General features: G+C 40.2%; 132 protein-coding genes, 7 tRNA genes and 1 riboswitch (2 of these 140 only partly in view). Of the genes, 10 read left to right on the forward strand and 129 right to left on the reverse strand.

Annotation, left to right across the window (positions count from 1 at the left end; all coding sequences use genetic code 11):
- The 24 genes in view from GM182_RS04150 to GM182_RS04265 are tightly spaced (at most 54 nt apart) and all read right to left on the reverse strand, a layout consistent with a single transcriptional unit that may run on beyond the window.
- Positions 1-922, reverse strand: partial view of a nucleotide sugar dehydrogenase gene (locus tag GM182_RS04150; protein ID WP_449185867.1) — the 5' portion only. The gene continues 356 nt to the left of window position 1, outside the view; only the first 922 of its 1,278 coding nucleotides appear in the window; it begins with the start codon at positions 920-922; its stop codon lies beyond the left edge, outside the window.
- 12 nt (positions 923-934) lie between these two features.
- Positions 935-1,405 carry a hypothetical protein gene (locus tag GM182_RS04155; RefSeq protein ID WP_449185868.1) on the reverse strand — a complete coding sequence of 157 codons (471 nt, stop codon included), beginning with the start codon at positions 1,403-1,405 and terminating at the stop codon, positions 935-937.
- Entirely contained in the window at positions 1,395-2,675 is a 1,281-nt protein-coding gene (gene murA, locus GM182_RS04160) for a UDP-N-acetylglucosamine 1-carboxyvinyltransferase (protein ID WP_449185869.1), read from the reverse strand. Before murA ends, GM182_RS04155 begins: the two co-directional genes overlap by 11 nt.
- On the reverse strand, positions 2,668-3,792 hold the full coding sequence (gene wecB / locus GM182_RS04165) for a non-hydrolyzing UDP-N-acetylglucosamine 2-epimerase (protein ID WP_449185870.1): 1,125 nt from the start codon (positions 3,790-3,792) through the stop codon (positions 2,668-2,670). The genes murA and wecB overlap by 8 nt, the downstream gene beginning before the upstream one ends.
- Positions 3,793-3,796: 4 nt before the next feature.
- Positions 3,797-4,741 carry a glycosyltransferase family 4 protein gene (locus GM182_RS04170; protein WP_449185871.1) on the reverse strand — a complete coding sequence of 315 codons (945 nt, stop codon included), beginning with the start codon at positions 4,739-4,741 and terminating at the stop codon, positions 3,797-3,799.
- Positions 4,728-5,303: a uracil phosphoribosyltransferase gene (gene upp / locus GM182_RS04175; RefSeq protein ID WP_449187284.1), complete on the reverse strand. Its 576-nt coding sequence runs from the start codon at positions 5,301-5,303 to the stop codon at positions 4,728-4,730. The genes GM182_RS04170 and upp overlap by 14 nt, the downstream gene beginning before the upstream one ends.
- 54 nt (positions 5,304-5,357) lie before the next feature.
- Positions 5,358-6,608: a serine hydroxymethyltransferase gene (gene glyA, locus GM182_RS04180; RefSeq protein WP_449185872.1), complete on the reverse strand. Its 1,251-nt coding sequence runs from the start codon at positions 6,606-6,608 to the stop codon at positions 5,358-5,360.
- 35 nt (positions 6,609-6,643) lie between these two features.
- On the reverse strand, positions 6,644-7,120 hold the full coding sequence (rpiB, locus tag GM182_RS04185; protein WP_449185873.1) for a ribose 5-phosphate isomerase B: 477 nt from the start codon (positions 7,118-7,120) through the stop codon (positions 6,644-6,646).
- Between the two features lie 41 nt (positions 7,121-7,161).
- On the reverse strand, positions 7,162-7,956 hold the full coding sequence (gene mtnP / locus GM182_RS04190; protein WP_449185874.1) for an S-methyl-5'-thioadenosine phosphorylase: 795 nt from the start codon (positions 7,954-7,956) through the stop codon (positions 7,162-7,164).
- A 1-nt stretch (position 7,957) separates the two neighbouring features.
- Complete coding sequence (locus tag GM182_RS04195; protein ID WP_449185875.1) at positions 7,958-9,247, reverse strand: amidohydrolase family protein; 1,290 nt, start codon at positions 9,245-9,247, stop codon at positions 7,958-7,960.
- Positions 9,247-10,581, reverse strand: coding sequence for a methylenetetrahydrofolate--tRNA-(uracil(54)-C(5))-methyltransferase (FADH(2)-oxidizing) TrmFO (gene trmFO, locus GM182_RS04200; RefSeq protein ID WP_449185876.1), 1,335 nt, complete (start codon positions 10,579-10,581; stop codon positions 9,247-9,249). The genes GM182_RS04195 and trmFO overlap by 1 nt, the downstream gene beginning before the upstream one ends.
- Positions 10,574-11,521 (reverse strand): DNA-processing protein DprA, encoded by a 948-nt coding sequence (dprA, locus tag GM182_RS04205; RefSeq protein WP_449185877.1) that lies wholly within the window; start codon positions 11,519-11,521, stop codon positions 10,574-10,576. The genes trmFO and dprA overlap by 8 nt, the downstream gene beginning before the upstream one ends.
- A complete protein-coding gene (locus GM182_RS04210; RefSeq protein ID WP_449185878.1) occupies positions 11,518-13,011 on the reverse strand; it encodes a YifB family Mg chelatase-like AAA ATPase in 1,494 nt (497 codons plus the stop codon). The genes dprA and GM182_RS04210 overlap by 4 nt, the downstream gene beginning before the upstream one ends.
- The gene (locus GM182_RS04215; protein WP_449185879.1) at positions 13,011-13,352 is read right to left on the reverse strand and encodes a YraN family protein; all 342 of its coding nucleotides are present in this window, start codon (positions 13,350-13,352) and stop codon (positions 13,011-13,013) included. Before GM182_RS04215 ends, GM182_RS04210 begins: the two co-directional genes overlap by 1 nt.
- Positions 13,336-13,884 (reverse strand): signal peptidase I, encoded by a 549-nt coding sequence (lepB, locus tag GM182_RS04220; RefSeq protein ID WP_449185880.1) that lies wholly within the window; start codon positions 13,882-13,884, stop codon positions 13,336-13,338. The genes GM182_RS04215 and lepB overlap by 17 nt, the downstream gene beginning before the upstream one ends.
- Positions 13,877-14,509 (reverse strand): ribonuclease HII, encoded by a 633-nt coding sequence (locus GM182_RS04225; protein ID WP_449185881.1) that lies wholly within the window; start codon positions 14,507-14,509, stop codon positions 13,877-13,879. Before GM182_RS04225 ends, lepB begins: the two co-directional genes overlap by 8 nt.
- Positions 14,509-14,874: a 50S ribosomal protein L19 gene (gene rplS, locus GM182_RS04230; protein ID WP_449187285.1), complete on the reverse strand. Its 366-nt coding sequence runs from the start codon at positions 14,872-14,874 to the stop codon at positions 14,509-14,511. Before rplS ends, GM182_RS04225 begins: the two co-directional genes overlap by 1 nt.
- A gap of 35 nt (positions 14,875-14,909) precedes the next feature.
- Positions 14,910-15,485, reverse strand: a complete 576-nt coding sequence (locus GM182_RS04235; protein ID WP_449185882.1) for an RNA methyltransferase — start codon at positions 15,483-15,485, stop codon at positions 14,910-14,912.
- Positions 15,486-15,488: 3 nt separating this feature from the next.
- Positions 15,489-16,241, reverse strand: coding sequence for a tRNA (guanosine(37)-N1)-methyltransferase TrmD (trmD, locus tag GM182_RS04240; protein ID WP_449185883.1), 753 nt, complete (start codon positions 16,239-16,241; stop codon positions 15,489-15,491).
- Positions 16,238-16,768: a ribosome maturation factor RimM gene (gene rimM, locus GM182_RS04245; RefSeq protein WP_449185884.1), complete on the reverse strand. Its 531-nt coding sequence runs from the start codon at positions 16,766-16,768 to the stop codon at positions 16,238-16,240. The genes trmD and rimM overlap by 4 nt, the downstream gene beginning before the upstream one ends.
- Positions 16,761-17,165, reverse strand: a complete 405-nt coding sequence (locus tag GM182_RS04250; RefSeq protein ID WP_449185885.1) for a YlqD family protein — start codon at positions 17,163-17,165, stop codon at positions 16,761-16,763. The genes rimM and GM182_RS04250 overlap by 8 nt, the downstream gene beginning before the upstream one ends.
- Before the next feature lie 11 nt (positions 17,166-17,176).
- On the reverse strand, positions 17,177-17,461 hold the full coding sequence (gene rpsP / locus GM182_RS04255; protein WP_449185886.1) for a 30S ribosomal protein S16: 285 nt from the start codon (positions 17,459-17,461) through the stop codon (positions 17,177-17,179).
- 30 nt (positions 17,462-17,491) lie between these two features.
- A complete protein-coding gene (locus GM182_RS04260) occupies positions 17,492-18,859 on the reverse strand; it encodes a signal recognition particle protein (protein ID WP_449185887.1) in 1,368 nt (455 codons plus the stop codon).
- On the reverse strand, positions 18,859-19,158 hold the full coding sequence (locus GM182_RS04265; protein ID WP_449185888.1) for a sigma factor-like helix-turn-helix DNA-binding protein: 300 nt from the start codon (positions 19,156-19,158) through the stop codon (positions 18,859-18,861). The genes GM182_RS04260 and GM182_RS04265 overlap by 1 nt, the downstream gene beginning before the upstream one ends.
- Before the next feature lie 128 nt (positions 19,159-19,286).
- Between GM182_RS04265 and GM182_RS04270 the strand changes: the two genes are divergently transcribed.
- Entirely contained in the window at positions 19,287-20,291 is a 1,005-nt protein-coding gene (locus GM182_RS04270; RefSeq protein ID WP_449185889.1) for a DUF4388 domain-containing protein, read from the forward strand.
- A gap of 81 nt (positions 20,292-20,372) precedes the next feature.
- Here the strand turns inward: GM182_RS04270 and serS are convergent, their stop codons facing one another.
- Genes serS through ileS form a run of 4 tightly spaced genes read right to left on the reverse strand, consistent with a single transcriptional unit; the run spans position 20,373 to position 25,680 of the window.
- On the reverse strand, positions 20,373-21,644 hold the full coding sequence (serS, locus tag GM182_RS04275; protein WP_449185890.1) for a serine--tRNA ligase: 1,272 nt from the start codon (positions 21,642-21,644) through the stop codon (positions 20,373-20,375).
- A complete protein-coding gene (locus GM182_RS04280) occupies positions 21,645-22,583 on the reverse strand; it encodes an RluA family pseudouridine synthase (RefSeq protein ID WP_449185891.1) in 939 nt (312 codons plus the stop codon).
- The gene (locus tag GM182_RS04285; RefSeq protein ID WP_449185892.1) at positions 22,562-22,918 is read right to left on the reverse strand and encodes a signal peptidase II; all 357 of its coding nucleotides are present in this window, start codon (positions 22,916-22,918) and stop codon (positions 22,562-22,564) included. Before GM182_RS04285 ends, GM182_RS04280 begins: the two co-directional genes overlap by 22 nt.
- A 29-nt stretch (positions 22,919-22,947) precedes the next feature.
- Positions 22,948-25,680 carry an isoleucine--tRNA ligase gene (gene ileS / locus GM182_RS04290; RefSeq protein WP_449185893.1) on the reverse strand — a complete coding sequence of 911 codons (2,733 nt, stop codon included), beginning with the start codon at positions 25,678-25,680 and terminating at the stop codon, positions 22,948-22,950.
- Between the two features lie 85 nt (positions 25,681-25,765).
- Here ileS and queD point away from each other — a divergent pair, with 85 nt between their 5' ends.
- From queD to folP, 3 genes are read left to right on the forward strand one after another with little or no spacing between them, the layout of a single operon-like run.
- Entirely contained in the window at positions 25,766-26,155 is a 390-nt protein-coding gene (gene queD, locus GM182_RS04295) for a 6-carboxytetrahydropterin synthase QueD (protein ID WP_449185894.1), read from the forward strand.
- Positions 26,121-26,921 carry a GTP cyclohydrolase FolE2 gene (folE2, locus tag GM182_RS04300; RefSeq protein WP_449185895.1) on the forward strand — a complete coding sequence of 267 codons (801 nt, stop codon included), beginning with the start codon at positions 26,121-26,123 and terminating at the stop codon, positions 26,919-26,921. The genes queD and folE2 overlap by 35 nt, the downstream gene beginning before the upstream one ends.
- The gene (folP, locus tag GM182_RS04305) at positions 26,909-28,123 is read left to right on the forward strand and encodes a dihydropteroate synthase (protein WP_449185896.1); all 1,215 of its coding nucleotides are present in this window, start codon (positions 26,909-26,911) and stop codon (positions 28,121-28,123) included. The genes folE2 and folP overlap by 13 nt, the downstream gene beginning before the upstream one ends.
- Before the next feature lie 27 nt (positions 28,124-28,150).
- Here the strand turns inward: folP and GM182_RS04310 are convergent, their stop codons facing one another.
- The 5 genes from GM182_RS04310 to hutU are packed head-to-tail and all read right to left on the reverse strand — an operon-like array spanning position 28,151 to position 33,037.
- The gene (locus tag GM182_RS04310; protein WP_449185897.1) at positions 28,151-28,588 is read right to left on the reverse strand and encodes a Fur family transcriptional regulator; all 438 of its coding nucleotides are present in this window, start codon (positions 28,586-28,588) and stop codon (positions 28,151-28,153) included.
- Positions 28,585-29,241 (reverse strand): ComF family protein, encoded by a 657-nt coding sequence (locus GM182_RS04315; RefSeq protein ID WP_449185898.1) that lies wholly within the window; start codon positions 29,239-29,241, stop codon positions 28,585-28,587. Before GM182_RS04315 ends, GM182_RS04310 begins: the two co-directional genes overlap by 4 nt.
- A complete protein-coding gene (gene hutI, locus GM182_RS04320) occupies positions 29,232-30,446 on the reverse strand; it encodes an imidazolonepropionase (protein ID WP_449185899.1) in 1,215 nt (404 codons plus the stop codon). Before hutI ends, GM182_RS04315 begins: the two co-directional genes overlap by 10 nt.
- On the reverse strand, positions 30,443-31,369 hold the full coding sequence (gene ftcD / locus GM182_RS04325; protein WP_449185900.1) for a glutamate formimidoyltransferase: 927 nt from the start codon (positions 31,367-31,369) through the stop codon (positions 30,443-30,445). Before ftcD ends, hutI begins: the two co-directional genes overlap by 4 nt.
- A gap of 3 nt (positions 31,370-31,372) precedes the next feature.
- The gene (hutU, locus tag GM182_RS04330; protein ID WP_449185901.1) at positions 31,373-33,037 is read right to left on the reverse strand and encodes a urocanate hydratase; all 1,665 of its coding nucleotides are present in this window, start codon (positions 33,035-33,037) and stop codon (positions 31,373-31,375) included.
- Between the two features lie 163 nt (positions 33,038-33,200).
- Here hutU and GM182_RS04335 point away from each other — a divergent pair, with 163 nt between their 5' ends.
- Positions 33,201-35,141, forward strand: coding sequence for a cell division protein FtsA (locus GM182_RS04335; RefSeq protein ID WP_449185902.1), 1,941 nt, complete (start codon positions 33,201-33,203; stop codon positions 35,139-35,141).
- Here the strand turns inward: GM182_RS04335 and GM182_RS04340 are convergent, their stop codons facing one another.
- The 7 genes from GM182_RS04340 to GM182_RS04370 all read right to left on the reverse strand — a co-directional run bounded on the left by GM182_RS04340 (position 35,142) and on the right by GM182_RS04370 (position 40,764).
- Positions 35,142-35,318: a hypothetical protein gene (locus GM182_RS04340; RefSeq protein ID WP_449185903.1), complete on the reverse strand. Its 177-nt coding sequence runs from the start codon at positions 35,316-35,318 to the stop codon at positions 35,142-35,144.
- Positions 35,319-35,367: 49 nt separating this feature from the next.
- Positions 35,368-35,565 carry a hypothetical protein gene (locus GM182_RS04345; RefSeq protein ID WP_449185904.1) on the reverse strand — a complete coding sequence of 66 codons (198 nt, stop codon included), beginning with the start codon at positions 35,563-35,565 and terminating at the stop codon, positions 35,368-35,370.
- Positions 35,566-35,682: 117 nt separating this feature from the next.
- On the reverse strand, positions 35,683-37,020 hold the full coding sequence (locus GM182_RS04350) for an acetyl ornithine aminotransferase family protein (RefSeq protein ID WP_449185905.1): 1,338 nt from the start codon (positions 37,018-37,020) through the stop codon (positions 35,683-35,685).
- 107 nt (positions 37,021-37,127) lie between these two features.
- Complete coding sequence (locus GM182_RS04355; RefSeq protein WP_449185906.1) at positions 37,128-38,336, reverse strand: radical SAM protein; 1,209 nt, start codon at positions 38,334-38,336, stop codon at positions 37,128-37,130.
- The gene (locus GM182_RS04360; RefSeq protein ID WP_449185907.1) at positions 38,336-39,016 is read right to left on the reverse strand and encodes an RsmE family RNA methyltransferase; all 681 of its coding nucleotides are present in this window, start codon (positions 39,014-39,016) and stop codon (positions 38,336-38,338) included. The genes GM182_RS04355 and GM182_RS04360 overlap by 1 nt, the downstream gene beginning before the upstream one ends.
- On the reverse strand, positions 39,009-39,830 hold the full coding sequence (locus tag GM182_RS04365) for a 50S ribosomal protein L11 methyltransferase (protein ID WP_449185908.1): 822 nt from the start codon (positions 39,828-39,830) through the stop codon (positions 39,009-39,011). Before GM182_RS04365 ends, GM182_RS04360 begins: the two co-directional genes overlap by 8 nt.
- Positions 39,811-40,764 (reverse strand): LexA family protein, encoded by a 954-nt coding sequence (locus GM182_RS04370; RefSeq protein WP_449185909.1) that lies wholly within the window; start codon positions 40,762-40,764, stop codon positions 39,811-39,813. Before GM182_RS04370 ends, GM182_RS04365 begins: the two co-directional genes overlap by 20 nt.
- 42 nt (positions 40,765-40,806) lie before the next feature.
- On the opposite strand from GM182_RS04370, the gene GM182_RS04375 reads away from it, so the two are divergent.
- The gene (locus GM182_RS04375; RefSeq protein ID WP_449185910.1) at positions 40,807-41,679 is read left to right on the forward strand and encodes an ROK family protein; all 873 of its coding nucleotides are present in this window, start codon (positions 40,807-40,809) and stop codon (positions 41,677-41,679) included.
- Positions 41,680-41,683: 4 nt separating this feature from the next.
- Here GM182_RS04375 and GM182_RS04380 read toward each other — a convergent pair whose 3' ends face one another.
- The 6 genes from GM182_RS04380 to GM182_RS04405 all read right to left on the reverse strand — a co-directional run bounded on the left by GM182_RS04380 (position 41,684) and on the right by GM182_RS04405 (position 46,849).
- The gene (locus tag GM182_RS04380) at positions 41,684-41,977 is read right to left on the reverse strand and encodes a hypothetical protein (RefSeq protein WP_449185911.1); all 294 of its coding nucleotides are present in this window, start codon (positions 41,975-41,977) and stop codon (positions 41,684-41,686) included.
- On the reverse strand, positions 41,970-43,526 hold the full coding sequence (locus tag GM182_RS04385; RefSeq protein WP_449185912.1) for a B12-binding domain-containing radical SAM protein: 1,557 nt from the start codon (positions 43,524-43,526) through the stop codon (positions 41,970-41,972). Before GM182_RS04385 ends, GM182_RS04380 begins: the two co-directional genes overlap by 8 nt.
- A 3-nt stretch (positions 43,527-43,529) precedes the next feature.
- Positions 43,530-44,699, reverse strand: a complete 1,170-nt coding sequence (gene ftsZ / locus GM182_RS04390; protein WP_449185913.1) for a cell division protein FtsZ — start codon at positions 44,697-44,699, stop codon at positions 43,530-43,532.
- A gap of 92 nt (positions 44,700-44,791) precedes the next feature.
- Entirely contained in the window at positions 44,792-45,487 is a 696-nt protein-coding gene (locus GM182_RS04395) for a hypothetical protein (protein WP_449185914.1), read from the reverse strand.
- A gap of 79 nt (positions 45,488-45,566) precedes the next feature.
- Positions 45,567-46,496, reverse strand: coding sequence for a D-alanine--D-alanine ligase (locus GM182_RS04400; RefSeq protein ID WP_449185915.1), 930 nt, complete (start codon positions 46,494-46,496; stop codon positions 45,567-45,569).
- 74 nt (positions 46,497-46,570) lie between these two features.
- Positions 46,571-46,849 carry an HU family DNA-binding protein gene (locus GM182_RS04405; RefSeq protein ID WP_449185916.1) on the reverse strand — a complete coding sequence of 93 codons (279 nt, stop codon included), beginning with the start codon at positions 46,847-46,849 and terminating at the stop codon, positions 46,571-46,573.
- A 108-nt stretch (positions 46,850-46,957) separates the two neighbouring features.
- On the opposite strand from GM182_RS04405, the gene ndk reads away from it, so the two are divergent.
- Complete coding sequence (gene ndk / locus GM182_RS04410) at positions 46,958-47,380, forward strand: nucleoside-diphosphate kinase (RefSeq protein WP_449185918.1); 423 nt, start codon at positions 46,958-46,960, stop codon at positions 47,378-47,380.
- A gap of 30 nt (positions 47,381-47,410) precedes the next feature.
- On the opposite strand, the gene GM182_RS04415 is transcribed toward ndk, so the two are convergent.
- From GM182_RS04415 to GM182_RS04430, 4 genes are all read right to left on the reverse strand, one after another.
- Entirely contained in the window at positions 47,411-47,836 is a 426-nt protein-coding gene (locus GM182_RS04415) for an Hsp20/alpha crystallin family protein (RefSeq protein WP_449185919.1), read from the reverse strand.
- 63 nt (positions 47,837-47,899) lie between these two features.
- Entirely contained in the window at positions 47,900-48,574 is a 675-nt protein-coding gene (gene rsmI / locus GM182_RS04420; protein WP_449185920.1) for a 16S rRNA (cytidine(1402)-2'-O)-methyltransferase, read from the reverse strand.
- 3 nt (positions 48,575-48,577) lie between these two features.
- Positions 48,578-49,249 (reverse strand): methyltransferase, encoded by a 672-nt coding sequence (locus GM182_RS04425; RefSeq protein WP_449185921.1) that lies wholly within the window; start codon positions 49,247-49,249, stop codon positions 48,578-48,580.
- The gene (locus GM182_RS04430) at positions 49,242-50,945 is read right to left on the reverse strand and encodes an ABC-ATPase domain-containing protein (RefSeq protein ID WP_449185922.1); all 1,704 of its coding nucleotides are present in this window, start codon (positions 50,943-50,945) and stop codon (positions 49,242-49,244) included. The genes GM182_RS04425 and GM182_RS04430 overlap by 8 nt, the downstream gene beginning before the upstream one ends.
- Positions 50,946-51,018: 73 nt before the next feature.
- A riboswitch (FMN riboswitch) is annotated at positions 51,019-51,138 on the forward strand.
- A 36-nt stretch (positions 51,139-51,174) separates the two neighbouring features.
- Here GM182_RS04430 and GM182_RS04435 point away from each other — a divergent pair.
- The gene (locus tag GM182_RS04435) at positions 51,175-51,723 is read left to right on the forward strand and encodes a hypothetical protein (protein ID WP_449185923.1); all 549 of its coding nucleotides are present in this window, start codon (positions 51,175-51,177) and stop codon (positions 51,721-51,723) included.
- On the opposite strand, the gene GM182_RS04440 is transcribed toward GM182_RS04435, so the two are convergent.
- Positions 51,720-53,354, reverse strand: a complete 1,635-nt coding sequence (locus tag GM182_RS04440; protein ID WP_449185924.1) for a FapA family protein — start codon at positions 53,352-53,354, stop codon at positions 51,720-51,722. The two genes, GM182_RS04435 and GM182_RS04440, sit on opposite strands and share 4 nt — an antisense overlap.
- Positions 53,354-53,665 (reverse strand): MTH1187 family thiamine-binding protein, encoded by a 312-nt coding sequence (locus tag GM182_RS04445; RefSeq protein WP_449185925.1) that lies wholly within the window; start codon positions 53,663-53,665, stop codon positions 53,354-53,356. Before GM182_RS04445 ends, GM182_RS04440 begins: the two co-directional genes overlap by 1 nt.
- Before the next feature lie 35 nt (positions 53,666-53,700).
- On the opposite strand from GM182_RS04445, the gene GM182_RS04450 reads away from it, so the two are divergent.
- A complete protein-coding gene (locus GM182_RS04450) occupies positions 53,701-54,315 on the forward strand; it encodes a hypothetical protein (RefSeq protein ID WP_449185926.1) in 615 nt (204 codons plus the stop codon).
- Positions 54,316-54,335: 20 nt separating this feature from the next.
- Here the strand turns inward: GM182_RS04450 and fsa are convergent, their stop codons facing one another.
- The 33 genes from fsa to GM182_RS04615 form a co-directional block, all read right to left on the reverse strand.
- On the reverse strand, positions 54,336-54,995 hold the full coding sequence (fsa, locus tag GM182_RS04455; protein WP_449185927.1) for a fructose-6-phosphate aldolase: 660 nt from the start codon (positions 54,993-54,995) through the stop codon (positions 54,336-54,338).
- Positions 54,996-55,020: 25 nt separating this feature from the next.
- Entirely contained in the window at positions 55,021-55,239 is a 219-nt protein-coding gene (locus GM182_RS04460; RefSeq protein WP_449185928.1) for a hypothetical protein, read from the reverse strand.
- Complete coding sequence (gmk, locus tag GM182_RS04465; protein ID WP_449185929.1) at positions 55,239-55,901, reverse strand: guanylate kinase; 663 nt, start codon at positions 55,899-55,901, stop codon at positions 55,239-55,241. Before gmk ends, GM182_RS04460 begins: the two co-directional genes overlap by 1 nt.
- Positions 55,901-56,182 carry an extracellular matrix/biofilm biosynthesis regulator RemA family protein gene (locus GM182_RS04470; RefSeq protein WP_449185930.1) on the reverse strand — a complete coding sequence of 94 codons (282 nt, stop codon included), beginning with the start codon at positions 56,180-56,182 and terminating at the stop codon, positions 55,901-55,903. The genes gmk and GM182_RS04470 overlap by 1 nt, the downstream gene beginning before the upstream one ends.
- Positions 56,179-57,015, reverse strand: coding sequence for an endoribonuclease YicC domain-containing protein (locus tag GM182_RS04475; RefSeq protein WP_449187286.1), 837 nt, complete (start codon positions 57,013-57,015; stop codon positions 56,179-56,181). Before GM182_RS04475 ends, GM182_RS04470 begins: the two co-directional genes overlap by 4 nt.
- Positions 57,016-57,020: 5 nt before the next feature.
- A complete protein-coding gene (tdh, locus tag GM182_RS04480; RefSeq protein WP_449185931.1) occupies positions 57,021-58,055 on the reverse strand; it encodes an L-threonine 3-dehydrogenase, zinc-binding type in 1,035 nt (344 codons plus the stop codon).
- A 98-nt stretch (positions 58,056-58,153) separates the two neighbouring features.
- Positions 58,154-59,338: a pyridoxal phosphate-dependent aminotransferase gene (locus GM182_RS04485; protein WP_449185932.1), complete on the reverse strand. Its 1,185-nt coding sequence runs from the start codon at positions 59,336-59,338 to the stop codon at positions 58,154-58,156.
- A gap of 45 nt (positions 59,339-59,383) precedes the next feature.
- Complete coding sequence (gene ispH / locus GM182_RS04490) at positions 59,384-60,220, reverse strand: 4-hydroxy-3-methylbut-2-enyl diphosphate reductase (RefSeq protein ID WP_449185933.1); 837 nt, start codon at positions 60,218-60,220, stop codon at positions 59,384-59,386.
- Positions 60,207-61,442, reverse strand: a complete 1,236-nt coding sequence (cmk, locus tag GM182_RS04495; protein WP_449185934.1) for a (d)CMP kinase — start codon at positions 61,440-61,442, stop codon at positions 60,207-60,209. Before cmk ends, ispH begins: the two co-directional genes overlap by 14 nt.
- Positions 61,443-61,453: 11 nt before the next feature.
- The gene (gene trpS, locus GM182_RS04500) at positions 61,454-62,437 is read right to left on the reverse strand and encodes a tryptophan--tRNA ligase (protein WP_449185935.1); all 984 of its coding nucleotides are present in this window, start codon (positions 62,435-62,437) and stop codon (positions 61,454-61,456) included.
- Positions 62,421-63,593, reverse strand: a complete 1,173-nt coding sequence (locus tag GM182_RS04505) for a methionine gamma-lyase family protein (RefSeq protein WP_449185936.1) — start codon at positions 63,591-63,593, stop codon at positions 62,421-62,423. The genes trpS and GM182_RS04505 overlap by 17 nt, the downstream gene beginning before the upstream one ends.
- Positions 63,541-64,509: a tRNA (adenosine(37)-N6)-dimethylallyltransferase MiaA gene (gene miaA / locus GM182_RS04510; protein ID WP_449185937.1), complete on the reverse strand. Its 969-nt coding sequence runs from the start codon at positions 64,507-64,509 to the stop codon at positions 63,541-63,543. The genes GM182_RS04505 and miaA overlap by 53 nt, the downstream gene beginning before the upstream one ends.
- Positions 64,493-65,806 (reverse strand): tRNA (N6-isopentenyl adenosine(37)-C2)-methylthiotransferase MiaB, encoded by a 1,314-nt coding sequence (gene miaB, locus GM182_RS04515; protein ID WP_449185938.1) that lies wholly within the window; start codon positions 65,804-65,806, stop codon positions 64,493-64,495. Before miaB ends, miaA begins: the two co-directional genes overlap by 17 nt.
- A complete protein-coding gene (locus tag GM182_RS04520; RefSeq protein ID WP_449185939.1) occupies positions 65,796-66,566 on the reverse strand; it encodes a TIGR00282 family metallophosphoesterase in 771 nt (256 codons plus the stop codon). Before GM182_RS04520 ends, miaB begins: the two co-directional genes overlap by 11 nt.
- Entirely contained in the window at positions 66,563-68,182 is a 1,620-nt protein-coding gene (rny, locus tag GM182_RS04525; RefSeq protein ID WP_449187287.1) for a ribonuclease Y, read from the reverse strand. Before rny ends, GM182_RS04520 begins: the two co-directional genes overlap by 4 nt.
- 27 nt (positions 68,183-68,209) lie before the next feature.
- Positions 68,210-68,677 (reverse strand): regulatory protein RecX, encoded by a 468-nt coding sequence (locus GM182_RS04530; RefSeq protein ID WP_449185940.1) that lies wholly within the window; start codon positions 68,675-68,677, stop codon positions 68,210-68,212.
- On the reverse strand, positions 68,667-69,695 hold the full coding sequence (gene recA / locus GM182_RS04535) for a recombinase RecA (RefSeq protein ID WP_449185941.1): 1,029 nt from the start codon (positions 69,693-69,695) through the stop codon (positions 68,667-68,669). Before recA ends, GM182_RS04530 begins: the two co-directional genes overlap by 11 nt.
- A 41-nt stretch (positions 69,696-69,736) precedes the next feature.
- On the reverse strand, positions 69,737-70,264 hold the full coding sequence (gene thpR / locus GM182_RS04540) for an RNA 2',3'-cyclic phosphodiesterase (RefSeq protein WP_449185942.1): 528 nt from the start codon (positions 70,262-70,264) through the stop codon (positions 69,737-69,739).
- The gene (locus GM182_RS04545; RefSeq protein ID WP_449185943.1) at positions 70,261-70,761 is read right to left on the reverse strand and encodes a CinA family protein; all 501 of its coding nucleotides are present in this window, start codon (positions 70,759-70,761) and stop codon (positions 70,261-70,263) included. Before GM182_RS04545 ends, thpR begins: the two co-directional genes overlap by 4 nt.
- Positions 70,742-72,037 (reverse strand): MiaB/RimO family radical SAM methylthiotransferase, encoded by a 1,296-nt coding sequence (locus GM182_RS04550; RefSeq protein ID WP_449185944.1) that lies wholly within the window; start codon positions 72,035-72,037, stop codon positions 70,742-70,744. The genes GM182_RS04545 and GM182_RS04550 overlap by 20 nt, the downstream gene beginning before the upstream one ends.
- Entirely contained in the window at positions 72,018-72,440 is a 423-nt protein-coding gene (locus tag GM182_RS04555) for a hypothetical protein (protein WP_449185945.1), read from the reverse strand. Before GM182_RS04555 ends, GM182_RS04550 begins: the two co-directional genes overlap by 20 nt.
- Entirely contained in the window at positions 72,415-74,811 is a 2,397-nt protein-coding gene (gene lon / locus GM182_RS04560; protein ID WP_449185946.1) for an endopeptidase La, read from the reverse strand. Before lon ends, GM182_RS04555 begins: the two co-directional genes overlap by 26 nt.
- Entirely contained in the window at positions 74,804-76,108 is a 1,305-nt protein-coding gene (gene clpX / locus GM182_RS04565; RefSeq protein WP_449185947.1) for an ATP-dependent Clp protease ATP-binding subunit ClpX, read from the reverse strand. The genes lon and clpX overlap by 8 nt, the downstream gene beginning before the upstream one ends.
- Before the next feature lie 2 nt (positions 76,109-76,110).
- Positions 76,111-76,695 carry an ATP-dependent Clp endopeptidase proteolytic subunit ClpP gene (gene clpP / locus GM182_RS04570; RefSeq protein WP_449185948.1) on the reverse strand — a complete coding sequence of 195 codons (585 nt, stop codon included), beginning with the start codon at positions 76,693-76,695 and terminating at the stop codon, positions 76,111-76,113.
- The gene (gene tig, locus GM182_RS04575) at positions 76,695-77,909 is read right to left on the reverse strand and encodes a trigger factor (RefSeq protein WP_449185949.1); all 1,215 of its coding nucleotides are present in this window, start codon (positions 77,907-77,909) and stop codon (positions 76,695-76,697) included. The genes clpP and tig overlap by 1 nt, the downstream gene beginning before the upstream one ends.
- Before the next feature lie 84 nt (positions 77,910-77,993).
- Positions 77,994-78,081: transfer RNA gene (locus GM182_RS04580), tRNA-Leu, on the reverse strand.
- A gap of 22 nt (positions 78,082-78,103) precedes the next feature.
- A tRNA-Lys gene (locus GM182_RS04585) sits at positions 78,104-78,179 on the reverse strand.
- A 6-nt stretch (positions 78,180-78,185) separates the two neighbouring features.
- Positions 78,186-78,261 (reverse strand) — tRNA-Lys (locus tag GM182_RS04590).
- Positions 78,262-78,310: 49 nt separating this feature from the next.
- A tRNA-Arg gene (locus tag GM182_RS04595) sits at positions 78,311-78,387 on the reverse strand.
- Positions 78,388-78,402: 15 nt separating this feature from the next.
- Positions 78,403-78,478: transfer RNA gene (locus tag GM182_RS04600), tRNA-His, on the reverse strand.
- 13 nt (positions 78,479-78,491) lie between these two features.
- A tRNA-Arg gene (locus tag GM182_RS04605) sits at positions 78,492-78,568 on the reverse strand.
- 8 nt (positions 78,569-78,576) lie between these two features.
- Positions 78,577-78,653 (reverse strand) — tRNA-Pro (locus GM182_RS04610).
- 47 nt (positions 78,654-78,700) lie between these two features.
- Positions 78,701-79,279 carry a thymidine kinase gene (locus tag GM182_RS04615; protein ID WP_449185950.1) on the reverse strand — a complete coding sequence of 193 codons (579 nt, stop codon included), beginning with the start codon at positions 79,277-79,279 and terminating at the stop codon, positions 78,701-78,703.
- 105 nt (positions 79,280-79,384) lie between these two features.
- Between GM182_RS04615 and GM182_RS04620 the strand changes: the two genes are divergently transcribed.
- Positions 79,385-79,993 (forward strand): LexA family protein, encoded by a 609-nt coding sequence (locus GM182_RS04620; protein ID WP_449185951.1) that lies wholly within the window; start codon positions 79,385-79,387, stop codon positions 79,991-79,993.
- A gap of 27 nt (positions 79,994-80,020) precedes the next feature.
- Here the strand turns inward: GM182_RS04620 and GM182_RS04625 are convergent, their stop codons facing one another.
- From GM182_RS04625 to GM182_RS04840, 44 genes are all read right to left on the reverse strand, one after another.
- Complete coding sequence (locus tag GM182_RS04625; RefSeq protein ID WP_449185952.1) at positions 80,021-80,641, reverse strand: motility-associated ABC transporter substrate-binding family protein; 621 nt, start codon at positions 80,639-80,641, stop codon at positions 80,021-80,023.
- Positions 80,642-80,645: 4 nt separating this feature from the next.
- Positions 80,646-81,437 carry a P-loop NTPase gene (locus tag GM182_RS04630; RefSeq protein ID WP_449185953.1) on the reverse strand — a complete coding sequence of 264 codons (792 nt, stop codon included), beginning with the start codon at positions 81,435-81,437 and terminating at the stop codon, positions 80,646-80,648.
- Positions 81,438-81,459: 22 nt separating this feature from the next.
- Positions 81,460-82,080, reverse strand: coding sequence for a site-2 protease family protein (locus GM182_RS04635; RefSeq protein ID WP_449185954.1), 621 nt, complete (start codon positions 82,078-82,080; stop codon positions 81,460-81,462).
- Between the two features lies 1 nt (position 82,081).
- Positions 82,082-83,203, reverse strand: a complete 1,122-nt coding sequence (locus GM182_RS04640; RefSeq protein WP_449185955.1) for a tRNA nucleotidyltransferase/poly(A) polymerase family protein — start codon at positions 83,201-83,203, stop codon at positions 82,082-82,084.
- Positions 83,200-84,507: a thymidine phosphorylase gene (locus tag GM182_RS04645; protein WP_449185956.1), complete on the reverse strand. Its 1,308-nt coding sequence runs from the start codon at positions 84,505-84,507 to the stop codon at positions 83,200-83,202. The genes GM182_RS04640 and GM182_RS04645 overlap by 4 nt, the downstream gene beginning before the upstream one ends.
- Positions 84,507-85,349, reverse strand: a complete 843-nt coding sequence (locus GM182_RS04650; RefSeq protein WP_449185957.1) for a purine-nucleoside phosphorylase — start codon at positions 85,347-85,349, stop codon at positions 84,507-84,509. The genes GM182_RS04645 and GM182_RS04650 overlap by 1 nt, the downstream gene beginning before the upstream one ends.
- Positions 85,350-85,367: 18 nt before the next feature.
- Positions 85,368-86,540, reverse strand: coding sequence for a phosphopentomutase (locus GM182_RS04655; RefSeq protein WP_449185958.1), 1,173 nt, complete (start codon positions 86,538-86,540; stop codon positions 85,368-85,370).
- Positions 86,541-86,559: 19 nt separating this feature from the next.
- Positions 86,560-87,057: an NUDIX hydrolase gene (locus tag GM182_RS04660; protein ID WP_449185959.1), complete on the reverse strand. Its 498-nt coding sequence runs from the start codon at positions 87,055-87,057 to the stop codon at positions 86,560-86,562.
- A gap of 3 nt (positions 87,058-87,060) precedes the next feature.
- On the reverse strand, positions 87,061-87,603 hold the full coding sequence (gene pgsA, locus GM182_RS04665; protein ID WP_449185960.1) for a CDP-diacylglycerol--glycerol-3-phosphate 3-phosphatidyltransferase: 543 nt from the start codon (positions 87,601-87,603) through the stop codon (positions 87,061-87,063).
- A 95-nt stretch (positions 87,604-87,698) separates the two neighbouring features.
- Positions 87,699-88,250, reverse strand: a complete 552-nt coding sequence (locus GM182_RS04670) for a 2-oxoacid:ferredoxin oxidoreductase subunit gamma family protein (RefSeq protein ID WP_449185961.1) — start codon at positions 88,248-88,250, stop codon at positions 87,699-87,701.
- A gap of 3 nt (positions 88,251-88,253) precedes the next feature.
- A complete protein-coding gene (locus tag GM182_RS04675; RefSeq protein WP_449185962.1) occupies positions 88,254-89,015 on the reverse strand; it encodes a thiamine pyrophosphate-dependent enzyme in 762 nt (253 codons plus the stop codon).
- Entirely contained in the window at positions 89,015-90,097 is a 1,083-nt protein-coding gene (gene vorB, locus GM182_RS04680) for a 3-methyl-2-oxobutanoate dehydrogenase subunit VorB (RefSeq protein WP_449185963.1), read from the reverse strand. The genes GM182_RS04675 and vorB overlap by 1 nt, the downstream gene beginning before the upstream one ends.
- Positions 90,098-90,111: 14 nt before the next feature.
- On the reverse strand, positions 90,112-90,354 hold the full coding sequence (locus tag GM182_RS04685; RefSeq protein WP_449185964.1) for a 4Fe-4S binding protein: 243 nt from the start codon (positions 90,352-90,354) through the stop codon (positions 90,112-90,114).
- A gap of 18 nt (positions 90,355-90,372) precedes the next feature.
- A complete protein-coding gene (locus tag GM182_RS04690) occupies positions 90,373-91,050 on the reverse strand; it encodes a hypothetical protein (RefSeq protein WP_449185965.1) in 678 nt (225 codons plus the stop codon).
- Positions 91,043-92,116 carry a butyrate kinase gene (gene buk, locus GM182_RS04695; RefSeq protein WP_449185966.1) on the reverse strand — a complete coding sequence of 358 codons (1,074 nt, stop codon included), beginning with the start codon at positions 92,114-92,116 and terminating at the stop codon, positions 91,043-91,045. The genes GM182_RS04690 and buk (GM182_RS04695) overlap by 8 nt, the downstream gene beginning before the upstream one ends.
- A 3-nt stretch (positions 92,117-92,119) precedes the next feature.
- Positions 92,120-93,022: a bifunctional enoyl-CoA hydratase/phosphate acetyltransferase gene (locus GM182_RS04700; RefSeq protein WP_449185967.1), complete on the reverse strand. Its 903-nt coding sequence runs from the start codon at positions 93,020-93,022 to the stop codon at positions 92,120-92,122.
- A 14-nt stretch (positions 93,023-93,036) separates the two neighbouring features.
- Positions 93,037-94,119 carry a butyrate kinase gene (buk, locus tag GM182_RS04705; RefSeq protein ID WP_449185968.1) on the reverse strand — a complete coding sequence of 361 codons (1,083 nt, stop codon included), beginning with the start codon at positions 94,117-94,119 and terminating at the stop codon, positions 93,037-93,039.
- Positions 94,112-95,710, reverse strand: coding sequence for an AAA family ATPase (locus GM182_RS04710; RefSeq protein WP_449185969.1), 1,599 nt, complete (start codon positions 95,708-95,710; stop codon positions 94,112-94,114). The genes buk (GM182_RS04705) and GM182_RS04710 overlap by 8 nt, the downstream gene beginning before the upstream one ends.
- Positions 95,688-96,548, reverse strand: coding sequence for an NAD(+)/NADH kinase (locus GM182_RS04715; protein ID WP_449185970.1), 861 nt, complete (start codon positions 96,546-96,548; stop codon positions 95,688-95,690). Before GM182_RS04715 ends, GM182_RS04710 begins: the two co-directional genes overlap by 23 nt.
- Before the next feature lie 14 nt (positions 96,549-96,562).
- Complete coding sequence (locus GM182_RS04720; protein ID WP_449185971.1) at positions 96,563-96,835, reverse strand: acylphosphatase; 273 nt, start codon at positions 96,833-96,835, stop codon at positions 96,563-96,565.
- Complete coding sequence (gene nusB / locus GM182_RS04725; RefSeq protein WP_449185972.1) at positions 96,807-97,265, reverse strand: transcription antitermination factor NusB; 459 nt, start codon at positions 97,263-97,265, stop codon at positions 96,807-96,809. Before nusB ends, GM182_RS04720 begins: the two co-directional genes overlap by 29 nt.
- On the reverse strand, positions 97,252-97,551 hold the full coding sequence (locus tag GM182_RS04730; protein WP_449185973.1) for a hypothetical protein: 300 nt from the start codon (positions 97,549-97,551) through the stop codon (positions 97,252-97,254). Before GM182_RS04730 ends, nusB begins: the two co-directional genes overlap by 14 nt.
- The gene (efp, locus tag GM182_RS04735) at positions 97,548-98,114 is read right to left on the reverse strand and encodes an elongation factor P (RefSeq protein WP_449185974.1); all 567 of its coding nucleotides are present in this window, start codon (positions 98,112-98,114) and stop codon (positions 97,548-97,550) included. Before efp ends, GM182_RS04730 begins: the two co-directional genes overlap by 4 nt.
- Before the next feature lie 43 nt (positions 98,115-98,157).
- The gene (locus GM182_RS04740) at positions 98,158-99,219 is read right to left on the reverse strand and encodes an aminopeptidase P family protein (RefSeq protein ID WP_449185975.1); all 1,062 of its coding nucleotides are present in this window, start codon (positions 99,217-99,219) and stop codon (positions 98,158-98,160) included.
- 9 nt (positions 99,220-99,228) lie between these two features.
- The gene (locus GM182_RS04745; protein WP_449185976.1) at positions 99,229-99,528 is read right to left on the reverse strand and encodes a hypothetical protein; all 300 of its coding nucleotides are present in this window, start codon (positions 99,526-99,528) and stop codon (positions 99,229-99,231) included.
- Complete coding sequence (locus tag GM182_RS04750; RefSeq protein ID WP_449185977.1) at positions 99,525-100,103, reverse strand: hypothetical protein; 579 nt, start codon at positions 100,101-100,103, stop codon at positions 99,525-99,527. The genes GM182_RS04745 and GM182_RS04750 overlap by 4 nt, the downstream gene beginning before the upstream one ends.
- Positions 100,100-100,729, reverse strand: coding sequence for a PilN family protein (locus tag GM182_RS04755; protein WP_449185978.1), 630 nt, complete (start codon positions 100,727-100,729; stop codon positions 100,100-100,102). The genes GM182_RS04750 and GM182_RS04755 overlap by 4 nt, the downstream gene beginning before the upstream one ends.
- Positions 100,726-101,829, reverse strand: a complete 1,104-nt coding sequence (gene pilM / locus GM182_RS04760) for a type IV pilus assembly protein PilM (RefSeq protein ID WP_449185979.1) — start codon at positions 101,827-101,829, stop codon at positions 100,726-100,728. The genes GM182_RS04755 and pilM overlap by 4 nt, the downstream gene beginning before the upstream one ends.
- A gap of 14 nt (positions 101,830-101,843) precedes the next feature.
- Complete coding sequence (locus GM182_RS04765) at positions 101,844-102,635, reverse strand: prepilin peptidase (protein ID WP_449185980.1); 792 nt, start codon at positions 102,633-102,635, stop codon at positions 101,844-101,846.
- Positions 102,636-102,647: 12 nt separating this feature from the next.
- On the reverse strand, positions 102,648-103,871 hold the full coding sequence (locus tag GM182_RS04770; protein ID WP_449185981.1) for a type II secretion system F family protein: 1,224 nt from the start codon (positions 103,869-103,871) through the stop codon (positions 102,648-102,650).
- Between the two features lie 14 nt (positions 103,872-103,885).
- A complete protein-coding gene (locus GM182_RS04775) occupies positions 103,886-104,947 on the reverse strand; it encodes a type IV pilus twitching motility protein PilT (RefSeq protein ID WP_449185982.1) in 1,062 nt (353 codons plus the stop codon).
- Between the two features lie 12 nt (positions 104,948-104,959).
- Entirely contained in the window at positions 104,960-106,792 is a 1,833-nt protein-coding gene (locus tag GM182_RS04780; RefSeq protein WP_449185983.1) for a GspE/PulE family protein, read from the reverse strand.
- A gap of 33 nt (positions 106,793-106,825) precedes the next feature.
- Positions 106,826-107,320 (reverse strand): YqeG family HAD IIIA-type phosphatase, encoded by a 495-nt coding sequence (locus tag GM182_RS04785; RefSeq protein ID WP_449185984.1) that lies wholly within the window; start codon positions 107,318-107,320, stop codon positions 106,826-106,828.
- The gene (locus GM182_RS04790; RefSeq protein WP_449185985.1) at positions 107,283-107,552 is read right to left on the reverse strand and encodes a hypothetical protein; all 270 of its coding nucleotides are present in this window, start codon (positions 107,550-107,552) and stop codon (positions 107,283-107,285) included. Before GM182_RS04790 ends, GM182_RS04785 begins: the two co-directional genes overlap by 38 nt.
- Entirely contained in the window at positions 107,542-108,567 is a 1,026-nt protein-coding gene (gene mltG, locus GM182_RS04795; protein ID WP_449185986.1) for an endolytic transglycosylase MltG, read from the reverse strand. The genes GM182_RS04790 and mltG overlap by 11 nt, the downstream gene beginning before the upstream one ends.
- The gene (gene ruvX, locus GM182_RS04800) at positions 108,551-108,955 is read right to left on the reverse strand and encodes a Holliday junction resolvase RuvX (RefSeq protein ID WP_449185987.1); all 405 of its coding nucleotides are present in this window, start codon (positions 108,953-108,955) and stop codon (positions 108,551-108,553) included. Before ruvX ends, mltG begins: the two co-directional genes overlap by 17 nt.
- The gene (locus tag GM182_RS04805; protein WP_449185988.1) at positions 108,933-110,108 is read right to left on the reverse strand and encodes an AI-2E family transporter; all 1,176 of its coding nucleotides are present in this window, start codon (positions 110,106-110,108) and stop codon (positions 108,933-108,935) included. The genes ruvX and GM182_RS04805 overlap by 23 nt, the downstream gene beginning before the upstream one ends.
- Positions 110,105-110,866, reverse strand: coding sequence for a sigma-70 family RNA polymerase sigma factor (locus tag GM182_RS04810; protein WP_449185989.1), 762 nt, complete (start codon positions 110,864-110,866; stop codon positions 110,105-110,107). The genes GM182_RS04805 and GM182_RS04810 overlap by 4 nt, the downstream gene beginning before the upstream one ends.
- Complete coding sequence (locus GM182_RS04815; RefSeq protein WP_449185990.1) at positions 110,859-111,212, reverse strand: hypothetical protein; 354 nt, start codon at positions 111,210-111,212, stop codon at positions 110,859-110,861. The genes GM182_RS04810 and GM182_RS04815 overlap by 8 nt, the downstream gene beginning before the upstream one ends.
- A 13-nt stretch (positions 111,213-111,225) precedes the next feature.
- Entirely contained in the window at positions 111,226-111,375 is a 150-nt protein-coding gene (locus GM182_RS04820) for a hypothetical protein (RefSeq protein WP_449185991.1), read from the reverse strand.
- Positions 111,368-111,763 carry a hypothetical protein gene (locus tag GM182_RS04825; protein ID WP_449185992.1) on the reverse strand — a complete coding sequence of 132 codons (396 nt, stop codon included), beginning with the start codon at positions 111,761-111,763 and terminating at the stop codon, positions 111,368-111,370. The genes GM182_RS04820 and GM182_RS04825 overlap by 8 nt, the downstream gene beginning before the upstream one ends.
- Positions 111,760-113,553, reverse strand: a complete 1,794-nt coding sequence (gene aspS, locus GM182_RS04830) for an aspartate--tRNA ligase (RefSeq protein ID WP_449185993.1) — start codon at positions 113,551-113,553, stop codon at positions 111,760-111,762. Before aspS ends, GM182_RS04825 begins: the two co-directional genes overlap by 4 nt.
- Positions 113,553-114,803 carry a histidine--tRNA ligase gene (hisS, locus tag GM182_RS04835; RefSeq protein ID WP_449187288.1) on the reverse strand — a complete coding sequence of 417 codons (1,251 nt, stop codon included), beginning with the start codon at positions 114,801-114,803 and terminating at the stop codon, positions 113,553-113,555. Before hisS ends, aspS begins: the two co-directional genes overlap by 1 nt.
- 23 nt (positions 114,804-114,826) lie before the next feature.
- A protein-coding gene (locus tag GM182_RS04840; protein ID WP_449185994.1) for a DEAD/DEAH box helicase crosses the window boundary here: on the reverse strand, positions 114,827-115,343 show its final stretch. It continues 2,252 nt past the right edge of the window; the window shows 517 of its 2,769 coding nt (coding positions 2,253-2,769); the start codon falls outside the window, past its right edge; its stop codon occupies positions 114,827-114,829.

The raw sequence follows: 115,343 nt of genomic DNA on the forward strand, positions 1-115,343 counted from the left end.
CATTTTGATCAATATAAGACGCCAAAAATAGTGGCATTTCATCATTAACTTGCCTAGCAGAGGCAAATACCAGGGATTTCCCTGTTCTGTCGTCAAAGAGAGGTTTTAGATAATAAAAGGCATTAGGTATACAATGTCCCCCAACTCCCGCACCCGGTCTAAGGAGTTTAACCCTTGGATGGGTATTGGCAGCCTCGATAACTTCAAGAGGTCTCAAGCCCCTTGCTATAGCAAGCTTTGCCATTTCATTAACAACTGCAATATAAACATCACGAGAGGCATTTTCCAGCACTTTACTCATCTCTGCAATCCATGGGTCAGAAACCTCTACAAAGTAAGACTCTAAAATCGTTGATAAAACCTCTTTGGCTTTCTCACGTGACTTTTCGTTAATACCACCCACAAGCGTGGGCATCTTTCTAAACTCTTCATATGCTCTACCCTCCGCAATTCTTTCCGGGGCATATGCAAGATAGAAATCTTTTCCTGCCTTTAGTCCGCTTTCTTTTTCAAGTATTTCTCTGGCAAGACCCGTTGTTGTGCCAGGTACAACAGTTGCTCTTAGCACAACTGTATCCCCTTCTTTCAAAATCTTCCCAAGATTATGAAGCGCAGACTCCAGTGGAGTCCATATAAGATTCATATTATCGTCAAGAGGTATACCAACAGTAACAAGATGATAGTTTGCATCTTCGGCTTTCTTATAATCTGTAGTAGGAAAGAATTTCTTACCAACAACTTCCTTCAAAACACCATTGGTATCAGTATTACCAAACGGCTCATATATATGAGTATTGCCATTTCTGATGTTTTCCACATGCTCTTCATTAACATCTATTCCTATAACATCGGCCCCTTTAAGAGTAAATGTTAGTGCAAGGGGTAACCCTACCGAACCCAGTCCCCAAATTGAAACTTTCATAGTATCCCTCCTTTATATAGCATTTACCTCTTTCAGTGTGAAGAGATAACTGTATACATTAATAAGTATTTCAAGGGTCTGAACGAAATCTTCCTCGGCTCCGCTGCTATGGAAAGATAAAGGTACATAAAATATACGCCATGGTTCTATTCCTAACAGTCTTAACCGAGTATATGAGTGTTCTCCAGAAGCTGTATAAAAGGCATTTTTATAAACAGAAACCTTCCTACCTGGAGTATAAATCCAAATAATATTATCCCCTTCGGGCCGTTTTTCTGCAAACCATACATGCACAAGAGTGATTCTATCAGAATGAATGGTCTCCCCTTGAGATATAAGTTCCCAAGCAAATATTTCTTCCCAAGGTTTATATTTACCCATTTCCTCAAACAAAAAGGATATGCTCTGCCCAATATTAGAGAGCCTTCCAGCTGCTTTAGTCGTATTACCAATTATCCATTTAATAGGTCTTTTATGATTCATCGACTATCACCTGAACATGAGCTCCTAGTGTTTGTAGTTTACCAACAATATCTTCATATCCTCTGTATACATGATACATGTCTTTAACATGAGTTGTACCATTGGCAAGTAGTCCTGCAAGAATAAGTGCCGCCCCAGCTCTTAGATTTTCAGCTTTAACTTCTGTTCCAAATAAAGGAGTCTTTCCTCTAATAATGGCTGTACTCTGTCCTAGAGTTGTGATATCGGCTCCCATACGAAGGAGATAATTAACATATCCCAGTCGTCTATCATGAACAAGTTCTTGAACCACCGATTCCCCATTAGCTTGAGTAAGTAATGTGCCAATAATGGGCTGTAAATCTGTGGGGAAACCAGGAAATGGAAGTGTTTTTATCCTCACAGGGGAAAGATTTTCATTACCATAGACAGTAACTCCACCATTCTCTCGAACAACATTAATTCCCATATCTTCAAGTTTGGCAATCAAAGGTATGAGAAACCCCCTATAGGCAGGGGTTATATGTACTTTACTACCCGTGATACCAGCAGCATAGAGCATAAAAGTACCTGCTTCTAGGTAATCACCAGGAATAGTCCACTCTACTGTGCCAACTTCGTAAGGTTTCTGTCTACCTTCTATAACAAGTTTACGTGTACCAATCCCAGATATTTTTACCCCTATTCTATTAAGGAATGCAGACAGAGAAACAACCTGTGGGTCTATAGCCGCATTCTCAATAACGGTATAACCCGTTGTTAGAGCCGCAGCCATAAGCAAATTTTCTGTCGCTCCTACACTAGGAAAATCAAAGTATATAAGATCTCCTTTAGTATCTCTTGTTTTTCTGCCATATATATATCCACTAGTAGTCTCTATATCATATCCAAGAATACGTAATCCTTTTTCGTGAAGATCTATAGGCCTTGTACCTATATTACATCCTCCAGGATAAGGTAGAGCAATACGTCCCATACGGGCCAAAATAGGACCAAGTAGAAATAGAGAACCACGAATGGATGAGGCCTTAATAGATTTTATATTCCACTCTACATCGTCATACATAGTAAATTTTACAACGTGTTTATCTAAATACTCCACTTCTACTCCAACATCGCGAATCAGAGCTACCATGGTTTGAACATCTACGATATCCGGAACATTTTTCAGTATAATTGTTCCCTTTGTAAGCAACACAGCAGGCAAAACAGCAAGAGCTGTGTTTTTACAACCAGATACCACAACTTTACCTTTCAGTGGATATCTACCCTCTATCTGTAAGCTATTCATAAGATATCACCCATTCATCTGGCTTTTCTGTAGACAACTTAAGAAAATACCTTATGTAATCAGCAATTCGCCGAGCTGCTAGTCCGTCACCAAAGGGATTATAAGCCGGAAGCTTTTTATTCAGCATCTGTAAAGTTTTCTCTACTATGGTATCTGTATCCGTACCGGCAAGAACAATATGCCCCGTTCTCACACCTTCAGGACGCTCTGTTACTCTCCTTAACAAAACGACAGGTACGCCGAATGAAGGGGCTTCTTCTTGCACACCTCCAGAATCACTCAGTACTATACGTGCTTCCGACATATGTTTCAAAAAAGACATATAGTCCATGGGCTCTGTGAGAATAACCCCATCCACATTTCCCAGTTCATCGTAGGCTATATTTTTCACTCGGGGATTAGGATGTACTGGATAAACGACCTTAAGACCAGTTTCTCTTACAATATGCTTTACTGCCTTATATATGTTCCTAAGAGGTTCTCCCCAGTTTTCGCGTCTATGTGCCGTAAGCAATATATATTCTTTAGGCTTGAGTTCTTTATGAAGAGGTATAGCTTCTAATTTATTTTCCTTAACCCACATAAGCGCATCCACAACAGTATTACCGGTTGTAAAAATATCAACAACTTCAGGCTTTTCTTCATATATACGAGCCTTAGCCATAGGAGTAGGTGGAAACAGAACATCGGCCATTTGGTCAACAAGCCTTCTGTTAATCTCTTCAGGGAATGGTTCAAATCGATTATCACTTCTTAGACCAGCTTCAACATGCATCACGGGAATGCGCATATAGAATGCCATAAGCGCCCCCATCAGTGTTGTCGTCGTATCACCATGAACAAGCACCGTATCCGGGGCAATTTCACTATATAGTCTACCTAATCCTTCCGCCAGTGCTGAAGTAAGATAGGCCAGAGTTTGTGCTTCTTTCATAATGTCAAGGCGAAAATCGGCCTTTAGCCCAAATGTGGAAAGGGCCTCATCAAGAAGCTCTATGTGTTGACCTGTAGATAGTATGTAGGGCTGTAAATCTTCGGCCTCTTTAAGCTCCAAATATACAGGTGCCATCTTAATCGCTTCAGGACGAGTACCTATAACAATTAAAATTTTTTTCATAAAACTACCTCCTTACCAGATAAATAGCAAGTATTGCCATAAGTGCAGATATAGCATATGCCACCACAACTACACCTTTTTCACTCAAGCCAATCTTCAACATCATATGATGAAGGTGTGATTTATCAGGATAAAAAGGATGCTTGCCTTTCAGAATTCTTCTGATAGAACTCCATGTAAGATCGGTAATAGGAAAGATAAACAACATGATATAAACAAGAAATAAAAGCCCACCAATAGTTTTAATGCTACCCCACAGTGTTAAAACTCCAGTATAAAATCCCAGTAACTGGGCTCCAACATCACCCATGAATGTCTTGGCTTTAGGAAAATTATATGGCCAAAATCCTAATGTAGCACCCGCTAAAAGCAGTGACAAAATAGATACAATAACATAACCTCTCATAAGAAGAATAACGGAAAAAGCCAAAGACGAGATAAATATAACTCCGCTGGCAAGCCCATTGAGCCCATCTATAAAGTTTACAGCATTGGTAAGTGCAACAATCCATAACAGAGAAAAAAATATACTACCCACAGGTGAAAGCACAAAGGTACCAAATGGCTCTATATTGAGAAAATCAAAACGGATACCACCCCATAGAATAACAATAAGTGCAGAGGAAATCTGCACTATAAGCTTTATGTACGGAGAAAGCCCCTTGTAATCATCTATAAACATAAAAATATATAAAAGTAATGCTCCAACAAACAAGGACTTTATCCGCACATCTGTTGGGAACAACACAATTGGAGCAAGAATGAGGGCAAAGAAAAAAGCCAATCCCCCGCTTCGGGGAATTGGCTCCTTATGAACTTTTCTCTCGTTAGGATAATCTAAAACACCCAGTTTGTACCCTAAATATATCGCTATTGGCTCCGCAAACCATGTAGTAATAAACGACCATAGAAAAATTGCCAGTAGCCAAACTGCCCTACTTTGTTCCATAGAGTCTATCACCTGCATCACCAAGCCCAGGAACAATATATCCCTGGTCGTTAAGATATTGATCCATCGCAGCAACATAAACATCTATATCAGGATGAGATTTTTCAAGACGAGAAGCCCCCTCAGGAGCAGATATAATGGCAAGTACTTTAATGTTTTTGCCACCAATATCTTTAAGGTAATCCACAACATAATCAAGAGAACCACCAGTTGCCAACATCGGATCCATCACAAAGATATTCATATCACCTATATTGCTGGGAAACTTGGCGAAATACTGTACAGGACGCAAGGAGGCATGATCTCTATAAACACCAAAGTGGGCTACCTTAGCATTAGGTATAAGCTTTAATGCTCCCTCCACCATAGCTAGACCTGCACGAAGTACAGGAACAAATAGGATATCCCCATCAATAAGATATCCCTTAGCTGTAGCTATAGGGGTCTCAACCTCTGTCTCCTTCAGAGGAAGTCCTCTTGTCGCCTCATATAAAAGAAGCAGGGTAATTTCAGATACAAGCTCTCTAAACTCTTTGGCCCCCGTCTCCACATCTCTCAACATAGTAATCTTATACTTAATGAGCGGATGATCTACAATATGCACCCCCACGATTTATCACTCCCCCAATTCAGGATATAGTGGGAACTGACTGGTCAATTCCTTGACCTCTTCCCTAACAGATGTGATAATCCTCTCATCGCCACCTGACTTCAGAACTCTAACAATGAGCTCGGCAATCTTTTTCATTTCATCTGCTCCCATACCCCTTGTTGTTAAAGCTGGTGTACCTATACGAATACCAGAAGTTACTTTGGGTGGCTGTGGATCAAAGGGTATGGCATTTTTATTAACAGTAATGCCAGCTTCCTCGAGCATATTTTCGGCGTCTTTTCCTGTTACACCAATAGGTCTAAGGTCGACAAGCATTAGATGATTATCTGTACCACCAGAAACAATTCTTAGTCCATGTTTCACCAACTCATCAGCAAGCACCTTGGCATTTTCTACTATCTGCTTGGCATATTGCTTGAACTCTTCTGTTGCAGCCTCCTTTAGGGCAATAGCCTTGGCGGCAATAACATGCTCCAGTGGACCACCCTGAAGACCCGGAAATACGGCCTTGTCTATCTTCTTAGCCAGTTTCTTTGTGGTAAGAATCATACCACTACGTGGTCCCCTTAAGGTTTTATGAGTGGTAGTGGTTACAACATGAGCATAAGGCACTGGAGATGGATGCACACCTGCAGCAACAAGCCCAGCTATATGAGCCATGTCTACCATCAGATATGCTCCCACCTCATCGGCTATTTCTCTAAACTTGGCAAAGTCTATAAACCTTGGATAAGAGCTAGCACCGGCGATAATGAGCTTAGGTTTAACCTCCAAGGCTATTTCTCTAACTTTATCGTAATTGATGGTCTCTGTATCAGGATCAACACCATAGTGGTAAACATCAAACCATTTACCAGTTAAAGACACCTTGGCACCATGGGTAAGGTGTCCACCGTGAGCAAGGTCCATAGACAAGATCTTATCACCAGGCTTTAAAAGTGCCAGATATACAGCTTGATTAGCCTGACTACCAGAATGAGGTTGCACATTAGCATGATCAGCACCAAACAATTTCTTAGCACGCTCCCTGGCAATATCCTCAACAATGTCTACATATTTGCATCCGCCATAGTAGCGAGCACCAGGATAGCCCTCAGCATATTTGTTATTCAAAACAGTAGACATAGCCTCTAAAACTGCCAAGGATGGAAAGTTTTCCGATGCAATCAGCTCAAGTGTTGTACGCTCTCTTTCCAGCTCCCCCCTAATGGCCTCCCATACCTCAGGATCTGTTTTTTTCACAAATTCCCACACAATATCAGTCCTCCCCCTCTTGAAATTTCAGATTATTATTTCTTGCAAAATTCTTCTTCAATATGCTCTATCTTTCTCAGTCTTCTTTCATGTCTTCCACCCTCATACTGAGTAAGCAAGAAGGTCTTTACGATTTCAAATGACAACTCTTTACCTATCAGTCTCCCGCCCATACACAAAACATTGGCGTTATTGTGGGCACGAGCAAGTTTGGCAGCAATGATATCATTGGAAAGGGCAGCTCTAATACCCGGCACCTTATTTGCAGCAATACTCATGCCGATACCCGTTCCACATATGAGAATACCAAAAGAATCTTTATCTTCCAGTACTTTGGTTGCTACCTCTTTTGCATAATCTGGATAATCACAAGACTCCTTAGAATGTGTTCCTACATCTATAACATCAAACCCCTGTTCCACCAAAAACTCTCTAACAGCCATCTTCAGATCGTAACCAGCATGGTCAGAACCAATATAAATCTTGTGGGTTTTTGCAAGCTCACTCAACATAAAACAGCACCTCCCTAAAGTTTTTTCATTTTTATTTTACTCTACTTTTCCACTTTAATGTCCAGTAGTGAAACATCCCAAGGACACTGACATGTCTTCTCTTCCGGGAAACCCTTTATAGTTTCAAGTATAATTTTGCCAACCACTGGAGTAATCTTTGACATCATCTCTAAAACTTCGTCATGGGTAAGTACATCAGGCGATATTCCTGCAGCAAAATTAGTTACAATAGAAATACTGGCATAACACATACCAGCCTCTCTAGCAAGAACAACTTCAGGTACAGATGTCATACCTACAAGATCGCCTCCAAGCATACGATATGCCTTTATCTCTGCAGATGTTTCAAAACGCGGACCTTCTGTGGTAACATATGTACCACCATTGTAAATATCCTTAAAGCCAATTTCATCGGCAGCCTTCATAATTTCGCTACGAATCTGAGGACAATATGGAACAGTCATATCTGTATGAGCAACCTTACCTGGCTCATCGTAAAAAGTAGAAGGCCTTGCCTTGGTAAAATCAAGAAACTGGTCAGGAAGAACAAGATATCCTGGAGGAAAATCGGTATTAAGACTACCACATGCGTTGGTAGCTATAATACGCTTAACTCCTAAAGATGCGAGAGCCCAAATATTCCCCCTATAGTTGACCCTATGAGGTGGCAAGGAGTGGTTTTTACCATGGCGAGGCATAAAGAACACTTCTCTACCGTCAATCTCTGAAGCCCCTACTTCTACCTCCCCATATGGAGTAACAACAGTAATCCATTCAATATCTACCCCTTCAAGGGTATAAATACCACTACCTCCAATAACACCAAATTTTGTCATCTCACTCACCTCCAAATATTCTCTTTACACTAGCCTTAAATCCTTCAAGATATGGTATGTCAGTCATTAAATGTCCCTCTCTGTATACCTCTTTACCGGATACCCACACTCTTTTCACAGAGGATTTTGACTGTACTGAATAGATAAGGTGGGCATACATACCCTCCTCTGTATCCCAGAAAGGTAACCACTCAACATTGTCTACACTCCAAACAACAAGGTCAGCCTTATTGCCTTCGGCTAGCACACCAATATCGTCACGCTTAACAGCTTTAGCACCATATTTAGTGAGCATATAAAAGAGCTCTTTAGACGGAAGAGCCTCGGGATCCTCCGCTTTGTATTTTCCTAGCATACCTGCTGTACGAATCTCCTCAATAAGGTCAAGATTGTTATTGCTTGCTGCACCATCTGTACCAATAGACACCGTCATACCAGCTTGGAGATATTTCCAAATGGGAGCAATACCAGAAACAAGTTTTAGGTTGCTCTGAGGATTATGGGCGAGTGCAAAGTTTGCATTAGCAAGTATTTCTAATTCATCATCTGATATCCATACACCATGAGCAGCAATAACATGGATATCGCTAAACAGACCTTTATCATAGTATTTCTTAATAAAATCCTTCCCATGCTTCGCTTCAATAGCCCCACGCTCCCATGGTGCCTCAAGTAGATGTATATGAACAAAAGCACCAGTTTCTTTAGCTTTCTCTATTACATACTCAACAACATCTGGACCACATGTATAAAAACCGTGCAAACTAAGATGAATCTCAACATAATCACTTCTCAGAGCACTACGAAGGGCAACAATTTGGTCTACTCTATCTTTCCATCCTTCTTTTTCAATAATCCCCGGGGTAATAAATGCCCTGATACCAACATCATGAACAGCATCAATGGTAGCCTGTTCAAAGAAATACATATCTACAAATGCCGTTGTTCCCGTGGAGAGCATCTCTTTAATACCAACAATAGAGCCGTAGTACACATCTTCGTCAGTCAGTTTTGCCTCATAGGGCCATATCTTTTCATTGAGCCATTTACCTAGCTCCATGTCCTCACCCCAACCCCTAAACAACGTCATAGCAAGGTGAGTATGGGTATTAATAAAACCCGGAGTAATAAGATAACCATAGAGATACTGTATCCTATCAACAAACTCGTGTTCCTTTCTATCACCTATATATACAATACTGTTATCTTCCATGAGAATATCGGCATCCTTAATAAAGGGTTTGTTCTCATCGGCAGTTAGCACATAAGCCCCTCTTAGTAATGTTCTCACTATTTGCTCACCTCCATTTTCATTTTTTCTATCTGCTGCCTATATTGAAGCCACGCATCAATAGCCCTCTTTACTTGCCACTGCCGCCTTTGCTTTTTCTTCATCTTCTTATCGGGAAGAGGGAGAAGTCCAAAATTTGATCCCATCGGTTGGAATTCACGAACCGTTTCATCATGAAGATACCTCTGTATACCTCCCCACATAGAAAACTTGGGCAACTCAGGCAACTTTATACCATGCATATCAAAAAAGATACTCAGAGCAGACCAGAAACCTCCCATAATAGCCTCAAGATAACCTTCTGTTCCCGATAGCTGACCGGCAACATACACCTTAGGACAACATCTTAGCGACATAGAATCCCCCAAGACTTTAGGGGCATTAATGAATGTATTTCGGTGAATTTGACCAAGACGGGCAAACTCTGCATGCCTCAAGGCTGGTATCTTTCTAAAAATTTTCACCTGATCTGTGTGTGAAATACCTGTTTGAAAACCCACCATATTAAGCAAAGTACCTTCTTTGTTTTCTTTGCGAAGCTGAATGACGGCAAATGGACGCTTGCCTGTGCGTGGGTCAACAAGTCCTACCGGTCTCATAGGTCCATAAGCGAGTGCTAATTTACCTCTCCTAGCTATCTCCTCAATAGGAAGACATCTGTCAAAGAATTTTTCTATTTCTTCAAAGTCATGATGGACATATTTTCGAGCAGCAAGTATATCTTCAACAAACTGATAATACTCTTCTTCTGTCAGTGGAATGTTGAGATAATCTCCACCATCTGAATCATCATATCTGTTAGCCCAAAATGCATATTCCATATCTATGGTATCTGCTACAACAGTTGGCGATATGGCATCATAAAAGTGCAAAAAATCTGTACCTAACAAAGATGACAGATAATTTGACAGGTTATCTGAAAGCAGTGGACCAGCAGCAACAATAGTATAACGATCTGTATCAAAAGAAGATACCTCTTGTCTAACAATCTCAATCATAGGATGCTCCTGTATAGCCTTGCCGACAAGGTCAGAAAAGATTTGTCTATCAACAGCCAATGCTCCTCCAGCCGGCACACTGGCACTCAGGGCCAGTCGTGGCAAAGAGGCACCAGCTGTAAGAGCTTCCCACAAAAGTAAACCCTTAGGTTTATCTACTCTTCTGCTCCCCAGGGAATTAGAACATACAAGCTCCGCAGGTTTATCAGTCCTGTGAGCTGGTGTCATCTTCCAGGGCCTCATCTCATACAACTTCACAGATACCCCTAATGATGCCAATGTTAGCGCCGCCTCAGAACCTGCCAGTCCTGCACCTATGACAATAACACTATTCAATAAGTATCACCACACTTCCCTCCATCTTTACAATCTGTTTCATTTCCAGATATGCAATATCCTTCATCAAACTACCTGTACTATCATAATACCCTCTGAGAACCGATATATTCATAATTCCACCATGCTCTCTCAGTATATCTACAAGACCATGCTTATCATTAGTATATGCAACAACATTAATCATAGACAACACATCTTCTGGTTTGGTAATAATCATTGCACCATCGGCAATAAGGGCATTTGTACCTCTTGATGTTATGCGAAATATATCACCGGGCACTGCAGCAACGGGTACCCCCAGTTCCATAGCAAATTCTGCAGTATGAATGGAACCTCCACGTTCTGGAGATTCAACAACAATAACAAGAGAAGAAAGCGCCGCAATAATCCTGTTACGGGCAACATAAGACCACTTAGTACCACGCACCTCACCAGGATACTCAGAAATAAGTAAGCCCTTTTCAGCTATAGTATCTTGAATGACTTTGTTTTTATACGGATAGTAGATATCTAACCCATTACCCAAAACAGCAATAGCTAAACCTCTATCCGCAGCATAGCGCTGCGATGCTACATCAATACCACGAGCAAGTCCCGACACAACGGGAACACCAGCATTTACCAGTGTATACCCCAACTTTTCTGCTACAGACATACCATAAGATGTAGCCTTTCTTGTCCCAACAATGGCAACTTTGGGCATTTTGTTCAGGAGCAAAATATTTCCCTCATAAAAGAGAACAACAGGAGGCTTATTTAAATGCCTTAAGCTATCTGGATATATACTATCCGCTATAGTGATAGCACCATGGCAACCATCGCAAACACTTTCGTGCTTTTTGCCCGATTCCATCTGCCATATATGGTAAGTTGTGGCAAGATCTTTATAAGAAGCTCCCTCTTGGGCAAGCATTATAAGTTTTTCTCGTATATTCACCAAAACCTCACCAACATATCCATGGCTTTGCGAAAACTAAGAGCCATCCAAATATGCTCTTCACTTACATAGTCTTCTTCATTTATATCGGCTATTGTTCTTGCCAATCTCTTAATCTTTGACAGTTCTCTTCCACTGTCTTTGCCCATAATTCTAATATCTTCAATGGCACTGCTGGCACCAGTAGACATATTGACATGTTGTAAAAACACATTATCGGGAGCCGTACCATTGAAATATCTTCCCTTATACCGTTTCATCTGCATGTTGCGAGCGATAATAACCTTTTCTCTCATGTATTCTGTTGTGAGTTCATCCCTTGTCATATTCTCAGGTGGAGTCATCCACATTTGTATATCTATTCTCTGCATGAGAGGACCTGAGAATTTTCTCTGATACCTTTTAATATCGGACACGCTACACCTACACTGCTTATGGGGATGTCCTAGATAACCACAGGGACACGGATTAGATGCCATAACAAGGAGAAAATCCGCAGGAAAATTAACCTTGATATCTGCTTTGGACAGGAACACCTGTCTTGTTTCCACAACAGTTCTTAAACCCTCAAGCACATCCCGGCGAAATTCTGGAAATTCATCTACAAATAATACTCCTCTATGGGCAAGTGTTGCCTCACCTGGTTGGACATATCTGCCTCCACCAAACATAGCTGAAACCGATGTATTACTATGAGGCGAGCGAAAAGGCCTATCTGTTACCAGCGTTTCTTTTCCTAATGTGGCACTGTATATTTTCGTGACTTCGATAATCTCATCTTCTGTCATTGAAGGCAAAATCCCTGTCATCCGCTCCGCTATCATCGTCTTTCCAACCCCAGGAGAACCCACCATTACCATATTATGAATTCCAGCAGCGGCAAGCATAGCTCCATACTTTGCCATATACTGTCCTTTGATATCTCCAAAGTCTTTGACTATGTTCTGAGTTTTCACCCTAATAAATCCTTCTGTTTGTTGCCAAGACAGGTTACCTGAAAGGAACTCACTAAGATTTGATACAGGTATGTAAGCAACATTGCTAAATACATTAATAAGATATGACGCTTCATCAGGGATGATAAACTGCTTATACCCTAGCGATATGCCTTGTGCAATAAGGGCAAACATAGATGAAGACATCCTTACCCTGCCATTAAGAGACAACTCCCCTAAAATCAAAGCACCCGAAAAGTCATCTTGTATAACATTCATTGCCTTGAGAAGTGCTATGGCAATAGGCAAATCTGCATGTGAGCCTTTTTTAGGCACTTCAGCAGGGGAGAGATTGATAACTACTTTGCGAGCTCCAATATCAACACCTATATTCTTAACAGCAGATAGTACACGTTCACGAGATTCTTCTACAACGCTTGATGGTAATCCTACAACTTTAAAAGATGGCATTCCTCGCCTCACATCAACTTCAACAACGGTCTTAACCCCCTCAAGACCGATAAGAAATACTGTACTGACAAATGCAACCCCCATCATAGTTCCTCCTTAAATATAGATATAGAAAAGTTGTCTTTTTCACCAACAACGGCACATACATGAAACTCTATAGGAAAGTGATAGTATTTATCTGCTTTCTGATACCATACTCTGAGGATACGCCGTTTCTTACTAGGAGAAACAGCAAGTAGGGCATCTTCTAATGAATGTTTTCTTTGCTTTACCTCTACAAGAACAACCTTACCATTTTTTTCAAATGCCAAATCGATCTCGCCACCATATGCCCTAATATTTCTGCCAATTAGTCTATAGCCGTGCTCTTTATAAAAATAAAGGGCCGCATCCTCGGCCCATTTCCCCTTATGAAGAGGCATCATTGTAATGAATACGATGGAAAACGGTAAAATTCGAAAACGGATAAATCCTCATAACAACCCGCCCAACCACACTCTTCTCGTCTATAGCTCCAAAGAATCGGGAATCTCTACTTGCTGGGCGATTATCGCCCAGCACAAACAACTTCCCTTGAGGCACAGTATATGGTCCAAAGCTGGATGTGTCCTTATGAACAACATATGGTTCTTTAAGGGCATGCCCATTAATGTAAACAACACCATCATGAATCTCAACAGTTTCACCAGGCAAACCTATAATGCGTTTAACAAGATATTCTCCCTCATGATCTTTCTTATCTCCCAGATAAAAAACTATGATATCGCCCCTTTGGAAATCCCTATGAACCGCATACATCCGGGAAACAACAACAACATCACCACTGTGAAGTGTTTCAAGCATAGATGTCTGTCTTACCGTAAACCAAGGATAAAGGTAAAACCTGAACACCAAAAAGATAATAAGGAATAACGCAAGGAGTATGATATCCCACCACTTTTTCAAAAAACTAACCATAGCCTCCACCTTCTTCCCGTAGTTTCTTTAAAAAACTTTTTCTATGCCATCGCGACATACCAAGCTCTTTTATTTTACCCATATGGGCCTTTGTTCCATAGCCCTTATTAGAAACCACCCCATAATCCAGAAGTTCTCCTATAGACGCCACATAAATATCCCTGATAACTTTTGCAACAATAGAAGCTGCAGCAATAGAAGGAGATTTCCTATCCCCTTTGATGAGTGTCCTCTGGGGTATAGCAATCCCGGGAAACGGCACCTTTCCATCTGTTAACAGAAGCGTAGGCCTATAAGTTTCATGCAACTTATCTAATGCACGATTCAAAGCCTCTCCAAGAGCCCACATAATACCCTTTTCATCTATCTCCCACGCATCTACCCATCCAACAGTCCATAAAAAACCAGGAATATTTATCAGTCTCATAAATATCTGTCTTCGTTTCTTTTCAGAAGAAAACATTTTAGAATCTGTCCAAAAGATATCCATCATATCATACGGTTTAGTAAATATTGCTAAACCAACAAAAAGGGGGCCTGCTACGGCCCCCCTCCCTACCTCATCAACCCCACCGACAAGGCGAAAACCTTTTTCAAGGTATCTCCTTTCAATGGAAAAATCCATTATTTCTTCTTCTTACGAGACATACCAAATTTATCTCTCTTTTTAACCTCGAGTTTTCTCTTATCACGCAGATAGTAAAGTTTAGCGTGTCTGACCTTACCCCTCTGAACAAGCTCAATCTTAACGAGTTTAGGGCTGTGAACGGGGAATATTCTCTCCACACCGACACCATGAGAAATCTTTCTTACGGTTATTGTCCTACGAACACCGGAACCTTTATCGGCAAGAAGAATACCCTCGAACCTCTGAATCTTCTCCTTTCTACCATCAACAACTTTCCAGTAGACACGAATTGTGTCACCTGGACGAAATTCTGGTAGGTCATCTCTCATTTGCTGCTCTTCAATTCTCCTAATTATGTCCATGCTCATTTATCATCCCTCCTTTTTCCTTCTATATCTTAATACGACCACTCTTCTCCTACAAGCCTATCAACAAGTATAGAGGCTGCAGAGCGAACAGATAAATGATTAAACGACGTGTTTGGTCTAATAGGCTTTAGGAAATAATCCATCTTTCTTATCTCATCATAGACAATACCATGACCTGTGCCCAGCACAAGCACATATTGGGCATCATCTTCACGAAGGAGTCTTCTTGCCTCCTCGTAATCTATCATATTGGGATAAGGACGGGCATCGGTTGCAAAGAGTTTAACAGGACCGCCAAACTCTTCCTCTATACCCTTTACCATCTCTTCAACATTGGCACCAATTCTTACAAGGGAAAGGGCCTCTTTACGATGAGGATTATACCCTCCTCCCGGACCTTTGACCCAATAATCAACAACACGCTGTACCATAGCACGCTGGGGTTCTATAGGTGTAATAACCCAATAAGATGCCAAGTTGTAAGTACGAGCAAGCCGTGCTATGTCGTGTATATCAAGATTGGTAACGGATGTTGCTATAGTCTGATAATTTTTTCCGTACATTGGATAATGAAGCAATGCTATGTGTAGTCTCAACTTTTCCACTATTTACACCCCCAGCATGCTTAATGTCTCTAATATTTCTTTTTTTACTTCAGCAAGCAATTCTTTTTCTTCTTGAGACAAATGTATATCCTTCAGCATATCGGGTCTTTTAACAAGTGTTCTTTTTAAACGCTCCTTGAGTCTCCACCTGGCGACATTGCCATGGTGTCCACTAAGAAGCACATCAGGCACATCCATACCATCAACATGCGATGGTCGGGTATATTGAGGATATTCAAGTAAATTATGTTCAAAGGACTCCTCACTAAGTGAATTTTCATCACCCAATACTCCGGGAATGAGTCTAACCACAGCATCAAGAACAACTGCCGCTGCAGGTTCTCCTCCCGACAGAACATAATCACCTATGGATATCTCTTCATCAACGATAGACATCAACCGCTCATCTATACCCTCATACCTGCCACACACGAGGATAAAGCCTTCTTCTTTAGCCAAATCTTTGGCATAGGCCTGATGGAAAGGTGTTCCCTGTGGAGACATGTATATAACAGGGCCCGATACCTTAGCCCTGGCATTTTCTATAGCCTGCTTAAGTGTATCGTATTTCATAACCATACCACTGCCACCGCCGTAAGGGTAATCATCAACAGACTTATACCTGTCGGTTGCATAGTTCCTTGGATTTTCAAAAACAATATCAAGAAGATTGTTTTCTATGGCCTTTCGTATCATGCCTGTTTTCACTACACCTTCAAAGTATTCGGGAAATATTGTTATGATACCTACATTCATAGCAAGTCCTCCAACTGAGATGTATCTATGACAACCTTTTTATCCTTTACGCTGATATCCTTGACAAATTCTTTGGCAAATGGCACCAACAACTCTTTTTTCTCTTCTACACGAGAGATTCGCAACACATCAATACCACCTGTTTGCAAAAGGTCTTTGACGGTTCCCAGCAGATTACCCGATAGATCATAAACGGCCATACCAACAAGCTGGAAAATATAAAACTCGTCTTCCTCAAGTTCGGGAAGCTCACTCTCGCGGACATAGACATTCTGGCCCACCAATGCTTCGGCATCGTTTCTCGTGTCTACATCCTTCAGATGAACCCTATAGAGATTTTTTGTAGCATGTTTAGAAGAGCGTGTAATCTCAACACGAGAGCCATCGGCCAGCTCAAGAGAGCCTCCCGCAGAAAATCTATCGGGATTATCACTAAAAGGATGGATATAAACATCACCTTTTATACCGTGTGCGCGGACAATCTTGCCCACAAGCACACGCCCGTCAAGACCTTTCTTCTCACTCATTGCGAATCTCTATCACCTCTCCATCTTTGATAACAATCTCTCCACCTTCGACCTTCTTAAAGAGATCGTCGCCGACCTTCACATCGGCAAAGCCTTCAATGATAGAATAGATAACTTCTTCACCTTCGGCTTTTTCTTCAATTTCCTTTCTCTGTTTTTCAAGTTCTCTAAGAACTTTTTCTTTCTCCCTCTTTTCGGCTTCCATCAGTGCCTTCAAACGAAGTCCCTCTGCCCCAAGCTGAGATTCTGGAAGAAACAGTATTTTTCTCAGCTCCTTCTCAATAAGTTCTACCTCTTTTTTTGTCTGGGCTATAAGGGCATCAACATTGGCAAGCATCTCAGCCCTAAGCGTGGGAGTCATAATTGCTTTAACGGTAATCTTTCTTCTAATAAGCATAATCTCTCCCCCTACTCAGCTTTTTTGGCTTGTTTAGCCGCCTGAAACTCATCCCATACGCCAGTCCACTTGAGAATTCTTACAACAGGTTCAGTGGGCTGGACACCTTTCTGAAGCCAGTTAAGTGCCTTCTCCTTGTCAATTGTCACCCCAGCTGCTCCGTCTTTGTGAGGATCGTATGTACCGACGATCTCGATAAACTTACCATCTCTTGGAGCTCTTGCGTCCGCGACAACAATACGATAAAAAGCTCTCTTCTTTGCACCCATTCTCATGAGTCTCATTCTAACTGCCACTTATACCTCACCTCCGATAAGTTTTTCTCGTTATTTTATGCCACCGCCACCGAGAAACGACGGTGGTATGACAGAGGGAAATCTACCCCTCTTCATCATCTTAGATAGTGTCTTCATAGCTTTCTTCATCTGCTTATATTGTTTAAGTAACTGGTTAACCTCCTGCACGCTCGTTCCACTACCGGCTGCAATACGACGCTTACGGGATGCATCAAGCACCTCTGGGTGCTTTCTTTCATAAGGCGTCATAGACTGGAGTATAGCCTTGAAATGTTTCAGTCTTGTATTCATCTCTTCTTCGTCTACACCTTGCATCATTTGTCTACCACCAGGCAGTGAAGATAACAGTCCACCAACAAAATCACCATCAGATATAGCTTCAAATTGCACAAGCAAATCTTCAAGGGTAAAATCTTCTATCTTCTCAGCCTTAACCTTTTTACCCTTTCTCTCAAGTTCTTTCAGCTTTTTCTCAAGCTCTTTTATACGCTCCATAAAGGCCTTTGCACTGCCAAGGTCAAGAATACGGGCAGATATCTCATCGGGATCAAAAGGCTCTAAAGCATCAACCTTTTCTCCCATACCCATAAAGTAGATAGGCACACCTGTAACATATCTGAGGGATAGTGCTGCACCACCTCTAGTATCACCATCAACCTTGGTAAGAATAACACCGGAAATAGGCAGTGCCTTATGAAATGCATCGGCAATATCAACAGCCTCCTGACCAAGCATAGCATCGGCAACCAAGAACACATAATCGGGCTGAAGGGCCTCATGAAGTTGTTTAATCTCTTCCATGAGCTCTTCATCAACATGCATACGACCAGCACTGTCTATAATGGCTACATCATAAAGGGTTCCCCGGATAAATTTCTTATAACCATCTATATCAAGGGTACCGTCTTCTTTCACCATAGAATAGAAACCGGCATCAACTTCATTGGCTAGTGTTCTTAACTGCTGAGCAGCCGCTGGACGGTATGTATCTGCGGCAACAAGTATAGGAGATTTGCGAAGTTTTTTCTTGACGTAATAAGCCAGCTTACCAGCAGTTGTTGTTTTACCACTACCTTGCAAACCCACAAGGAGTATCTGTGTGAGTTTACCGGGTTTCAGTTTTAGAGGTACTGGCTGCCCCAGTATTTCTCTCATCTCATCATAAACAATTTTTGTCAGCTGGTCTACGGGAGATATGCTCTTTTCAATATTGGCCTCTTCCAGCTTTTTACGCACATCTTTAATAAACACACGAACAACATCAAAACCAACATCGGAGGCCAAAAGAACCATCTTCAAATTCTTGAGAAACTTATCTATATCTTCCTTCGTCAGCTTACCCTTTTTGCGCAAGGAGTTAAGCATGTTAACAAGTTTATCACTAAGGTCGGCAAACACTAAGCCTCACCCCTTCCCTTTGTCTTCGTCCACATTTCTACCACATCAGGGCATCTCTTATCTACCATGTCAAGTAGAGACAACATGCCTAATACTTCTTCATATCTCTCTAAATTTCTCAAAGCCCTACGAATGGTGGTGCTAACCGATTGCTTAGATATGTTGCGTGCATCGGCTATTTCTGTAATAGAAAGTCCATATGTTATGTAATCTGTCAAAACATCACGAGCTTTATCGGAAAGTAGACCTCCATATACCTCTAACAGCCGATTATATCTCTCTATATCTGCAATACTCATACTGTCAACCATATCGTTTGACAGTATAACACTTTTTCAGTGCCATGTCAATAGGCCTCATAAATACATTGTTTGTTGTATAATTTTTTTACACAATATTGATAATTACCCAGAAAGGGGGCAAACATATGCCACTGGAAGGCTCTCTAAAAGAGTTCAACCTGTTTGAGGTACTATCACTCTTAAAAGTCGCCGGAAAAACAGGTAAACTTGTTGTGAACCTTAGCAACGGAAAATCAGGGGAGATATACATCTTAGACGGGAAACCCATTCATGCTGTTTTCGGCAATAACATGGGCGAAGATGCCCTGTTAAAGATGGTAAAAGAAAGAGATGGAACATTCCTATTTACCTTAGGTGCTGTGACCACAGAAAAAACTATTATGACCGATACCGAAGAACTTATTTCCCGTATTGAAGAAAAGGAAAAGGAACTCCAAACACTTATTGACCAAATTGGAGATATTCACAAGTACCTTGCATTCAACACAAACATCAACGATGACATGCTTCTTACAATGGAAGAATGGTTATTCTTACCCAAAGCCTTTAGCGGAAAACCTATCTACCAGATTGCAGAAACATTTGAAAAAGGTGAACTGGCAGCTTATGAAATAATTGTTGAACTGCTAAAGAAAAATGCTGTAGTCGTTAGCTCAAAACCCACAATATTGTCCATAGAGGGAGAACCTATAAAAGTTACTCCTTCGACAAGAACTACTTCCACACCAAGTCAAACAGCTTCCGTCAAAACCCAACCTGCTCAGGTTACGGATAGCAAAAAATCAACACCGGCAGCTACTCAAACTCCATCAACATCCCAAACCACAACAGGCGCCACGAGTGGTCAACTAACCAGACCACTAAAGGCAAAGGTAAAACTAAAAGCATACATGTCCACTACTGGAACAGAAGTATGTTGGGTAGACTCTACTCTTCTTGAGGAATGGCAAAGTATACTTGGTGCTCCCGTCACAATGGTGGAAATACAAGCACCATCTGGCAAAAAGAGTAAAGTACCTGTAAAAACAGAAGAGGGCATTGGTGATACAATCTATCTGCTACCTATTACCAGCTTTAGACTTCGTCTCAGTGATGACGATGTCGTTCAGGTAACTCCTATTAAGGGATGAATCAAACCACCAAAAACATATAAGGGGAGCCTTTTAAGAGCTCCCCTTATATTTTATTTTTAAGTCAACTCTTCGCTACTTTTACTCTATTACCTCCATACCATGCATATATGGTCTCAAAACCTCTGGCACAATAACCTTACCATCAGGAGTCTGGTAATTTTCAAGAATAGCAGCCATAGCTCTACCAACAGCTACACCAGAACCATTGAGCATATGCACATAGTCCTTTGTGCCATCTTTTCTAATAAACTTAACATTAGCCCTCCGAGCCTGAAAGTCCGCGGTATTACTGCAGGAAGAAATTTCTACATATCTACCATAAGATGGCATCCATACTTCAATATCATACGTCTTTGCCGCAGAAAAACCCATATCACCAGTCGAGAGAACAATAACCCTATATGGCAAACCGAGGAGTTGCAGCACCTCTTCAGCATTGGCAACAAGCTTTTCTAACTCCTCAAAAGATGTTTCAGGGGTTGTCAGCTTCACCATCTCAACCTTGTCAAACTGGTGCCTACGAATAAGCCCCCTTGTATCTTTACCAGCGGAACCTGCTTCTCTTCTAAAACATGGCGTATATGCCGTGTAATATAAAGGCAAATCTTCTTCTCTTAAAGTTTCACCGGCATGGAGGCCTACTAAGACAAGCTCTGCCGTTGGTACAAGGAATAGATCATCTTTCTCACAGTGATACATATCCTCCTCAAACTTTGGAAGATGCCCTGTGGCAGTTGCTATATCGCGCTTAACAAGATATGGTGGCCATATTTCCTTGTAGCCATGCTTCTGAACATGAAGATCGAGCATGAAATTGATAAGGGCCCTCTCCATCAAAGAGCCTGCCCCACGAAGCAATGCAAACCTAGAACCAGAAAGCTTAGCCGAACGCTCAAAGTCAAGAATACCCAGCTTCTCACCAATTTCCCAGTGAGGAAGCACATCGTCTTTGCCCTTTTCCGGAGTGCCCCATTTTCTTACCTCTACATTATCTTTATCGCTTTCACCCAGTGGCACAGATTCATGTGGGATATTTGGTATTTCATAGCGAATAAGATTAATCTCCTCTTCAATAGTATCAAGCTCTTTCTCCAAAGATTTTATTTCCTGTTTGACACGAGACATCTCTTCTAAAATACTAGAAATATCCTCACCTGCACGCTTCTTTTCCCCAATCTCTTTACTTTTAGCATTGACATAAGTACGCAACTCCTGCAGTCTTGTTGTAAGTTTTCTTCTCTTTTCATCGAGCTCAAAAAATTTGTCAAGAACATCTGTAGGATAATAACGTTTCTTCAAAGCTTCATAAAGCTCATCCTTATGTTCTCTAATAAATTTAATGGTATACATCTACCTCACCTCCAGTCTCTTCCAAGCCTCTAACAGGTCCTCTGGAAGAGGCTCCATAAAAGCAAGCTTTTCTCCTGTGAATGGATGTATAAATTTTAGCACAATTGAATGCAAAAATACACGAGGCGCAAGGATTGCAGATACTTTATTACCATAAACAGAATCTCCCAAAGGATATAGGTTCATATGTCGCAAATGCACACGTATTTGATGAGTTCTACCTGTAGATAAAATTGCACGTATTATAGATATATATCCATATTCTGTGTTTACTGTTCTCAGAACATGAAAAGTTGTCTGTGCATGTTTACCCCATGGCACAACGGACATACGCATTGGCACATGGGGATCTCGGAATATGGGAGCTGATACAGAAAAGGTCTCTCCCGGTACTGTTCCCAATGCGGCAACACGATATTCCCTATAAACATCTTTATTCTTTATCATTTCTACCAGCACTTGATAGGCTCTCTTACTTCGTGCTACTATCATGAGCCCACTAGTCTCTTTATCAAGACGGTGAACAATACCAGGTCGTCCCTCTCCGCCAACTCCGATAATTTCTGGATATCGATTAATAAGTCCGTTAACAAGGGTTTTATCAGGATTACCACTACCGGGATGAACAACAATACCTGCAGGCTTTGAAATAATAATAATATCGTTATCTTCCCATACTACCTTAAAGGGAACATCTTGCGGTTCCAACGATGTAGTATCAACAATCCGCCACTTCACAGAAATATTACTACCAGCATGGACTTTAAAAGATGGCTTAGTAATATGCTTATCATCAACAGTTACTCCCTGCTGTTTTATGAGGTCACTAATCATACTCCGAGAGAAACCTTCTTCTTTCAATTGAAAGTGCAATACCTTATCAAGTCTTTCTGATGAATCAGCAGAAAAAGATAGATTTATGTCTTTATAATTTGCCATGCCAGTAGAATCACCCCTACATCAATCATAACATCGGCTAGATTGAAATATGTATGTCCAACTATTGGCAAAAAGGGTATATGAAGATAATCAATAACATAGCCATAAACAAGGCGGTCAAGAACATTGGAAAAGCCACCAAGAAGGATAAGAGATAGCCCACACGAAGGATATTTGTAGGCATAAATAGATAATAACAAAAGAACAATAAGAGAAATTATATCTATATAGGGAACACTAACACCAAATGTAGCTCCCCTATTGGCAAGGAAACGGAAGGTTATCCCCCCAATAATCTTGAGTGAATAACCTTCCAATGCTATCCATTTAAGCACACGGTCTAAAAAGAAGACCGAAAGTGCTACTATTCCGAATGTTTTAGATCCAGTGCACATTCCAGACATAGGTCAGGATAATCAGGATCTGCTCCAATATCAGTCTTCACCTTCCAACATCTGGGGCATTTTTGTCCTTCGGCCTTGGAAACCTCAACCTTCAAATCATCTCCTTCGTAAACCTCTACGTGTGAAACAATGAGAAGTTCTTCCAGGTCAATGCCAGATTCCTCAAGAACAACTTTATCGGTAGGTTTTAGCCATACTCTCACAGAAGCATCAAGATTGTGACCAAGCACCTTTTCAGCCCTGAGCTTTTCTATCTGCTCGTTGGACAGCTCTCTTATAGACAAGGCTATTTCCATTGCACGCTTCTCTTCATTGGATATATCAAAGTTATGAATATCAAACTTAGACAGGAAGATACTCTCTTCAGAGACAAAGCCCCTTTCCTTCAGTGCATCCCACATGTCTTCGGCGGTAAACGGAATAATAGGAGCAAGAATCTGAGCAAATGTCTTGGCAATATAGTAAAGGGCTGTCTGTGCACTGCGACGTTTTAGGCTCTTCTTAGGTCTCAAATAGAGTCTGGACTTTACAGCATCAAGATACACTGCAGAAAGAACACGAGATACAAAAGGAAGGAGTATTCCATGCACACTATAGTAATCAAATTCATCATATGCCTTCATAATTCTTCCAACCTGGTCGTAGAATTTCCATAGAATCCATCGGTCTAGTGGAAGCATTTCATCAAATGGAACCAAATCTTTTTCGGGCTCAAAGTCAAAAAGATTGCCCTCAATAAATCTAAATGTATTTCTGAGCTTTCTATATGCATCAACTGCCCCTTTTATGACTGTTTCACCAAACATAATGTCTGCTGTATAGTCCAGCATAGCAAGGGCATATCGCAGGATGTCCGCACCATACTTTTCACTAACCTCAATGGGATCAACACCATTGCCCAGAGATTTTGACATAGGTCTCCCCTTCTCATCAAGGGTAAAACCATGTGAAACAACCGCTCTATATGGAGGATGCCCTTTATATGGAATAGAAGTAAGAAGACTTGTCTGGAACCAACCTCTGTGCTGGTCATATCCCTCAAGATACAAATCAGCAGGATGATGATGTTCAGGCCACTGTTCAAGAACAGCTGCATGAGACACACCACTATCAAACCAGACATCAAGAACCTCATTAGTTTTTTCAAAGTGGGTACCACCACATTTAGGACATCTAAATCCTTCTGGTAAGAAATCCTCTACATCATGGGTAAACCAAGCATCAGAGCCCTCTTCCCTCACATAAGAAATAAACTTACGCATAACTTCAGGATCGAGGAATGTATGTCCACATTCCTTACACCTCAGTGCCGGAATGGGCACACCCCAAAGTCTCTGACGGGATAGACACCAATTAGGTCTAACTTCTATCATAGAACGGATACGGTTGACAGATTGTGGAGGATACCACTTTACATCACCCAGTGCCTCTATTGCCTTCTGACGATACTTATCTACATCAATAAACCACTGCTCAATGGCACGGAAAATGATAGGGTTGTGACACCTCCAACAATGAGGATAAGAGTGTCTTATGGTACCACTATACAGAAGTCTTCCCTTGCGATTAAGCAGGTCAAGCACAATATCATTGGCATCTTTATAAAACACACCCTCAAGGAAACCGGCTTCTTTTGTATATTTACCCTCGTCATCAATAAACATAACAATAGGAAGGTTCTTTTCCATGGCAACCTGATGATCTTCTGCACCATGACCAGGTGCCATATGAACAAGACCAGTACCATCTTCCATAGATACAAAATCTGCGGTGACAATAATAGATGTCTTGTCATCATATATCGGATGTTTAACTGTAATTCCCTCAAGTTCGCTACCCAACACTTTTCCAATAATTTCGTACTCTTCCCAACCTATTGCCTTAGCTACTTCCTCTATCCTCTTCTCAGCTATAAGAAATACTCTATCACCAACTTTTACCTTTACATAATGTTCAGCCGGATGAACAGCAATCGCTACATTGGCAGGCAGTGTCCAAGGAGTTGTTGTCCAAATAACAGGTGAAAAATCAGTATCTATAGGATCAAATGCCACAAAAATAGAATGGGAAGTTTTTTCCTTATACTCAATCTCTGCCTCAGCAAGGGCTGTTTTACAATGAGGACACCAATAAACAGGTTTATGTTCTCTGATAATATAACCATCTTCGACCATCTTGGTAAGCACTTCTAGCTCTTTTGCCTCATAGTGAGGTTGGAATGTAGCATAGAAGTTATCCCAATCACCAAATACACCTAAACGTTTAAAACTCTCCATTTGAACACCAATAAAGTGCTCTGCTATTTTTTTACACTCTGCTCTCCACTGAACAGGATCCATCTCCTCATGGGTCTTGCCAGTTTTCTTTTTTACAGCATTTTCTATAGGCAGACCATGAGTATCCCATCCGGGAACATAAAGAACTTTTTCTCCTTTAAGAAAGTGATATTTATTGGTAATGTCCTTCAGAACCTTATTGAGAGCATGTCCCAAATGAATATTACCGTTGGCATAAGGAGGACCATCGTGAAGAACAAATACTTTTGCATCCTTTCTAGCCTCTTTCATTCTGTTATATATATCCATTTCAATCCACTTTTTCAGTCTCTCAGGTTCTCTTTTCGTTAAACCTGCACGCATTGGGAGAAATGGCTTAGGCAAATTAATTGTATGATCGTATTTTCCCTTTCCCACATTCAACACCTCCCGGAGTATATATGAGTATTCTACTATATCAAATACTATTATGATATATTATGCGTGAAGGGAGGGAGAACAATTGCTGCTAAAAAAACAATTCCATTTTCATAGTGCCCATTATCTACCCTCATACAAGGGTAAGTGTGAAAAATTACATGGACACACCTATAGACTTGAGGTTACCGTCGAAGGTGATCCTGACGAAGAAGGTATGATTATAGATTTTGGAGACCTGAAACGCATTGTCAACGAAGAGGTTATATCCAAACTTGACCATGCCCTCATAAATGACATTATCAAAGTGCCATCTGCAGAGTATATAGGTGTTTGGATATTTGGCAAGATTTTCTCTAGATTGCAAAGAGAATTTCCCCACATAAAACTCGTATCTGTTGAAGTATGGGAAACAGATACATCATCGGTGGTGGTATTTTATGAAGACTTTGAGAGATATTCAGAGCGAATTTGACGATAGAAATATCCCCCTCCGCAGGGTAGGTATACGAGATATTAAGTATCCACTGAAGGTCATGCGTAAAGATGGGGGTATCGTTGATACCATAGCCACATTCAATCTATATGTTAATCTACCACATCATTTTAGGGGCACACACATGAGCAGATTTGTTGAAGCCCTTGAAGAGTTCAATGAAATGCTTTCATGGGAAGATTTAAAGGCCTTTGCCATAAAGCTCAAAGACAAACTCAGTGCTGAGGCCTCTCACATTGAAATATTCTTTCCTTTTCTCATACGCAAAAAGGCCCCAGTCTCTGGAAAACCATCTTACATGAATTACGATGCCCACATAGAGGCTATCTTGAAAGGCAACACATTCTCCATACTTACTGGGGTAAAGGTACCGGTCCATACGCTTTGCCCTTGCTCTAAGGCCATAAGCAAGTATGGAGCTCATAATCAAAGGGCATTTGTAGATATCACTGTAAAAAGCACAAAGATTGTATGGTTAGAAGAACTTATTGAAATAGCCGAAAAAGGATCAAGCCATGGATTATATGCCCTACTCAAAAGGGTTGATGAAAAACACCTGACAGAATATGCTTATGACAATCCCAAGTTTGTAGAAGATGTGGCCCGAGATGTTGCCACTATGCTTATCAATGATGAGCGTATTAAATGGTTTAGTGTAGAAGTAGAAAGTATGGAAAGCATCCACAACCATCAGGCGTACGCATCAGTGATATGGGAAAGGGGGAATGGATTTTGGACAGCATAAAGAGTAAAGTGCAAATGTTATCTTCTATCACCGACATTGCCAGAGAGGTAAAAAATGTCGGTGCCGATCTATCAACGATCTCTATTTTTACAGCCAAAGGGAAAATCGTGCCTATAAAACTGTATGATCTCGTCCCAGCCGCTGCCAACATCATTAAACAAGAAATGTTAGCACTGGGCGGAGATGCCATAGTTCACAGAAACGCTATCAATTGTAAGATTGAAGCTTCTGATGTTCTTCTACTTGGAACACCAAGACACTATAGATACCTAAAGGAAAAACTGGCCTACATGCCCTATTGGGGATTGAAAGAGATAGGCGAAGAGATTGTAACTATTTTGGAAAAACCTGCCATACCAGACCCCATGACTACACCACATGGCATTCTGTCGTTTAACAAACCACTTATTATGGGTATTATTAATACAACTCCTGATTCCTTCTTCTCAGGTAGCAGAAAGCAAGCTCTTGAAGAAATAGTAACCGCTGCCAAACAAATGATAGAAAATGGAGCCGATATTTTGGACATAGGTGGCGAATCAACAAGACCGGGAGCAGATCCCGTATCTTTGGAAGAAGAACTGAACAGGGTTATTCCTGCCATAAGAGCAATTAGAGAAGAAGTTAGCAAAGATATTATTATCTCAATAGATACATATAAGGCTAAGGTAGCAGAAGAAGCACTAAAGGCTGGAGCTGATATTATCAATGACATTAGTGGGCTAAGATTTGATGAGAACATGGTAAAGGTAGCTACTGAGTGGAATGTACCCGTTATTATCATGCACATTAAAGGCACTCCAAGAAATATGCAGAAAAACCCACACTATGACAACTTTATCAAGGAATTACACGAATACTTTATAGAGCGGATTGATTACGCTATCACACATAGTATAGACGAGAAAAACATTATATTAGACCCTGGTATTGGTTTCGGAAAGAGACTCCAGGATAATGTCAATATATTTAATCAGATAGAGGGTATGCTCATGTACGGTAGACCTATACTAATAGGAGCATCTCGCAAATCAATGATCGGCATGATACTTGATGGCATTCCACCAGAGGAAAGACTGGAAGGCACTTTAGCACTAACAACATTGGCTGTAGACAGAGGAGCACACATTATTAGAGTCCACGATGTCAAGGAAAACAGAAGAGTCGCCGACATCGCATACTATTTAAAAACGCATAGATGATAAAAAGAGGGGGATAAATCCCCCTCTTTAATTTTTAGATGATTCCTCTTTACAGTATTTACATACACCGTAGATAATCAGCTGGCCTGTAATTGCCTCATGTCCATCGGCAGTAGCTGTAGCCTTTAGCACAGGCATGATATCAACATCAATATCGTATACCCTACCACACTTAATACACTTGAAGTGGGCATGAGGTGAAGTATTGATATCATATCTCACGCTTCCATCTTCAATGAGGAGCTCCTGCACAATACCTCTCTCAACAAAGGAATTAAGAATGTTGTACACAGAAGATAGAGATATACGATAACCTTGTTTATCCATTGCCTTTTTGATATCATCAGCTGTTGGGTGTATGCGATTTTCCATAAGAAACTTGAGAATATAAAGACGGTGACTAGATACCCTCAGTCCTTTTTCCCTCAGTATCCTCTCAAGATCTTTCTCACTCACAGCATTCATATCACATCACTCCATTTCGGTGTTCTCGCCAAGGTTATAGTATATAGTTTTTTTATACCATAACCAACAGCAAGATTTTTCAGGCTCTTTAGAGTACTACCTGTTGTAACAATATCATCCACAATTAAAACAGGTCCTCCAACTTTTGGAACCTTTCTATTTATATTATACACGTTTTTTAAATTGTTTCTTCTCTTATCCGCAGACAGTATGTGCTGTGAATGAGTTTTTGTCTTAACAAACAGATGAATAATAGGTTTTTCCATAATATCGGATATCCCCATAGCAATCAAGAAAGGCATGGAAAACATTGTTTGTTTAAACTCTTTACTATGGTGGGGAACATATGTAATGTGCTGAAAATATTGGCTAGCCTCTGTATTTTTCAGATAAAGACCCATATACTGTCCCAGTCTGTAAGCCACACGAAATTGTTTATGCTTTTTTATATCTAAAATAATCTCACGAGCTCTACTTGAATAATACCAAAACCACCAGTGCTTATCAGATGAAAAATCTGTATTTTCCTGAAAAAACAGAAAATGCGACTGGCAAAAAACATCCCCAGCCGCACCGCAAACCACACAACGATTGTTTCCCACAACATCGGCAATAGAAATAACACTACGAAAATATAAAGGCACTAAATCCATACATTACTATCCTCATGTTCATACACAATATGTTCTCCTTTAAAGACAGCCTTTACAGGAGACACACCAAACAGATATCCCAGGTATTCTAAGTTATCGACTTCAAGGGCTATAAGATACGCCTTTTTACCTGCATTTACCTGTCCTCTATCGCTCAGTCCCAGTGCCCTGGCAGCCATGATAGTAATAGCAGGGATAATACGCTCAAGCGGAATACCAAATCTCGTGATAGCTATATCTACCATCGTCCAAGTAGAAATAACAGGACTACTACCAGGATTGAAATCGGTTGCCATGGCGAATGGCATGCCTATCTCATCAAGTAATCTTAGTGTACGAGTTAAATCTTCTTTCAAAAGATAGACAGTTGGAGGTAAAAGTGTAGGAATAGTGCCATGCTCTTTCATCACCGTAAGGTCTTCTCTCTCAACCTTGATAAGATGGTCGGCAGACAATGCCCCAAGCTTAGCAGCCTCTTTAGATATTCCAGTATGTTTTAGCTCTTCGGCATGAACTTTAATGGCGAATCCCAGTTCTTTAGCTCTGGTAAATATTTTCAATGCTTCAGACACATTATAAGCTGTCTCATCACAAAAAACATCTACAAAATCGGCAAGTTCCTTCTCTCTTATCTCTGGAAGTGTTCTACCTACAATCTCTTCTATATAATCGTTTCTATCCCTGTCTTTGGGAACAGCATGAGCACCAAGATATGTGGCATACACATCTACATCATGCCAAGCACCCGTATTGCGTATAATCTTTAGGAGGCGAATCTCACCTTCATGGGTTAGGTCATAACCAGACTTGACCTCTACAGTTAGGGCACCATTTTTCAAGAAAATATCCAGACGCTTTTTTAAAAGTGAAGCAAGTTCCTCATCTGATGCCTGCCTTGTCTTTGACATGGTAGACAGTATACCACCACCTGCCTTGGCAATTTCCACATAGGATGCTCCTTGCATACGCATGTGAAACTCTGATGCCCTGTCACCGCCAAATATAGCATGGGTGTGGGGCTCTACAATAGCAGGCATAATAATGCTTTTACCAAAGTCATATACCTTGCCATCAAAGCTATCAGGCAAAGAGGGGAGAACATCTTTGATGTTCTCCCCTTCAATAACGATATATCCACTGAGTATGTCATAGCCAATACCACTATCTTTAGGCGATACAACATGATCTGAGTGTATGGCTATCACTTTGTGTCATCCTCCTCAGAACTAAGCAGTGTTCGGTATACCATTTCATCAAGTATCTGCTCTCTCTTAAACCCATGTGCTTGTAAATAATATTTAAAGACTCCCACTAATGCATCAAGAGGCACGAGCCCTATAATCTCACTCTCTACAGGTAGTACCCCATATCTGAGGGCCTCTCTTTTAACAAGCTCAAATACCTTGGGAATAGGGGTTTTCTTGAAATTGAGAATATTCATAGTAACTTGTGCAAGACCTCTTTCCTCGATAAACACACCTTTAGCTTGGACATTTTTCAATCCACCAGAAGATTCTCTTACAGCCTTAGCTATCTTCTTTGCGATTTTCACATCTGAGGTATTTAAATATACATTGTATGCAATGAGGAATTGCCTTGCACCAGTAACAGTAGCACCAGCAGAAGGATGAGGTTGAGGTTCACCAACATCGGGATGCCATTTAGGATCTTTCATCTTCTCTGCCAGTCCCTCAAATTCACCCTTGCGTATATCGGGAAGTCTATATTTATGTGGCTCTTTAGCAGCCTCGGCATAAAAGTATACAGGCACTTTCAATGTCTCCCACAATTTCTGTCCAAATTCGTACGCAAGTTCTACACAATCTTTCATAGAAACTCCCATAAGAGGTACAAAAGGTACCACATCAACAGCCCCTAACCGAGGATGTTCACCTTGATGATGTCTAAGGTCTATGTGTTTTACAGCAACCTCGGCTCCCCTCAGCATAGCCTCAACTGCCTTTTCTGGAGGTGCAATACAGGTAACAACACTACGATTATGATCAGCATCCATAGACCAGTCTATAACCTTAACACCATCAACGCTTTCAATAGCCTTTACAATTTCCTCAACGACCTCTTTTCTACGTCCTTCTGAATAGTTAGGCACACATTCGACAAGCTTCATATATTATTTCTCCTCCTCCCTCTCAAGCATTGGCATCCATATACGATTCTTCTTTGCAGTTTCTTTGGCTATATCATATCCAGCATCAGCATGGCGCACAACACCCAAACCTGGGTCGTTCCACAACACCCTTCTCAATTTCTTGGCTGCAAGGTCACTACCATCTGCAACAATGACAACACCTGCATGTATACTATATCCAATACCAACACCACCACCATGATGGACAGACACCCATGTGGCACCACTGGAAGTGTTAAGCAGGGCATTAAGGATAGGCCAGTCCGCAATGGCATCAGAGCCATCAAGCATAGCCTCTGTCTCTCGATATGGGCTGGCGACAGAACCGGTATCGTGATGATCCCTTCCTATAACAATGGGAGCAGAAACCTTTCCGTTTTTCACTAGCCAATTAAAGATCTGACCAGCCTTATCTCTCTGTCCGTGGTTGAGCCAACATATACGAGCTGGCAGTCCCTGCCAATGAACTTTCTTCTGGGCCATCTTAATCCATGTGTGAAGATGCTCATCTTCAGGGAACAGCTCCAATATCGCCCTATCTGTCTCGTAAATATCTCTGGGATCACCAGACAGTGCTACCCATCTAAATGGACCACTACCCTCTGCAAATAGTGGGCGAATAATCTCCGGCACATACCCCTTAACATCAAATGCATTTTCAACACCATTGTCATATGCAAATCTTCTAATATTGTTTCCATATTCAAAGGCTATAGCTCCCTGTCTCTTCATCTCAAGGACAGCTTCCCAATGCTTCACAACAGTTTCTGCAGCTTTTTTCATATATGTCTCTGGATCCTTCCTTCTTAGTTCAGCAGCCTCTTCTATGGTCATGCCAGCAGGAATATAACCATTCAGTGGATCGTGGGCTGCTGTCTGGTCTGTAACAATATCGGGAATCCAGCCTCTCTTGATAAGCTCTGGATACACATCACCGGCATTGGCAAGCAAACCAACAGACAACGGCTTCTTGTCTTTTTTGGCCTCTTCAACAAGTCTTAAAGCTTCATCAAGATTATCGGTCCAGGTGTCAAGATAACCAGTATCTATTCTTCTCTTAATCATTCGTGGGTCAATCTCCACAGCAAGCATAACAGCACCATTCATAGTTGCTGCCAGTGGCTGGGCTCCACCCATCTCACCAAGACCTGCCGTAAGAATAACTTTACCAGTCAAATCACCACCAAAGTACTTCTTGGCAGCACCATAGAATGTTTCATATGTTCCCTGCAATATACCCTGTGTGCCGATGTAGATCCAGCTTCCAGCTGTCATCTGACCATACATAATAAGTCCTCTTTCTTCTAGCTCACGGAAATATTCCCAGTTTGCCCATTTAGGCACAAGCATTGAGTTTACAATGAGTACACGAGGTGCCCACTCGTGTGTTTTGAAAACGGCAACAGGTTTACCAGACTGAACAAGCAATGTGTCATCTTCATTCATGTTCTTCAAAGTTTCAACAATAGCATAGAAAGATTCCCAATTTCTAGCAGCTTTACCTGTTCCACCATAAACAATAAGATTAGCGGGATCCTTTGCCACTTCTGGATCTAAATTGTTCATAATCATTCTCAGCGGAGCCTCAAGCTGCCAACTCTTCGCATGCAGTTTTACCCCTCGTGGGGCACGGATAATAGGTGCCATACAATCATCCCCCTCCATTTATGATGTCAAAACTATTTTATAACAAAGTATGAATATGCAAAGAGGCATAGAGCGCACTTAATAAAAACGCAAATGTTATGCATAAGCCATAGTATATTTACTAACTTTTTCCAGTATCATTTAATTAGCGGAGGTGGATACAGTGGAAGATATTATTTTTACCATAGATGTTGGCACAAGAAAAATGGCCGCAATAGTAGCTCAAAAAGAAGAAAATGGAAAACTTAAAGTCTTAGGTAGTTCCTATAGAGTACATCATGATAGGGCACTTATCGACGGTCAAGTTGAGGATATAGAAGAAACTAGCAAACACATAAAACTTATTAAAGAAAAATTGGAAGAACGATTGGGAATAAAACTCAATAAAGTCAATTTAGCTGTAGCTGGTCGTGGTCTTAAAAGCATAAAAGTCAAAGATGGTATTGACATTGTGGGAGAAGAAGTCACAGCCGACGACATGAAACAAGCTGTTCTGCAGGCACTTTCCACAGCTCAGAAACAGTTCCCCTCCGCAGGACTTGTGGGATATAGTATTAACAATTATCTTATTGATGGATACATAACCCACAACCCCAAATACAGGATAGGAAGAAAACTTGAGGTTGAAATCATAGCAACTTTTTTACCGGAACAACCTGTTTACGCACTGATGAAATCAGCAGAACTCGCTGGACTAGAGGTTTCTTTTATTACTTTAGAACCCATTGCCGCAATTACATCTACTATCCCACCCGAAATACGATATTTTCATTTAGCGCTTGTAGATATTGGAGGCGGTACAAGTGATATCTCTATAAGCAAAGATGGAAAAATTGTAGGATACGATGTTATTCCTATTGCGGGAGATGAGATAACGGAAGCTTTATCAAATAGATATCTTCTCCCTTTTACAACTGCCGAGAGAATAAAAATAAAACTCTCAACAGAAAAAGAGATATCAACAAGAGATATATTAGGCAACAAAGTTTACATAACAAAAGAAGAATATATCGACACAATTAAACCTGTTGTGGATGAGCTAACCTCTCAGATAGCTGAAAAGATTTTATCTCTTGGCGGTAATGCACCTAGAGCTGTCATTCTTGTCGGCGGAGGCTCTCGAACACCTATTATAAGAGAAATGCTTGCAGAAAAACTATCACTTCCCCTTGAGCGGGTAGGGATACGTTTCCCTATGGGAAGAGGATTTAAGATTCTTCCTAGAAGACTAGCAGATCCAGCATGGGCTGTAGCTGTAGGAACAACTCTTCTGGCATCAGAACACCAAGGAGTTCCTTTAATAAAAGTAACGCTCAACGGAATTCCCATCAGCCTATTTAGCCTAACATCACCTACTGTTAAAGAGGCTATGGCAAGACTAGGACTATCATTAAAAACTTTTTACGGAAAACCTTCCCCTGGAACTGTTATTACCGTCGATGAAAAACTTGTGTCATTTCCCGGTATGATGGGAAAACCTCCACAGATTACGGTGTCAGGCCAAAAAGCATCTTTGGATACATATCTCTCAAATGGAGATGAAATATTGATTATCAAGGGAGAAGATGCTCCTATATATACCCCTCCTATCGAAGAAGTTTTATCGAAAGCTACCCCAAAAGTATATATTGATGAAAAACAAATAGATATACCATTTCAACTAAGAAATAGAGAACACCTTCCTGTATCAGAAATAGCTGATGGAGAAAATTATCTTCTTTATCCAAGTACTGTAGAAGAACTTATTTTGTTCCTAGAAAAGGAATACGGCAAACTAATACCCGCGAAAGATATCTCACCAGATTCCAAACTTGTCAATCTAAAAGAAGTATATCTGAAATCTATAAAAGACAATTTGCCAGATTCTACCGAAAAACCACAAGAAAGATTTTCAAATGTTGTTCATATCATAAGTCCCGTAGGCAATAAAGACATTCCATACACACCTGGTGACATTGTTGCATCCATACTATCTAAAGTACCCGATATAATTTCATCTCTAATGTCCGAAGGTAAAAAAATCACCATATACATCAACGGCACAAAGGCAGGATATTCCGCTCCGCTTCAGTCAGGAGACACAATAGAGTTGAAGCTAGAATAGTTACCATGTATCCCTACGCTTCCATACAGACCAAGCCCAGGCCATAATCACAGTTGGAGCAAAGAAGCTCATCCACAAATTGGCTGTCTGTTTACCAAAAAACACATCAAAGAAAGCATATATTATTACCAAAGCTATTAGAATCCACAACAAAACTCGTATATGTTCCCGAAGCATTACTATCACCTCACCAAGGGGGCCCCCGTCGGGGGCCCAAAAGATTAAGTTAAGCGTAAGTATCAAATCTATAAGGAGATTTCTGGGGCGTTTTAACTTGACTTTCTACAATAAGTTTCTGAATGAGCTCTTCTTGAGCAGCTGCTTGGTCTTTTACAATTTTCATAGCAATCTGTCTTTGCACGTCACCTGTAGCGGAAGCCTTAGACATCATTGCATAGGTATTTCCGACACCACCTATTTCCATAGCTACCACCTCCTCTATTAGGATAATCGGAAAAACCACAGAAAAGATTAGTTGAATTTGCCTACTAAAAATAAAAGGGGCAGAGATCTCTGCCCCTCATTTAAGGTATACAAAAATTTACTTCTTTGATACTTTTTCTCTTGCTGCTTTAATAGCCTCATCAAGGATTTCCACAGCCACATCAATATGGTCTTTGGTAATAATAAGAGGAGGAGACACACGAATAACACTATATCCACATGGCAGCATAATAAGTCCTCTATGGAATGCCTCATGCAAAACAGCATCTCTAAACTCAGAGTAATATTCTTTCGTCTCACGATCCTTAACAAAGTCTATACCGATCATAAGTCCCTTGCCTCTTACATCACCAATCTCCTCGTATTTATCCTGAAGTTCTCTAAGTCTTTTCAGAGTATATTCTCCAACTTCTGCAATCTGAGGCAGAAGTGGTTCAAGAACATCGATTGTAGCTAAAGCAGCTGCAACAGATACAGGATTACCACCAAATGTATTACCGTGTGCACCTGGTGGCCAATCCATAATCTCATCACTGGCAACAAATGCAGATATAGGCATACCTGAGGCAATACCCTTTGCCGTTGTCAAGATGTCAGGTTTAACGCCCCAATGCTCAATAGCATACCATTTACCAGTACGGGCTACACCACTCTGCACTTCATCGGTAATAAGAAGAATACCATACTGCTCCAACATCTTTTTTAATCTGGGGAAGAAATCCTCTGGTGGAACAATGTATCCACCTTCACCTTGAATAGGCTCCACAACAACAGCTGCAACATCTTCAGGGGGAGCTACAGTATGGAAAACCTTATCAAGGTATTCAAGTACAACATCTGTAACCTTCTCTTTGGGAACCCCAAATGGTGTACGATATGGATCAGGATATGGAATATGTACGACCTGAGGCATCATTGGAGCAAAATATCTTCTTTGAATAGCTTTAGAAGCAGTCAAAGCAAGGGTACCCATTGTACGACCATGAAAACCACCAAGGAAACCTATAACAATAGGTCTTCTTGTTTTATGTCTAGCAAGTTTTATAGCACCTTCAACAGCTTCTGTACCAGAATTTCCAAAAAATACTTTCTTCCTCTCACCGGCAACGGGAACAATTTCAGCAAGTTTCTTTGCCAGTTTTACCTGGATCTCATAGTAAAAATCCGTGCCACCAACATGAATAAGCTTTTGCGCTTGCTCCACAATAGCATCTCTGACTTTAGGGTGAACATGCCCTGTAGAGTTAACAGCAATACCAGCTGCAAGATCAAGGAATTTATTTCCATCGATGTCCCATAACCATACTCCCTCTCCCTTTTCTATCACAGCAGGATAATCTCTTGTGTAAGACGGAGAGATGTACAGCTTATCCTCCTCAACAACACGTTTAGCATTAGGTCCTGGAAGTGGCATTTTTATTTCTGGTCTTTCCATATAAATACCCCCTTTTTCAAAATTTACACGAATATTGTATCACAAACTGGGTATTTTTTAGAATATTCATTAAAATTTATGAGAAATATGCAACAACAAATGCATATCTACAGAATATTTGTTGCATCTATGGAGATCTCTTTTATGCCATAAAATGGTTCTGCATATTGCATATAAACATAGTTGTCAAATAAAACGCGGGGGTGCTTGCCATGTAAAAAGACAGCAGGTCTTTTTGTGCCCTTGATTTTCTCAATAAACGTATGCTTTAAAGATTCTCCAACATCACGAAGTATCCGGCCTCGCTCTTTAAGTACATAGGACGGTAATGGGTTTAAATGATAAGCAGGAGTACCTACTCGAGGGGAATATGGAAACACATGAAGTTTGTTAAACATATGTCTTCTTACAAATTCTACTGTTTTATGAAAATCTTCTTCTGTCTCCGTAGGAAATCCTACAATAAAATCACCACTAAGTCCAAACCCGGGGTCCATCTCTCTAACCGTTGAAAGATATTCATCAAGGATAGGTATATAATTCATCCTATTCATATCATTTAACACTTTACCACTACCACTTTGCACAGATATATGCATGTGATTGGCAACGCCGGGATGACTCCATAACGGGGTCAGAGAAAAAATTTTCTTATCAGGATATACACTAGAGATGCGTATACGCCCTCCAAAACGATAAGCCTCATCGGCAAGCTTTAAAAGCAAATATGATATGTCATGTACCCCATCAGTCCATAGCATAAGATTGATACCTGTAACAACCACCTCTGCGACTCCATCAAGCATAATCTTTCGCAACTCTTCTACTTTCTCTTCAAGGTTGTATGACACTACAGAGATACGGGTATCCCGTGAAAGACAGAATGCACACTGATAAGTGCAACCATCTTGAACTTTTAAAAATGCCCTACTGTGTTCCATAAGGTTAACCTTATGAGGTAAAGAAAGAGACACATCAAGCAATGTGGATAAAGTATCCTTTAATCTTATTACCTCATCATCTCTTGTAAAAAACATGTCATCAATAAGACCTTCCTCCAATAGTTCTCTACCCTTATGAACTGCTAAGCATCCCATAAGGAATATCTTGGCATTGGGATTTTCCCTTTTTATCTTTCTAATGAGTCTTAAACCTTCCCTTTCAGCTTTATGGGTTACCACACATCCTGCTATAATGTTAATGTCACCTATCTCACCTACGCTCACATTGATATTTGCATTCGCAAGAGCCGTTGTTATACGGGCAAGATCATATTGGTTAACCTTACACCCGAAATAAAAAACACCTACAGTCATCAAAGAACTCCTCCTATGTATGCAAGTATTGAAACACCAACAATGGCTGCTGTTTCGGCACGCAAAGTGCTCTTGCCCAAAGAGATTGGCATTGCTCCACTTTCCATCAAACCAGACTTCTCCTGAAGACTTAGACCTCCTTCAGGCCCCACAAGCACGGATACAGGGAAACGAACAGTTTGAGGTGATTGTCCTTCTATATCGAAAAATATATCTATATCATCATAGATGTCTTCCAGCTTTTGTGCTTCACGACATTGCGTTAGCCAGAAACGCCTGCGAACCTCTAGAGAAGAAGCCAATATAGATATGCATCGTTCCTTTTTATTATCAGACCATTTTCTTACTATGGTTCTCTCAGTAAATACAGGGGTTATACTTCTAACCCCTAACTCCCCTAACTTAGCAATAGCCCAATCCATACGTTCACCCTTAATAATAGGTAGATATACATCTATAGGAATCCTATCATCTTCATGATAAGAAACCTCTGTCAGCACAATGCGATGTCCCTGACTGCGAAGTACTCCCTCCGCATATCTGCCATCACCATCAGTCAAAGCTATCACGTTACCATCTTTCATACGCATAACCTTTAAAAATCTACGATAAAGAAACTTATCAAGTTCCACATAATTTTCATGCCACAGATTAGAAGGCACAAAGTATATATCAGCCACGCATTAGCACACCTACCCATTCACCCATCTGTTTATGGGTTATATAGCGGAATCCTGCCTTTTCATAGAGATGTAGAAAATCAGTAAATTGTTCCTTCAAAATACCAGATGCTATAAACAGTCCTGAGCCAACTGTTTCCTTCATGGGTACAGATATCTCAGATAAAATACTCCACACAAGATTAGCCATTACTACATCATATCCTTGCCCTCTGTATTTAAGAGCATCTTTTTGGAAAACCTGTATATTATCCAGTCCATTGATTGCTATATTATCCTGAGCCACCTCAACGGCAACAGGGTCAAGATCAAAGGCAAACACTTGTTTCGCTCCCAACCTTGAAGCAGCTATAGCAAGGATGCCACTACCCGTACCTATATCAAGTACTGTCTTATTTTTTACATTCACATCTGCTAATAACCGAAGGCATAATTGGGTAGTCTCATGCTCCCCAGTGCCAAAAGCAATGCCACTGTTAATATAAATGGGAAGAAAACCTTCTGCAAGTTCACTATCCTTTAGCCATGCAGGAATAATTTTAAAAGGTGGCACCTTAATAGGTCTATAATTATCTCTCCATGATTTCAACCAACCATTTTCTTCAACAGACGAACCTATCTTGATATCGGCAATCCATACATACGACCGCAATGTATCCTTAATAGCCTCCACCATCTCATCTTCAACAAATAATACAAAACGATGAGCACCATCTGTTCGTTCGATAAACCCTTCTGGGGCAATGGAATACAGGTATTCATATACATCTACCGGTAATTTATCATTGATAACATCAATTTCTATTTGCTTCATCATCTGTCTCCTCCAACGCCTTTTTAGCAGCCCACAATGTTTCAAATATTCGTTCAGGACTATATCGTCTGGGCCCAACAAGACCGATAATACCTTCAAGTCCTCTATGGGAATACCTTACAACCATTATCATCCAATCTTTAACAGCCCCATCGGTAAACTCCTCACTAAACATAATTGTCGGTTCACTTGTAGCAATCATAATACGCTCGTACCAATCATCCTTTTTCAGCTTTGTAATAAGATGCCTAATACGACCAGAAACATCTCCTTTATCAACAAGGTATTCTATACCGCTTTCCATAACTCTTACCTGCATTGCCCTATCAACAAGTTCGGCAAACCATGATGGATAAAGGTGTCTACTTTCATAGATATCCTTAAGATATCGCCCAATAACACTATTCTTTATATCATCCAAAGTTTGTGAAGATATCTGAGATTCATCTACAAATACTTTTACAAATTCCCCTGTTGAGAGTAACAATCCAACGATATATTTCTTATCAACCTTAGGAAACACCATATCAACGATAACAGCTTCGCTAGGCACGTATGTTCCCATACTCATTTCCCGCACAGAAGATGCTATCTCATCCACTACAGATCTAATTGCCTGAGCTGCCTCTCTAGCACTTAGTATGAGATTCTTGAATAGATGAACACTACTTTCATCCCACAAGGGAGCATAGATAAGATTATTGAAAAACCACCTATACGCCTTTACAGTAGGATATCTACCTGCCACCTTATAAGGATGCTCTAAAAAGCCCATATCCTCAAGAGCCTTAAGCTCCTTTCTGATCGTGGCACTACTCCACTTACCACCAATAGCATCAGCAATATCAGCTGACGCTACCGGTTCTCCCCAGTCCAGATACAATCTAATTAGCGTTGTGAGTATTTCACGCTGTCTCTGTGTTAAACTTTGCATAGGCATCACCTATTTAGATGATACCAAAAGGGGGAATGATATATGCCATTGGGTATAGATGTCGGAGGCACTAAAATAGCATACGGAGAAGTCGAAAACGGCACAATCATATGGAAAGAACAAATATCAACACCGGCATCTCAAGGAGAAATAATACAGACTCTAAAAACCATCATATTATCCTACAAAGGAAATCGTATTGGTATAGGTATACCCGGTCAGGTCAAAGACGGAGAAGTGCTATTTACCCCAAACATCCCTTTGTCTGGCATAAAATTAGCAAAGATCCTCCATCAAGAAACAGGAAAAGATATCTTTGTAGAAAATGACGCTAATGCATTTTTAATTGCAGAGGCACAATGGGGAGTAGCCCAAGGATATAAGAATATTATTGGTATTACATTGGGAACAGGGATTGGTGGAGCTATAATGATAAACGGCAAGATATGGCAAGGGATTCACGGTGCTGGCGCTGAATTCGGGCACATGTCTGTAATGGAAGATGGTCCCATATGTGGATGTGGAAGTAGAGGCTGCGTTGAGGCTATTGCCTCACCAAGAAGCATTGAAAAATGGGCTGAAATTGAAAAGCAATATGGGATGCCAACAATAATGGACAATATATCTATGGTAGAAATTATGGAACTAAAGGACAACGATACGCTGGCTAAAATAGCCTATGATAGATTTATAAGGTACATTGGAATGGCTGTAGCTAATCTCGCTAATATATTAGATCCGGAGGCAATAGTCTTTGGCGGAAGTGGGGTACTATCTTGGGACATATGGCAACAAGATGCACACGCTGTATATGAAAGAAGGGTGCTTCCCAGCCTAAAAGGCCAAATACCATGGCTAAAAGCCCGCTTCAGCAATAACGCCGGCATCATTGGTGCTGCGGCATTAGCTATATAATCAGCTACCGATAGTTATAGACATAAGCTGGATCTTTTATAAACACAAAGTCCTCTTTAGGGCTAAAGTAAATATCTTTGTAGAATCTGTCTTTATCGTCATTGGGCATTTTCATCCATAAGTATCCTTCTATCATTGTCAAAATGCGATCCACTACAATGTTATCCCTACCCTCTTCTGGCAATGAAATATACACTTCATGCTCTTCACGAAGACCTGTTAGTATATCTCTTATGTATTTGTTAATAAGTTCTCTTTGTGAAACATTTTCATCAAGTTCTATTGTTATGCTATACAAGAGAATCACCCCTTTCAACAAGTGATTTTACCATACAAGAGCCACAGTCTCCTTTACAACCTATAGGGTACTTACCCTGCAAATAACGAGCATATTCCACATCTAAGATAGCAGATGGATCAATATGCTTTAGACTTTTCCATGCCTTCATATCATTAGCCTCTTCCACCAGGTCCTTAAGAGATTCCCCCCTTACAACATATCTATACGCCAAATCACCCGAAAAACGAGATAATGCATACTCTTCAAATGCCTCTTTATACGATGGAAGAATAAGCTGCACAGGTAACTTATTCTTTCTAACTAACCTCTTCCATGCCAATATTTCTTTTTTTATAAATGATCTTTTAGGAAACTCAAGTTTTTCAAATGGTGTCCATGGTTTAGGCACAAGCACCGAAAACGAAATAGTCACCTTTAAACCTGAAACACCATCGATTGCCCTTTTTACAAATTCTACACCAGCAGCGGCATTATACTCTGGATCATCTCCAAGTCCCATAATAAAATACAACTTTATACTCTTTAAACCATTTTCCACTCCAGCTTTTAATAGAACATTGAGATGTTCCGGATCAACATCTTTGCCTAGTCTTTTCTGAAATTCCCTATCACCATGTTCTACAGCAAATGTCATACTTCGATTACCAGAGCTAGCAAGCAACGAAATAAGTTCGGGAGAAGACTCATTGACATGAAGAGAAGAGGGCACAGGTCTATATCCCATATTCAACACAGACTTTGCAACATCTATAGGCTGCTTATGAAGAGACAAACTGGCAGATACTAGTCCCACAGTATCTGTATCTATTTGCTTTGTTTGTAATATAGATACAATTTCGTCTGGAGAAAAGTGGCGAATGGGCCTATATGTGTATCCATAGACACAAAACCGACATCCTACATGACAACCTCTACCTATTTCAATAAGAAAAAAGTTTTCAAACACACTCTCTTTAGGAACAATAAGTGAATATGCGGGTTCACGAAGGTTTAATACTTTGTGAACAACAGCAGATCTATCACCAGGTCTTATAATCCATGGTGGCAACGGTTTATTAGATGAAATATGTTCAACAAGAGCATGTATAGCCTCTTCTCCATCTCCTACAATAACATAGTCAACATAATCATTTACAATAAAGGGATTGAAATATGTTGTAGCACCACCTAATACGATAAGTGGATTTGAAGGCAATTGCCTTACTTTTTTAAGAAATGGGATAAGACGGATAAGCCCACCCTCAAAAGGAAAAGATATAGCAATAATATCAAAGCTATCAAGTGGATACTCCTTTTCAAATGACCAGTCTTCCTCAAGAGACGAATCAAGAAATAATCTGTCAACCTCGAACCCTTCTCGCTGCCACAATCTCATAACATGTTGATAGCCAAGATTGGCCATACCAACACCATAATCACCTGGAAATACCATAAGAACTTTACCAACAAAAGAAGAGGGAGAAGTATGCTCTACATACTTCTCCCCCGCCAGTAATTCTTCCCGCCTTGCTCGTTTATTCCACTCTACATAGCTCTGTTTCGCCACAAACTATCCCTCAGGGAAAAACACATCTTCATCGCCCATATCTCGTGATCTACGTGAAGATGATCCTCTAGTATACCTCGATTTTCTTCTTGTGCGGCTAATAGGTTCAAGGCCTGCTGCAACAACAGTAATCTCCACTTCCTCTTCATCCATGGATGGATCCTCAACAACACCATACTTAAAGAGCTCCTCTTCTTCAATGGTAACCATATTGAGTGCATCCTTGATATAGTCCATAACACCATAAAACTCATCAAGGTCTATAACATCCATGTGTTTGACACGAACATTGACAAGCACAGACTTAGGCTTCATCGTGCTAAGGTCAATATCTAGAAGTGGCGAGTTAATGGCCTTTTCAGCAGCCTCTTTAACCCTATCTCCTCCCTGTTCACCTCTGGACTGCCCAAGACCGATGTAGCCACGACCTGCTTCGCTAAGAACAGACCTTACATCGGCAAAATCTACATTAATCGTACCAGTAGTAAAAATAATATCTGTAATACCCCTAACTCCTCTTATAACAACTTCATCAACAAGTCTGAATGCCTGTCCTAAAGAAATTCCCTTTCTATGATCTCTATATGCAACTTTAACCTTTTCATTGTCTATAACAATAAGAGCATCAACAAAACGAGCAAGTTCTTCCATGCCTTTAAGGGCAAGGGCGCGCTTTTTTCTGCCCTCAAACAAAAATGGTAGCGTGACAATACCAACAACAAGTGCTCCCTCATTTTTTGCAACTTCGGCTATTACAGGGGCTGCTCCTGTTCCTGTACCACCTCCCATACCGGCAACAACAATGACCATATCGGCTTTGTCTATAGCACGAGAGATATCTTCCTTACTCTCCTCTGCAGCTTTTTTACCTGTTTCAGGATCACTACCAGCACCGAGGCCACCTGTAATAGCTTCACCTAATCTTATGCGAACAGGAACCTTTTTAAGTTTACTAAGAACTTGACTATCTGTATTCATGGCAACAATGTTAATATAAGAAATATTCTGAGAAGCAAGAGTATTAACAATGTTACCTCCAGCTCCTCCAACCCCAACAATAGTTATCTGAGCCCCTCTACTCTCCTCTGCATTAGGAAAAGAACCAAATGAAGAGGACTGGGGCACTTTCTCTTCTCCCGTTTGAATTTTTTCTGCCTCGGCACCCAACACCACAGCCCCATACCTCCTTTATCGTTACATAAATACAACTTTCTAAGTTCTATTCTACTTGATATGATACCACAAAATACAATTTCGTTAAGTGTTTATGGGGTATCTTTAACGACTATAATTCTCCTATGTGTAAAGTCAACATATTTTCCTTCACTTTGCCATATTTTATCCCAGTATTTATCAACTCTCTCACAAGCCTCCAAATCATAAAGTGGAATAATAACAACTTTTTCAGTATTAGAAGAAGTGTAAGTCAACCGCGCATAGTTACCAATAATGTATACCTGCCCGGGTGTGCCTCTATGTTTAAAAAGCTGCTTACATAAAATAGACGAAGATATAAGATGTAAACCTTTTATTTCTATATCTGTTAACGCACCTGTTTTTGGTATATAAAATGTTTCAAGTCCCTGAGGGACATTGTCAAATGCGTCTATACGAAATGCCCTGTTATCATTTGACACATAATATACAGTGTCATCAGTTTTTACAGCAAATAACATGCTCGGTTCTGTTACCGAAACAGTTAAGACCCCCTTCCAGTAAGCAAATGATACTTTATCTATGAGAACATTTTTAGATTTAATACACTCAGCTACCTGTTTAGAGGGAATCTTCCATATAGCATCACTGCTAATACCACATATCGTTAAATATGTTTGCACCTTGCTTTGGGCAATATAATCTTTATTTAAATGCAACTCTATCCTGGAAACACTGGCAAAGGTTGGCATATATACCGGAAGAAATAATAAGCCACACAAAAAAACAACAATAATAAAAAGCACTAATATACCTCGTATCAATTTATTTTTATTATCTCGACTTTTTCCCCTTGAGGAACCCTTTTTATTTGCTTTATCGAACTTATGCCTTGCCATAACTTGCCGTTTTTAGAACCTCCTCAACAAGTTCTTCAAAAGCAAGTCCCATATGCCTAGCAGCATCAGGAACAAGAGAAACACTAGTCATACCTGGTATTGTATTGACCTCTAACACATACAAGATACCGTCTTCAGAAAACATAAAATCAAATCTTACAATACCATCTAAACTCATGGTTTCAAAAAGCAAGGGTATCTTCCTTTCAAGTTCATCATAAACAGATTCAGGAACAGGAGCAGGTATAAGATGCTTGGCAGCACCCGCAGTATACTTTGTTTCATAATCAAAAATCTCTGCCCCATACACAATTTCTATAAGAGGTAATAAAACGACTTTTCCATCAATATTTTTATATGCTCCTAAGGTTAGTTCTCTTCCTTTAATAAACTCTTCTATAACTGGTACATCCCCCATCTCTAAAATATCATTGATGGCCTTAACAAGATCTGTATCATTCTCTACAATATGTAACCCTATAGTAGACCCCCCATATCTGGGCTTCACAACTACAGGATATCCAACGCCAGTTTCCCTAATCTCATTTGGAGAAAAGTGAGACGTATAAGTAACATACTTAGGTACATGAAATCCGGCATTCTCGAAGAAATATTTACTAAGCAGCTTGTCCATAGCAATAACACTGCCTCTGACACCACTACCAGTATACGGTATTTTTAACGATTCAAGAACACCTTGTACCTTCCCATCCTCACCAAATCGACCATGTAAAGCAACAAATACAGCATCAGGACTTATTGTTGCAAGAGTATAAACCCAATCATCATCTGCAGTATCAATAAGATGCACCTGATAACCTTTTTGGGTTAAAGCATTAGCTATTGACAAACCTGTTTTTTGAGATATTTCTCTCTCCTCTGAAACTCCACCATATAGCACAACAATTTTTTTCATAACCATCACCGCCTATATTATAAACGACAAAAGGGGGCAGACATCTGCCCCCTCAACAGGTACCACCCCTTAAATTACTTCTTTGCAACGGCGTCTTTGAGCTTCTTACCGGGTCTGAATACAGGAACATCCTTAGCTGGGATGTCAATAGGTTCACCAGTCTGAGGATTAACACCCTTACGGGCCTTACGATGAGAAACGGCAAACTTACCAAAACCAACGATGCTAACCTCTTCTCCATTTCTTAGAGAATCAGTAACAACATTGATAAAAGCATCGAGGAATCTCTCTGTGTCTTTCTTAGTAAACCCGGTAATCTCGGCTATCTTGTTTATAAGTTCTGCCTTGGTCACTACTCTCACCTCCACATTTATCGTTTGCAGTGAGATTATACCACAAATATGCGACTTTTAAGTCTAGGAGTAGAATAAATATAGAATATTATGAAAGGGGGACATACGATGATAGAAAGAACCCTTGCCATTATTAAACCCGACGCGGTAGAAAGGGGGTTTATTGGCAACATTATTAGTCGCATTGAGCGCAAAGGTTTCCGAATTGTAAAAATGAAAAGTATGGTGTTCTCAAGAGAATGTGCAGAACGATTTTACGAGGAACATAAAGGAAAACCCTTCTATGAAGGGCTCATAAACTTTATGAGTGGAAGACAGGTTATTGTCATGATACTAGAAAGAGAAAATGCTGTAAAAATACTAAGAAAACTTGTTGGTAGCACAGATCCTGCCGAAGCAGCCCCTGGCACCATTAGGGGAGATATCGGGCTAGGCTTACCTGCAAATTCTATTCATGCCTCTGACAGTGTCCATTCCGCATCCAGAGAAATCTCTATTCTGTTTGGAGAAGAGGAGGCCAAACACACATAAAAATAAAGGGGGCTATAAAGCCCCCTTTTATTACTCAATATCCAGTTTTCTACCTCTACGTGTTTCTTTATATTTGGGCAGTGTGATAACAAGCACACCATCATCAAATTTAGCCTTGGCCTCTTCCGCTTTTACCATCTCAGGCAGAGGAATAACTCTCTCAAAAGCACCATAGGAAATCTCACTGTAGATTATATTGCTGTCTTCAGATTTCTTCTCCTGCTTATACTCACCTCTAAGAATAACCCTATCCTCATCAACAATAACTTCTACATTATCCTTATCAAGTCCAGGAATCATAGCCTTTATGATAAACTCATCACCAGTGTCCTCCATCTCAATAGCTGGCATAGCAAAGCCAGCGCGGTGAGCTATAACATCTTCTTCAAACAGTCTGTTCATTTCTTTCATCATTCTCTCAAACTCGCTGAAGATGTCTCCCCATCTTCTGATCATATACATCCCCCTCCTTCCTGTATGTTATTTTCCATTTCAATTTAAAATTACCAAGTATAAGAACTATTTATTCACCCTCAGGGCACATACAATTTCACCTTTGATTTCCTTTTTATCCAAAAGAACCTCTAGTATCTCTCCAGGAGTACCCACAATAAACTCTTCATATTTTTTTGTTATCTCTCTACCTAAACACATTTGTGTATCCGGCATAACATCACTAAGTATTTCTAAAGTCTCAACGATCTTATATGGCGTTTCATAGAAAACAATATTGACTTTTATGTTGTAAAACAACTCCAAAACCTTTTTACGTTTGCCCTTTTTCTTAGGCAAAAATCCTAAAAACACCCACGGGTCCCTAACCGGAAAAACTGACAAGAGAGCGGTAATAGCAGAAGGACCAGGCACAGGCACAACCTCATATCCCTCGGCAAGTAAAGTATCTACTATACCATTACCGGGATCAGATATACCAGGAGTTCCAGCATCAGAAATGATAGCTATATCATAGCCTTCATCAAGGAGGCTTTTGATGTACTCATACGTTTTTTCTCTACCAACTTCTCTGACTGTAATAATCTTCTTACCGGAAATACCATAAGCAGATAGCAACTTACGAGCTATAGAAGCAGTTTCTGCTCCTATGATGTCTACGCTCTTCAAAACTTCAAGAGCCCTGAGCGTAATATCGCCCAGATTACCAATAGGAGTAGCAACAACATACAATGTAGACAATGTCTATACACCTCCATCATAGTAAAACGATTTAACCCTGCGAGAGTTTATATCTATATATTCCACAAAAGGTACACCAATCAATTGTTTAGTAAGCACCTTCACAACCCGCTCTCTTCCCCTACTAGATACATAATGCCCTTCATACACGGTATACAAACCCAAACGTCTTTGTGTCTTTTCCATCAGGTGAAGTGTATAAGCATCTATTATGTAGACGATAACACCATGCGAAGACACAATATCAAAACCTACATTGAGAAACAAATCCGGTTCTCCTACAAGGGCAACAGAACCCCTACCAGAACCTTGTCGATAAAAAGGAGGATTAAATATAACAACATCGGCAAAATCGTTCATAGAAGATAGATTTGTTATATCTTCACATACTGGCACAAACACTCTCTCAAGCTCATTCAAAGATATAGTCATGGATAACGATTCACACATAACGGGATCTTTTTCTACAAGATAATATTTCTTACCGATGCCATGGCTGTACATAGACAGAGAAACAATACCGCTACCAGCCCCGAGTTCTACAACATCAAGTGCATTTACACTACGCACAATATGTCCCAATATCACACTGTCAACGGCAAAACGAAAACCTTTCTGGGGCTGAACTATAAAACGATACTTATGAAAAGTAGGCTCGAGTGTAAAACTATTCACTGGCTTTAAGCCTCCTATATCGATTGATAACTACCGCCAAATCAAGATGACGAACAGCAGCAAACGAGTATGCCTTCTTCAACCCAATATGAGAGAGAATTTCATTCCACAAACCTTCATCCCATACCTTTTTCAAAATATCCTTAAGTTCTAAGGGGTCAACCAATGTGCCAAACTTTCCATTCCCTATAGCCTGCATCAACCCACCTATAAACTGTAGTTGGGAATAGGTATTAAACATATCATAGCCATAAAATGTAATTTCTTCCTTACCATAAATAACTTTATCTAGAGAAGGCACTTTGACTTTGGGGTTTGAAACAGATAAAGACTTTGAAATCCAAAACCTTTTAAGAGGTTCCTTTGCCGGTGGAACCTCTTCTTTTATACGTTGTGAAGGATATTCTTTCACAATCTGGCGAGCTTTATCCGTAAAATCATAAGGCTCATAGTACTCCATCACAATAACGGTATCGGCAATATCGAGAAAATCTCCAAGACCCCCAACAACCATAATAGTAGAAACTAGAAATTTATCATATAACTCTTGTATTCTGTCTATAAGAGGTGTAATAGGTTCATATTTTTTGGGTATTAGTCTCTGCATACGATAATCACGCACCATAAAGTTGGTGGCACATGTATCTTCATCCATTAAAAGCAACTTAGCCCCAGCTTGTATGGCCTCAATAATAGATGCTGCTTGTGATGTAGAACCACTGGCATTATCTGTAGAAAAGTGTACTGTATCCTTACCACCAGGCAAACCATTGATAAACATAGATATATCAACTTTTTCTACTTTTCTACCATCTTCAGCTCTTACCCGTAATGTATCATAAGTCGTTACTACATATTCTCTGCCATCCCCTGGTATATGATAAAAAATACCTTTAGCTATGGCACTAAGGAGAGTAGATTTACCGTGAAAACCTCCTCCAGTTATCAGAGTAATCCCCTTTTTGATAGCCATCCCGCTTACCGATTCTCCATGTGGTACCGGTATAGTAATACGCAAAGATTCAGGAGACTGGAATGGTATACCAGAAACCAAGGGTTTATCGCTAACACCACTTTCCCGGGGAAGCAAACTACCATCCGCCACAAAGGCAACATATCCATGTTCCTCAAGATATTTTCTTATAGCATAAGCGTTCTCGACTACATAGATGTGCTCCCAAAGTTCTCTAACATCTGTTTTAGTCAAAGCAAGTTCTCTAACAATAGAAGGAATAGCCTCATTAAACATGAATACAGCACCTTTACCATTGATTCGCCTACCAAAAGCTGGTAACCCCATATAAAATCTTAGTTGGATATAATCACTTTTCACTACCGAATTTGAGCGAAATATTATCTCCTGACCAGGCACATCTGTTGAAAATCGCCCACTACCCCCCGTACCAAGATTCTTAGAATATTGCTTCAGTAACTTAGCAAACTTGCGAAGCATAAAATCCTCAAGTGCAAGTTTTCTTCTTGGGTTTTCGTTCATATCTTCGTTAATATTTAGCATTGCTAAAGGTATCTGAACGGTAACCTTAGAAGGAGATGCAAAGGGATCTCCTTGAACATGGTCTATAAATAACATAAAGCCCTGCTCGTGTTTATATTCTCCTCTAATATCCTTATACGCTTTATAACTCTTCCCATCCATGCTTTTTAGCATTCTAATAAGCTGTGTGTATTTTGACACACTACCACCTCCTACTTTCTATGCCTATGTTATAATCCTACCGTATAAAAGATAAAACATAACAAGCAGGTAGCGGACCCTTCGGGGACGGGTGAAATTCCCTACCGGCGGTAAAAGCCCGCGAGCCCCTTACGGGGTTGACACGGTGAAATTCCGTGGCCGACGGTAAAAGTCCGGATGGGAGAAGGGTCAATGAAGGGTCCCCCTGCAGTAAAAGGGGGTTATTTTTATGCACAAAGAAACTCTGCGGTTAAAAAATTTACTTATTCTCTCTGTTCTTATTGCCATTTCCTTCGTACTTGCCAAATGGCAAATTCCACTTATGCCACCGTACAATTTTCTAAAATTTGATCTATCAGAAACACCTATGATCATGGCTGTACTTCTATATCCAGAATTTACTCTTCTTACCGCACTGGCATATACAGCACTTGCATACATGGTCTATGATCCTATCGGTGCAACCTTCAAAGTTATAGCCGTACTCTCAATGATTTTACCTATCGGTATAGGGAACTTTTTTGCCCCAACTTACAGAAAACACAAAGGATTCCAAATCGGGCTCCTCATAATGGGAATAGCAACTAGAGTGGGTATCATGGTAGGAGTGAACTACTATCTTATAGAGATTGCACATTTCTGGGGCAACATATCCATGCCTATTAGTTACTATATTGTCATCATTCCCCTATTTAATTTAGGACAGGCAACACTCAATGCCATTCTTGGATATATAACAACAACACAGATAGAAAAAATACTGACAGGAGAGGCTTAGGCTTCTCCTGCCTTACTCGATGAAGAAGGAACAATGTCAATAGGCGGTGGATCCTGCCATGGTTTTACCCTAAGATTTCTACTTTCATCACATGTAAGAACACAGTTTTCATAGATTCTATCGATATCAAACGTTGTATCGTAAAAAGTAGCATGAACCTTAGGATACACTCTATCTTTGACATATATTTTCTTACCCGATCTCAATGATTTAATCTCTGCAAGAAGATACTCATATTCTTCTTTCAACTGCTGATACTGTTTCCTCAGTTGTTCTTCCTCTTCTTCTAAAGATGCCACCTTTTTAATAAGTCCGAGATTACGAGCTTTTGTAAGATCTTTCTCAACATCCATTAGCTTTTTCTTGAGCTCGACAACCTCTGAAGATAATGTTTCAAAATGCTCTTTAACAATAGGGTCTATACCAACTCCGACATGTGTATTGGTGCCACGATCATTACCAAGAATAGGTGTAACAATATCATCACGAGCCATAACTTCCCCACCAACAATTCTTCCTCTAGCACGGGAAAGTATATAAACAGCCCCCCCAGCATGAACCGTACTTTGCATGAGAACATCCTCTACAACAACGTGGCCATTTGCCTCAACTTTAGCTGAAACAATCTCTTTTGCCAGTACATTACCACCAGCTTTAACGTAACCACCTGTTTTACATGTGATGCGACCTTGAACCTCGATATTTCCACCGGCCTCAATAGTAGCATCGGTAACAGAACCTTGAATATATACATCACCATTAGCTATAACCTTGAAACCGGGAAGCACATCACCATAAATACGAACATTCTGTACATTAGTAATATTTCCAACCTCATAATTCACATCACCATTGACAACAAATGTGTCTTCAACAACATATTTACCATATACTTTGCGTAGAATACCACTTTTCTTAGCAACAACACGCAAACCATCAGGAGTTACTTCTGTGCCTTCCCCAGCATATATCTGAAGATTAACGTCCTTTCCAGGGCGAGGAGGTATTGGCTCTCCAAAAACATCTTCTCCGGGAATACCAGGTGTTGGTGGTACCTTTTCAATGATAACGTCACCTTCCGATACAAAGACATGAGACGATATAGAATGCCAATCAACATTTTCCGTAGCAGAAATCTCTACAGGCTTGTCGGGATCGATTCTCACTATAACCTCCGCATCTTTTCCCCTTTCAGGAGGTTTACCCATACCCACAAGTGTTTTCTTGCGAGGACGTGAAAGGGCTTCTTCTATAAGAGACAAATCATATTTCTTTATACCTTTAGCTTCCAACTCCTCAACAACATCCTTAACCGTAAGTGGTTTACCATTTCCAAGCGGAGGATGATAAACGATATGAACCTCTTGCTTATTTGGAGAAACATGGATCTCTATATGGCCATCACGATTAACAGGTGGGCCTAATAAAACCCATTGCCCCAAATTACGTATAGCCATTCCTATAGCCTCTAAACTGCTAACAGGTATATGTTCTTCCGAAAGTACTCTTCTTACAACGGGAGGTGCGATTTTCTTTTTTAAACGGAGATAAGTACCCTGTTCATTAACATACAACTCTATACCATCAGCAATTTCCACACCCCTCCAAGCATTACTTGCAATAGTGCCCACTAGGCATCTCCCCTATATTTTTTAACAGACTGTACCTTACCCTCCATAGTAAGCTGTTTATCGGTTCTCTCATCTACTTTCAGTGTATAAACAACTCTCTTTATCCCCATATCAAACATATGACGCTTGATATCTAAAATAGCCTGAAAAATAATTTCTTCCTCTCCCTCAATAATCGTGCACATAGGTGTAAGTTGATATTTTAGATTATATTTATCTAGAATCTCCAGAACATGGGCAACATATTTACTGACAGATGGAGTATCTGTTCCCAAAGGTGTAACAACTAATGATGCTATCACGTGAGACATAGGTATCACCTCCCTTTTATGTTATTATAGAACAAATGGTTATCAATTCTAAAATACCGAATTTGTCAGTAGACGAAGAGGAAAAGTGGGCCTATCAGTTCTGGAAATACTTAATGGCTAGCCTATGGATTGTTGGTTTTATTTTAATTACCACAATAAAAATCACAATGTTTCATTCTTATATGATATTTGCACTATATCCCATATTAATTGCCATGTTCTTTCTCGATAGATACGGCACCATGTTTGTAGCAGGAATATCGGTAGCAATAGCAATGTGGTTCTTAGAAAACTATTATCTTATGCCATGGTATTTTATAATTTATGGCATCGCTTCGTTTATAGCGTATAAATATGCATATGGAGACACTCCAACAAAAAATATGTCTTCGCAAATGCCACATCTTATTCACCAACCTAAAGCAAAAGATGAAAAGAACACCATATATGTTATGTACGCTATGATTATCGTTGCCCTTGGAAGTACTTTAGTAGATATATTTTCCCTCGGTAAAACCATATTCATACTGAGATTTCCTATCCACATTATTGAGGCAACAGTATCGGGTATCGCCGCTATGCTTACCATTATGCTCTACGAACGGATAAAGAAAAAGAGGAGCGAACGCTCCCCTTACAAACCAATATAGAATATAATTCTAACCTAACTCTATTTGCCCAGCTTTTGTTGCAAAGCCTGCCAATCACTCTTAAAACGTTCTATACCCTCATCTGTAAGTGGATGATTAAACATTTGCTTTAAGACTTTAAATGGCATTGTAACGATGTCAACACCAAGTAAAGCCACCTCTTTTACATGTCTGACACTACGAGTACTTGCAGCAATAATCTCCGTATCAAAATCATAATTCCAGAAAATATCGACAATTTCTTCAACAAGCTTTACGCCATCCCATCCTCTATCATCGAGTCTGCCCATAAATGGAGAAACATAAGTGGCACCAGCCTTGGCTGCGAGAAGTGCCTGCATCGGGGTGAATATCAGAGTAACATTGGTTTTAATACCCTCATTAGATAAAATAGTAACAGCTTTTATACCATCGGGGGTCATAGGTATTTTTACTACAACATTATCGGATAGATTAGATAGTTCTCTCGCCTCTTTAATCATCCCCTCTGCATCCTCACTAACAACTTCCAAACTCACAGGACGAGGATAAACGAGTTTTAGAATATCCTTGAAATGTATGTCCGGATCACGTCCCTCACGGGCAATGAGTGTGGGATTAGTAGTTACCCCATCAAGTACTCCCCATTTTAAAGCAGCCTCTATCTCCTGTAAATTAGCAGTATCGAGATATATCTTCATAAAACCACCCCCTTAATGGTATGTTTTACTTCTCTATGAGTTCTATCTCTACTTTTCCCTCATAAATTTCCCTGATAGCCTGTTCAACAGGTCTAATATAAGGTGTCTGTGCTGCAAGAAGCTCGGAATTTGCTCTTTCAAGCGCAATAGTATAAGCACGCAAACCTACACCCTTTACCACAGCATATCTAGGTAGCTTGGTTATTCTCATAAGATCATCAATAGATATCTGTCTTTCTACCATTATCGTTCTCCCTCCTTAAATTTATTGAAATCAAAATCTTCGTAGTCTATAACACCACCATTTTTCAATTTATTAATTAGATAGCGAGCACGACCACGAGTAACAACCCACTTACTCATATTTATTATATTCTTTATAGACTGAACGGCCACATCGAGATCCTCATTGAGCACCATAAAATCATAGTCTACTATATAATCAAGCTCCTGCAAACTCCTTAAAACTCTAAGTTTTCTTATTTCTTCGTCTTCAGTACCACGTTTATCAAGTCTGTTGGCCAACTCTTTTATACTTGGTGGAAGAAGAAAGATAAGGACGACATCATCTACACTTCTTTGGACTTGCATTGCACCCTGCATGTCAATTTCCAAGATAACCGTTTTCCCTTCAGCCAGTTTATCAAACACCTGTCTTTTAGGGGTACCATAATAATGCCCATGAACATAGGCCCATTCAAGCAGCTGGTTATTTACAACCATCTCTTCAAATTGTTTATCATCAATGAAAATATAATCTTTACCCGGTATTTCGCCGGGACGAGGCTTTCTTGTTGTAACAGAAACGGAAATATACAAATCGGGCATCTCTGCAAGAAGCCTTTTCACCACTGTACCTTTTCCTACCCCAGAAGGTCCAGAGATAACAATCAAACTACCTCCCATCAGTCTTCCTCCTCATCTTCATCTTCTTCATCCCACTCACCACGGGATACTAGTGTTTCAGGAAGCACAGCAGAAAGAACAACGATACCTCCATCCATAATAATAACCGCCCTTGTTCGCCTGCCATAAGTAGCATCTACAAGCATACCAGACTCTCTGGCTTGTTTAATAAGTCTGCGAATAGGATTTGAATCTGGATGAACAATGGCTACAATTTTATTGATAGCTACATGTGAACCATATCCAATATTAAGAAACTGAACTTCTGCCACTTTTATCACTCCACATTCATTGCATGCTCTTTCATTGCCTCTACCCTGCTACGCATGTCAACAATAATATCGCCTACAGCATGATGTCTAATCTTCTGTGACATTGTATTTATCTCTCTCTGCAGCTCCTGAAGAAGTATATTTAAATTATAACCTACAGCATCATCTTTGCCAAACAGGGCTTTTATGCGCTGTATATGCATGCTAGCTCTCTGTATCTCTTCATCAACAAGAAGAGGGCTAATGGCCTGGGCAATATCTTTAACTGTTAACCCCTCAAGGGTATAGGCGGAAAGAATTTCTTCCACCTTCTTTTGAAGCTCTTCATAAATCTTGGGGAGCATACCTTTAATCTGGGCAAGTCCTTTTTCAATATACTCCAAATGCTCTTTTAGCACCTGTTCAATATATGCACCTTCTTCTTTTTTCACAGACACAAATTTGTCGAGAGCATCTCTGGCAACACTGAGAACAATATCCCTTAATCCTTCTTTATCGGCTATATCCCAAAAGTTTGAGGTGTGATATACATCATCGAATGAAATAACACCCTGCAGTGTAGGATGCATAGCAAGGACTTCTTCTATAGTTTTCATATAAGAATGAATAGTGTCCCAATGTATCTCCAGCGCTTCGTCAGATGTCCACCTGATGGAAACATAGATGTCAACCTTACCGCGCCTCACAAAATCTTTTACAAGAGAACGAATATCATATTCTACAAAATAGGCAAAACCCGGCACCCTAACATTGATATCAAGGTGCCGGGAATTTACTCCCTTTACACTAACAGAAACACTATAAACATCATTTTGGCCGGTTGCTTCGGCAAATCCGGTCATACTCTTCACGGTTTCATAACCACCTTTCCAGCTTTACCTTCAAATAAGGCTTTAAAACCTTCTTCATATTTTTCTAGAGGAATAACGTGGGTAATAATGGGAGACAAATCAACTACACCTTTCTCCAACAAAGAAACAGCTTGATACCATGTTTCATACATCTTACGGCCAATAATTCCTCTCACGGTAATTCCTTTCATAACAATACCATTAGCCACATCAAGAGATACATCATCTGATGGAATACCAAGAATCGTCACTTGTCCTTCTGGAACAACTATTTTTAATGCATCTTTTAGAGCTGCAGGAGCTCCTGACATTTCAAGAACAGTATCTACACCTCTACCCTTCGTTAGTTCCATAACCTTGTCATACAGATTTTCTTCTGCCACATTAATAGTAACATCGGCACCCATCTTCTTGGCAAGTTCCAGTCTAAAAGGTTTAATATCAGTGGCAATAACCATAGAGGCACCAAAAGCCTTGGCAAGGGCTATAGCCATATTACCAATTGGGCCGCTTCCAAGAACAGCAACAGTTTTTGCCCTAATAGGGGACTCCATAACCGTATGTATGGCATTGCCAAATGGCTCCATAATAGAGGCCATCTCTAGAGGAATACCCTCTGCATGTACAAGATTCTCTTCAGGAAGAACAACATATTCAGCATATGTACCATTTATATCAACACCAAGTATACGGGTATTTTTACATACATGTGCCTTACCAGTACGACAGAACTCGCATACACCACATACGACATGAGTTTCTGCTGTAACAATATCACCTGGTTTTATACGAAATACACCCTCACCTACCTCAACAACTTCTCCAACAAATTCATGTCCTATGGTTAGTGGTGGTTTAATACGATTCTGAGACCAATGGTCCCATTTATATATATGAAGGTCTGTTCCACATATAGATGTGCGAAGGACTTTAATAAGAACCCATCCCGGCTTGACCTCCGGAATTTCCACTTCCTCAAGCCACAGCCCAGGCTCTGGCCTCGACTTTCTAATAGCCTTCATTGTAGCCATAAAAACACCTCCTCAAAATATATAAAGGGCCCAGGTTTTACCTGAGCCCTTGTATGAAACCTACTTACTTGTTGTAGTTGTAGTGGTACTATTCAAGTTTAGGCCTCCTTCAGAAGTTTATGGAATGCCTCTTCCATACGATCCATACCAATCTTGATGTTCTCCATAGATGTTGCATAAGAGATTCTGATATAGCCTTCACCACCATCACCAAAAGAAGTGCCACCAAGCAGTGCTACACCAGCCTGTTCAAGGAGATAACTGGCTATCTCTGCGGCTGGTTTGCCAAACTTCTTAACATTGGGGAATGCATAGAATGCACCATGTGGCATAAGTGCATGCACACCAGGCATGTTATTAAGACGCTCAATAATATAGTCTCTTCTCCTATTAAACTCGGCCACCATTTCCTTAGGCTGATCCTGTGGTCCCTCATATGCTGCCTTACCAGCCAGCTGAATAAATGTTGGAGCATGAGAATATACATTGACCTGAATCTGAGAGAAAACCTCAGCAACAGGCTTGGGGGCAACAGCGTAACCAAGACGCCAACCTGTCATGGCATATATCTTGGAGAATCCTTCCATAAGAATTATATTCTTATGGAACTCATCAAACTCATAGAAAGATGGAGCCATTTCTCCTTCAAAGTAAATACGATGATAAAGCTCATCAGCAAGAATCATAATATCTGTACCATCAACAAGTTCAAGAATTCTCTTAATATCTTCTCTCGTAAGAACAGAACCTGTTGGGTTGTGTGGCGTATTGATGATAATAACCTTGGTCTTAGGGGTAATCATACTCTTAAGTTCATCAATATCCAATCTAAATTCGTTTTCTTCTCTCAAAATAATGGGCTTGGGTACACCACCAGCAAACTGGATAGCAGAAGAATATATAGGATATCCGGGGTCTGGATATATAACTTCGTCTCCGGGATTAACAAATGCCAACATGGTGTAAAGAATAATCGGTTTTGCACCAACAGTAATAACAATCTGCTCTGGATCAACCTTTGTGTTTCTTGTGCTTGCCACATAGTTAGCAAAAGCAGTTCTTACCTCTGGCAGACCTGGAGCGGGTCCATAATGGGTATAACCCTGTTCAAGAGCTTCAAATGCTGCCTTCTTAATGTGGGCTGGTGTGTCAAAATCTGGCTCACCAATTTCAAAGTGAACCACCTTCTTGCCTGTGGCCTCAATAGCACGGGCTTTGGCAAGAACTTCAAATGCACCTTCTCCCCCCATCCTCTTTGTCAATTCTGCAAATTTATAATCCACAAGTCATCCCTCCTTGCATAAACACATGCATATTTCATGACATATTTATTGTATCACTTTTTTAAAATGCAGGTACACCTCTATCAGATGTTCCACTGGAGTAGAAGCCCCACCAACTATAAGAATATTCCGATAATCTTTGATGCTTTCGTCATCTATATCATCTGCTTTCTCGATCCAAATAGCAGCTGTATAACTCTTAGCCTTTTCGTATAACCGTTTTGTATTGGCACTATTTTTGCCACCTACCACAACAATGAAATCATATTTACTCCCTACCCTGTCAATAACTCCTTGTCTTCCTCTGGTAGCAGGACAAATGGTATTGACAATGCGTATATCATCACTAATGGTATAAATATCCTTCAAAACATCTGGTACTTTAGCATATTCATAGGTCGTCTGGAATACTACACCAATAGGTATCCCTCTGGGAGCTTTGTCTAAATCCTTGTAGAAAACATATTTACCGTTAGGAAGATGAGACACAAGGGCTAAAGTCTCTTGATGATGGGGATCGGCAACAATGATAAGAAACCTTCCTTCATCTATCAGCTCTTTGGCTTTTCGATGTAAATGCTCAACAAGAGGACAAACGGCATCTATAATATTGGCTCTCTTTTTTCCTAAGATATTTTTTATCTCAAGAGGAGTACCATGGGCCGATAAGATAACAGTACCACCTTCAGGAATATCCTCCGGAGGAGAAATCACTACCCCTTGCTGCTGTAACTCTCTGACCACTCGGGGATTATGGATAAGTGGATGGAGCATATACACAGGTCTTTTTCTTTTCAGAACTTCTTTTGTCACATCCAAGGCCCTACCTACTCCAAAGCAGGGACCTGTAGGAAATGCAATAGCTATCTTAGAGGCTGTCATACAACATCTGTACCCTCTCTTTTAAAAGCTCTAATGCACTCTCCATATCTCGATGAGGGTATAAATCTCTGGGGTAAACCGGTTCTCCAACTCCAACCTTGACCTTTCTCATACCGGGAATGATGTCTCTCCACTTGACTCCACCCTCAAGTCCTTTAATGGCTACAGGTAAAACAGGAGTAATACCCTTAACGACAAAATATGAAACACCAGGGTACCAAGGAAGCATTTTTCCATCATAACTACGATGAGCTTCTGGCGCAAGGCCAACAATACGTTCCTGTCGGAGTCTTCTAATTGCCTCCCTAACAGCTCTCACATCTTTCCCTTCCCTATCAACAGGGAATGCACCTAGTTTGTAGAGAAGAGAACCCAGTATGGGATATTGAAACAACTCTTTCTTAGCCATATACTCTATCTGTCTTGGCATAGATACCATGGCAATAAGTGGAGGATCCCAACCACTAATATGATTGAATATCATAAGCCAACGACCAGCCTTAGGAAAACGACCATGAAGAGACATACGAAACCAACCACGGAGTATAGGACCAATAGTTTTCTGAGCAAATGCCTGAAGAGGTACACGAGGAACGTGCTTCATAACATGCTTCTCCATAATATCTACAGCCTCTTCAGGAGTCATGCCGGTAGTGTCAATGATAATGGCATCATCTGCCGGTTTTAAAGGGGCTATTTCTCTTTCTTTATCAGCCCTATCTCTAGCTGCAATTTTTTCTGCAAATTCTCTCAGTATCTCTTCAGTGGGCTCAAGGCCTAGTTGTAGTACCCTACGACGGGCTCTTTCCATAACATCGGCATCAATGTAAAACTTTACTTTGGCATTGGGAAAAACCACTGTGCCCATGTCCCTACCATCAACTACGAAATTACCTCCTTCGGCAAGTAGCTTTAGGGTAGCATTGACCTCATCTCTCACACTAGGGTCTTTAGCAACCTTAGCAGCCCATTTACCTACTTCTTCACTCTGTAACACATCATCTATCTTTTCACCATCAAGATAGACCCCATCTTTTTTGATGCGAAATCGCCCCTTCTTTACAAGGTCTTCAAGAGCAATATTTTCCCCACGGGATGCCATTAACCCCTTTAATCTATACAAAAGACCAGAACTAAAGAAGGTAAGTCCTAACCTATCTGCAAGCATACGTCCTAGTGTACTCTTTCCACTACCGGCAACACCATCTATTGTTATAATCATCGCTCTCCCCCCTAAATATGAAACCACCTCATAGCATCTTCGACTTCCCTGATAACCTTAGATGCCTCCGCTTTCGCCTTTTCCATACCAGAGGCTATAACTTCATCTATCTTACTCTTGTCTGCCATATACTCCTTATACTTCTCTCTTATAGGGGATACAGCTTTATTAATCTTTTCTGCAAGGTGCATCTTACATGCCACACAACCACGGGTACCAGCACGGCATTCTCTTTCTATCTGCTCTATTTCCTCATCAGATTCCTTAAATACTTTATGAAGAGTAAAAACAGAACACACCTCGGGATGCCCTGGGTCATTTTTGCGTATTTTCTGAGGATCAGTAATCATTTGTCTTACTTTACCCCTTATAGTTTCCTCATCTTCTACTATAGAGATATAATTACCTCTACTCTTACTCATTCTGATCCCATCAGTGCCGGGTACAGCAGGAAACTCTCTCAATAAAGGTTTGGGCATAGGAAATATATCACCATAAAATCTATTAAAACGACCAGCAATATCCCTTGTTAATTCAAGATGTGGAATCTGGTCTTTACCAACAGGCACCAATTCACCTTTATACACCAATATATCAGCAGCCTGCAAAACAGGATATCCTAACAAACCGTAGTTAACCGTTGGATCATCAGCACGTACCATCTCTTTTAAAGTCGGATTTCTCTCTAACCAACCAACAGGGGTCAGAGCACCAAATATCATAGCCAACCTGAGATGTTCATCAACTGTAGACTGCACAAAGACCGTGGATTTCTCTGGGTCTATTCCAGATGCAAGCCATATGGCAACAAGCTCATATGTATGTTCTTTAACTTCCCAAGCACTATCATACTTACTAAATAAAGCGTGCCAGTCAGCAACAAAATAAAATGTTTCGTACTGCTCTTGAAGTTCTACCCAAGACTCAATAACACCTTTTAAATGACCAATGTGTAGAAGTCCAGTAGGTCTCATTCCACTAACAACTCTCTTCACTGTGCAACACCTCCAACAGTTTCTTCATATACACAAGTGTATGATAACGACTAACCCCTGGCTGCATATATATTTCATACGGTTCTGCAAACCGTCCATCGGCACTGAGCTCTAAACTAGCTCCGGACACAAATGACGGTGCTGCCATTATTATATCGTGATCGTATCCAGGAAGTCGCTCTGGAACTGGTGCAAAATGGGCATTTACAGGTCCAGAACCTTGGATAATTTCCACAAATCTCTGCATAAGTTTATCACTACCCAACCGTATTCTTACAATGATATCACTATACGGATACATCTCTTCCAGTACTTCAATACCATGTTCTTTGAAAAGCCCAAGAATATATGATTTACTCCACAATGCTTCGGCAACAAATGATGGTGCGAAGAACAGACCTTGATATGCTCTCCACAGAAACTCACCTGTCGGACCTACCTCTTTACCCAGGGCCGGTGAAAAGGCAAAGTCTGCAATAGCCTCTATGAGGGTCTTCTTGCCCACAATATAGCCACCAGTTGGAGCGAGTGTCCCACCGGGATTTTTAATGAGCGAACCAATGACAATATCTGTCCCCACATGAAGAGGCTCTCTATCTTCTACAAATTCTCCATAACAGTTATCAACGATAATAATAGCCTGCTCATTTAACAACCTGATTCTCTTTATACGCTCAGCCAAGGTGTCTATGTTATGCCCCGAAAAGAACGCATAACCACCAGAGCGTTGCATCATGATAACATTGGCATGTTTTATATCATCATCGGTAGGCTCTTTTCGTATCTTGACCGACGCAACATTACTTTTCAGAGAATGAGGATTATCACCAGTGAGAATAGGCTTTACCGTATCATATGGAGTACCCCAAAACAGCACACGACTATCTTTAGAAACAACTCCCCTTAAAGCCAGATATATAGCATGGGTGGCACTGGTAATCTGAGGTCTGACAATAGCATCTTCACCACCAAACACATATGCATACACCTCTTCTAGCTTATCACGGCCCATATCATCATAGCCATAACCTGTTGAACCTATGAGGTCCGCCTCTGTAAGCCTTACATTATGAAAAGCATCAAGGACCTTGGCAACATTGCGACTACCTATTTCTTGTATAATTGCGGATATATCCGATAATCTCATCTCTGGCATGTTCTTGATCCTCCTGTGTAATGATAAAATGTGCTTTTTTATCGTTTTTAAACCATGTACGCTGTCTTCGGGAAAAACGCCATGTATCAGTAAACACCTCGTTTATAGCCTCATCTTCTGTAATATGTCCCCTGTATGCATCGTATGCATGTTTATAGCCTAACACTTCTAGCCATGGAGCAGGTGGAGGGCACATGTCCGCTACCCTACCCGCTTCTTCAACAAATCCCATCTGAAACATTATATGCGTTCTTTTATAAATACGCCCTCTAAGAACATCTGGAGGTGGAAGTAAAATATACCTCAGCTCGGTAAAGTGCCTCTGAAAAGATGTGTAATATTCGGTAGCATATGTTCGCATCTTTCCTGTAGAAAGGTTAATCTCTATGGTGCGGATAATACGTTTAACATCATTTGGATGTATCTTCTCAGCAGATATAGGATCCAGGGCCTTCATAAGATTGTAAATGTACTCACTTCCACGCTCACTGACAAGCTGTCTTAAATGATTTCTTATAGCACTGTCAGGTTGAACAGGCACATAGCCACTTTCCCCAACAAGGGTATAAAAGTACAAAGGTGTGCCTCCAATAAGAAATACGACATCGGTATCTACATGTCGCAAAACCTCATCGGTATCTTTAATAAATCTTGCCAAAGAATACCTCTCACAAGGAGAAACGACATCTACAAGGCGATAATTGTATCTCTCTATCTCCTCCGCTGAGGGTTTAGCTGTTCCAATGTCAAGGTGCTTATATACTGCACCACTATCCACAGAGATAGTGGTAAACGATACACCCTCCGCAATGAGCAAATCAAGGATATTATGTAGAAAAGAGGTCTTACCTGAAGCGGTAAGACCTACTATACTAATAGCCAATTTCCTTTGCTTCTCTTTATACTTCTCTTCCATACAAGACCCAAGATTTTGCTTTTTCTATCTTAACATCAACCATATCTCCGGGCTTGTAGCCCTCTTTTGCCGTAAAAACTACAGTTTTATTAATATCATCCCTACCAATATATGCCCCTTTAGACTCATCATAGTTATCTACCATTACCCTATCTATTGTGCCTACATACTGCTGATTCTTCTCCCATGCAATCTTTTCCTGTAGAGAATATAAAGCGTCAAAGCGTCTTTTTTTCTCCTCTTCAGAAACGAATTTATCTGTTAGAAGAGCTGCCGCCGTATGGGGACGGGGAGAATACATGGCTATGTAGGCCACATCAAAACGTATCTTCTCAAAGACCTTTAGTGTATTCTCAAATGCTTCGGGTGTTTCACCGGGAAAACCAACAATAACATCTGTGCCTATGGCATACCTATCAGCAGCTTTTTCTTTTATATAGTCTATAAGATCTATAAATTCCTCTACCGTATAACCACGATTCATGAGCCTTAAAACTTCATTATCACCAGCCTGGATAGGAAGGTGAAAATATCTTGTCACCTTAGGTAGTTCAACAATAGTATCTACAAGGTCTTTACCAAAGTACTTGGGATGGGGTGTTGTATACCTGATAATCTCGATACCATCAACCTTAGAAACTTCTCTCAAGAGGTCACCAAAGCTAGGATCTTTGTAACCCCACTCTTTACCCCACTCATTGACATTTTGACCCAGCAGGTGTATTTCCTTGGCACCGGCTTCCACTGCCATCTTAACTTCTCTTATAATATCTCCCATCCGCCTGCTCTGTATGTGTCCTCTCGTATAAGGAACAATACAGTATGTACAAAAGTTTTCACACCCTTTAACAATAGTTATGTAAGCTCTATAAGGTTCAAATCTTACAGCATTTTTATACAGTTCAAACGTGATATCTCTATCACCTACATATACACCCTTTTTATTCTCCCTAATAATCTCCGGGATATATTCAAGATAATTGGGCCCAACAACTGCCAGAAGATAGGGAAACTTTTCCATAAGTGCTTGTCCCATATTTTCTGCCATACAACCCATAACAATGACTTTTGTCCCCTTCTCTCTGACATACTTCTTCAAAGCACCAATGGTACCTTGTGCCCTATCTTCAGCATGTTGTCTTACAGAACATGTGTTGATAAGCACAATATCGGCATCTTTCATATCAGTAACCATACGGCCTCCCATGAGGCGAAGATTACCTGCAACCATTTCACTATCATTTTTGTTCATCTGACATCCATATGTTTGGACATAAAATGTAAAATTATCCTTCATACACTACCCTCCTCATAGAGGTTGTTTTGCCCTCTTTATCGATTTCTATTAAAACTCCGTAGGCACGGAGTTTTCCACATTTCTTTGGAGGCTCTATTCTTTCGGGAATACCCGTGGTAAATCTTTTCACAGCAGCCTCTTTATCCATACCAATAACAGTATCCATACAGCCACACATACCTACATCGGTAATATACCCTGTACCACCAGGTAGTATTCTTTCATCGGCTGTAGGCACATGGGTATGAGTACCCACGATTGCCGACACTCTACCATCAACATACCACCCCATAGCCATCTTCTCCGACGTTGCTTCTCCATGAAAGTCGAATAGTATAGGAATATCACCGGCTTCCGTTCTTATATGCTCAATAAGCTTATCAGCTGTATGAAACGGATGATTGAATATGATATTAACAAACACCTGACCGTGTACATTCATTACTGCAATACCCTTACTTGATATGTAATACCCTCTATCAAACCGTTCCGGATAATTTGCCGGTACAACAACCTGAGGATAATGCTCCAGCACGTCTCTCCACTCTTTACGATCGTAGAAATGCCCTCCTGTTGTTATGATATCTACACCGGCATCCAACATTTCCTCAACAACCTTAGGAGTAAGTCCGTAACCATGGGCGGCATTTTCACCATTGGCAACTATCACATCAACCTCTGAATGAAAATAAGCTATAGCCTCTTTCAAAATCTTTCTACCAGGTGATCCGACAACGTCGCCAAAAAACAAAATCTTCATTTAGCGTATTCCACCGCCCTTGTTTCTCGTATAACTGTCACCTTTATCTGTCCTGGATATGTCAGCTCATCCTCAACACGCTGGGCAACATCGCGTGCAATCTTATATGCCTCGGCATCGGTAACAACCTCCGGATCAACAATAATTCTCAACTCTCTACCAGCTTGGATGGCGAAGCTATCTTTCACACCATTGACAGTTTTTGCGATTTCCTCCAGTGCCCTTAGCCTCTTTATAAAGAATTCATAGTTTTCATAGCGGGCCCCTGGTCTCGCGGCAGACACAGCATCAGCAAGTTGCGTAATAACGGCATATGGTGTCAGCTGTGGCTCCTCACCGTGGTGAGAGGCTATTGCATTGACAACAATATCAGACTCTTTGTATTTACGGGCATATTCTGCACCCACAAGGGCGTGAGAACCTTCTTGCTCTACAATACCCTTACCAATATCATGGAGGAATGCTGCCCTCTTGGCAAGGTCAACATCAAGCCCCAACTCCGCGGCAATATAACCGGCTATCTGTGCTACCTCAATGCTGTGATAGAGAATATTTTGGCCATAGGAATATCTGAAATAAAGTCTTCCAACAATCTTTTTTAGCTCCGGATGAATATTTCTGATACCCACTTTGGTAAGAGCCTCTTCAGCACGCTTTTTCATCTCCTGCTCTACCTCTTCTTTGCTCTTTTCATAGAACTCTTCTATCTTAGCTGGATGTATACGACCATCTTTAACAAGCTTCTCCAAAGTTCTACGGGCAATCTCCCTTCTAACCGGGTCAAAAGAAGAGATAACAACAACATCTGGAGTATCATCAATAAGCAAATCTACACCTGTAAGACTCTCAAAGGCCCTAATATTTCTACCCTCTCTACCTATAATACGACCCTTCATCTCTTCATTAGGTATAGCAACAGTAGATATTGTTGCCTCTGGTACAGTATCGGTAACAATACGGCCCATCACGGTAAGTAGTATCTTTCTAGCTATATCCTCGGCCCTATCTTTGTAATCCTCTTCAAATTCCTGAATTTTCTTACCAATCTCATAAGAAAGTTCTTCTTCCAGATTCTTAAACAAGATATCTCTTGCCTCTTCAGGTGTCATACCGGCAAGTTCCTGAAGCTTTCTATCCACTTCGGCGAATGCTTCATCGAGCATACGTTCTCTCTCTTCTAGGGCCTTTTCCCTCTCTTCTAGCTCTGCCTTTATCTTTTCTATTTCTGCTAAACGCTTCTCTATATCTGCAAGGCGTTTTTCATAGTCTCTTTCTAAAGCCTCTGCACGCTTCTGAAGCTCCCTCTCTTGCTTCTCTAGATACCTTTTTTCCTGCTGTAGTGAGCGTTCTTCTGCCTCCAATCTTGCCTTAAGTCTCTCTATCTCCAATTTCTTCTCATTAATGTCCTCTAGAATCTTCTCCCTAATACGCATAGCCTCTTCGCGAGCCTTAGACTTTATCTGTTCGGCTTTTGACTTAGCCTCTTCAACAATTGAAGTAGCCTCTGTGCGGGCTGCACCAAGCACCTCTTCCACCTTTCTCTTTAGTGTTTGATTAACCACATAGTATCCAAAGGCAACACCGGCTGTGCCACCTACTACAAACGAAGAAGCCATTACTATCCAAGCATTACCAGCCACAACTTATCCCTCCTTTAGCATTTCCATAGCCATGTCCCAAAAGGATTCATTAAAGCCATTTCTGTATAAAAACCCTTTTATTTTATAAAAGTCACTGTCATACTTTCTCTTTGCTTTTTCTACACAGACTCGCAACGAATCCTTCCAATTGGCAGTATCTATATACGAGTTTACCATGTATTCAGGTACTCCAGACATTAGTGCCCTCTGGCGAAACCATATAGGACCTTTCCCTTTTCTACATGCACCCATATATAGTGCCTCTAAGTATTCTTCATTAAGTAACTCCTCAGGAGCCACTTCTTTTAATTTTACCATTACTTCTTCCACAACATCGGGATTACATCCTTTTCTAAGAAGCTTTTTACGGAGAGCAGATATAGGATAAGGCCTTCTTTGCAGAAGGCCTTTCACATATCGTAGCATATACTCTTTATCGTTAGGATCACATTGCTTTTTTTTACGACGCATCTGAGGGCTCACCTTGCCCCTTTTGTTCTCCTGAAGCAGTTGCAAGCACAGCTTCACGAATCTTCTCTCTAAGATCTTCTTCCGCCATAAGCACTTTTCTAAGACTCTCTTTACCCTGTGCCAATCTTTCACCACGGAAACTATAATAACTTCCATTCCTTTCGATAACACCAGTCCATATAGCAGCTTCCATAAGGGCATGTATAGTATCTATACCCTTACCATAGATGATACGCACAATAGCCTCTTTGTAAGGAGGATACAGTTTATTCTTTGTAATCTTTACACGCATATCATGACCTATAATGTCAGTACCCTGTTTAATGCTTTCCTTTCTCCGTACCTCCATGCGTACCGAGGAGTAGAACTTAAGAGCACGGCCACCTGGAGTTACTTCTGGGTTTCCGTACATAACACCGACTTTTTCACGAATCTGGTTAAGAAATACAAGTGCTGTTTCGCGCTCCTTGATAGTACGGGCAAGCCTTCTAAGAGACTGAGACATCAGTCTAGCCAATACGGCCACATTACTATCACCAATATCACCTTGTAACTCCTGCCTGGGCACAAGTGCGGCAACAGAGTCTACAACAATAAGGCCCTCTCCAACAACATTGGCAAAATCTTCAATAAGGCCAAGTGCCGTCTCCGCATCATCAGGCTGGGAAAGAATAAAATTACCACTTTCAGTGTCAAGACCTATAGTCATAGCATATTGAGGGTCAAGGGCATTTTCTGCATCGATATATAGTACGGGAAGCCCTTTTTTCATAGCTTCAGCACCAATATGAAGCGCCAATGTAGTCTTACCACTGCCCTCATTACCGTATATCTCTATAACCCTTCCCTGAGGAATACCACCTATACCAAGGGCTAAATCAAGATTTAGCGCTCCAGTAGAAATAACCTTAGTCTTTTCAAGCGCTCCTTCGTTAAGCCTCATAACAACATCTTTACCCCTTCTCTTACGGGCATATTCTATAAATTTGCTAACCTTCTTATCTGTAAGGTCTCCCATAACTCACACCTCCAAAGTATTTTGTGTACAAAAGTATTATATCATTTCAATGCGTATGTTTTTATAGGGGTATAAACAGAACCATTAGGAGATAGGGTACTTTTAAACAATACAAACCTATCAACATCCCATGTGGCCTTACGTACTTTAGTGGTATTCAACGTATCCCTAAAGTTGCGTGGCACTCCAGATTTAATACGAGCCAGTGTAATATGAGGATGAAATCTACTTGTATCACCACCAAGCAATTTGTTAACCTGGTCAGCCAAATTTCTTAATGTATCGTTCTCTTCCACCCCCAGCCATAGTACACGATGTGGCTTACCAAATGAACCTAAAACATTAAGTGTAATGGAAAACTTGGAAGCATCTATAGTGCTAAGTTTTTCATCGATAATATCAACCTCATTTTCAGGCACTTCTCCTATAAACATCAAGGTAATATGGTAATTTTCTTCTCTAACCCACGATGCTCTCATGCGTCCTAACTTTGCCTTCAGTGCCATAGACACATCATAAATATACCTTTTAACAGCATCATCTACTTCAATACCAACAAAAAGTCTCATCGGGCTATCACCTCGCTCAAGACAAGCATAGATTTTAAGGCAACAAGTTTCTTCATATCAATACGGGACATCCGAACAACTGTCATGTGTTTAACAACCACATCATCGTTATAGGCAATACCAATATATGTAGTACCAACAGAGTGTCCTTTTTCATCGGGTCTCGGACCTAAAACACACACAACAGACAAACCAATATCAGAAGAAGACAAGTGTCTAATGCGCCGAGCCAGTTCATAAGCTGTTTCATATGAAACTGTTCCATAAGTTTCGACAACTTCTTCTGGTACACCTACAACATGGGTTTTATAAAAGGGCCAGTATACAATTACACCGCCTACAAGAAATTGCGAAGCACCAGGTATCTTTGTTAGAGTAGAGGTTATTTCTCCACCAGTACACGATTCAGCAAGACTGAGTGTCAGAGAATTTGATGTTAACAGTCCTTTCAGAGACAAAGCCTCTCTATACAATCTCCTATCTAATCCTTGCCACATAAACATCATCTCGATAATCTTCTATGTACACATCTACAACTTGGCCTATATCCCCAACATCGCCATTGGTTATTTCAATAATCTTATCAATCTCAGGAGCACAAAACATAGGATAGCCTATATCCAATACCTCACCTGAATCGCGGGATATCACTTCAGTAACTATAGCCTGGGAGTTCTTTCCTACCCAGCGCATAGCTCTTTTATCAACATACTTTGAAACGACATCTACCAGCTCATCGTGTCGCCTTTGCTTAATATCATCTGATATCTGGGGCATATCATACGCAGTAGTTCCCTCTTCGGGTACAAACTGAAACACACCTATCCAATCAAAGGGTAAAGTGGTAATTCTCTCTTTCATAAAGTAAAAATGTTCTTCTGTCTCCCCTGGAAAACCCACCATCAGTGTTGTTCGGATAGCAGGATCTTTCCAATATTGATAAACAGAGTCTAATATACTCTCAATCTCGTGATAGCCATATCCCCTATTCATAAGTTTTAGGACATCGGTATGTAGATGTTGAACAGGAACATCAAAGTAAGGTACAAGTCTATCAAACACAGATATTTGTTTCATTAAATCATTACGAAAGTATTTCGGATTAAGGTATAGCAACCTAAACAGTACTTCCTTCGTGTTATCATGCAGCGCCTTCAGTAGCTCGGGCAGTTTTTTCTTACCAGTCTCTATGCCATATGCAGCAACATCTTGCGCTACAAGAACAACTTCTTTATAGCCTGCATTCTCCAATTTCTTAACCTTATTGACAATAACATCAATATCTATACTCCGCTGGGGTCCTTTAAATGATGGAATAGTGCAGTAGGAACAAGAAGACGAGCATCCTTTAGCAATATATACATAAGCATATGGAAATGTCAAAGTGAATGGTATACGGGGATACTCATCAGCATCCAATTCTTCACCACGAGGAAACTGCAAAAAAATGTCATTCCATTCCTCTAGATTGTCAGGATCAAGGATAATATCCACTTCTGGAATCTCTTTATGTATTGCCTCTTTTCCATAGCGTTGAACAACACACCCAGTGAATACAACCTTCAGATGAGGATACTGCTCTTTCAGTGAAACTGTTGTTTCAACAGACTCCACAGTGGCAGGAGCAATAAATGTGCATGTATTGACAATAGCAACATCGGCTATAGCAGGATCGGACACTATCTCATGCCCCATATTACGAAGCATGTCTAGTCTTTCTTCAAGAACACTCTGATTCTTTGGACAACCTAAACTAACGGGGTAAATTTTCACCATGTTCCCCCCTTTGGTATATAAACTTCAATAGTACTCGCTCCTCATCAGGAACGATAAAGACCTTTTCTCCATCGTAGATGGTGTACTGAACATTTTTATGTACAGCAACAACCACACACTTTGGTTGAATAGTAGCATGAACTTTATCTATGAGATGGGGAATATCTTCCTCTTTGTTATAGATAGCAAGATATAACCAACCTTCCTTAAAAGAAATACTTCTTAATACACCCAGTAAATCTGTTTCATCCTTAGGCACAATAGCAGCACAGACAGGTCCCCTAAAATCAGCAACAGAAACAATATAGGGTTTTAATAAAAAAAGGAGTAGCAACATTAGTGCTACTCCTATTATCGAAAACAATAATCGTTTTTTACTTACTGGATTTCTTTCCTCCACCAGCAAACACCTCTTTTATCACCTCATCGATGTGGGTTACAGGAACGATTTGCAAATCTTTCTTAACCCTATCGGGTATTTTCACAAGATCCTTTGCATTATCCTTAGGAATAATAACTTTTTTAATACCACCTCTATGAGCTGCAAGTAATTTCTCTTTTAGCCCACCAATAGGCAAAACTTTGCCCCTCAGTGTAATTTCTCCAGTCATAGCGATATCCTGGGGTACCGGTAAATTTTTGAATATAGAGTACATAACTGTTGCTAGTGTAATACCCGCAGAAGGCCCATCCTTAGGAATAGCACCTTCTGGGACATGTATATGGATATCTTTCTCCTTGAAAATGCTCTCATCTATACCATACTTAGAAGCACGGGAGCGAAGATAAGAAAGTGCTGCATGCCCCGATTCTTTCATGACTTCTCCCAATCTTCCCGTAAGGATAAGCTTACCTTCACCATTGTACATAGTAGCCTCAATGTTGAGAATATCGCCACCGTACGGAGTCCATGCAAGCCCATTGACAAGTCCTACTTCAGGCTTCTTTTCAGCCTTGGTATAATCAAACTTAGGAACACCAAGGTATTTGGGAATATCTTTTACACCTATACGGAATTTTTTCTTTTTACCACCACTCTCAACAATCTCACGGGCTATCTTCCTAAATATTTTAGAAAGCTGCCTCTCAAGATTTCTTACACCAGCCTCACGGGTATACTCTCTAATAACCCTGAGTATGGCATTATCAGTAATACTAACATCTTTACCACTAAGTCCCATATCCGCAAGTAACTTAGGTATAAGATACTTCTTACTAATTTGCAGCTTTTCCCAATCAATATAACCAGGAATGTATATAACATCCATTCGGTCCAAAAGTGGCTCGGGTATTGTATGTGTAACATTAGCCGTAGTAACAAACAGCACTTCAGAAAGATCAAATGGTACCTCAAGATAATGATCCACAAAGTTTCTATTCTGCTCAGGATCAAGCGCCTCAAGAAGCGCAGCTGCTGGATCTCCACGGAAGTCTCTTCCCAGCTTGTCTATTTCATCAAGGAGAAATACGGGATTCTTAGTACCAGCCTTGCGTATACCTTGAATAATGCGTCCGGGCATAGCCCCAACATAAGTCCTTCTATGTCCTCTAATTTCTGCTTCATCATGAACACCACCAAGAGACATTCTTACAAATTTACGTCCCATAGCCCTTGCAATAGAACGTCCAAGAGAAGTTTTTCCAACACCAGGAGGTCCAACAAAACACAGGATAGGAGCTCTTGATGTCGGAGATAGTTTCTTTACTGCAAGAAATTCTAGTATCCTCTCTTTGGGTTCTTCAAGTCCGAAGTGATCTTCATCGAGTATGCGCTTAGCATTCTTTAAATCAAGATTGTCTTCTGTGCGTTTATTCCATGGCAGCTCTACAAGCCAGTCAAGATATGTACGTACAACATTGGCTTCTGGTGAGAAAGGATGCATTTTTTCTAGTCTTTTTAGTTCCCTAAGAGCTTTCTCCTTAACCTCATCTGGCATACCAGACTCTTCTATTTTTTTCTTATATTCCTCAATAGTACTATCAATATCAGACATCTCACCGAGTTCTTCTTTAATAGCTTTAAGTTGTTCCCTCAGATACATTTCACGTTGACTTTTGGCAATACTACTCTTGACCTTTTCCTCTATCTCCTCTGCAGCCTGTAGCACGGCAAGCTCCGTTTGCAGTATCTTTAAAAGAACTTCAAGTCTCTGTATTGGGTCATCCATTTCCAGGATTTCTTGCTTCTTATCAACATCCATTTTGATGTACGGTGCAACAACAAATGATAAAAAGGCTGGATCGTTATATTCTTTTAAAAGCATATCTGCATCAATTTTGACATCTCCCACTTGCTTATTAAAATATTCAACAAAATTCCTAACAACAGCTCTCATAAGGGCTATTACCCTGGAATTAATTTCAACAGGCTTATCTGGATATTCCTCTATATCAACAGCAAAGTATGGCTCAGTCTGAATAAACTCTGTTATCCTTATTCTTTCAAGTGGTCTGACAATAACCCTAACAGTGCCATCAGGTAGAGCCATGTGATGTTCTATAGCAGCAACAACTCCAACCTTATAAATTCCCTCAGGGGTAACATCTTCAACTTCTGCCACTTTCTGGGCTGCAAGCACCAGTCGTCCATCGGGACTATCTAGTGCCACTTTTAATGCTTCAAGCGATTTCTTTCGTCCGATAGCAAGAGGGAGCGGTTGACCATTAGGAAACGGCACAATATTTCTCAGCGGAATTAAAGGATATCCCACACGTCCTTCTTGTTTTTCCATAACCTCTTCAGGTTTGGTTTTGATTTCTGCATTAGTCATATGTACCTGTATCACTCCCCATTCCCATATTTACAAGATCAAATCTCGTAAGGTATATGGGTTTTTTCTTACCAAGGACAACATCTTCATCAATAACAACCTTGGCAATATCTTCTTTACCACCCTTTTTAAGAGATGGTACTTCGAACATAACATCCATAAGTATACCCTCAACAATAGATTTAAGACCTCTTGCCCCCATACCACGCTGACGAGCCATACGAGCTATAGCCCTAAGGGCATCAGGAGTTACCTCAAGCGATACCCCATCCATCTCCAAAAGCTTCTTATACTGTCTGATAATGGCATCTTTGGGCTCTGTAAGAATACGAATTAGATCGTCCTCTGTAAGCTCATTAAGTGTAACGATAACAGGGAACCTACCTACAAATTCAGGAATAAGTCCATATTTAATAAGATCCTGTGGTTCCACCATTTTCAAAAGCTTTGACTTATCGCCATCGGATATATCTACAACCTTATCGGTTGAATCAGCTTTAAACCCAACAACAGCCTTTCCTAACCTTTGGGCAATGATCTTCTCAAGACCATCAAACGCACCACCAACAATAAAGAGCACATTGCTGGTATCAAATTGAATAAAAGGCTGCATAGGATGTTTTCTACCCCCTTGGGGTGGTACATTAGCAACAGTACCTTCAACAATTTTCAAGAGAGCCTGTTGCACACCTTCACCAGAAACATCTCTGGTAATAGACGGATTTTCACTCTTTCGAGATATCTTATCAATCTCATCTATATAGATGATACCGTATTGAGCCCTTTCCACATCAAAATCAGCTGCCTGAATAAGGCGAAGCAACACATTTTCAACATCTTCACCGACATAACCGGCTTCTGTAAGCGTTGTTGCATCAGCTATGGCAAACGGCACATTAAGAAAGCGTGCAAGCACCTGGGCCATATATGTTTTACCAGAACCGGTTGGACCAATAAACATAACATTGGACTTTGTAATATGCACATCATCTTCGTCAGCAGTTGCAAGGTGAAGAAGCCTCTTATAGTGATTATAAACAGCCACTGCAAGAGCTTTTTTGGCTTCTTCCTGCCCTATAACATATTCATCAAGATGGGCTTTAATTTCTGCAGGGGTAGGAAGACTATTTTCATCAAATGGCAATGGCGTATTTGCCGAACCATCCGTGGACTTGATAAGTTTATAGGCTTCTTCTACACATATATTGCAAATATAAACGCCCCCCGGTCCTGCTATAAGCTTATCCACTTCATCTGCCGTTCTGCCACAAAATGAACAACGCTTTACACTAGACACGGTTATACCTCCTTACGTATAAGGATCTCGTCAATCACACCATACTCTTTTGCCTCTTCGGCAGTTAAAATAAAGTCTCTATCAATATCCTTTTCTATCTTATCGGCAGACTGGCCTGTATGTTTTGCCATGATATCAATAAGAAGTTTCTTTATACGCAACATTTCCTTGGCCTGTATCTCTACATCGCTAACCTGGCCTTGAGCACCACCCATAGGTTGATGCAAAAGTACACGTGCATTGGGAAGGGCGTATCTCTTCCCTTTAGCACCAGCCAGGAGAAGCACAGCAGCCATGGATGCCGCTTGACCTATAGCTATAGTAACCACATCAGGCTTGACATACTGCATCGTATCATAAATAGCCAACCCGTCAGTTACACTACCACCCGGCGAATTGATATATAGATAGATATCTCTTTTAGGGTCTTCTGCTTCTAAAAACAACAGCTGGGCCACAATAACATTGGCCACATGCTCGTCTATAGGTTCTCCTAAGAAAATAATCCTATCTTTTAAGAGGCGAGAGTAGATATCATACATCCTCTCGCCTCTACCTGTTTGCTCTATAACATATGGAATAGGCATTACTCTTCACCTCCGACCTGCTCGGAGTCTCCCTCCTTCTTAGAGACAACCTCTGCAAGTTTCTCTATAACCTTCTCTTCCATTTGCTCATCATTTGTATCTATACCAAAATACTTTGCCAGAGATAACAGAACGAGATAAAGTCTCAGTGTTTGTTCCGCAATTTCTTTAAGTTTTTCAATGAGCTGTTCTTCGTCTTCAAATCCTAGTCTGGCAACATACTCTTCCCACTCCATACCAGTCTTACTTGCCTCTTTTCTCAGTCCTTTATATCTGGCATTAACTTCATCAATAATCATAGTTTGTGGTACCTCAAGTTTTACAAGCTCGGAAACCTTCTGAAGTGCCTCATCTCTCCACTGTTCCCACTTTTGACGGCGAATACTCTCCTTCACAGCATCACGGAGGGCATCTACACTGTCGTAGCCTACCTTCTTGGCAACTTCATCGGTAAGTTCAAGCTCTTTTGTCCTAATATCCTTCAACGTTACCTCTACTACATAGACATCGTCGCCTTCTGCTTCCTCTGGAGAATCAATAATCTTGGCTTCGTTTGTCTCACTGTTTACAAGAATATACCTCTTTTCATCTCTCTTCATACCAACAAGGTGTGGCTCTACTTCCTCTATGAAATCTCCCTCACCCACAACAAATGTTGTCTCTCTGGCAGGAGTTTCTTTGCCACCCACTATCATCTTCCATTCTACAAAGGCTATATCACCCTCTTCGAGCTCTTCTTTGTCAGCAGATTTCTCTATAGCAAAGTAAGGCTCCAAACTCTCTCGAATAGCCTTTTCCACTTCCTCATCAGACACCTCGGTAGCCTTTTCGAGAGGCTCTATGTCAATAGAAGATAAGTCTACATCGTCAAAGGATATCTCCGGATATGTCTCTATCACCATAGAAACAATTTTCTTGCCATCTTCATCTTTCCAATCAGCAGAAAGCACACCAACAATCTTATAACCCTCTTCCATAAGCTGCTTAACTATGGCATCAAGTTCATCCTTTCGAATCTCTTCCTCAACATACTCTACAGGAATATACATCTTCAAAACATTAAGAGGTGCTTTACCCTTACGGAAACCTTTCAATTGAACACTTTTACCAATCTTCTTATACATTGCATCCATCTTTTCCTGCCACTCTTCTGGGCTGTAAGTGGCCTCTACTTTCAGGTTTGTTCCGGAAACCTTTTCTACAATTTTATCCATATTACTTCCTCCTCCTCACTTTTATAGTCTCATGTAAGTTTACATTTAATTATACCGTAGACATGCGAGGTTCAAAAACAAAATTGGTGCGGGCGGTGGGATTCGAACCCACACGGCTTTTTGGGCCACTGGATTCTAAGTCCAGCGCGTCTTCCAATTCCGCCACGCCCGCACCTAAACTTTTTAAATAAAAATGGTGGGCCGTGCAGGACTCGAACCTGCAACCCTCGGATTAAGAGTCCGATGCTCTGCCGGTTGAGCTAACGGCCCACACACTGGTGAGCCGTGCAGGGCTCGAACCTGCGACACCCGGCTTAAAAGGCCGGTGCTCTACCGACTGAGCTAACGGCTCACCAGACGATTTTAATTATAAGCCCCCTGGATACTTTTGTCAAGGGGTTTGGTGAGCCCGGAGGGATTCGAACCCCCGACCTGCAGCTTAGGAGGCTGCCGCTCTATCCTGCTGAGCTACGGGCCCACCAAAAAGAAAAGTTGGGGTGAGCGAGGGGACTTGAACCCCCGACCACCGGATCCACAGTCCGGCGCTCTTCCAGCTGAGCTACGCTCACCACCATAGAAAAGTGGTGAGCCCGGAGGGATTCGAACCCCCGACCCTGGGATTAGAAGTCCCATGCTCTATCCTGCTGAGCTACGGGCCCACCACACTTGGTCGGGGCGGGCGGGCTCGAACCGCCGACCTCGTGCTCCCAAGGCACGCGCGCTCCCATACTGCGCTACGCCCCGACCTTCCGCTTATGCAAAACTAAGTATACAATAAATCACCTGAGGTGTCAAGACTCATCTAAAAGTTGTGTACCCTCTTGTTCCTTTATGCCCTCATACCAGCAACGGAGACAGCGGGGTTCATATATATCTGCTCCACCAACTTCTATGATAAGAGAATCTCTCTTCTTCTTAAATGAATGTGTAGCATCAGCACCGCATACAACACAAACAGCTTTTAGCTTGTAAACATCATCAGCTATGGCGAGGAGATATGGCATAACACCAAACGGTCTTCCCATAAAATCCATATCAAGTCCAGAAACAAATACATCATAACCTCGAAAAACCAAGTCTTTAATAACCTCTACAATATCATCATCTAAAAACTGAACCTCATCAATACCAACCGCACTAATATCCTCCACCTTTTCCATATACTCTGCAATTTCCGAAGAACTGGATACCTCTATAGCCTCCATTTCTTTTCCATCATGGGATTTTACTCTGCCTTCGGGAGATCGCACGTCAATAGTAGGTTTAAACAATATAACTTTTTTACCAGCATACTGATAGCGCTTAAGTCTACGTATAAGTTCAGTTGTTTTGCCGGCAAACATAGGACCGGTTATAACAGTTAAGTGCATAAGCATCCCTCCTATAAACAGGGTATCATCTATCATAATTTCTTTGAAAGTATATAATTGTCGTTGTATAATTTTATAGTAAACAATAATATAGGAGGGATATTTATGCCAAGAAGAAAAACCAAAGGACTAACGCCCAAGCAGCGTGAAGTCCTCAAGTTTATACAAGATTACATACTAAAAAATGGTGTTGCACCAACATATAGAGAAATACTCGCATTTCTTGGAGCCAGTTCCATAGGTACAGTACAAAGATACATTCAGACACTAGAGGAAAAAGGCTACATTGAAAGAGATCCAGGCAAACACCGCTATATGGAAATAAAAAAACCTCCAATCATGCTAGAAGGATCTGTTTCAGCCGGTACTGGTGTTATGGAAGAAATACGTAGTCCTCTCGACGTCATCAGCATAATCAAAGATACGAGTCCTGACTTCGCCCTTAGGGTTAGAGGCAATTCAATGACAGCAGCAGGGATTAAACCAGGAGATTTTGTGTTTGCCAAAGAAATCCAAGGTAGCCCCATGTCTGGAGATATTGTTATAGCTTATAACCGAAAAGACGGTACATATCTTATAAAACGATATAAAGTTGTTGATGGTATGCCCTACCTCGTATCTGAAAGTTTAGAGGAAGAATATCCGCCTATTCCAATAGATGACAACATTGATATTGTGGCCATTGCCACAGGTCTATTTAGAACAAGGCTATAAAAAAGAGGGGCATTAACGCCCCTCTTTTTATCCGAGGATGTATGCTATAAGCTTTTTATTATCGCCTCTGTCAATAGAATAATTATCCCAAAAGACACATGTTCCACCAACAATGAGTTTTCCACCATCTATTTCTTTCTCGGCAAAAAATATTAGGTCTTTACCCTGATTGGATTTGCTTGTCTGCTTGCCAATAACAATAGGCTTGCCACCTTCAACGGTAGATGTGCACGCAAGTACAACCTCTCCACCATCTACCATGTCAGCTTTAATCATCAGGTTATCACCCTCATCATTGTTAACATCATCGGTAACAATATCACCATTGTGCTTCATTCCAAACTGCTGAATAAGGGTGTTTATAGTATCGGCAATGCGATCTTCGTTCTTGTAATAACCGAAAACACCAACTTTTCCACCCTTAGCGAGAAACTTTCGCACAATATCAATATCCCTTTCTTCAAATGGAATCTCCGGATAATTGAATATAAGGGTATCATAGTCTCCCTCAAGTACCTTTTCAAGATTGTCTACTTCTTCTACTTCCTTACCAAGCTCTTCTTTGATAAACTTCTCCAACTTCCAGAAGTAATAATGGTCGGAGATTATAAACTCCTGATGTGCTGTAGACCATGCAATTTTTCCCATAACCTTACCCCTCCTTTTCTACAGCGTTATACATATTCTCGAATACCTCCGTTATCTCAGGCATCTCATCAAGAACCTTATATAGGATACCACGATCGGCATACTCGGAAAACTTGGAGTCGATGGGAAGCCTACCCATAAACGGTATATTCCACTGGCTACAAACCTCTTCTGTCTTGCCTTTTCCAAATGGATACACAATATCACCGTTTGGACACTTATAGTAACCATAATTTTCTACGACACCCAATACCTTTTTATTCAGCATCTTAGCCATATTCATGGTCTTTGCAACAATAGTCTTAACAAGATCCTGTGGAGAGGTAACAAGGAAAAATCCTGTCACAGGTATCTTCTGCATCAAAGATAGTGGAATATCAGATGTGCCTGGTGGCAGGTCTACAACAAGCCACTGTACATCATCCCACAGAGTGTCTTCAAAAAACTGTGTGAGGGCTTTATTCATAATGGGAGCTCTCCAAATAACAGGCTTCTCAGGATCATCAAGAAGCAACGAAAGGGTCATAACCTTAACCCCAGATTCGGAATCTTTGGGAACAAGCTTATTGCCATCAGCAACTTCGATAGGTGGCTCAACATGAAATATCTTACCCTGTGAAGAACCTGTAAAGTCTACATCTACCATGCCTGTAGGAATACCTTTAATTCTCTGGAGATACATGGCAAAGAGTGCAGAAACAGTAGATTTACCTACTCCTCCCTTACCACTCATAACACCAACAATTTTTTTTCCTTTAAATAAGGCATCATTACCTATCTTAAAATTTAACTCCATAAACTCCACCTCCCAGCGGTTATTAATAAAATAATTTCACCATCAGATTCCATAGTGGCGATACGACGATCTCCACCCATTTATTGAGAACAGATGGAAACAAAAAGATAATCAGCATAAGGAACATAGAACCATACATCTCTATCATATGATTGGCGAATAAATCTTCTGGATTTTCGAATGCCAATGAAGCAAATATTCTATATCCATCCAATGGTGGTAAGAAAAATAGATTAAATGCTGCAAGAAATAAATTAATCATAGAAACCTGCAAAAAGATGTTGGCCCAAAATGGCGAAAATGTAAAAATCTTCACAAGGAAGAAAAATATAAAAGACAATATGATATTGGCTACAGGTCCAGCCAGAGCAACAAGTATGATACTAATACGCCTTGGCTCTTTTAAACCATACATATTGATAGGTACAGGTTTCATCCACCCAATCTTTCTTGTAAGAAGCAGAACAAGTAAACCAATGGGATCAATATGATTAATAGGATTTAGGGTTAATCTACCTGCCAATTTAGGCGTCATATCACCTCTAAGATACGCTACATAGGCATGAGCAAACTCATGAAACGACAATGACATGATAAGAAAGCCTATGATGATAGCATAATTTAGTATCGTCATAGCATCCATGCTATATCCCCTCCCTTTTCAAACACTCTACAAATTCATCGGTCTCTTTGCACTTTTCAAATATTTTTCTTTCTTTTCTTGTTATCCCGAGCACACTATAACCAGCACTTATTTCCTGTTTGTCATATACCAGCATAAGCACCATCTTCAGTAATTCGTAAGAATCAATGTAGTTAATATACCTTAAAATTGTATCATACATCTTTCCTGTCAGGTTCTTTAAAACATTCCATTGACTATCAATTTCTAAAAAACGCTTTATGCCAACAGTATCTACAAGATTCTCCAACTCCCTAAAATATCGTCTAGAAACAATAAACGTCGTCTGACTCTTTAGTGCCTCCATAGAGTGCCATCGGGTATATTCGTCAAATGATAAGCCCATTTTTTCACTGTAACGAAGTCCTCTAAGCACACGGGAGGGATCTTCGTATGGGGCATACAAACGAATATAACGTAAAATTGAGTGTTCGAGGTCATTCAGTCCACGAAATGCATCTATTAATCCTTCGTAAGGATAGATAAGATATGAAATAGCTCCAATAGTAAAATCCCGCCTTTCTAAATCAGCGGAAACAGAGGCAGGAACAACAACTGGCATCTTACCGGGTGATGGATAATAATCATAGCGACTAAACGTAAAATCAAATTTATATTCATTTAGAGCAAGCTTAACTCCCAAGGGAAACTTCTGCAAATTGTGGTGGGTTTCCAATATGTAAACGAAGTGTTGAAAATCCCCATAAATAGAAATATCAATATCATAAGTAGCATTACCTATAATGGTATCTCTTACATAGCCTCCTACAATATAGACATATCCCTTAAACCCATGTGCCTCTAGAAGATTGATAATATATTTAACCTCATATGGCATAGGTAAATGCATAGCTTGTACGGAAGGCATACTCTTTAGAACAATGCGATTAGTATCAACTCTTACCGTAGAGTACCATGAAGGATAAGGAAATATTCCTGCTTTCTGAAAACCAATAATCTTCTGTCTAACAAGATCCCTATATACTGCAAGCCCATCTATATCTAAAAAAGCCCCTACCCCGCAAGGGGCAAGGGCTTTCAAAGCCATTTCTGTACTTGTATTCCTACCAATCCATACAATCATTCTATATGTTCGTATATAACTGGTGGCTTCTGGACAGGTGTATCGACAATTTCATAAACACCTTCCAGTCTCTTCAGTGCATCTTCTAATTTTTTCTCATCGGTGTAATGTATGCGCATGAGAACATCACCTTTAACAACCTTGTCTCCAATCTTTCCATCAACATAGATACCAACACTATGATCAATAGGATCACTTTTCTTAACTCGACCACCGCCAAGGTCAACCACAGCCATGCCTACTTTGTAGGCATCTACACCGGCTATATACCCATCTCTATCAGCTTTATACTCATAAACATTCTCTGCCCTCTTCATAACAGCCCAGGGATCTTCTATAACCTTTCTATCTCCACCCTGTGCTTCTATCATGGCTCCAAATATTTCAAGGGCTTTTCCACTACGTATAACTTCCCATACTTTTCCTTCGGCTTCTTCATAAGAAGATGCATGTCCTAAGTGATGCATGGTAGATGCGGCTAGTCCAACACAAAGGGCCGTAAAATCCTCTGGCCCATGACCCTTTAGTGTATCTATAGCCTCTGCTACTTCTATACTGTTGCCAACAGCAACCCCAAGAGGCTGATCCATATTGGTGAGATGAGCTATAGTGTCCCTACCAAGAGCCTTACCCAGTTCAACCATGGTCTTGGCCAGCTCTCTGGCATCATCAAGGGTCTTCATAAATGCCCCTTTCCCTACTTTGACATCAAGGGATACAAGGTCCGTACCGACAGCCAGCTTCTTACTCATAATACTACTGGCAATGAGCGGAATACTATCCACAGTAGCTGTAACATCACGAAGAGCATATAACTTACCATCAGCAGGCACTAGATTGGCAGTTTGGCCAACCACAGCTATGCCAACCCTGCGCACAATATCTTTAAATTGTTCCATAGGAAGATATACATTTAGGCCCGGAATAGATTCCAGTTTGTCAAGGGTGCCACCTGTATGGCCAAGTCCTCTGCCGCTCATCTTAGCAACCTTATAACCCAATGCCGCCAATATAGGACCAACAACAAACGTTGTTTTATCACCAACACCACCACTGGAATGCTTATCTACCTTAATACCTTCAATATCTGACAAATCTACAAGCTCACCAGAATGCATCATGACATATGTCAAATCAGCTGTTTCCTGATAAGTCATACCATTAAACCATACTGCCATGAGCCATGCCGAAACCTGATAATCGGGAATTTCACCAGACACGTATCCATTAATAAACCACTGTATTTCTTCCCTTGTATGGGCACCACCATACTTTTTCTTTGCTATAAAATCCTGAGGTAGCATTACAGGTCTACCTCCTTAATAACTTTTTCTACAATTTTCACCAGTTTATCACCAGCCTCAGATGCTACTTTAAGTACTTCTTCATGAGTTAGTTCATTGATAAAACCTGGAATGGCGATATCGGTGATAACAGAAAATCCAAGCACAGGAATTTTCATGTGAGCAGCAACAATAGCCTCAGGAACAGTACTCATACCAACAGCATCTGCTCCCCAACCACGAAGAAGTTTCAATTCCGCCTTTGTCTCATATGTGGGACCGGTAACAGCAACATATACACCTTTTTCCAGTCTGATACCCATCTCATCGGCTATTCTCATAGCAAGCTTCCAAAACTTTTCAGGATACACATGGTTGACATCGGGGAATCTTACACCCCACTCCTCAATGTTGGGTCCAATAAGAGGATTAGGCATAAGGAAGCTAATGTGATCCTCAATAATCATAATATCACCAGTACGGAATGTGGGATTCATACCACCGGCTGCATTGGTTACAACAAGAAGTTTAATACCAAGCAACCCAAATACTCTTACTGGGAATGTAACAACTTCCATGGGATATCCTTCGTAATAGTGAAAACGCCCTGAAAGCATAACAACCTTTTTGTCACCTATCTTACCAATAACAAGCTTACCACTATGACCTTTAACTGTTGAACGGGGGAAATTGGGAATCTCCTCATATGGAATTTCAACGGGATTTTCGACAGCCTCTACCAGTCCACCAAGACCCGAACCCAGTATAACACCAATATCAAATGAATCAAATCCGGATTTCTCCTTAATGTAAGATGCAGCCTGCTCTACCTTTTCTTTGTACTCCTTTACATCTGTTATCACTGCGGTTCACCTCCTACATTATTTTTCAAATATTTCTTTGATAACTTCTCCATATTTCATAGGGCCAACGCCAAAGTTTTTCGCTATGGTTTGCCCCAAGTCAGCATAGGTTTTTCTAACACCAACATATATAGGCCTCTCATAAACAGGAGAATACGCAATTATAGGTACATATTCTCGAGTATGATCTGTATGAACCATATGTGTAGGATCGCAACCATGGTCAGCGGTAATAACAAGGAGATCATCCTTATCCAGATGTGGAAGCAACTCCTTCAAATACTGATCAAACTCCATAATAGCCTGATAATAACCATCTCTGTTTCTTCTGTGCCCATACAGAGTATCAAAATCCACAAGGTTTGTAAACAATAGACCCTTCCAATCCTTCTTTTTTACAAACTCTATAGTAATTTCCATGCCCTCCGCATTACTATGGGTATGGGTTTCATATGTAAGCCCTCGATGGGCAAAGATATCACCAATCTTACCTATACCAATGACATCATAGCCTGCTGCCTTTAAATAATCCAGGACTGTATCACCAAGGGGTGACAATGAAAAATCTCTACGGTTAGCAGTCCTCTTAAACTCTCCTTTTTTCTTTCCAATAAATGGCCTTGCAATAACCCTGGCCACTGCATGCTCACCTTGAAGTATTTCCCTAGCGACTTCACATATCTTGTACAATTCTTCTGGTGGAATTAGTTCTTCATGGGCTGCAATCTGGAAGACAGAATCGGCAGATGTGTATACAATAGGATAACCTGTCTCCAAATGAAGTTCTCCAAGCTCATCAAGAATAACAGTACCTGACGCCGGTCTATTACCAAGCACTTTTCTGCCTATGCGTTTTTCAAATTCTTCAATAATCTCCTTGGGAAAACCATTGGGATAAGTAGGGAATGGCTTCTGAAGAACGAGCCCCATCATCTCCCAGTGACCGGTTGTTGTATCTTTACCAGGAGACATTTCAGCCATTTTACCGTAGCGAGTATTCATTGTAGGCTCCCAACCCCACAGAAGATAACCTAGCCCCATAGATATATATGTCTCAGGAAGTTTATCTCTCCCTTCAAGAACATGAAGCATGGTATTGGTGCCTACATCGTTAAACTTATATGCATCGGGCAATTCTCCAACACCACCACTATCTATAACAATTACAGTTATTCGCTTGAAGTTCAGCATGATTAACACCTCCTATAATTCAGTATATCACCATGAGGGCTGATACAAGTGTTTTACTATCATGAAACTCCAGTCGCTTGCATTTTTCTATAAACTCTTTAATAGGCATGAAAATCACTTCTGATATAGTTTCCCCTTCATCCAGGTCTTGTCCAATATAGTTCTCTGTATTCACTTCGACCTTCACAAAATGAAGAACTTCATTTGCATAACCAACAGTAGGATACATATATCCCAAATATTCCTCTGTTCCCTCAACATGTGTGTACCCCGTCTCCTCCCTCAGCTCTCGTAGTGCCGTCTGCAAAGGATCTTCGCCAGGATCAATAAGTCCAGCAGGTATCTCCACAGTCCATCTACCTACAGCAGGACGATACTGTTTGACAAGAACAATATTGCCCCTTCCATCAAGGGCAATAATACCAACAGCCTCCGGTCTTTTTACAACCTCATAGCGACCATCGACTAGAAAAATCTGCAGGAAACGACCGCTCCACAGGAGCTGTTCCTCTTTCATGTACTATTCATCTCCTTTTTCCATAAGATATGGTACAGCATGCAGGAAATAAGTATATCCAGAATAGATAGCAATGGCGGCAGTAAGATAAACTAGTACATATATAAACCACTTTACAGGTATATAAGGGGATAGATATACAGTAGAGACAAGTATTGTCTGAAGTAAGGTTTTTATTTTACCCCATTTGTTGGCAGGAACCACAACACCTTTAGAAGCTAAAAACATCCGAACTCCACCTACAAGAATATCCCTAAGTATGATAATAGCAACAAACCAAAGGGGCAATTCTCTTGCCCAAAGAAAGATAAGTAAAATAGCATTTATTAGAAGTTTGTCGGTAATTTGATCCATAAACTTGCCTAGGTTAGTAATCATCTTATATTTACGAGCAACCATACCATCGAACATGTCTGTTAACATGGCAAACCAAAATAAAATCAGAGCTAACCAATAATACTCTCTGTGCATAGACAACGGGAACAGGGGAATTATCATCAGTAATCTAATTAATGTTAGTATATTAGCCGCATTTAGTATCTTCATAAGCTCACTCTCCACATATTACTTTTATAGTATTCTACAATGAAAAAAGGGGGCCATGAGCCCCCTCACGTATACACTACTTTTTAATTAATTTATTATTTTGCCTGCTCTTTAGCAAGCTCAAAGCCTTTACGTAACGCCTGCTCGTTAAGATCGGCAAGTTCTGGTTTTTTCTTTCCAAGCTTTTCTCTCATGGCAGCAATAACATCATCAAGAGATACAACATCCTGCAAGAAATATGTCAAGGCACCAAGGAGAATCATATTGGTAGCCTTAACACTACCCATCTCTTCGGCAAGTTCCGTAGCAGCAATACCGATATAGGTTAAGTCATCTCTCTTAGGTTTCTCGGTAATCATAGAAGTATTGAATATGAAGATACCTCCCTTTCGGGCCATAGGCTCAAACTTCTGGAAAGAAGGATTGTTGAAGATAACGCAATAAGTGGGTTCGTGGGTAAGAGGAGATGCAATTGGCTCATCAGATATCATAACAGTACAATTTGCGGTACCACCTCTTTGTTCGGGACCATAGGAAGGAAGCCAAGTTGTATAGTATCCCTTTTCCATGGCTGCCTTAGACAAAATCTGGCCGGCAACCATTACACCCTGTCCACCAAATCCGGCAAAGATAACATCCTTTAGCATGGCTTATCCCTCCTTCTTCTCGTCGCCTACATCCTTGTAGACGCCCAGTGGATAGACTTTTATCATTTCGTTCTTGACAAATTCTGCAGCTTTTACTGGATCCATACGCCAGTTAGTAGGACATGTAGAAACAACCTCTATAAAGGTATACCCCTTACCCTCCATCTGATACTGGAATGCCTTTCTAATCCATTTCTTCATATCCAAAACATGCTGAGGATCAAAGGCAGAGACTCTAACAGACAAAGCGGTTCCTTCAAACTGGGCAATATGCTCTGCCATCTTCAGAGGATAACCTGCATATTTGGGATCTCTACCATAGGGAGAGGTTGTTGTTTTCATGCCAACCAGTGTTGTAGGTGCCATCTGACCACCGGTCATGCCGTAAACAGCATTGTTGACCATAATGGTGGTGATATTGACACCACGGATGGCGGCATAAGATGTCTCGGCAAAACCAATAGATGCGGCATCGCCATCACCCTGATATGTGAAGACTAGTCTATCTGGCCATGCCCATTTTATACCTGTTGCATTTGCACATGCTCTACCGTGTGGAGCTTCAAACCAGTCTATATCAATATAGTCATATGCCAAAACAGCACAACCAACCGGAGCTATACCGATAGAAATATCATCCCAGCCTTCTTCTTGTAGAATCTCAGCAATTACCCTATGAATAATACCGTGGAAACATCCTGGACAATAATGGTTTGGTCCGGTATATATTTTAGGAACTTCGTATACAACTTGAAGGTTACCCATCACTTGGCACCCCCTTTCAAGATTTCAATAACTTTATCCTCTACCTCTTTGGGGGTAGGAACAATACCACCAGGATATGGCATAAGATGATACTTCTTATTAGGATCAAATATAGATAGTTTGACATCCTCAATAAGCTGTCCCATGCTCATCTCAACAGTAAGAACATGCTCTGTCTTCTGAGCATACTCCTTTAGTTCCTTATCCGGGAATGGCCACAATGTAATAGGCCTGAATAAACCAACCTTATAGCCTTTTGCCCTAAGATTCTTCACTGCTGTTTTAATGATACGGGCTGCGGTACCATATGCAACAATCATGACATCAATATCTGGCTCTTCTAGTTCAAATGCCTCAAACATTCTCTCGTTTTCATATACTTTCTGATACTTCTCAAAGAGTTTAAAATTGTGAGCAGCCAGTTTATTAGGATCAAGCTCAAGAGATGTATTAACATTCTTCGTACCGCCGTGCATCTTCTTACCAGAAAGAGCCCAATCTGGTACAGGAATGGAATCAGGATCTATATCATATTTAAACTCAACAGCCTCCATCATCTGACCAACAAGACCATCAACAACCATCATAGCCAGCATGCGATACTTAAAGGCATTTTGGAACAGAAGAGGCATGATATCCACAGCTTCCTGCAGTGTAGAAGGAGCATAGACAAGATTACGATAATCACCGTGTCCGCCACCCTTAACAGCCTGGAAATAGTCAGACTGTGCAGGCTGAATATCACCAAGACCAGGACCTCCACGAATAAGATTAATAATAACTGCTGGCACCTCAGCACCAGCCATGTAGGAAATAGCCTCCTGCATAAGAGAAATACCTGGTGAAGATGATGCTGTCATAGCATATTTACCAGCAGCACCGGCACCATAAATCATATTAGAAGCGGCCACTTCACTTTCTGCCTGGATGAAAACGCCACCAACCTGGGGTAGCCTATATGCCATATACTCGGCAAGTTCACTGGCAGGGGTAATTGGATAGCCAAAAAATAGACGGCATCCAGACCTAACCGCTGCCTCTCCAAGGGCCTCATTACCCTTCATAAATACCTTTTCGCCCATACTTATCCCCCTCCTTATTCTGCTACTTCTACAATCTCACGATAAACATCAATAACACCTTCGGGGCACATCATGGCACAGAAGGCACAACCAACACATTTATCGGGATCTGTTAGTTCAATGGGGCGATATCCCTTTGAATTAATTTTGGTCTTTGAAAAATCCAGAATGTGAACTGGACAAACAGCAACGCATAAGCCACATTGCTTACATAGGTCTTCGCGAATCTTCAATACACCTCTTACTTTTTTGGGCACAACCCGTCCCCTCCTTTCTTAAACAAAAATATGCCTCTGGATAGGTAATACTGGATACTCAACTTTGTCTGCTACCACTGGGGCTATCTCGGCCTCAGTAGCAATAAATGGTATGGCAAGCTGTCTTTCCAGCTTTGCCACCGTCTCTTTAAATTTATTATACCCCGTAAAGAAATCATCGGCTGTAAGGGAACCTGCCAAATTGATATTCGGTATAACCTCAGATATGGAAAAATCTTCCTCAAGCTTGTTATTAAATGTGTTCATATACGCAAGCAATCCCTCATACGTGAAATTAGCCCTAAAGGGATTAACAATAAGCACAGTCTTGAACGGCACCTTCCGTATATCATCTCTATATATACCTATAGGGCACGTGCCAGTTTCTTCCCCAGCAAGGTCGAATATAATCTTTTTTCCCTCTTCTAAAAGGTCTGATATACCACCAGGTATTACAGGACTATCCATATATTTAAGGTCACCTTCGGGATATCGTGCAGGATATCCATAAACAGGTGCAATATCCCTCGTGCGAATATACGGTTTATATACATCAAGATCAATGACAACAACTTCACCCTTGCCATTAATAGCAATATTGGCTGCTATTTCCGTTTTACCGTTACCACGAGGACCAATAAAAAGTACAACTTGTGCATTATCAAACAAAATCAGACCATCGGTAATATTAGACATATTCCTTGGCTTCCTCCTCTCCCTTTAGCACACGAAGAGCACCAAGAGCAAGGGCTTCCATCTCCATCTCACCAGGATACACATAAATAGGAGCAATCCACTCTGCATGCTCCTTTATCTTATCTACAAACCACTTGAAGTAGGCAAGACCACCGGTCAGCAGAATGGCATCAACCTTTCCCTCCAACGCAGCTGCCATATGCCCTATCCACTTAGCTACCTGATAGGCCGTTGCACCAACTACCAATTGTGCCTTTTCATCTCCAGCTTCCACATCTTTTTCTATTTCAATAGCATTAGAAGTACCAAGATGAGCTACCCAACCACCTTGCCCCTTGATTTTTTTAAGCATAGTTTTCTTATCATATTTACCCTCAAAGCACAATTTGGCAAGAGAATATACAGGCAAAGTACCAGAACGCTCAGGAGACATAGGACCTTCACCATCAAGGGCATTATTAACATCTATTACTCTACCTTGTTTGTGAGCACCAATGGAAATGCCACCTCCCATATGTGCTACAACAACATTGACATCTTTATAGTCTTTTCCTTGCTCACGAGCCCACTTACGGGCAATAGCACGCTGATTAAGTGCATGGAAAATACTCTTTCTCTGAAATTCTGGCCACCCTGTAGGACGGGCTATATCTACCATCTCGTCAACAACAACAGGATCAACTATGAATGCAGGCTTACCGCCAGCCTCCTGAGCAAGCTCATAGGCAATGAGAGCACCAAGATTAGAGGCATGCTCTCCCATTGGTCTATTTCGCAGGTCATCAAGCATCTTTTCATTAACCCTATAAGTACCACCTTCCATGGGTTTGAGAAGACCTCCACGACCAACAAATGCATCAATTTCTTGTAATGAAACTCCCTTTTCTTCTAACAACCTAAGAATAGTATTCTTTCTAAACTCGTATTGATCGGCAATTCTATCAAACTTCTGGATCTCAGCAGGATCATGACGAACAGTCTCCTGCCATAATTTTTTTTCATCCTCAAATAAGGCAACCTTTGTAGAAGTAGAACCAGGGTTTATAACAAGTATCTTATATCCCATATATCATCCCTCCTTCATGGCTATACCAGCCAAGAGTGAGTAATATTTGCTTTCATATGTATCTGCACGAGATGGCACAATAACAGGTACTGTAGCACCCACAACAATACCGGCCATCTTTCCACCAGCAGCATATGTAAAGGACTTACCAAGAAGATTACCCGCCTCTATATCAGGCACAAGGAATATATCAGCATCTTCTATAACAGGAGACTCTATTCCTTTATGTTCTGCTGCAACACGAGAAAGCACATTGTCAAGGGCAAGTGGTCCATCAACTATAGCCTTTATCTGCTTTCTCCAAGACATAACAGTCAGTGCAGCGGCATCCATTGTTGCAGGCATTTTGGGATTAACCGTCTCTACTGCTGCCAAAACGGCAACTTTAGGCATTTCATACCCTAATCGAGATGTTACCCACAGGGCATTTTGAAGAATCTGTACCTTTTCGTCGAGAGTAGGATAAGGAACCATACCCCCATCTGTTAAGAATATCACCTTAGGGTACGTGGGAACCTCAAACAATGCCACATGGCTAAGTAGTTTTGCCCTTCTAATACCCCACTCCTTATTCAAAACAGCTTTAAGAAATGTGGCCGTTTTGACAAGCCCTTTCATAATAGCATGGGCTTTACCTTCTCTTACAATCTTCACGGCCTTCTCGGCCATCTCCGCCTCATCGGAAGCATAGACAATATCAAACTGAGAGATATCTATACCTTCTTCTCCCGCAGTTTTCTCAAGTTTCTCTTTATCGGCCACCAATATAATCTCGGCAACTCCGTCTTTTACGGCCATATTGGCAGCTTTCAGTGCCTCACTATCATGACCGCCGGCTATAACTACTTTAACTCCCTTACGAGACTTCGCCAGTTCTTTTAGTGCTGAAAAATCTTTTAATGCCATATACATCCCCCTCCCTACTGATAAACCTTAGGCTGTTCAATCCCCTTAATAACACGCCATGCTCCTTCTGCAAGAGCCTCCATTTCAAAACCACCTGGGTATGTCTTAAATGGAGCAATCCACCCAACATAGTGCTTGAAGAAGTTGATAACATAATCGTTATAGGCAAGGCCACCAGTTACGATAATAATTTCAACATTACCCTTTAAAACACTGGCCATAGCTGCGATTTCCTTGGAAACCTGATAAAGCATAGCATCGATAATGAGTTTGGCCTTTTCATCAGTCTCAGCCATCTTAAGAGCTTCACGAAAATCTTTGGTTCCAAGGTGAGCATACATTCCACCTTTTCCGGCAATTCTCTTTAGTGTCTCCACCTTATCAGGCTTTTTATCGTAAATGTATCTGACAAGGTCTCCAACAGGTAGTGAACCAGCACGCTCTACCTGGAATGGTCCTCCCTCATTGGCATTGTTGATATCAACAATGCGACCATTCTTTATGGCGGCAATAGAAAATCCTCCACCAAGGTGAACGGCAACAGCATTGACATCCTTAATATCTTTTCCAACTTCAGAAGCATACTTGCGAACAACCGCTCTTAAATTTAGCATATGTCCATGGCTTCTACGGGGTAATTCTGGCAAACCAGAGAGCCTTGCATAATCCTCAAACTCGTCGACAGAAACAGGGTCGGTAAAATAGGCTTTTACACCAAATTCCTTAGCAAGTTCGTAACCGATAACAATACCAACAAGAGAAATATGATGGGCTTCAACACGCCAGTTGAGAATATCATCTACGATTTTTTCATTAACCTCATAAGTACCACCTTCCATAGCTTTTACAGGTCCTCCACGAACGGCGAAAGCAAGAAGATTCTCCTTTGTAACACCATGTTTGGCCATAAAATCTAGAACAGCCTTCTTTCTCATGTCTTTCTCCTCAAGAACATTCTGAAATTTATCCAGCTCCTCTTGAGGATGATCTATTGTTTCAACAACAATCTTCTCTACACCGGTATCTGTAGCCCTAAACAGACCCAGTTTAGTAGATGTAGAACCAGGATTTACAACAACAATTCTGTCTTTATCCATTCATATCACCTCTCTTATAAGAGTTTATGAGCTCAAGGGCTACATCATAAGCCCTTTCAGAACCACCATCAATTAAACGAGCAATTTCTTTAACACGGTGGTCCCCCTCTAACATTTTAACCTCTTTTCTTATACCTAGGTCCCTCACAACAAAATGGGTGTCCGAAGCAGCTGCTACAAATTGAGAATGAGTAGAAGTAATTACCTGTACATGTTTAGAAAGTTTTTTCAAAAACCAGGCTATATGGAAAGCAACATTACCACTAGTACCTGCGTCAATTTCGTCAAACACCATCACATATTGCGTAGGAGGAACAAGTGTGTAAAGCAACAGTAGGATACGGGATAATTCACCTGAAGAGGCTATTTCATAAACAGGAATTTCTCTATCTCCTACTTTAAACACAAAGTCCACGATGTCATTGCCATAAGGGTATATACCTTCTTTCCTATTAATCACTATATCTAAAATGCCACCCAGAATGTCCTTTGAATGCTTACGAAAATAAGCTCTTATAGTACTCGCTGCTTCCAATCTATCTTCAGTAAGCTTTTCAGAAAGACTTTCATATCGTTTTAGAAGATTTTCCCTTTTCTTTTTCAATTGAATTAAATCTGCTTCTCTCTGTCTCAATATAACATCAATATCCCGGGTTTCCTCAATAAGGCGTTTCAGTCCATCAATGTCTTCATCATATTTTCTCATTAACCTTTGAATCTTCCATATGATATGCTCCAGCTCATCGAGTGACATCTCGGGATACTCAAGGTCAGCAATTATAACATCAATTTGCTCATCTATATCCGATATAACATCGTAGACACAACCTATATCAATGTTTATATTTAAATCTGATAACAAGGGCTCTATTACTCCCAAGATATGCCATACAGACATATCATCGGCTTTCAAAAGTTTCCTTAGATACTTAGCTTTTTCCAATACCTTCCCTGCCTGCCTAAGCTTCTCGGATAAAACAAGAAGCTCATCATACCTATCTATATAATCCAATACATCTCTAAATTCTTCTTGAAGTTCTTTTAAGCTTTCACAATGTTCTTTAAATAGTGTCAGATTCACTTCCGCAGCCGCAATAGACTCTTCCAACTCAAGATAACTGTTGTATACAACCTCTAACTCTTTTAGCAACGAGACATCTACGAAGCGATCAATCAGCTGACGACGAAAGGCTTCTTTTCTCAGCTGCTGCCTTTCATCAACTGACACAAGAGAAAACAGGCTACCTAACAATGAACTAACAGAATTCCAGGTAATAAGAACTCCATTGATACGGTAAGTCGTTCTCTCCTTTTTACTAATAAAAATAGATGCCTCTCCAGCATCTATTTCATAGCCTAAATTGTACAGACGAGATGCAACTTCATCGGAAATATCAATAATGGCACTAATGGTATATCGATCTAACTTAGAAAATCGAGGTGTCTTTTTTCCAAAGACATGAGAAATTGCTTCAAGTATTAAAGATTTACCACTACCTGATTCTCCTGTAATTACATTAAGACCACTCGAAAACTCTAAATCCCCATGAAAATTCAAAGAAGGAATATCAACTGTTATCGCTTTCAACATAGCGACTACCCCAGTGAAATTTCTCTCTAATATTGTCTACCCATGAATAGAAACCGGTTACATGTAAATAAGACAAAACCACATCTTCCATCCTTGAAATATCAAAACACGCTTTCTTCGTATATAATATGTCGGATAACCCATCTATAAGCAAATGCCACGGTTTATCTCCAATACATATATTCGTTGTCTTCTCATCAGATACAACTATAGGTCTAATAGTAATATGATGAGGATTAAGAGCAGTCAGTACATATACAGGAGCATTACTATCAATTATTGGTCCACCGGCTGACAAGGAATAAGCTGTAGAACCGGCAGATGTAGCAATTACAAGTCCATCCCCTTTAATGGAACCTATATGCTCGTTCTCAATAAATACCGATATATCCAGAATATCAAGAGGTCTATCTTTTACAAAGACAACATCATTTATGAACAACTTTTTATTACTTGTAGAATTCATAACCTGCATAACAGGGCGATTCCACAAAAAATAATCACCACTAATTAAGCGAGAAACTGCTTTGTGGATATCTCGAGGATTAACACGATCTGGCATAAAATTAAACTCACCAGCAGCTATTGGCCAAATAGGTATCCTACAGTTGGCATCAAGTATCAGGTGAGAGACCCGGATAACGGTTCCATCTCCTCCAACGGATACAACTAAATCTACAGAGGAAAATGCTTGTAAGTTCACTGAACGCCAATCTTCAAGAGCTATAGAATAAGCAATAGCTACACCGGCCTTTTCAAATTCCGAATGAAGGGACTTTACTATATCAAGAGCCTTTCTCCTAGTAGGATGGTGAATTATACCAACCTTCTTTATCACAAGTATCCCCCTCGTTAGTATTCTATCCGAAACACATATTCACCTTTCGGTGCAATATCTTCTATCTCTAGAGACTCCACAACAGCATGAGAAGGTCCAACTTTTAACTTCTCAATGAGAGCCTCCACAGCAAAAGGATCTCCCTCAGCTTCAACAAGTACTGAACCATCGGGTAAGTTTCTTACAAATCCACCTATACCCAAAAGATTGGCATATTTTCTGGTAAACCAGCGAAATCCAACACCTTGTACAATACCTTTAACTCTTATTCTCTTTCTGACTCGCATGACTACCTGTTACCTCTTCGGCAATCCCTTTTAATGTTGCATTGACCAAAGAGGCAAATTTATCATCAACATAGAGCTTAGCCAAATTAACAGCCTCATTTACAGCAACAGCAATGGGTACAAGATGCCTATAAAATAATATCTCTGCAGCTCCTATACGGAGAATCGTCTTTTCTAAATCTCCCATTCTATCAAAAAGGGTGGATTTTATATGATTTCTTAAGATATTATCTATAATATCCCTCTTATCAATAACTGTTGCAATAATACGTTTAGCATGCCTTTTCAACTTACTAGATGGTTTTAAATCTGCCATGACCTGTGCAAGAACCTCTTTGCGAGAAGGTTTAACCTCTGCAACTTCATAAGCATATAACGCCGTTAGTAAGTTTTTTCTTAGTTTGCGAAAATACTTATTACTCAGAGACATCCTCTACAAGCACCACCACTCGCACAATATAGTTCATACCAAGTGTACCAGCAACAACCTTCTCCACAAATGAAGAAACTTTGTTAACAATTTTTTCCACCTTAGCATTTGGAAAAACAGATATAGGTACAACAATTTCGATAATATCTTTATCCAATTCCTCTATAGTAATAGCATCCATTCCACCTACTACACCGGAAACACCATCAATATCTGGAACGAGGGCAACAAGCGTTGCCCTCAACACATCATATGCACTTGTAGAAGCCTGGGGCCTCTTTATCATTTGGAACGCACCCTCTCTACATATTCTCCAGTACGAGTATCAATTTTCAGTACATCACCTATCTTGATAAAAAGTGGTACCTGAACAACAGCACCTGTTTCCAATGTTGCTGGCTTGCTTCCACCAGCCGCAGTATCACCCCTAAGACCAGGATCGGTATCTACAACCTCAAGTTCAACAAAAGTAGGAAGTTCTACAGAAAGAGGCTGACCCTCGTAGTAAAAGATGCGGACTGTGGTATCCTCTTTCATAAATTTAGCGGCATCCCCAACAATTTCTGCAGGGATACCTACCTGGTCATAAGTATATGTATCCATGAAATAATAGGTATCACCATCATTATAGAGGTACTGCATATCCTTACCTTCAAGATACGCCTGTTTAACTTTCTCACCAGCTCTAAATGTTGTCTCAATAGATGCCCCATCGCTAAGTCTTCTCATTTTTACTCTAACAAATGCAGAACCTTTGCCAGGTTTAACATGCTGTGCCTCAAGGATTCTATACAGCACTCCATCGATATCTATAACAACACCCGAACGCAGATCGTTTGTAGATATCACTATACATCCCTCCTATTTATGTTTTATGACTACTCTTATTATATCAGAGCCTAAATATCTTATCCAATGAAGACAAAACAATAACCCCGTTTTCCGTCATCATAACATCGTCTTCAATTCTAACCCCAAACTCGCCTGGCAGATAAACACCAGGTTCAATAGTAAAGATAATATTCTTATCTATTATCTCATCAGACATATAAGAAACACGGGGCATCTCATGTATTTCTATACCGATACCATGACCAAGTGAATGGGTAAAGTACTCAGCAAGCCCCTTATCTTTAAGATAATTCCTTGCAAGAGCATCAATTTCTTTAGCAGTCATACAACATTTAGCTCCACGAATAGCAGTTTCTTGAGCACCTTTAACGGCCTGCAAAACCTCTTCGGCCTTTTCAGAAATTTTTCCTACAACAACCATACGGGTAAGGTCAGATACATACCCCTTATAAAAGGCACCCCAATCTATAACAATAACTTCTCCCTCCTTAACCTTTTTGTCGGATGCTACCCCATGTGGAAGTGCCCCTCTATAACCAGAGGCAACAATAATGTCAAAGCTCTCTTTATCTCCTCCTAATCTACGCATATGGTAACACAGTTCAGATGCTATATCTCTTTCCGTTACCCCCGGTCTTATAATCTCTAACGTTTTCAAAAATGCATTTTGAGCTATATCTATAGCCTTTTCTATAAGAGTTCTTTCATATTCATCCTTAACCATACGCATTTTGTAAAGATACTCGTCAGCACCTGAGAAAGTTTCAATCCAAGGAACAATCTCCCTAAGCTTATTAATGAATTTTACTGTAATTACATTTTCTTCAATCCACAATTTCTTAATTTCCTTGAGATAGCTTGGAAGTTCTTCCCAAATCTTGGTAAACAAGATAACTTCTACACCATCCCAAACTTCATCAGCTGCCTGAGTCGTGTAGCGACCATCAACGAGAAGCTTAATGCTTTCACCGGTAATAATAAGATAGCCTTCTCCTCCAGTAAATCCTGTCAGGTAATACAAGTGATGAGAGGTTGTTGTTAGATAAGCTTCCCCCTCCACAAGATTGAGCCTTTGTCTAAGAGTTTCGACCCTCTCCCTCACAAACATCCCTCACTTTCCTTTAAATGGATCCACTACTCCCACATCTGTAGGATCCTGTTCTTTTACTTGTATATGATAACGCTGAGCAACAACATTTTCTATTTCTTTTATCTTATCTTCTGGTATCTGAAGCTTTTCAATTGCATATCGTTTTTGCAAAACTTTTATCTGGGCATCTGGGGTCTCATATTTACTAACCATGCGTAATATGTAAGAATTATACCCTCCTGTAAAGATAATCGATGTGGAAAATAGAAGACTAATAATTGTCAATACTATCAATAATAACACCCAACTTTTTTCAGTCATTTCCCTTCACCTCCCATTACTACAACGGGAAATTGCATTTTAAATGATAAAGTGTATGGATAATTTTCTCCTTGGGAATATTTAATGCTAACATTGGATAACATGATCATCTTATCCGCATTTTCTATACGCTTAAGCATATTTATAACGCCGTTGTATGTTTTGGGGCCCTTAACACCATCAACGCTAACAATAACTATACCCCACATAGGATTCTTTTTGTCTTTAGCAATTTTACTAACTTTTACACTTTTAAATTCAGAAGCACCAACATTTTCCATAAGAGATTTCACATACTTAAACAAGAATGAATCAATCTCATACTCTGGCCTGCTACCATCAATAAAAAGTACAGAAGCCTTATCGGCTATCTCTTGAAGTTTTTCCACTTCTTCTGCCAACTTCTTCTCATCTATTTGACTAATAAGACGATTTTTTTCTGTGAGAACATCAACTGTTGTCATATTCGTACGATACGTGTCTAGTTCAGAAGACATATATTTGTAGAGAACAAAAATAGCTACCAATAAAAGCAACATGACAATAACATGTTTATTTTCTTCAAACCACTTCATTTGTTCTCACCTTCTTTCACATTCTGTTTCCAGCCCAATAGTAGATTTACGCTATAAGTCCACTCGTTTTCTTGAGACTGGGAGATAGAAGACAGATTTATGGGCAAAACCTTAGCATTTTTCACATAGAGATATGGCGATGCAGCAAATGCATCGATAAGCTGAGGAGCATCCAAATAGCTATCGGATACAATTTTCAGGGAAAGCCTTACACTATCTCCATTAACCGAGAGATTTATACCACCTTGAACTGTAGATCCCTTCGGCAAACGCTTTCTTATTTCATCTAGCACAATAGATAATTTAGGTTGCATATCAATAATGGTATAAGTATTATCAATAAACTTCATAATAGTTTCCTTCTGCTTAATTACCTGATTAAATTTGACTTCCTTGGGCTTCAATGAGGCATAAGTGCTGTTTAGAGAGTCGATTTTTTTAGCAAGAGATTTATTTACCATCTTCATAGTAATAATAGGAGCCAGTGTCATAACAATAATTAAAATAACGGATACCCAGAAAGTAGTCCAACTTATGCCAACTTGTCTTCTTATAAACTTAGGACCATCTAATAAATTAAGACGAATAACAGTAAAGTTACTACTACCTTTCTTCTTCATATTCATCGAGAATCCCCTCCTCCTGCCAAGCTTGGCAGCATATCAACATATTCCCACAAAGCAAGACCAAAGGCCGTAGATACAAGCGGGGATATTTCATACAAAACATCCGAATGAAGTCTTTCGGCATCCATTGGTTCAAGATATGAAAGAGTTCTATTTTTTGTAATAGGAAATCCTAACTCTTCGGAAAGCAATGTATCAAATCCTTTTAGAAGGGCTCCTCCACCAGAAATAATACCTGTAAATTTACCCCCACCAGAGGAAATGTTAGATTGGTAATATGCAATTACCCTATGAATCTCCCTAATAAGACTTTTCATAGCTCCGGCAATAATATTTTTCAGTTGCTGATTTTCTTCCTCTTCCAGAATATTTCTTTGATTAAGAAGATACTCTGCTTCTCTTTCGCTGATACCTTTAAACTCACTAACCTGTCTAACAAACATACTTGCTCCCATATCGATAAGACGAGTATATGCAAGCGTACCGTTCTCGAAAAAGCTGATCGTAGTTGTCTTACTACTAATATTAAGAAGCACGTACGTTAGCTCAAGGTCTTCTTCGTTGGTAAGAAGATATAGTGTACGAGCTTCAGCCAATAACTCCGCATCAGCCGCAATAACACTGAGTCCTAAGGACTTAAACACTTCAATATAAGGATCTACATGTTCTTTCTTAACAGCAGCAAATAATACATCATAAACATTACCTTTTTCGGACATTCGCGTACCCAACACCTGAAAGTCGAAATATAATTTTTCTACTGGGGTGGATAACTCTGACTGGATATCATCTCTAATAAATTCAAACATAACAGGTTTTTTCTGAGATATGTTTGCCGGCACCTGAATAATCTTTATAATTGTCTGTTCTCCCGGCACACCCATAACAACATTCTTCCCTTGAAACACATAGGCTTCAAGCACCTGGGAAATTGCTCTCTTAAACACTTCTGGATTTACCAGAAGTCCATTGGCAATAGCCCCTTTAGGAACAGGAAAATGAGCAACCTCAGATACAAGCAGCTTTTTCCCTTTTTTCACCAATTCCACCGCCTTGATGAAATGATCACCAAGGTCTAATCCAATCACACTTGATCTCATACACTAGCCCCCCTTTATATAAAGAACAAACGTCTATACCACAAAATAATGGGTATACCATAAAACCATGCCAAAACAGCACCCCAGAGCATAAAAGGACCAAAGGGAACAACATGTTTTGATTCACCTTTAAATATTTTCGTCATGAGCATAAAAACAATACCAACCAAAGCACCTAAACCAAAGGCTATAAAAAACCATGGTACGATTTTAGGAAAACCTAAAAACCAACCAATGATAGGGGATAATTTAACATCTCCCTCTCCCATACCATCGGGTACAAGATAATAAATAATAAGGAAAAACACAAGTAAAACAAGAGAGCCAATAACACGATTTCTAATATCTAGCAGAGTTTCCCAGCCTAAAGCAAAAGCAAACAAAGTCCATGCAACTTCAAACACAGCCATAGGCAAGAGAATCTTATTTGGAAGTATATAAAGTTGCATATCTATAACGCTGAGCACTATAGCAAAATAACCAAACACCAGCACCTCAACAAAGGCATCAATACCTTGTGGAAATACAAGAACAAAAACTATTACCGTCCACAAGCCTGTGATAAATTCAATAGCAGGATACAAAGGTGAAATTCTCTTACCACAATAACGACATTTTCCACCTAACATAATATAACTAAGAATTGGAATCATGTCATACCAAGCAAGTTTATGACCACAATAAGGACATTTACTCGGTGGATAAACAATACTTTCTCCTCTAGGAATACGATAAATAACAACATTAAGAAAACTACCAATTGAAGCACCTATTAAAAATATAAGTAGCAAAATTATGTAATACACGGGTTACCCTCCTTATAGATTCATCTGACTTATCATGCTGAATATTGGCAAATATATAGAAACAATAGCAGTACCAACCATTAAAGCAAGAACAAGGACAGTAATTGGCTCCATAGCAGAAGCTAACGCCTCTACAGCTGCATCAACCTCCTCTTCATAATACGAAGCCATCTTTTCTAGCATCTTGTCAAGAGAACCAGATGCTTCACCTATTCTTACCATATTGATAAACATAGGGGGAAATAGATCGGGATATTGACTCATTGCTGCCGATATACGGCTACCACCTTTAACCTTAGAAATGATATCGGCAATAGCCTCCTCGTATACTTTATTACCCATAACATCTTTCAAATTGTCAAGTGCTTCTGTAGGCGAAATACCACTTCTTACCATTGTGGCAAAGTTCGATGCAAATTGAGCTAAAATAGACGTACGGGTTAATCTTCCAAACAATGGCATCTTCAATTTTAACCTGTGCCAATATTTCCCTCCAAGTTTGAAGCCCAACATACCAAAATAGTTAAGGACAAATATAAGAACTATTACTCCAACCATCCATGGCCAATATTTAATAATAAATCTTGCCAAACCTATCATAAATGTCGTAAGAGCTGGCATCTTCTTAATACCAAAATCCTTAAACATCTGTTCGAATTTAGGAATAATGAAGATTACAATACCTAAAAATATAGCAAGAGAAATACTGAGAACAACTATGGGATACGTCATAGCACCTTTAATCTTACGCCTAATAGTCATATTTTTCTCCAGCAAAGTAGCAACGTCATTTAAAGCTTTTTCCAGATGGCCTGTCACCTGGGCTGCTTTAATAATGTTAGGGTACATAGGCGGAAAAACTCCAGAATACATAGCAAGAGCATCACCAAAGGTAGTATCGCCTCTACGGACCATGTTAGCAATTTCAGTAAATACCTGTCTCAAATACGGATCTTGTATCTGTTGTGCAACAATATCAAGAGATTCTACAAGCTGCATACCTGATTCAATCATTGTAGCCAGCTGTCGAGTAGCGAGAGTCAAAGCCTTGAGAGAAACCTTTTTCCTGAATACCTTTCCAGACGAAGATGTTTGAACTGTTTCTTTTAGGGATAGAACCTGCGTTATTCCCATATCCATAAGTTTTTCCAAAGCTACCCTACGAGAAGGGGCTTCAATAACCCCTTTAACTGTTCCAAATGCCCCTTTTTTCGCAACATACTTGTAATATGGCATGAATCATCATCTCCTTACATGCCAAGATAACGGTTAAAGTCGTTAAGAGAATGCACATAATGAAGGGCCTCATCATAATCAACAAGTCCTCTCTTAACAAGCATAGCAAGAGCCTTATCCATGGGCTGCATGCCTTCAGAAGCACCCATCTGGATATGGCTAAGTATTTGATGTGTTTTTCCTTCCCTAATAAGAGACCTAATGGCAGAGTTGGCAATCATAATCTCGGCAGCCAAAACTCTTCCTCTACCATCTGCTCTCTTAAGCAATCTCTGTGAAATAACCGCCAAAAGAACAGATGCCAACTGTATTCTTACCTGAGGTTGCTGGTGAGGTGGAAATACATCTACAATTCTGTCGATCGTTTGAGCAGCAGAATTCGTATGAACTGTAGCAAACACAAGATGACCGGTCTCCGCTAATGTCAAAACCGTTTGAATGGTCTCCAAATCTCTCATCTCACCAACCATAACAACATCGGGATCCTCACGAAGAGCGGCCCTAAGGGCATTGGCAAAACTTAAAGTATCAGCCCCAACCTCTCTTTGATTAACCATAGACTTACCATGTCTAAACACATATTCTATAGGATCTTCAATAGTCAGAATATGATAAGGATATGTGATATTAATCTGCTGAATCATCGCGGCGAGGGTAGTAGATTTACCTGATCCCGTAGGCCCCGTAACAAGAATGAGACCTTGTCTTTTGTGGATTAAATCTTTAACGACATCTGGCAGCCCCAAATCGTCTATATGCGGAACTTCAAATGGTATACGACGGAGTGCCGCCGCCACAGTTGCCCTCTGTCTATATGCATTAACCCTATAACGACCTAGACCGGGAATTCCGAACGAAAAGTCTATTTCTCCTTGAGATTCGAATTTCTGTATTTGAACTTCATTCATAATCTGATACACAATATTTCTCGTATCTTCAGGTGTTAATCTGTCTTCGCCATATGTCACTAATTCACCATTGACACGATATACAGGAGCCCTACCAACAGTAATATGCAAATCTGAAGCTCCCAACTCTTGCATCTCTCGGAGCAGTTCTACAATGTCATATTTCATAATATCCCCCCTTTACACCTCAAGTGAAGAAACCACTCTTGTAACTTCATCAACGGTAGTAAGTCCTTTGAACACTTTTAGCATACCATCTTGTAGAAGTGTACGAGCTCCCTTAGCTGTTGCCACTCGCTTTATTTCAGCTCCTGAAGCACGGTCAAGTATTAGCCTTCGAATATCCTCATCTACAACCAACAGTTCATGTATAGCCAACCTCCCTTTATATCCTGTTCCACTACATTTAGGACAACCTCTACCCTTAAAATATCGTGGTTCATAACCAAGCTGGACTAAACTCTGTTCTGCTTCTTCCAGAGCCAGTGGCATCTCTGGTTTACCTATAGGTGCTTTACAACTATCGCATATCCTTTTAACAAGTCGCTGAGCTAAAACACCTATTAAAGATGATGCTATAAGAAAGGGCTCTATACCCATATCAATAAGTCTCATGGGAGCAGAAAACGAATCATTGGTATGAATCGTAGAAAGCACAAGGTGACCTGTCAAAGCAGCGTGCATAGCAATTTCAGCTGTCTCCTTGTCACGAATCTCACCTACAAGAATGATGTCTGGATCTTGTCTTAGAAAAGATCGCAATGCAGTAGCAAATGTTAAACCAGCCTTGGGATTAACTTGAACCTGATTAATTCCTGGCATTTCATACTCTACAGGATCTTCGGCTGTCATAATATTAACAGAGATATCGTTAAGCTCATTGAGAGCGGCATATAGTGTTGTAGATTTACCTGAACCTGTCGGACCGGAAACAAGTATCATACCGTATGGTTGATGGATAAGCGTTCTAAAACTCTGGAGGACATCAGGTTCAAAACCAATATTATCAAGATTAAGAAGTGAAGGATCTTTTCGAAGCAACCTCAGCACAACCTTCTCTCCATGAACAGTAGGAAGTGTGGAGACACGAACATCAACATTAATGCTACTACCTGGTAATTTTGTAGTGAAACGGCCATCGAGTGGCTTTCTATGTTCGGTGACATCCATGTTTGCCATAACCTTAATACGAGCAACTATACTCCTTTTATAGTAAGCAACATTTTCATTAAATGTTATATGCTCTTTCAGAGTACCATCTACCCTAAAACGAATACGAAGCGAATTTTTTAAGGGTTCAATATGTATATCACTGGCTCCCTCAAGAAGAGCTGTTCTGAGCATGTTATTAACAAACTCTACAATAGGTCCAGAAACTTCCTCTTCCGCTCTGCGTTCCTCTTCTGAAATATCAATATCTCCTATATCTGCTAATCTGGCTCCGTAAACAATTTGAATAATATAGTCAAAATCTTTTTCCGGTATATAGTAAGCTCGTATAGTATCAAACTGACCTTCAAAGGCTCTCTTAATATAGTCTTCTGCCTCAAGATTCCATGGATCGGCAAAGGCAACTTCTAGTTCTCTAATAACAGAACCACTAGGGGTTGGATTTTCTAGTATACGTATGGGCAATACTCCATAATCTTCGGCTTTCTCTCGAGGTATCTTATTCAGCAGTAGTTCCTCTCCCATGGATTCAACTTCTTCTTTAATCTCTAATATCTTTTCTTTAGAAATTAAATCATAACCGAAATAGTCAGCAATCATTTGAGCCAAACTTTCTTCGGTAATACCAAATATCTCCATGAATACTTCGAGCGGTGACTTCTGCAATTTTTCATCTTCTACATCTTCCATAGCACGGGCTATCTCGGACTTTATGATATCGGGAGTCATCAAACTAATAAGAGAGGGATTTTTTCTTATTGCCTCAGAATATTTGGCAGCATTTTCTCCAAAGTATAGCAGCATACTAATAATAGGATCGATATAACGATCAAGACGCGACATCTTAAGACCTCCCCACTAACACTTGATATATATCTATTTTACACTTGAAAGTATTTTTTTGGCTATAAAACTTCGTTCAAGAATTCTAAACAATTTGGTATGGGGACCATCGCGTCTCGAAAGTGGTTTTACAAGTACAAAAGAAGTACCAGCCAGCCTTGCCATAAGAACATCTGTAAAAATTTGATCACCTATAACACATGTTTCATCAGGCGAATAACCATAGCGAATAAGCACTTTCCATAATGCTAATGGAGAAGGCTTTAAAGCCATATAGTAAACAGGAACGTTAACAATAAATCTCGAGATAAGGGCCCTTAAAAACCATGTGTTTGATAGCACAACAATATCCATATTCATCTTTTTAGCTTTTACAATCCATTCCTTTACCTCAAGTTCCACATTAAAATCTCCATAAGGAGATAGCGTATTATCCAAATCCAAAACAACAAATCGAATGCCCTTTTCGTAAAGCAAATCCGGAGAGATATCACTCAGTTTGTCTATAACCATCCCAATCCTCTTCATAAGGCTTTATCACCACCGATTTTATTTTGCCATCAACAATAAGATCTCCCACCATGGCAAGTAAAACATTGAGTCTATAACCTGTCAAACCATAAACAATAACTGTATGCCTATGTCCCTTATGTGTTTGAAGCATCACTCCAGCATTGTCTTCAGCTTCAAGCAAGGATTGAATATCACCAACATGCGGTAAATCAACTTCTATATACATTACCCAATACTCATTTTTCACCACGAACCCTCCTTATATTAGCCAAATGTTCTGCATAAGTTTTAGCAAATAAATGTCCACCCTTACCATCCGCAACGAAATACAAATAATCTGTCTTGGCATAATTAATCACAGCCTTTATAGCATCAAGCGAAGGATTACCTATAGGGGTAGGAGGTAATCCATAATATTTATATGTATTATAAGGCGAATCTATTTGTATATCCTCAAACGACAATACAGCCTTGTGATAACCAAGCGCATACTCTACAGTAGGGCACGATTCCAGTTTCATGCCCCGACGAAGCCTATTAATAAAAACACCGGCTATTATAGGAGCCTCTTCTTTCTTAACAGCCTCCTTCTCAACAATAGATGCAAGGGTAATAATTCCATACTTGTCTAGCCCCGTCCTCTTTTCAGCTTCTGTCCAATTGATACCAGATACTTTCTTCAAAAAGTTGTTAAACATCATATGCACCAATCTTGTTGTACTCCCAGTAAAGGCATATGTATCTGGATACAGAAAACCCTCAGGATATCTTATGTGTTTACCGGCAAAAGCCGATACACTCTCAAGTAGAGGTGTCGATGTAGTAGCATCGATAAAACTATGTGTAGGTGTTTGTGTTTTTTTATATAAAATATCTGCCATCTCCTTAATAGTAATACCCTCGGGAAAAGTGACCATAACAAAAGCTTTGTCGCACCAATCTTGAAATGACATTACAATATCAAGATACGTACCCTTTTGCGGAATACAATAAACATAATCAGCTTTAAGTATCTTAGCAATATTATATTTCTCCATTAGAAGCAGAAGAATATCTTTATCTAAATTTGGGTACTGTGATGTTATCTCCTCAACAATTTTATAAGGGGTATCTCCACTTCTAACCGTAATCTTCAACGGTTTATTAAATGTGTATGTCAAGCTTTCCGGAGATGAAACAAAACCAGATAAAAACCACCATATACTATACAGTCCCATTAAGGCAGCTACTATATAAATGAAATATTTAATCTTTACCTTCACTAGATAAGTACCCCCTCAGAAGCTCTAAGGCGGCTAAAGAATCTACAGAATACTTATTGCCATACATGTCAAGTAACATATCTTTTGCAATTTTACTGGTAAACCGTTCATCCAAAAGAATAACTTCAACATCTTTAGGAAGCTGGGTCTTTAAAGTATCAACAAACTCATCAACAAGTGTTGCTACCCTACCATGAAGCCCCTTGAGGGTTATAGGATAACCTACAATAACTTTATCTACTTTTTCTTTTTTAATTAAGTCAATAAGATCTTTCCAAAAAGAAGAACTTTTTCTATCGAGATGAGGACGAGGAAAAGTAAAACCACCCTTGGCAATAGCAATGCCAACCCTTTTTTCTCCATAGTCAATCGCCAATATGTTTGCCATGTCCTTCCTCCCACTCTTTGAAATATAGAACAATAATCTTAGAAAATGCTGCGAATACAGGAACTCCGATAATAATACCAACAACACCACCTATCTTTCCACCAACAAGAAGGGCTAACATAACAATCCAAAATGGCACAGACAGATTAGCAGAGTATATAAGAGGTGCAGAAACATTTTCAACAACCTGCCCAACAATATAAATAAGGGTTAGTACCAGAAAAACTTTCCAAGAGGGCATAGAAGGAATAACAGCAACAATACCAAATAACCAGCCCAAAACAGGTCCAATGTACGGAATAAGGTCAGTAATAATTGCAACAAGTCCAGCTATTCCCGCATTGGGAAAACCGGCAATAGCAAATCCTAACCATATAACAAAACCTACCATGAAAGAAATTATCAGCCTATTACCTGTAAACCCCACCATATAGAAATGGATAATTTTTAGGTCTCTGGCAAGATTACGCAGCATCTTCTTTTGCGAGTTTGAAAAATGATTGATTAGGGATTTTATCTTTTTAGCCTCCATGCCGATTAAAATGGAAACAAATGCACCGGCACTAATATCAAAGAAGAAACCCAGAGAAGATACAAAATTCATCATTTTTTCTGTAATTGTGGACAGGAAATTTGTATGTACAAATAAATTATTAATAATACCTTGGGTAATCTGAATCGCCTGCTCCTGAGTAAGGCCTAGCCTATATAAAAGTATTTCCAATTCCTTTTGTAAAGAGTTGCTATTTTCTAAAAACTTTGAAACAAAATCAATAGCAGCAAATATGGCACTAACCGTTTGGGCTATAAGTTTGATTGTAACTCCGAAGAAAACCAGCAAGACAATAACATAGGATATCCACATTGTCCACGCCGGGATCTCTTCTATACCAATAGGATAACCAAATCTCCATTTACCTTCCTTTACTGAACGGACAGCATACAATATAAGTTTAGCTACCTGAAGGGCAATATAATAAAAGAAAATACCCCAAGAAAGCCAAGAAAGTAAAAAAGCCATTTTGGTATTAAGCTGCCAAACAAAATAAAAAACAATAAGGAGAAAGAAAAACATAACCTCTAACTTAACGCCTACAACAAAAAGCATATTGGTATATTGCTTAATGTTTCTAATATCTCCCGTATCCTTCACCGGGCATCAACCTTCATCAGACGTTTAAACTTATCCGTTATTCGTCTAATAACCCTAGACACCTGAGGTTGGGATATACCGAGTTCCTTTGCAATTTCTGACTGAGAATATCCTTCTTTATATAAATTCCATATCTTTCTTTCCGTAGTGGTCAGCATGTTATCTTCTATCCATTGCAAATCTCTCTTCAGATTTTCCTTTTCCTCATCGTAATCGCTTATAACATCATACAAAGACATTTCATCATCTTCACCAGCAATCGGTACATCCATGGAAGCAGGAGAACCTGCCATAGATATCCACATCTGTTTGATAATATCTTCCACATGAATACCCGCCTCTTTCATTTCACCAAGGGTGGGTTCCCTTCCCAGTTTTCTACGAAGTTCGTCTATCTTTTTCTTAATGGCCCTGTCTTCTTTGGACATAGTAGCGGGCACACCAATAAGCTGAATACCTCTTTCAAGATACTTCTTCATATAACCATCTATAGTAGATCGGGCAAAATCAGAAAATCTGCCCTTCTCTGGATTATATCTATCAAGTGCGTGCAAGAGACCCATGAACCCTTCACTAACAAGGTCATCATGTTCATTACGACGGGAACGAGAATATCTTCTAGCCATTTTTTCTATCTCTGGCATGAGCTTTTCAGATATCTTAGCTTTAATTTCCTCAGCCTTATCACTATCCCCACGACTTTGAGCCTCGTACATCTCCTTAGCTAATTCGTTAACCTCATTCCACACACTATACACGGGAAACACCCTTTCTAATCGTAATAGTCATAGAGAATTTCCCAGAACCATCTGTCTCGATATTCCCTCCAGCAATAAATACCTTTTTTATTACCATCATTTCATATTTTCTGTTCGTTGTGTTCATCATGCCCTCAGCCATCAATACAATATCATTATTCTTTTTAGCAAGCTCCATCTCTATTTCCTTAAGAAGTCCTCCCATCATTAGCTCCTCTATCTTATGCATAACAGAAACAATGCTATAGAGCTCTTCTAAGCTGAGCATATTACCAACATCAGATGCTACAATATCTCTGATGGCTTCCTCGATATCAGCTGGTTTGCGTACCAGTCCTGTGCCCATAGGCATCACCCTCCTAACGATCAAATCTAACCACTACCCCTCTGGAAGACCAATTTCTCTTCTTCCTATTTTTTGTTACCAGGGTGATACCTACAGTTATACCTGTAAGAAATACAAGACTAGTGATGCCAATTATGAGATATAGCTTCTCTTTTTTACTCATCAGATTTGCCACCTCTCCTCTTCTTTCGGCTAATATAATCCTTTACCGGATCGACATCTACTTTCTTAAATCCTTTCTTTATAAGAGGCATTGCTAATCCTAGTATAGTCTTAAAGTTAGTCTTACCCGCAACAACTGTCATAGTTAGAACATCAACAGTGTCCTTGAGAGACCTCACAAGCTCCGCAACTTCATCTGTTGTTTTAGTAAGATTACCGGCCATTTTGGGACTCTCATGTTCAAATGCCTCCACAATGCGATCAACACGCTTCAGTATCTCGTTCAATGTGCCGAAGTTCTTAGCAAGTGCTATAGCTACTACCAGCCCTACAAAGAATAAAAGCCATAATGGTAATCCTACCGCAAAGAATAATGTCCAGCCGCTCACTCTTCATCCCCCTCTTTCATTTTACTCATTTTATAATTTTCATAAACCTCTTTTGCCGCCTTTGCAATCTCCATAAAATCTTTATATTGATCATCATATAGTGGTGCAGGCGCTCCTGTAAGGGGACATGCACCGCCTTTTGACTTCGGAAATGCTATAACCTCTCTAATAGATGGTTTGCCAAGCATAACCATGAGTATTCTATCAAGACCAAGAGCAATGCCACCATGCGGCGGTGCTCCATAATTAAATGCTCTCAGGAAAAACTCAAACCTACCATCAATATCACTGAACTGAAGAATCTCAAAAATTCTCTTCTGAAGGTCTCTATCATGAATTCTTATACTACCACCACCTATTTCATAGCCATTGAGTACAATATCATAAGCTTTTGCTCTAACTTTAAGAGGTTCTTTATCAAGCAATGGTATATCTTCCTCTATTGGCATAGTAAATGGGTGATGAGCTGCTTTAATAGAACCATCGTCATTAACCTCAAACAGTGGAAATTCAACAACCCATAGAAATTCGTAACCATCTTTAACAAGTCCTAATTCATTTGCCATACGATTACGTAGACGACCAACAATTTCGTTAGCTTTAGGATACTCACCAACAACACCAAGATATGTATGCCCCTCGGGAATCACTTCCAGTAGTTTCTGTTTTTCTTCATCGCTCAGGAATTTTGTAATAGTACTAACCAGTTCTCCATCCTTGTGCATAAACCACAGGAGTCCTCCTGCGCCCTCCGCCTTTAGCTCTTTCTCCAAATTCTTTAAAAAGCTCTTTGAATAAATAGCGGGAACAATGATACCAACAACATTATCACCTTTTTCCAGTGCTGAAGCGATAAACTTAACACCAGTATTTCCAAACACATCGTTGAGATATACAAGTTTTAGCGGATTTCTAAGGTCAGGTTTATCACTACCATAATCGTGCATAGCCTCTTCGTATGTCATAACCCTAAAAGGTGTCTCCACTTGATATCCTGTAAGTTTTTCTAAAAGACCAGCCAGCATAGGCTCAATAAGATGACGTATATCCTCTTCATCAATAAAAGACATTTCTATATCAATTTGAGTAAATTCTGGTTGTCTATCAGCTCTAAGCTCCTCATCTCTAAAACACCTAGCTATTTGAAAATATTTCTCTACTCCTCCTATCATAAGCAATTGCTTGAATATTTGAGGAGATTCTGCCAAAGCGTAAAAAGTGCCTATGGGATTATGGGAAGGAACCATGAAGTTCCTTGCACCGCCGGGTGTGTACTTCGTAAGATACGGGGTCTCTATTTCCCAGAAACCATTATCAGATAAATAATTTCTGATAAACATAGTTGCCTCATGCCTTTTCCGAAGCATATCCCTCATAGTGGGTCTCCGTAGATCTATGTAACGGTACTGTAGTCTCTGCATTTCAGAAAGTTTATCTTCCGGAGCAGTAAGAGGAAATGGAGGAACATCAGACTTAGCAAGAATCTTAACTTCACTGGGTTCTACCTCTATTTCACCTGTCGGAATATTAGGGTTAACAGTAGATTCTTCCCTTGCTTTAACAACACCTTTTACATATATGACACTTTCCTTCGTCATCTCATCAAGCACATCTATAAGCTTTCCGTGTTTACTTCTATCAAACACAATTTGTACTTCTCCAGAACGATCACGCAGCATAACAAAAGTCAAACTACCCAAATCGCGTATCGTATGTACCCAACCGGCAAGCTTAACCTCTTTACCAACATCTGTTTTTCGTAGTGTTCCAGCATAAGTATCCTTAATCATCATGAGCTCCCCCTTTCAAGAATGATATCAGCTATATCTTCCTGTTTAAACATCTCCTGCTTACCCGTCTCCATATCTCTTAGTGTTACCATACCTTTCTCAATTTCATCGTCACCCAGTATAAGAACATATTTGTAGTTTCTTTTAGCTGCAGCCTTCATCTGTGATTTCAGTGATGTCCCTCTAAGGTCGACCTCTGCAGCAATAAATCTATCCCTCAAAGTTTCTGCTAATACAAAAGCATCATCCATAAAATCCTTTTTTGTATATACCACCATTACCTCGGCATAAGGTTCATACACGACTTTTTCTGGCACCTGAGCAACCATAAGAAGTCTCTCTATACCAAGGCCAAATCCGACACCGGGCACAGATGGGCCACCATAACTTTCCATAAGATAATCATATCGTCCACCACCTGCCACAGCAGACTTAGCACCAAGCCCTTCTCCAATATATTCAAATACCGTTCTTGTATAGTAATCGAATCCCCTAACAAGTCTAATATTCTTCTCATACGGCATACCCAACTTGGCAAGGAGCGTTTCTAACCCCTCTTTGTGTGCTTGACACTCTTCGCACAGAAAATCTTCTATAGTAGGCATCTTATCAAATAATGAAACAACCTTCTCATCTTTAATATCAAAAAACCTCATAGGATTTCGATTGATTTTCTCATGATACTCTTTGGGAATATCATCCCAGTATTTCTCTATCTCGCTGCGGAGAGCTTTTATATATTTAGGTCTACACACTGGACATCCTATATTGTTATAAGACATATAGCCATTAACTCCAAATATTCTCATAACGCGGTATAACATAACCATTGCCTCAGCATCACCATGGGGACCACTGACACCAAATAACTCTATACCAAACTGGTGAAACTGACGATATCTACCCTTCTGGGGTTTTTCCCTTCTAAACATAGGTCCGATATAAAATACCCTAACCCATGGAAGACTCTTCATACCATGTTCTATATAAGACCGAACAACGGGAGCTGTACCTTCTGGTCTAAGGGTCAGATATGAACCGTCTTTATCCTCAAACTCATACATCTCTTTCTCAACAACATCACTACTATCACCAAGCCCCTTCCTAAATAAGAAAGAATATTCCAGTATAGGTGTACGAATTTCTTTGTATCCATAAAGCCTTGCTATAAGTGCAAGGATATTTTCTGTTCTTCTCCACAACTCTCCATCAGGAGGAAGAATATCACGCATGCCTTTAGGCGTCTTCATCTGCACAGTAATCACCCCACATACTAAAGATTATTAGATATTATAACCCCAAATACCTCGGGAACACTGCCCCCAACTTCTATTTTCTTCTGTGCAGATGTAATAGAAACCTTATCCTTAGATATCTCTAAAATAATACGCCCTGTGTAGGAATTTTTCAGTATATCAACAAGGGCAAAATAGTCATCCCATGACTCTTCAAGCTCTATATCATAAGTTGACTGAACAAATAACCTGAACTTTTCCCATAAATCCCAATCAGCCTTAATAAGGACATTCATAGCCATTACCCTATCATCCCCAGTGAGGAAATCAAATGGAACATAGTTCCAGCGAATGGTAACATTGCTTGTCTCTCCCTTGGTAATGCGGGCAATCACATCGGCCACAAGTGACTTTATAAGCTCAAAGCCAAATGTGTCTGTATCAAAGAAACCACTTTGACGAATACCAAACACATCACCAATACCTCTTAGCTCCATGTCAAGATTAGAAACAACAAACCCATAACCCAATGTGCCAAATTCGGCTAATGTTTCT

Source organism: Zhurongbacter thermophilus (genome assembly GCF_026184435.1).
Classification (GTDB): Bacteria; Coprothermobacterota; Coprothermobacteria; order Coprothermobacterales; family JAADFF01; genus JAADFF01.

Coding starts and splice junctions, on each gene's coding strand:
- GM182_RS04155 (WP_449185868.1), bottom strand. CDS start 1,405: ATGAATCATAAAAGACCTATTAAATGGATAATTGGTAATACGACTAAA.
- murA (WP_449185869.1), bottom strand. CDS start 2,675: ATGAATAGCTTACAGATAGAGGGTAGATATCCACTGAAAGGTAAAGTT.
- wecB (WP_449185870.1), bottom strand. CDS start 3,792: ATGAAAAAAATTTTAATTGTTATAGGTACTCGTCCTGAAGCGATTAAG.
- GM182_RS04170 (WP_449185871.1), bottom strand. CDS start 4,741: ATGGAACAAAGTAGGGCAGTTTGGCTACTGGCAATTTTTCTATGGTCG.
- upp (WP_449187284.1), bottom strand. CDS start 5,303: ATGTTGAGAGATGTGGAGACGGGGGCCAAAGAGTTTAGAGAGCTTGTA.
- rpiB (WP_449185873.1), bottom strand. CDS start 7,120: ATGTTGAGTGAGCTTGCAAAAACCCACAAGATTTATATTGGTTCTGAC.
- mtnP (WP_449185874.1), bottom strand. CDS start 7,956: ATGACAAAATTTGGTGTTATTGGAGGTAGTGGTATTTATACCCTTGAA.
- GM182_RS04210 (WP_449185878.1), bottom strand. CDS start 13,011: ATGGGGGTTGCATTTGTCAGTACAGTATTTCTTATCGGTCTTGAGGGG.
- GM182_RS04215 (WP_449185879.1), bottom strand. CDS start 13,352: ATGATGCCTCTTCATAAGGGGAAATGGGCCGAGGATGCGGCCCTTTAT.
- lepB (WP_449185880.1), bottom strand. CDS start 13,884: ATGGTTAGTTTTTTGAAAAAGTGGTGGGATATCATACTCCTTGCGTTA.
- GM182_RS04225 (WP_449185881.1), bottom strand. CDS start 14,509: ATGGATTTTTCCATTGAAAGGAGATACCTTGAAAAAGGTTTTCGCCTT.
- rplS (WP_449187285.1), bottom strand. CDS start 14,874: ATGGACATAATTAGGAGAATTGAAGAGCAGCAAATGAGAGATGACCTA.
- trmD (WP_449185883.1), bottom strand. CDS start 16,241: ATGAATGTAGGTATCATAACAATATTTCCCGAATACTTTGAAGGTGTA.
- rimM (WP_449185884.1), bottom strand. CDS start 16,768: ATGAGTGAGAAGAAAGGTCTTGACGGGCGTGTGCTTGTGGGCAAGATT.
- GM182_RS04250 (WP_449185885.1), bottom strand. CDS start 17,165: ATGCTTATTAGAAGAAAGATTACCGTTAAAGCAATTATGACTCCCACG.
- GM182_RS04265 (WP_449185888.1), bottom strand. CDS start 19,158: ATGAGTATTGCAGATATAGAGAGATATAATCGGCTGTTAGAGGTATAT.
- GM182_RS04270 (WP_449185889.1), top strand. CDS start 19,287: ATGCCACTGGAAGGCTCTCTAAAAGAGTTCAACCTGTTTGAGGTACTA.
- serS (WP_449185890.1), bottom strand. CDS start 21,644: ATGTATACCATTAAATTTATTAGAGAACATAAGGATGAGCTTTATGAA.
- GM182_RS04280 (WP_449185891.1), bottom strand. CDS start 22,583: ATGGCAAATTATAAAGACATAAATCTATCTTTTTCTGCTGATTCATCA.
- folE2 (WP_449185895.1), top strand. CDS start 26,121: ATGAAGACTTTGAGAGATATTCAGAGCGAATTTGACGATAGAAATATC.
- GM182_RS04310 (WP_449185897.1), bottom strand. CDS start 28,588: ATGAATGCTGTGAGTGAGAAAGATCTTGAGAGGATACTGAGGGAAAAA.
- GM182_RS04315 (WP_449185898.1), bottom strand. CDS start 29,241: ATGGATTTAGTGCCTTTATATTTTCGTAGTGTTATTTCTATTGCCGAT.
- ftcD (WP_449185900.1), bottom strand. CDS start 31,369: ATGAAGCTTGTCGAATGTGTGCCTAACTATTCAGAAGGACGTAGAAAA.
- hutU (WP_449185901.1), bottom strand. CDS start 33,037: ATGGCACCTATTATCCGTGCCCCACGAGGGGTAAAACTGCATGCGAAG.
- GM182_RS04340 (WP_449185903.1), bottom strand. CDS start 35,318: ATGCTTCGGGAACATATACGAGTTTTGTTGTGGATTCTAATAGCTTTG.
- GM182_RS04345 (WP_449185904.1), bottom strand. CDS start 35,565: ATGGAAATAGGTGGTGTCGGAAATACCTATGCAATGATGTCTAAGGCT.
- GM182_RS04350 (WP_449185905.1), bottom strand. CDS start 37,020: ATGGAAAGACCAGAAATAAAAATGCCACTTCCAGGACCTAATGCTAAA.
- GM182_RS04355 (WP_449185906.1), bottom strand. CDS start 38,336: ATGACTGTAGGTGTTTTTTATTTCGGGTGTAAGGTTAACCAATATGAT.
- GM182_RS04365 (WP_449185908.1), bottom strand. CDS start 39,830: ATGAAGCAAATAGAAATTGATGTTATCAATGATAAATTACCGGTAGAT.
- GM182_RS04370 (WP_449185909.1), bottom strand. CDS start 40,764: ATGCAAAGTTTAACACAGAGACAGCGTGAAATACTCACAACGCTAATT.
- GM182_RS04375 (WP_449185910.1), top strand. CDS start 40,807: ATGCCATTGGGTATAGATGTCGGAGGCACTAAAATAGCATACGGAGAA.
- GM182_RS04400 (WP_449185915.1), bottom strand. CDS start 46,496: ATGAAAAAAATTGTTGTGCTATATGGTGGAGTTTCAGAGGAGAGAGAA.
- ndk (WP_449185918.1), top strand. CDS start 46,958: ATGATAGAAAGAACCCTTGCCATTATTAAACCCGACGCGGTAGAAAGG.
- GM182_RS04415 (WP_449185919.1), bottom strand. CDS start 47,836: ATGATCAGAAGATGGGGAGACATCTTCAGCGAGTTTGAGAGAATGATG.
- GM182_RS04435 (WP_449185923.1), top strand. CDS start 51,175: ATGCACAAAGAAACTCTGCGGTTAAAAAATTTACTTATTCTCTCTGTT.
- GM182_RS04445 (WP_449185925.1), bottom strand. CDS start 53,665: ATGTCTCACGTGATAGCATCATTAGTTGTTACACCTTTGGGAACAGAT.
- GM182_RS04450 (WP_449185926.1), top strand. CDS start 53,701: ATGGTTATCAATTCTAAAATACCGAATTTGTCAGTAGACGAAGAGGAA.
- fsa (WP_449185927.1), bottom strand. CDS start 54,995: ATGAAGATATATCTCGATACTGCTAATTTACAGGAGATAGAGGCTGCT.
- GM182_RS04460 (WP_449185928.1), bottom strand. CDS start 55,239: ATGGTAGAAAGACAGATATCTATTGATGATCTTATGAGAATAACCAAG.
- gmk (WP_449185929.1), bottom strand. CDS start 55,901: ATGGGAGGTAGTTTGATTGTTATCTCTGGACCTTCTGGGGTAGGAAAA.
- GM182_RS04475 (WP_449187286.1), bottom strand. CDS start 57,015: ATGACCGGATTTGCCGAAGCAACCGGCCAAAATGATGTTTATAGTGTT.
- tdh (WP_449185931.1), bottom strand. CDS start 58,055: ATGGCTACAATGAAGGCTATTAGAAAGTCGAGGCCAGAGCCTGGGCTG.
- ispH (WP_449185933.1), bottom strand. CDS start 60,220: ATGACAGCCTCTAAGATAGCTATTGCATTTCCTACAGGTCCCTGCTTT.
- cmk (WP_449185934.1), bottom strand. CDS start 61,442: ATGATTATAACAATAGATGGTGTTGCCGGTAGTGGAAAGAGTACACTA.
- GM182_RS04505 (WP_449185936.1), bottom strand. CDS start 63,593: ATGCCAGAGATGAGATTATCGGATATATCCGCAATTATACAAGAAATA.
- miaA (WP_449185937.1), bottom strand. CDS start 64,509: ATGGAAGAGAAGTATAAAGAGAAGCAAAGGAAATTGGCTATTAGTATA.
- miaB (WP_449185938.1), bottom strand. CDS start 65,806: ATGAAGGATAATTTTACATTTTATGTCCAAACATATGGATGTCAGATG.
- GM182_RS04520 (WP_449185939.1), bottom strand. CDS start 66,566: ATGAAGATTTTGTTTTTTGGCGACGTTGTCGGATCACCTGGTAGAAAG.
- rny (WP_449187287.1), bottom strand. CDS start 68,182: ATGGCTTCTTCGTTTGTAGTAGGTGGCACAGCCGGTGTTGCCTTTGGA.
- GM182_RS04530 (WP_449185940.1), bottom strand. CDS start 68,677: ATGCGTCGTAAAAAAAAGCAATGTGATCCTAACGATAAAGAGTATATG.
- recA (WP_449185941.1), bottom strand. CDS start 69,695: ATGGGAGACCTTACAGATAAGAAGGTTAGCAAATTTATAGAATATGCC.
- thpR (WP_449185942.1), bottom strand. CDS start 70,264: ATGAGACTTTTTGTTGGTATTGAAGTAGATGATGCTGTTAAAAGGTAT.
- GM182_RS04545 (WP_449185943.1), bottom strand. CDS start 70,761: ATGTGGCAAGGATTAGATAGGAGATTGTATAGAGAGGCTTTGTCTCTG.
- lon (WP_449185946.1), bottom strand. CDS start 74,811: ATGACTAATGCAGAAATCAAAACCAAACCTGAAGAGGTTATGGAAAAA.
- clpP (WP_449185948.1), bottom strand. CDS start 76,695: ATGCCTATTCCATATGTTATAGAGCAAACAGGTAGAGGCGAGAGGATG.
- tig (WP_449185949.1), bottom strand. CDS start 77,909: ATGGATAAAATTGTAGAAAAGGTTTCCGGAACAAACCTGAAAGTAGAG.
- GM182_RS04615 (WP_449185950.1), bottom strand. CDS start 79,279: ATGCACTTAACTGTTATAACCGGTCCTATGTTTGCCGGCAAAACAACT.
- GM182_RS04620 (WP_449185951.1), top strand. CDS start 79,385: ATGCCAAGAAGAAAAACCAAAGGACTAACGCCCAAGCAGCGTGAAGTC.
- GM182_RS04625 (WP_449185952.1), bottom strand. CDS start 80,641: ATGGGAAAAATTGCATGGTCTACAGCACATCAGGAGTTTATAATCTCC.
- GM182_RS04630 (WP_449185953.1), bottom strand. CDS start 81,437: ATGGAGTTAAATTTTAAGATAGGTAATGATGCCTTATTTAAAGGAAAA.
- GM182_RS04635 (WP_449185954.1), bottom strand. CDS start 82,080: ATGGATGCTATGACGATACTAAATTATGCTATCATCATAGGCTTTCTT.
- GM182_RS04640 (WP_449185955.1), bottom strand. CDS start 83,203: ATGATTGTATGGATTGGTAGGAATACAAGTACAGAAATGGCTTTGAAA.
- GM182_RS04645 (WP_449185956.1), bottom strand. CDS start 84,507: ATGCTACCTCAGGATTTTATAGCAAAGAAAAAGTATGGTGGTGCCCAT.
- GM182_RS04655 (WP_449185958.1), bottom strand. CDS start 86,540: ATGCTGAACTTCAAGCGAATAACTGTAATTGTTATAGATAGTGGTGGT.
- GM182_RS04660 (WP_449185959.1), bottom strand. CDS start 87,057: ATGAAAGAGGAACAGCTCCTGTGGAGCGGTCGTTTCCTGCAGATTTTT.
- pgsA (WP_449185960.1), bottom strand. CDS start 87,603: ATGAAGATACTAAATGCGGCTAATATACTAACATTAATTAGATTACTG.
- GM182_RS04670 (WP_449185961.1), bottom strand. CDS start 88,250: ATGCTAAAGGATGTTATCTTTGCCGGATTTGGTGGACAGGGTGTAATG.
- GM182_RS04675 (WP_449185962.1), bottom strand. CDS start 89,015: ATGGGTAACCTTCAAGTTGTATACGAAGTTCCTAAAATATATACCGGA.
- vorB (WP_449185963.1), bottom strand. CDS start 90,097: ATGGGCGAAAAGGTATTTATGAAGGGTAATGAGGCCCTTGGAGAGGCA.
- GM182_RS04690 (WP_449185965.1), bottom strand. CDS start 91,050: ATGTCTAATATTACCGATGGTCTGATTTTGTTTGATAATGCACAAGTT.
- buk (WP_449185966.1), bottom strand. CDS start 92,116: ATGGGATATAAGATACTTGTTATAAACCCTGGTTCTACTTCTACAAAG.
- GM182_RS04700 (WP_449185967.1), bottom strand. CDS start 93,022: ATGGCATTAAAAGATTTTTCAGCACTAAAAGAACTGGCGAAGTCTCGT.
- buk (WP_449185968.1), bottom strand. CDS start 94,119: ATGGATAAAGACAGAATTGTTGTTGTAAATCCTGGTTCTACATCTACT.
- GM182_RS04710 (WP_449185969.1), bottom strand. CDS start 95,710: ATGTTGAAAGCGATAACAGTTGATATTCCTTCTTTGAATTTTCATGGG.
- GM182_RS04720 (WP_449185971.1), bottom strand. CDS start 96,835: ATGCGAGTCAGAAAGAGAATAAGAGTTAAAGGTATTGTACAAGGTGTT.
- nusB (WP_449185972.1), bottom strand. CDS start 97,265: ATGTCTCTGAGTAATAAGTATTTTCGCAAACTAAGAAAAAACTTACTA.
- GM182_RS04730 (WP_449185973.1), bottom strand. CDS start 97,551: ATGATAAAGAGGCCCCAGGCTTCTACAAGTGCATATGATGTGTTGAGG.
- GM182_RS04745 (WP_449185976.1), bottom strand. CDS start 99,528: ATGACTGAAAAAAGTTGGGTGTTATTATTGATAGTATTGACAATTATT.
- GM182_RS04750 (WP_449185977.1), bottom strand. CDS start 100,103: ATGAAGTGGTTTGAAGAAAATAAACATGTTATTGTCATGTTGCTTTTA.
- GM182_RS04755 (WP_449185978.1), bottom strand. CDS start 100,729: ATGAATATGAAGAAGAAAGGTAGTAGTAACTTTACTGTTATTCGTCTT.
- pilM (WP_449185979.1), bottom strand. CDS start 101,829: ATGAGATCAAGTGTGATTGGATTAGACCTTGGTGATCATTTCATCAAG.
- GM182_RS04770 (WP_449185981.1), bottom strand. CDS start 103,871: ATGCCATATTACAAGTATGTTGCGAAAAAAGGGGCATTTGGAACAGTT.
- GM182_RS04775 (WP_449185982.1), bottom strand. CDS start 104,947: ATGAAATATGACATTGTAGAACTGCTCCGAGAGATGCAAGAGTTGGGA.
- GM182_RS04780 (WP_449185983.1), bottom strand. CDS start 106,792: ATGTCGCGTCTTGATCGTTATATCGATCCTATTATTAGTATGCTGCTA.
- GM182_RS04785 (WP_449185984.1), bottom strand. CDS start 107,320: ATGAAGAGGATTGGGATGGTTATAGACAAACTGAGTGATATCTCTCCG.
- ruvX (WP_449185987.1), bottom strand. CDS start 108,955: ATGGCAAACATATTGGCGATTGACTATGGAGAAAAAAGGGTTGGCATT.
- GM182_RS04815 (WP_449185990.1), bottom strand. CDS start 111,212: ATGGGCACAGGACTGGTACGCAAACCAGCTGATATCGAGGAAGCCATC.
- GM182_RS04820 (WP_449185991.1), bottom strand. CDS start 111,375: ATGAGTAAAAAAGAGAAGCTATATCTCATAATTGGCATCACTAGTCTT.
- aspS (WP_449185993.1), bottom strand. CDS start 113,553: ATGATTAAGGATACTTATGCTGGAACACTACGAAAAACAGATGTTGGT.
- hisS (WP_449187288.1), bottom strand. CDS start 114,803: ATGAAGACGCCTAAAGGCATGCGTGATATTCTTCCTCCTGATGGAGAG.